Raw genomic sequence first — 114,381 nt, 5'->3', positions numbered from 1 at the left:
AGTGGTGCTGTCCTGGTTCTGGAACAAGATCTACGACGGTATCCGCGTCAACCATATCGAGCCACTGCAGGAAGCCGTGCGCGGTTACGAGGTGATCTACGTCCCCTGCCATCGCAGCCATATCGACTACCTGCTGCTGTCCTATCTGCTGTTCCGCAACGGCCTGACGCCGCCGCACATCGCCGCCGGCATCAACCTCAACATGCCGGTGATCGGCAGCCTGCTGCGCCGGGGTGGCGCCTTCTTCATGCGCCGCTCGTTCAAGGGCAACCCGCTGTACACCTCGGTGTTCAACGAATACCTGCACAACCTGTTCACCCGCGGCTTCCCTGTCGAGTACTTCGTCGAGGGCGGCCGTTCGCGTACCGGCCGCATGCTGCAACCCAAGACCGGCATGCTGGCCCTGACCCTGCGCAGCTACGTGCGCTCGTCGCGCCTGCCGATCCTTTTCGTGCCGGTCTACATCGGCTACGAGCGCGTGCTGGAAGGCCGCACCTACCTGGGTGAACTGCGCGGCGCGACGAAGAAGAAGGAGTCCATCTTCGACATCTTCAAGGTCATCGGTGCGCTCAGGCAGCGCTTCGGCCAGGTCTGGGTCAACTTCGGCGAACCGCTCAAGCTCAACGAATTCCTCGACCAGGAGCAGCCCGGTTGGCGCCAGCAAACCTACGCGCCGGATTACCGTCCCGAATGGCTGAACGACACCACCAATCGACTGGCCAAGCGCATTGCCCAGCGCCTCAACGAGGCGGCGGCGGTCAACCCGGTCAACCTGGTGGCGCTGGCGATGCTCTCCACCAGCCGTCAGGCGCTGGACCAGCAGTCCCTGGCGCGAATTCTCGATCTCTACCAGGCGCTGTTACGCGCGGTGCCCTACTCGCCGCACACCACCCTGCCGGAAGGCGACGGCAACGCGTTGATCGCCTACGTGAAGAGCCTCGATCTGCTCGCCGAGCAGAAGGACGCGCTGGGCAACATCCTCTATCTGGACGAGCAGAACGCCGTCCTGATGACCTACTACCGCAACAACGTGATGCACATCTTCGCGTTGCCGGCGCTGCTGGCGAGCTTCTTCCAGAGCAGCTCGCGCATCAGCCGAGAGCAGATCCAGCGCTTCACCGAGGCGTTGTACCCGTACCTGCGTGCCGAGCTGTTCATGCGCTGGGAAGTCGAGGAACTCGACGCCGTGGTCGACCAGTGGCTGGCGGCATTCGTCGAGCGCGGCCTGCTCAAGGTGGACGGCAACCACTACGTGCGCCCGGCCCCGAGCTCGCGGCAGTTCGTCCTGCTCACCCTTCTCGCTCGGGTCGTGGTGCAGACCCTGCAGCGCTTCTACATGGCCACTTCGCTGCTGCTCAACAGTGGCCAGCACAGCCTGAGCGCCGAGGAGCTGGAAAACCTCTGCACGGTCATGGCCCAGCGCCTGTCGATCCTGCATGGGCTGAACGCGCCGGAGTTCTTCGACAAGGCGCTGTTCCGCCATTTCATCCAGAGCATGCAGGAACAGGGCGTAGTCAGCCCGGACGAAAACGGCCGGCTCGGCTATCACGACAAGCTCGCGGAACTGGCCGAAGGTGCGGCTAAGCGCGTGCTACCGGCGGAGATTCGCCTGTCGATCCGTCAGGTGGCGCTGGAGCGTCATCACGACGATTCCGATTCACCGCCTCCCGACGCTGCCGCCTGACGCGGTCAGTCCCGCTGCCAGGCCATCGCCAGTTCGGGATGGCCGGTGCGCGGGTCCAGCTGTTCGCTGATCTCAGCAAAGCCATGTCGGCGATAGAAGGCGACGCTGGCGGCATTGGCACTGTAGACCGTCAGCTCGAGCCGCTCACGCACGGCCTTGACCTGCTCGATCAACGCGGAGCCGCTACCGCCGCCCTGGGCACTCGGCGCCACGAAGATCGCCGCCAGAACGTCCTCGACAAGCGCGACAAATCCCAGCACCTCGCCTTCACGCTCATCGACCCAGATCTGTGCCGCTGGCAGGTAGATATCGCGCATGTCATCCAGCTTCGACTCCCAGAATGCCGGGGCGATGAAGTCATGAGCGCGAATGGATGCAGCCAGCCAGATCGCCAGTACCGGCTCCAGGTCATCGGGGCGAAAGGGACGGATCATGTTAGTCGGCTCCATAACGACGGGGGCCGCAACCTTAGCGCATCAGCAACAGGGTGTCCCCCGCCTTCATGGCCCATACTGCTGGTAAACGCCTGCGCCTTTCCTGGCATTGCTTTAGCATCGGCACCTGACCATGCGGCCGGCGGCATTGCGCCGCTTCTGCACCATTCAACTCAATGAACATGAGGGTAATGCCATGTTGCGCATCACGACACTCGTTGCAGGCTTGGCACTTTCCGCCAGCGCTTTCGCCCTGTCACTGTCCGACCTGACCCAGAGCGACGCCAGCGGCGGGCTCAAGGATGCCTTGAGCCAGGGCGCCAAGGTCGCCGTGCAGCAGCTCGGTCGGCCTGGCGGTTTCAGCAGCGATCCTGACGTGCGCATCGAGCTGCCGGGCAACATCGGCAAGGCCTCGCGGATGTTGAAGATGCTCGGCATGGGCGCGCAGGTCGAGCAGCTGGAGAACAGCATGAACCTGGCCGCCGAGAAGGCCGTGCCGGAGGCACAGCAACTGCTGCTGGATGCCGTGCGCAAGATGACCGTGCAGGACGCCAAGGCCATCCTCGCCGGTGGCGATGACTCAGCCACCCAGTACCTGAACAAATCCAGCCGTGAACAGATCCGCGCGAAATTCCTGCCTATCGTCAAACAGGCCACTGACCAGGTTGGCCTAGCGCAGCAATACAACGCCGTCGCCGCCAAGGTGCCGTCGGGATTGAACGGCAGCTACGCCAATATCGAAAGCTATGTCACCGAACAAGCGCTAGACGGCCTGTTCACGGTGATCGCCGAGCAGGAAGCCGGCATCCGCAAAAACCCAGCTGCTGCAGCGACCAGCCTGGCCAAGAAAGTGTTCGGAGTGCTCTGAGCGGGAGCCGAAGGAAGGGAAGAATCGTCGATTTGGCGATCGCTTCGGTTGATGGTTATCGCAAGGATCAGTATCAGGGCGGTTTTCCGGCTAGACCGGAGAGATTGGTGGGCTAGAGCCCGCCCTACAGTTATGCCCACAGCGGAGCATCGGATATAGCGCCCACGCGCCAGGTGGCATGGGACCGTAGGGTGGGTTTCAGCCCCCCCCCCCAAACGCAGGGTAATGAAACTCCCCCACCCAACCGCCCACTTCGGAGATGGCACCTCTCAACGCGGTCCCATTATGTCCGCCAGGGCATCCGGCTGCGGTGCGCCCTGGTGCTGTTGCAGGCGGCCGTTATCGTCGAGATAGAAGATCGCCGGAGTCGCCTGGGCGCCCAGTTCGCTCATCAGCATCAGGTTATCGGTGAGCTGCTTTTCCAGCGCTGCCGGGATTTTCTCCAGCGCCTTCAGCTTGCTCGCCTTGCCGGCCGCCTCGTGCTCATTGAGCGCTGCCTGAGGATCCTTGGCACTGAGCAGCGCGGCGGATTTGCCAGCACTGTCGGCGCGCAGCATGCCGACCATGATGTGCCGCAACTGCACCTTGCCGGACTCGACCCAGGGCCGTGCCTGCTTCCAGAACATGTTGCAGTACGGACAGTTCGGGTCGCTGAACATGTAGATGATGCGCGGCGCATCGGCCTTGCCGTCGGCAATCCAGGTGCTGTTTTCCATGCGCGTCCACATTTCCTTGCCCAGCGGTTCGTACACCAGCTTCTCCAGGTGCGCGCGGGTCAGGTCCTCGCCTTTTGCATCGAGCAGGCTACCGATCAGCACGTGCTCGCCATCCGGGGTGAGATACAGCGCCATGCCCTGCCCGTTGTAACGCGCGGCATAGCCCTTGAGCCCACCCGGTGCATCGAAGCTGCCGACGACCTCGGCGCCACGGGACTCGACGGCCTTGATCGCCTGCGGCAATTCCTCGGCCTGGGCCATGGGCAGGGCCAGCAGGCTGACGCCAGCCAGCAGGTAGGGTAACGGCTTGAATCGAATCACGGCGCAGCTTCCTCTTTCAGTTTTTCCAGCGCGCGCGCCAGGCTGGCGTGCGAGAGTTCGCCAAGATGGCTGCTGACCTGGCGACCATCGGCGTTGTAGAACAGCGTGGTCGGCAGCGCTGTGGAGCCCACGTGCTGGCCCAGGCGCCCGCCACTGTCGAGCAGGACGTTTTCGAGACTCAACCCCGCGGTTTCCAGAAAGCGGTTGATCTCCCCCTCCCCCTCGCCCTGGTTGATAAACAGGAACAGGGTGTCGCTTTCCCGTGCCTGGGCGTCGGCAAGTACCGGCATCTCGCGCCGACAGGGCGGACACCAGGTCGCCCACAGATTGATCACCAATGGCTGACCGGAATAATCCTCCAGCGCAACCGGACGCCCCTGGTTGTCGCGCAGGGCCATTTCCGGCAACCGCGTGCCTTGCTCGAAGGAATGCCAGGCCAGGTTACTGAAGCCCCAGCTGAGGATACCCACGGTCAGCGCGATGCCCAGCGGCTTGCGCAGCTCGCGGTCACGCCAGCCCCACCAGATGCCCAACGCCAGCGCAGCGATCAGACCGGGCCAGGCGATAAAGCCACCGTCACGGATATCGATCACGCTCAGCCAGTCGTCTCGGTAATACGCCCAGTACAGCGCGACAAAGGCCAGGCGCGCCACGAACAGCGCCACCAGCAGCAGGCGAAACAGCTGCCGCTCCGGGTTACGCTCGCTGCGGCGGCCGACCCACCAGCCGGTCAGGGTCGCCAGCAGCAGGCTGCCCAGCAGCAATACATGGGGCACCGCCAGGGCCAGCGGCCCGATATTCACAGTCAGCATCAACCTCGCTCCCGGGTTTGGTTCCAGTTCTGAAGAAAGCTCTTGGCGCCGACCTCGCCAGTGATACGGCGTTCGCGGCGCTCCTCACCATCCGGGCCGATCCACACCAGCGTTGGCGGACCGAGTACCTGGTAACGGTCCAGCAATCGGCGACTTGCAGCGCCACTGCGAGTCACGTCGGGGCGCAGCACGCGCACACCGTCCAGGCTCGCCTGCACCTCGGAATTGCCGAAGACCTCCTTATCCATGACCTTACAGGAGACGCACCAGTCGGCGTAGTAATCGATCAGCACCCACTGACCCTGCGCCTTTGCCGCAGCCAGCTCACGATCGAGTACAGCCGGGTCGCTGAAAGCGAGCGCGTGAGATTCAACAGCCGCGGCCGCCGCCACGCCGCCGGCATAGATCGCCAGCGGCCGACGCGGATCATCCGCGCCGCCGGCCGCACCCAGCAGCATTGCTACGCCCCACAGCCCCAGCAGAACGCCGCTGGCCTGGCAGAGCACGCGCTGGCGTCGCACTGCCTGCGCCACATGCAGCAAGGCGGTGGCGAGCACCACCAGCAGCGCGCCCCACAGGCCCAGCCACAGCCAGTCGGCCAGCAACGGACGCGCCACGAACAGCGCGGCCGCCAGGAAGAGAAAGCCGAATACCACCTTGACCCGGTCCATCCAGGCGCCCGGCTTGGGTAGAAAACGCTGGCCGACCGTCACCAGCAACAGCAGCGGCGTGCCGATGCCCAGGCCCAGCGCGAACAGCACCAAGCCCCCCTGCAGCGCACTGCCGCTCTGTGCGATGAACAGCAGCGCGGCAGCCAGCGGTGCGGTCATGCAGGGGCCGACCAGCAGGCCGGAGAGCACACCCAGCGCGCCAGCCCCGGCGAGGCTGCCCCCGCGCTGGCGATCACCGACACGCTGCAGGCGATCACGCAGCGCCACTGGCAATTGCAGCTCGAACAAACCGAACATCGGCAGCGCCAGCAGCACGAACAGCACGGCGAAACTGGTCAGCAACCAGGGTTGCTGCAGCGCCGCCTGCAGGTTGGCGCCGAGTAGCGCCGCAAGTACCCCAAGCCCGGCGTAGACCAGCGCCATGCTGACCACGTAGGCCGACGCCAGGGCGAAACCACGGCGCGAGGTGGCACCGCTGCCGACCACGATGCCCGCCAGGATCGGCAGCATCGGCAGCGAACAGGGGGTGAAGGCCAGCAACAGCCCGAGGCCGAAGAACACCAGCAGGCTCCAGGCCAGTGCCTGATTTTCGAGGCCGCTGACCAGCGCCTGATCTTCGGCCTGCCCGGAGGCTGTCGAGGCGGTGCCGTCACCGCTCAGAGAAACTTCACGGGTCTGAGGTGGATAGCACAGCCCGGCATCGGCGCAGCCCTGCCATCCGAGGCGCACGTTGTTCTCCACGCCCGCCGGGATCAGCAATTCGAGGCTGTCGCGGTAGATCTGCGAGTCGCCGAAGAACTCGTCGCTGTAGGGCTCGCCCTCGGGCAGCGGCGGCTGGCGCTCCGGCGGCAGGCCGTCGAACTGCAGACGCTGCTGATAAAGGTAATAGCCCGGCGCGATCCGCCAGTGCAGCAGCGTCGCGCCGTTCTCCTGTGGACTGACCGTCAGCGCAAACGCCTCATCCACCGGCAGAAAATCACTCTGCGAGCCGCCGCCAAACAGGCCACCGGCAGGCAGAGCCAGTCCGGGCGTTAGCAGAAACAGCAGAAGAACCAATGTGCGCATGAGAATCCTGTCAGTGAAATGACTGCCGCGCAGCATGCCGGGGCGGGATTAACGCGCCATTAACACCGTGGTACGGGCTGCATAACGCTGCCTTAATCGCTAAGGTCCACCCTTGAGCTTTTGCTGCGGACCCTATCCATGCACGTGCTACTTGCCGAAGACGACGCACTGATCGCCAGCGGCATCGTCGCCGGGCTCAATGCCCAGGGCTTGATCGTCGACCATGCTGCGACCGCGGCGGATGCCGAAGCCCTGCTGCGCGCGGCGCACTTCGATGTGCTGATCCTCGACCTCGGCCTGCCCGACGAGGACGGCATCGCCCTGCTGCGACGCCTGCGCCAACAGGGGGTGGAGCTACCGGTGCTGGTGCTCACCGCGCGCGATGCGGTCAGCGACCGCGTGATCGGCCTGCAGGCGGGTGCCGACGACTACCTGCTCAAGCCCTTCGACCTGCGCGAGCTGGCCGCGCGTCTGCACACGCTGATGCGGCGCATGTCCGGGCGCAGCGTCAACCTCATCGCGCATGGCCGGTTGAGCTACGACCCGAGCCGCTGCGAGGCGCGCCTGGACGGCCAGCCGGTCGACCTGTCGCGCCGTGAACAGGCACTGCTGCAGGCACTGCTCAACAATCAGGGCCGGGTGCTCAGCAGCGAGCAGCTCAAGGACGCGGTTTACGGTTTTGCCGATGATGTCGAGAGCAACGCGCTGAACGTGCATATCCACCATCTGCGCCGCAAACTTGGCAACGGCATCGTCGAGACCGTGCGCGGCCTGGGCTACCGCCTCGGCCCGGCAGACGACGAGGACGCGTCATGAGCCTGCGTCTGCGCCTGACCCTGATGCTCGGCTCGGCCTTCGTGCTGCTCTGGGCATTGGCTGCGACCTGGATGCTGGTCGATCTGCGCAGCCAGATGATGCTTTCGCTCGACCAGCGCCTGGCCGCCTCGGCGCGCATGGTCGCCGGCCTGCTGGTGCAGTTGCCGCAGCCAGTGCCCGGCGACGGCCCGCCACAACGATTGAGCGCCGAGCAGCTGGGCATCCCCAACGGGCTGGCCTGCCAGGTCAGCTCGTTGCGTGGCGAGGTGCTGGCGCGCAGCCACAGTGCGCCCGACCAGCAGCTGGATGCCGAGCAGAACGGCTACCGCGACCAGCTGATCGACGGCGTGCCCTGGCGCAGTTTCACCCTGGTGCAAGGCGAGCTGCGCATCACCACGGCCGACCGTCTGGATGAGCGTGCCGCGCTGAAGCGCTCGGTTTTGCTGGCGGCGGCGCTGCCGGTGGCGGTCGCCCTGCTTGGCAGCCTGGGTCTGCTCTGGCTTGGCCTGGGCCGTGGGCTGGCGCCGTTGCGCAGGATTCGCGAGGCACTGACCCAACGCAGCGCCGACTCCCTCGAACCGTTGCCGGTCGAAGGCCTACCGCCGGAGCTGCTGCCGCTGGTGCAGACGCAGAACCAGCTGTTCCAGCGCATCGCCCAGGCCATCGAACGCGAACGCCGGCTGACCGGCGACGCCGCCCACGAACTGCGCAGCCCGCTGACGGCGATCAAAACCCACCTGCAGGTGGCGCGCATGACCGAAGGCGCCGCCGCCGAACAGGCACTGGCGAACGCCGAGGCCGGCGCCGATCGCCTGCAGCGCACACTGGAACAGCTGCTGTTGCTGGCGCGGGTGGAAGGCAGTCTGGATTTTGACGATGGCCTGCAGTGCTCGGCTGCTGAGGTCGCGCGGCTGGCGATTCAGGACGCCAGTGGCGGTGACGGCGCACCAATCCTGTTGCAGGTCCCGGCGGAATTACCCGACACGCCGCTGGCCATGCCGCCGGTGCTGGCCATCGCCGCACTGCGTAACCTGCTGGAAAATGCCCAGCGCCACACCGCGCCGGGCAGCGCCGTCACGCTGACCCTGCAGCCTGAAACCGAGCGAGTGCGCTTCGAAGTACGCGACCAGGGCCCGGGCATCGCCGCCGAGCATCTCGAGCACCTGACCCGGCGCTTCTGGCGACACGCCGCCAGCAGCGGCAGCGGCCTGGGCCTGGCCATCGTCCAGGCGATCGCGCAGCGCTGCGATTGCACCCTCGCCTTCGACAATCAGGCCGACGGTCTGCGCGTATCGCTGACGGTGCCGTTGCAGCGCTAAGCACGCGCTTAGCCAAGGAATTCCAGGCGGAACGTCGTCCAGCCCTGCTCGGAACTGCAGTGGATACGGCCTTGATGAGCCTGAACGATCGAACGGGTGATCGCCAGCCCTAGGCCGGCATTGCTTGGACTGCCTTCACGGCGCGCGGGGTCGACCCGGTAGAAGCGGTCGAACAATCGCTCCAGATGCTCGGGCGCGATGGTCGCGCCGGGATTGCTTACCTCAAGCTTCACCTGGCCAGCGCCGCGCTCGATGGCCACCCGGATCCGCTCGCCGTCGGGGGTGTAGCGCAGCGCATTGGACAGAAGGTTCGATAGCGCCCGGCGCAGCATCAGCAGATCGCCTTGAATCGTGCCGGCACCAGACAGCTCGAAGCGAACCCCGCGTTCGTCAGCCGAAAGCTGGTAGTAATCCAGCAACTGCGCGCACAACGCCTCCAGCGCGACGGGTTTGGCATCCGGCACGATCAGCCCGTTATCCGCCTTGGCCAGAAACAGCATGTCGTCGATCATCCGCGACATGCGCTGCAGCTCCTCCAGATTCGAATGCAGGTTGTCCTGGTACTGATCCAGCGTACGCGCGCGGGTCAGCGCTACCTCGGTGTGGGTCATCAGGTTGCTCAGCGGTGTGCGCAGCTCGTGGGCGATGTCGGCGGAGAAGTTCGACAACCGCACGAAGGCGTCCTCCAGTCGCGCCAGCATGGCGTTGAAGGCCTGCACCAGCTGTTGCAGTTCCGCCGGCGTCGACTCGTCGGGGATGCGCTCGCGCAGCGACTTGGCCGAGACGGAGGCGGCCACCTGGGTCACCTCGCGCAACGGTCGCAAGCCGCTGCGCACCAGCAGCCAGCCGAGCAACCCGCTGAGCAGCGCACAAAGCACCAGTGCCGCCCACAGCCAGCCGCTGAAGGTGTGAAAGAAGGCCTTGTGCACGGTGACATCGAGCAGGATCAGCAAGGTCAGCCGCTGTGCGCCGATCTCGACATGCCCGGCCTCGCCACGCCAGACGCGCCCGTCCAGCGTCAGTTCCCCCGCCTCCCGGCCGATCAGATCGAGCAGCGGCGGCTCCGCTTCATCAACGCCCGGCTGAGGAAACAGCTGTGCACCGCGTTCATCGAAAATGAAACCGCGCATCTCGCTGTGCCCGCCGAGCAGCGCCTGCAGCTGTGGGCGAACACGCTCGAAGTTCTGCAGGTCGTCCAGCTCCCCCAGCAGGCGTCGGCTTGCCTCGAGTTTTTCGTGCAGCGTATGGCGGTCCAGTTCGTCGAAGTGATGCTCGCTGAGCTGGCTGAAGAAATAACCGGCCGCCGCCAGCACGCCGGTCACCGCGAGCATGAACATCAGGCTCAGCCGCGCGGTCAGCGACAGCCGCTTCATGGCGCGTCCGGCTCGTCGAGCATGTAACCCATGCCCCGTGCGGTATGGATCAGTTTGGGCTCGAAGCCATCGTCGATCTTTGCCCGCAAGCGGCGGATCGCCACCTCGATAACGTTGGTATCGCTGTCGAAATTCATGTCCCACACCTGCGAGGCAATCAGCGACTTGGGCAGCACCTCGCCGCGCCGACGCAGGAGCAGTTCCAGCAGGGCGAATTCCTTGGCAGTCAGGTCGATACGCTGGCCAGCCCGCACCGCGCGGCGCTTGAGCAGATCGACCTCCAGATCGGCGATCTTCAACTGAGTCTGCAATGCTGCTGCGTTGCCACGCCGGAGCAAGGTGCGCACACGCGCCAGCAGCTCGGAAAAAGCGAACGGCTTGACCAGATAGTCGTCGGCGCCAAGCTCCAGCCCTTTCACGCGATCTTCGACACGATCACGCGCGGTGAGAAACAGCACCGGCACCTCGTTGCCGGACGCCCGCACCAGGCGCAGCACTTCCCAGCCATCCAGGCCGGGCATCATCACGTCGAGAATCAGCAGGTCATAAGGCGCACTCAGCACATGCTGCAGCGCGTCGGTGCCGCTGGTGACGCGGTCGACGGTGAAGCCAGCCTCGCTCAGGCCCTGCTGTAGATACATGCCGGTTTTCGGTTCGTCTTCGGCGACCAGCAATTTCATGGCGGCGAGTTCCTTCAGTGGCGACAGCGCAAGTGTGGCAGCGCCAGCTGCCGGGACGCCACGAAGCTGACAAAAAAGTAATCTTCCCATCAGCCTCTTGTCAGCCCGCCGACGTTAGCTTGGTACTCAGAAAAATGAGGCTTGACCTTTCCATCGCGTCAAGGTCGAGCATCAGGTCAGCTTCATTGAACTGGCTAACCGAGGATCACCCAATGACCAGCATCGAAATCAAGGTTTCCGGCATGACCTGCGGGGCATGCGTCAGGCATGTCACCGCTGCACTACAACCCTTGGCTGGCGTCGAGCGAGTCGAGGTCGACCTGGCCGCAGGGCTAGCCCGGATAGACGGTACGGCCGATAGCGCCATGCTCATCGCAACCCTCGACAAAGCCGGTTACCCTGCCCAAATCGCCACCGGCTCGCCTGCCCCGGCGGCGCGCAAAACAGGATGCGGCTGCGGCTGCAACTGAACATCGCTCTGGAGAAACCCATGAAACCTTACCTCACCGCACTCGCCGCCCTGCTGATGTCTGGCATGGCCCATGCCGCGGACGTCATCGATGTGCACCGCGATGCCAACTGCGGCTGCTGCAAGGACTGGATCACGTACCTTGAGGCGAACGGCTTCGAAGTGCGTGATCACGTCGAAACCAACATGTCGGCGGTCAAGCAGAAGCTGGGCGTCGCACCGCGCCTGGGCTCGTGCCACACCGGCGTGATCGGCGGCAAGTTCATCGAGGGCCACGTGCCGGTCGCAGCGATTCATGAGCTGCAGAAGCGTGATGATCTGGCCGGCGTTGCCGTACCGGGTATGCCTGCGGGCTCCCCAGGCATGGATTACGGTCAGCCGCACCAGCAGTATCAGGTGATCGGCCTGACCACCAAGGGCAAGGATCTGGTACTCGGCGATTACCTCGGCGCGCAGCCGGTTCGCTAAGGCACGCTGCACGTCCAGGCGGTGCCAAAACCGCCCGGCATCGGTATTGAGCACGGCCAGCCCGGTTGCGGCTGGCCACGCTGCTAGCTGACAAAATCGTAATTTTCGCTTCAGGTCGCTGACAGATGCGTCGCGCTATGGTGCTTGCCATAGCGTTGCAGCGTCGCGCCTGCGCGGCGGCCAAACCAACAATTCGATCGACCGAACAGGACCAGCATGCAATTGACCAGCTCGCGACGCACCTTCGTCAAAAGTCTGGCTGCCGGCGGCGCCGTCGCAGGCCTCGGGCTGTGGCAACAGCCCGTATGGGCGCTGACCAGCGCGGGGCAGCCGACGGTGCTTAGCGGCACCGATTTCGACCTCACCATCGATTCCTTGAGCGTGGATTTCACTGGCAAGCGCCGCACAGGCATGGCCATCAACGGCAGCATCCCCGGCCCGCTGCTGCGCTGGCGCGAGGGTGAAACCGTGACCCTGCGCGTGCGCAACCGCCTGCCCCACGACACCTCGATCCACTGGCACGGCATTCTGTTGCCGGCCAACATGGACGGCGTGCCCGGCTTCAGTTTCGCCGGCATCGCCCCGGACGGCATGTACGAGTACCGCTTCAAGGTTATCCAGAGCGGCACTTACTGGTACCACAGCCATTCCGGCTTCCAGGAACAACTGGGCGTCTATGGCGCGCTGATCATCGATCCCAAGGAACCCGACCCATTCGCCTACGACCGCGACTATGTGGTGTTCCTCTCCGACTGGACCGACGAAAGCCCGGCACGGGTACTGGCCAAGCTGAAGAAGCGCTCGGACTACTACAACCAGGGCCGACGCACGCTTGGCGATTTCATCAATGACGTCGCCGACAAAGGCTGGAGCGACACCGTCAGTGATCGCTGGGCCTGGGCAAAGATGAACATGTCGCCGACGGATCTTGCCGACATCAGCGGCGCCACCTACACCTATCTGCTCAACGGCCAGGCGCCCGATGGCAACTGGACCGGCCTGTTCCAACCGGGCGAGCGCATCCGCCTGCGCCTGATCAACGGCTCGGCGATGAGTTATTTCGACTTTCGCATCCCCGGCCTCAAGCTCACCGTCGTCGCCGCTGACGGGCAGAACGTCGAACCGGTGCAGGTGGACGAAGTGCGCCTGGCCGTGGCGGAAACTCTCGATGTCATCGTCGAACCGGACGGCAGCCAGAACGCCTACACCCTGTTCGCCCAGGCCATGGACCGCAGCGGCTACGCACGCGGCACCCTGGCCGTGCGCGATGGCTTGCAGGCGCCGGTGCCCGAGCCAGATCCGCGCCCCGAACTGACCATGGAGGACATGGGCCACGGCGATCATTCTGCCCATGGCCAGGCTGCTGCGACGGTGCAAAGCGACCCTCACGCCGGCCACGACGACATGAATCATGGCGCGATGAATCACAGTGAGATGAATCATGGCCAGATGGACCACGCCGCCATGGGCCACGGTTCGCACGGCGCTGGCATGCAGGCGCATCCGGCCAGCGAAACCAATAATCCGCTGGTGGACATGCAGACCATGATGCCGGTGCCCAAGCTGGACGACCCGGGCATCGGCCTGCGTAACAACGGCCGACGCGTGCTGACGTACGCCGACCTGCGCAGCACCTTCGCCGACCCGGACGGCCGCGAGCCGATGCGCACCATCGAACTGCACCTGACCGGGCATATGGAACGCTTCGCCTGGTCGTTCGACGGCATTCCCTTCGCCCACGCTGAGCCAATCCGCCTGAAATATGGCGAGCGGGTGCGCTTCGTGCTGGTCAACGACACCATGATGCACCACCCCATCCACCTGCACGGGCTGTGGAGCGACCTGGAGGACGAACACGGCAATTTCCAGGTGCGCAAGCACACCATCGACATGCCACCGGGTTCGAAACGCAGCTATCGCGTCACCGCCGACGCCCTCGGGCGCTGGGCCTATCACTGCCACATGCTGATGCACATGGACCTCGGGATGTTCCGCGAAGTCCGCGTAGAAGAATGACGGAGAAGCCTATGAACACGATCAAACAGCACGCCCTGCTCGCCTTCGGCCTGACTGCCGCTCTCAGCCTCAATGTCGCCCACGCGCAGAGCGAGCACGACGGTCATCATCCCGCCGATGCGCCAACCGAACAGGCCGCGCCGCAGGCCAGCCAACCCCAGTCCGGGCAACAACAGGGCGGCATGATGCAGGGCATGGATCACGACAAGATGCAGGACATGCACGACCAGCACATGGGTTCCGGCCATATGGACCACGGCAGCATGGGCAACGGAAAGATGCAGAAGGATATGCCAAAGGGCTCCGAGCAAGGCAAGCCGCATGATCACTAAGACACTGCCCGTCGCCATCGCCCTCGCACTGGCTGCGACGGCAAGCCACGCGCAGCAGGCCATGGATCATTCCGGACACGGCGGGCACGCTGAGCCAGCGGACTACAGCCAGATGAACCATGGCGACATGGATCACGGCGATCACGGCAGCATGGATCACAGTTCAATGGCTCACCCACCGGCTACCAGCGTTGCCCCCGGACAGGAGCCTCGCACGCCAATCCCTGCGATCAGCGATGCAGACCGCGTCGCGGCATTTCCAAATCTGCCGCCCCACCATATGCATCAGGGCGGCAGCAACTTCTTCTTCCTCGCCGATCAGCTGGAATGGCAGGACGCCGATGAAGGCAGCACCCTGGCCTGGGATATTTCCGGCTGGTATGGCGGCGATATCGACCGTCTGGCCTTCCGCTCCGAAGGCGAGCGCACCAACGGCCATACCGAGGAGGCCGAGCTGCAGCTGCTCTGGAGCCACGCAATTGGTCCGTGGTGGGAAACCGTCGCTGGCGTGCGCCAGGACTTCAAGCCTGGCTCACCGCAGACCTGGGCAGCCTTTGGCGTGCAAGGCATGCCGCTGTTCGGTCTGGAAACCGAAGCCACGGCATTCCTTGGCGAGGGCGGCCAGACTGCGCTGCGCCTGGAGGCCGAATACGACATCCTGCTGACCCAGCGCTGGGTGCTACAGCCAACCGCGGAGCTGAACCTGCACGGGCGCAACGACGAGGCGCGCGGCGTCGGCTCCGGTCTCAGCGACGCCAGCGTAGGGTTGCGCCTGCGTTACGAGATCAACCGCCAGTTTGCACCTTACGTCGGCGTCAGCTGGGGCCGTGCCTACGGCAACACCGCCGATCTGCTGCGTGCCGATGACGAAGACATCAGCGAGGCGAAGCTGGTAGCCGGTATTCGCTTCTGGTTCTGAGCCTATGAAAACAACACTCAAGACCCTCGTCCTGAGCGGCGCGGTAATCGCCGTGGCCGGTGCAGGGGTGCTGTACTCCGGCGTGATCAGTGTCGCCGCCGACGAGCCGCATTCGCGGGCGATCGAGGCTCTTCTCGAGTTCACCCGCGAGCGCTCGATTGCGGTGCGTGCCGGTGAAATCAAGGTACCGAGCCTCGACGATGAGGCACTGATCCGTTCGGGCGCAGGCAACTACCACGCCATGTGCATTGGCTGTCACCTGGCACCGGAGATGAACGCCACTGAACTGAGCGAAAGCCTCTACCCCGCTCCGCCGAACCTGGCAATGCAAGGTACCGGCGGTGATCCGGGGGCAACGTTCTGGGTCATCAAGCACGGCATCAAAGCGACCGGCATGCCGGCCTGGGGCAAGAGCATGGGCGACGAATACATCTGGGGCATGGTCGCCTTCATTGAGCAGATGCCGCAGCTTGATGGGCCGCAGTATCGGTCGCTGGTCGCCGCAAGTGACGGCCACCAGCACGGCGGCCAGCACTCCAGTCCTGCCGCTGCCCAGACGCCCGCGTCAGCCGAAGGCGATCACCACGGCACGCTCGACCACCACCGGCCAGCAACGCCAGAAGCTGACGTACACCACCACCCCGACGGCAGCCGCCACGTACATTGAGCCTTGGCGCCGTCTGAACGCTGGCGTGCGATCAAAGGGCTCGCCTCAGCGCTTCGCCTCGATCCGCCCGACGCGCTCCAGCCACTCGGACTCAAGCCGGTTCTGATCGATATCCATATGCAGCGCCTCCATGGCCTCCCGATGGCGGTCGATCTCGGCGACCGAATCGCTGACGCCGCTGGAGTTGCCATCGAGCTGGTGCATCTGGGTCAAACCCAGGTGATAGAAGCGCAGCAACTTCATCGCGTCTGCATCGCCCGCGCTTACGCCTGCCTTGACCTGGTGCATCATGTTGGTCACGCGCATCAGGCTGCGCTTGAGCTGCCAGCCGTATACCGCGGAGGCCATCCAGGCCTGTTGCCAATACAGCGACCTGACCAGACCAATGGTCAGCACCAGCCCGGCAATCACCCCGCCGATGTTCAGCCGCAGGTTGTCGCCGCCCGGCTCACCAAACAACATCACGGCGAGCGTCGCCAATCCCATGGCGAGCGCCGCAAAGGTGGCAACGACGATCAGCGTGCTGCGACGGGTCTCGCGACGATAGGTTTCGGGGCTGCGCGGAACGATCTCGAATAGCACCACGGGGCGATGTCCTCAGCTGAAGTGGATGGTAAGCGACGCGCATTATCACCCCATTGACCCACGCGCGGCTGACGCAGCGCAGTCCTTCGCTCTGTCTCGCGGATCGCCGTAGGGTGGGCTTCAGGCCACCACAGCACCCGACTCTAAGGCTGAATCCCGCCCTACGGGGTGGAATAAGCGTCGCATCTGTCATTGGCTCAGCGGCTATGCTGCCGCCATCACCACACTGGAGATGCCCATGCGCCGCCTCGCCATTCCCGCCGATCAGCAGCGGGTCTACGACATCTACATGCACCCGGACGTAGTGCCCTATCTGGGCTTCGACCCCATGCCGCGCGAGGCTTTCGGCAAGGTATTCGAGCCGCTGTTCGAAAGCGCCAGCTTCTATGTCTTCGAAGAACACGGCGTGGTCCAGGGCTTCTACAAGGTGCAGCGCCATCTGGGCCGCGCTGCTCATGTGGCCTACCTCGGCACCCTTGCCGTCGCGCCCGAGGTCAAGGGCAGCGGCCTGGCACGGCGGATGATGCAAGAAGCCATCGACAAGCTAGCGGCCAGCGGCATTCGGCGTGTGGAGTTGACTGTGGAAGCGGACAACCCGCGAGCGATCGCCTTTTACGAGCGCTTCGGTTTCGTCTACGAAGGCACGCAGCGCGCCGCGTACAAGCGCAGCAGCGACGAAGGCTTCGTCGACGAACTGATGTATGGCCTGCTGCTGGGACCCGAGCGGGCCCCAGCGTAGGTACTGCGTCGTTCGTCAGCCCTTGAGCTTGCTGGTGATCTTCGCCACGTGCTCGCCCTGGTAGCGCGCGATGGCCAGTTCCTTTTCCGAAGGCTGACGCGAGCCGTCGCCGCCGGCGATGGTCGTGGCGCCGTAGGGCGTGCCGCCGTTGGTTTCGGAGATGTCGAAGAACTCGCTGATGCCATAACCGGTCGGCACGATAACCATGCCGTGGTGTGCCAGGGTGGTCCAGGTCGAGGTGATGGTCATCTCCTGGCCGCCGCCGGTGCCTGTCGAGGCGAACACGCTGGCGACCTTGCCATGCAGCGCGCCCTTGGCCCACAGGCCGCCGGTGCGGTCGAGGAAGTTGCGCATCTGCCCGGACATGTTGCCAAAGCGGGTCGGGGTGCCAAAGATGATTCCGTCGTAGTCCGGCAGCTCGTTCGGATCGGCGATGTCGGCTGGCTGATCGACCTTGCCTCCGGCGTTGCGGAAGGCGTCTTCGGGCATGGTTTCCGGTACGCGCTTGATCGTCACCTCGACGCCCGGCACGCGCCGCGCGCCTTCGGCGACGGCGTTGGCCATGGTTTCGATGTGGCCGTACATGGAGTGATACAGCACGAGAATCTTCGCCATCTTGCTTTCCTCTTTCGGTGGGTGAGTCTGAAAAATGTTGTGGATGGGATAACACGCCAGGCGGGTCGTTCCGACGGTGGGCGTCAGCGCGACTCGACCAGGACGACTTCGCTGTTTTCCACTGCTCTGATGGTCAGCCGCGCCTCGTCACGCACAGCCACACCATCGCCTGCGGCAACTTCGAGCCCGTTGACCTCGATACGGCCACTGGCGGGCACCAGATAGACACGGCGCCCATCGGCGATCTCATAGTCGGCACTCTGCCCCGCAGCAAGCGTAGCCGCTGCCAGCCTGGCTTCAGCACGAATCGGCAGTGCCTCGTCGTCGCCGGGCAGACCACTGGCGAGCGTGACGAAGGCACCGGCGCGCTCCCCACTTGGGAAGGCCCGCGTACCCCAGCTCGGCGGCAGGCCGGTCTGCTGCGGGTGAATCCATATCTGGAAAATTCGCGCTTCCACATCCTCCAGGTTGTACTCGCTGTGCACGATGCCGGTGCCGGCGCTCATCACCTGCACATCGCCGGCGACGGTACGGCCGCGGTTACCCAGGCTGTCTTCGTGCGTGATGGCGCCCTGACGTACGTAGGTGATGATCTCCATGTCCCGGTGCGAGTGCGGCTCGAAGCCCGACTGCGGCGCGATGCTGTCGTCGTTCCATACGCGCAGACGGCCCCAGCGCATGCGCTCGACGTCGTGATAACCGGCGAAGGAAAAGTGGTGGCGCGCGTTCAGCCAGCCGTGCTGCGCATGACCAAGCTGGGCATATGGACGTAGTTCTATCATCTCGCTCTCCGCAAACAGGTCCAGGGCGGCCCCGGCCAATGAGGGAGATGATCCATTCAATCAGATCTAAAATGTTTGCAATTTTCAGTCAGTAAATATCGATCTATCCGATATAAAGCAGACGAGCTGCCTTCGATTTATCTGAAGCGGGGGCCAATCTCTTGCCCGCGACGACTTTCCCTGCCACAAAGCGCTTCCTCTTTCAGCTTCAGGAAGCGCATGAATGAACGATGAATTGCTGGTCGAAGACATTCAGCTCGGCGACGGCAAAGCGGTGGTCAAAGGCGCTCTGATCACCACCCAGTACCGCGGCACGCTGAGCGACGGCACGCCGTTCGACAGTTCCTACGAGCGCGGCAAACCCTTCCAATGCGTGATCGGCACGCGACGAGTAATAAAGGGCTGGGACATCGGGCTGATGGGCATGAAGGTCGGCGGCAAACGCAGGCTTTTCGTCCCGGCGCATCTCGGTTACGGCGAGCGCCAGGTCGGCGCGCTTATCCCGCCCAATTCGGATCTGCACTTCGAGATCGAACTGCTCGAAGTGCTTACGCGCGATGACTGAAAACAAGCCCAATGCGGCTCGGGCGAGCCGCATTGGGCAGGTGACTCAGACAGCGCCCGTCAAATCAGGACGCGCCACGCGATGCGGGTACTCTTCCTGATAACGCGCGAGCCAGGCTGCGCCTGCCGGGTCTTCCCAGGCGTGCCGATGCAACAGGGCCATGCCGTCCGGGTCGTTAAGCAACCGCCAGCGCGCCGCCTCGGTATTCTCACCAGCGGGCCCGGCAGCAATGACTTCCTCCAGGCGCTGCTCACGCAGGAGTTCCGCTGCAGGCACCACCTTGGCATGGCGAGCACGTGCCATAGCGCAGACCAGCGCGTTGTAAAGCGGATCGACCACCGCCACGATGAAGCCATGGCGCAAGGCTTCAGCCTGATTCTGCTGCTGGTAAAGATCGGTATTGGCCAGCTCGGTGGGCGGTGCGTATTCCTCCGGAATCAGAAATAGCTTGCAGCGCCGCGCGGCCAGACCGAGCCGTGTATGGCTGGTGATCACCGACACCGGCGCCGACAGGATCAGCGACACCACGATCGGCGCCAACCACCAGAGAAAGGCCGCATCCAGCCAGGCGACCAATGCCGTCCAAAGCACCCCGATGACGATCTGCGAGCCATGTCGGCGCAGGGCTTCACCCCAGGGAGTTGCGTTATCGCCGCGCTGCGGCGAGTTCCACTGCACCGACCAGCCGAGGAAGGCCGCAGTGACGAACACGCTGTGGAAGAGCATGCGCACTGGCGCCAGCAGCACCGAGAACAGCGTTTCGATCACCATCGACAGCAGCACCCGCAGCCGCCCGCCATAGGCTTCAGCTCCCTGGATGCAAACCAGCAGCACGCTGAGCAGCTTGGGCAGAAACAGCAGCGTCATGGTCGCCGAGAACAGCGCGATAGCCTCTTCCGGCTGCCAACGCGGCCACAACGGATAGAGCTGGTTAGGCTGCAGGAAGTACTCGGGCACCATCAGCGTATGGATCGCCAGCAAACCAGTGGACAGCAGCAGGAAGAGGAACCACAGCGGCGCCGACAGATAGGACATCACTCCGGTGAGGAACACCAGGCGATGCACGGTGTGCACCCCGCGCACCATGAACAGGCGGAAGTTCATCAGGTTGCCGTGGCACCAACGACGGTCCCGCTTGAGTTCGTCGAGCAGGTTGGGCGGCAGTTCCTCGTAACTGCCCGGCAGGTCATAGGCGATCCAGACGCCCCAGCCGGCACGGCGCATCAGTGCCGCCTCGACGAAGTCGTGGGAGAGAATCGCCCCGGCGAACGATCCCGTACCGGGAAGCGGAGCCAGCGCGCAATGCTCAATGAAGGGTTTCACGCGAATGATTGCGTTGTGGCCCCAGTAATGGGACTCGCCGAGCTGCCAGAAATTGAGCCCGGCAGTAAACAGTGGGCCGTAGACGCGCGTGGCGAACTGCTGCAGACGGGCGTAGAGCGTGTCCATGCCCGACGCCTTGGGGGCAGTCTGAATGATGCCGGCGTTCGGGTTGGCCTCCATCAGCCGCACCAGGCAGGTCATACATTCACCACTCATCACACTGTCGGCGTCCAGCACCACCATATAGCGGTAGCTGCTGCCCCAGCGACGGCAGAAGTCATCGATGTTGCCGCTCTTGCGCTTAACCCGGCGCCGACGACGGCGGTAAAAGATATGGCCGAAGCCATCCACCGCGCGACACAGCTCGACCCAGGCCTTCTGCTCGGCAACACAGGTGTCCGGGTCATTGCTGTCGCTGAGCACGAAGATGTCGAAATGCTCGAGCTCGCCAGTTGCCTTGAGCGATTCATAGGTGGCCCGCAAACCGGCAAAAACCCGGGATACGTCCTCGTTGGCGATCGGCATTACCAGCGCGGTGCGCGCCTCGTCCGGAATCGGCTCGTTGCCGGGGCTGCTGGCCGAGATGCTGTAGCGGTCCTTGCCGCGCAGAAGCTGGAAAAAGCCCATCAGCGCAGTCCAGAAACCCACAGAGACCCAGCAGAACAGCAGCGCAAAAAGTAGCAGGATGCTGGTTTGCACCACGTAGGGCAGAATCTGCCGCGCCGACTCGCCCAGCGGCTGTACGAAAACGTCCTGCAGAACCACCAGTGACCACCCCTGGTAGGGCAACACCGCACTCATCTCCCAGGTAGCGAATGCGGTCTGGCCAAGCATCAGCAACAGCAACGCCGCACGGCGCAACGCCGCAACCCGCCGCCAGCGGGCTTCATCGAGCGGCTGCGGACTGGGCTCGAATTGCCGGCGCGGCGGCGTACGGCCCAGCATTCGGCGCCAGCCGCGGCGCAGGATATTGGTGTGCCAGGGCTCGGGCACCATGCGCGTGCGCACAATGGGTGGGGTCGACTGCACATAGTCACGCCCCTGGTGATCCTCGGCGATCACGCCAGCACGATCGAACAGATCGCCCCAGCCCAGCCGTAACCGCGCCACGACCGAATCGAGCAGACGACGTGACGGGCCGCGGTCCGTTGCAGCTTCACCCGACAACTCGTCATGCAGCGCGAGCAGCCCGCCCTGCTCCGCTGCCTGCCGGTATCTGGCCGGCTCCTCGGCGTCGTTCAACGCCAGGCCATCGCAATAGGCTTGCGCCACTTCGTTCACTGCTTGTCGCTCATTCATGGGGAGGAATCTGGTAGGTCCAGGTTTCGGAAAGGGTCTTTTCACCGTCAACCAGCGCTGCGCGCATTTCTACCGGTCGCGCCGGGTCGCGCACCTTGAGGCGCAGCGTCAGGCGCCAGCCCTTGGTGATCGAGTTGTAACGCAGGTTGTTTTCCAACAGCTCGGCGTTGTCATCGATGCTCACGCGAGTGGTCACCGGTGCATCCTCGGGGAGTTGCTCCAGCACTGGTCCGACGAAGTCCACCAGCAGAGCGGTGCTGCCGTCCGGCTGACGAATCAGGTTGGACTGCTTGACGTCGCCAGCGGATATACGGGTCTGTTGCACCCAGGCCAGCTCAGGATCGTGCAGGCCTGGCTCATCCATGGAAAAGTGCAGGCGGTATTCCAGATCCAGCGACTCGCCGGGCTCCGGCTGCTTTTCCGGCGACCAGAAGGCCACGATGTTGTCATTGGTCTCGTCAGGCGTCGGGATCTCCACCAGCTCGACATGGCCCTTGCCCCAATCGCCACGGGTTTCCACCCAGCCGCTGGGGCGTACCTCGTAGCGGTCGTCCAGATCCTCGTAGCGGCCGAAGTCGCGGGTGCGCTGCATCAGGCCGAAGCCACGCGGATTTTCCACGCTGAATGCACTGACGGCCAGGCGCTGCGGATTGTTCAGCGGCCGCCAGAGCCATTCGCCATTGCCGGCATGAATCGCCAGCCCCTCGGAATCATGCAGTTGCGGGCGATAGTTCAGCGAAGTGCTGGGCTGGTTGGCACCGAACAGGAACATGCTGGTCAGCGGCGCGATGCCGAGCTTGCCGACCGGCTCGCGCAGAAACACCTTGGCCTGCACATCCAGCGTGCTGTCCTTGCCCGGTGTCAGCACCATGCGATAGGCGCCCGTGGCGCGCGGTGAATCGAGCAGCGCGTAGATCACCAGGTTGCGCCGATCAGGCTGCGGTCGTTCCACCCAGAACTCGCGAAAGCGTGGGAACTCCTCGCCCACCGGCAGCGCCGTGTCGATAGCCAGCCCGCGCGCGGAAAGGCCGTACCACTGGCCCTTGCCGACGATGCGAAAGTAGCTGGCGCCAAGCAGGGTCATCACCTCGTCCTGTTTGTCCTTTTTGTTCAGCGGATAGAGCACCTTGAAGCCGGCAAAGCCCAGCCCCTCCAGCGCGGCCGGATCGATCTCGAGGCCATCGAACTGGAACATGGCTGGGTCGTAGCGAATCTCGCGCACGTTCGTCGCGGTGATCTCATTGATGCGCACCGGGGTGTCGAAGTGCATGCCCTGGTGATAGAACTGCAGGTGGAATGGGGTTTCGGCGTCCTTCCAGTAGGCATGCTCCGGGTTGAAGCGCACGCGCTGGTAGTCGGCGAATGCCATCTTGCGGAATTCGTCGGGCAGGTTGCTGACCGGCTCCTCGTAACCACTGGCAGCCAGCTCCTGAGCCCGCTTGGCCACATCATCAAGGTTGAACGCCAGCGCACTGCCGGCCATCAGCATGCACAACCCACCTGCCAGGCCCGCTAGCATACGAGCCGGTTGGCTCCCGGTATTCCATTGAAAAATGCGTAACACACCGCCTCCGAATTACACGTTTTGTGCAGAGTTCGCTCTGCTTCGCTTTGATATAGCTACATCCAGCCAAGGCGCCAACGAGCGCAATCGCGCAGCACTGTCTCGCGCGCAGCTCGCTGTACAGAAATGCTCTTACAAGAGTTCGAAGCGCTCGCTGAGCACCTTCTGCGAATCAAGTCCCAACTGGACTTCGAACTCACCCGGCTCAGCTACGTAGTCGAGTTTCGCGTCATGGAACTTCAGGTCGCTCTCAACCAGCACGAAGCGCACCGTCTGCGCCTCGCCAGGCTCTAACATGAGCTTTTCAAAGCGCTTGAGTTCCTTGACCGGGCGAACGCTGGAGCCGACCAGATCCTGCAGATACAGCTGCACGACCGTTGCGCCGGCACGCTCGCCGATGTTCTTCACCGTTACGCTGACCTCCAGATTCTGACCGCGTTTCAGCGCACGTCTTGAAAGCTGCGGCTTCGACAGTTCGAACTCCGTATAGCTCAGGCCATAACCGAAGGGGTACAACGCACCGTTGGGCTCGTCGAAATACTGTGAGGTGTAGTTGCCGGGACGGCCCTCGGCATAGGGCCGGCCAAGACGCGGGTGGTTGTAGTAGGTCGGAATCTGGCCGACCGAGCGCGGAAAGGAGATTGGCAGTTTGCCGGACGGGTTGTGAGCACCGAGCAGCACCTCGGTGATCGCGTGCCCGCCTTCAGTGCCGGCGAACCAGGTTTCCAGCACTGCATCCGCGTTGTCCTTGACCCAGCCCAGCTGCAACGGCCGGCCATTCATCAGTACCACGACTAGCGGTTTGCCTGTGGCAGCCAGCGCTTCGAGCAGCGCCTGCTGGCTGGCCGGCAGCGTGAGGCTGGTACGACTGGAGGATTCGTGAGACATGCCACGTGACTCACCCACCGCAGCAACGATCACATCAGCCTCGCGCGCGGCACGCACGGCTTCGTCGATCATTGCCTGGGGCGGGCGCGGGTCCTGCGTCACTTCCGGGCGGTCCCAGTTGAGGAAGTTCAGGTACTCGATCAGACGCGGATCATCGGTGACGTTCGCACCGCGGGCATGGATGACCCGGCCGGAATCGCCGATCGCTGCCTCGAGGCCCTGACGCAGCGTCACAGTCTGTGTCGCCACACCGGCTGCCGACCAGCTGCCGAGCATGTCGACATGGGAATCGGCCAGCGGGCCGATCAGCGCGATGGTCGCGTCCTTGCGCAGCGGCAGAACGTTGTCACGGTTTTCCAGCAGCACCAGCGAATCGCGCGCCACCCGCCGCGCGGCCTCTCTATGCAGGCGGCCTTCGGCATTGACCTCGACGGGATCGTCCACCGCCTTGCCGATGCGCCGATAGGGATCATGGAACAGACCGAGGTCGTATTTGGCACCCAGCACACGCCCCACGGCCTGGTCGATCAGTTCGATCGGCACCTCACCGCGCTCGACCAGCCCCGGCAGCTCCTGCAGATAAAGCGAGTCGTGCATGCTCAGATCGATGCCCGCCTCGATTGCCAGGCGCGCAGCCTCGCGGCCATCGCGGGCCACGCCATGGCGCAGCAGTTCGTCGATGGCACCGTGGTCGCTGATGTTCAGCCCGCGGAAGCCCCAGTCGTCGCGCAGCAGGTCGCGCAGCAACCAGCGATTGGCGCTGGCCGGCATGCCGTTGACGGTGTTCAACGCCACCATCACGCCGCCGGCCCCAGCGTCCACCGCCGCACGGTACGGCGGCAGGTAGTCCTGATGCATGCGCTGCGGGCTCATGTCGACCACGTTGTAGTCGCGGCCCCCTTCCACCGCGCCATACAGGGCGAAGTGCTTGACGCTGGCCATCACGCTGTCAGCAGCGGAGAGGCGCTCACCCTGATAGGCACGCACCAGCGTGCCGGCGATCTGCGAGACCAGGTAGGGATCTTCGCCGAAGCCTTCGGAGGTGCGTCCCCAGCGCGGATCACGAGTGATGTCGACCATCGGCGCGAAGGTCAGGTCCAGGCCATCGGCGCTGGCTTCGATGGCCGATACCCGACCGCTCAGGGCAATCGCCTCGAGGTCCCAGCTTGAGGCAAGCGCCAGGCTGATGGGGAAGATCGTGCGGTGGCCGTGAATGACGTCATAGGCGAAAAAGATCGGGATGCCCAGACGGCTGCGCAGCGCAGCATCCTGCATCGGCCGGTTATCGGTTCGGGTCACCGAATTGAATGTTGCTCCAATGCGCCCGGCTGCGATTTCCTCGGCGATCCGCTCGCTGGGCATGTCGCCGCCGATGCTGATCAAACGCAGCTGGCCGATCTTTTCCGCCAGGGTCATGCGTCCCAGCAGGGTTTCGATCAGCGCCTGCCGGTCATCCAGCGGCAATGCGGGCTGTGCCGCACAGGCGAACGAGCCCATCGCGCTGGCAAGCAGGACTAACGGCAACAGCCTTTTCATCATCACGTTGCGCAATCTCATAGGTTGAACCGATCAGCCACACACAGGCACACCCATCGCGCCGCCTGTGAAAGCCGATCGCAATGGGTTGAAGACTATTTTTAAAGTTCGATGGTGCCGTCGAGATAAAGCACGGCCTGTCCGGCCACCATCACACGATCCGCTTCGACCCGGCAGTGCAGAATGCCGCTACGTTTCGAAGCCTGCAGCGCCACCAGCTCGTTACGCCCCAGCCGCTCGGCCCAGTAGGGAGCGAGCCCGGCATGGATGGAACCGGTGACCGGGTCCTCGTCGCCGCCGTTGGCTGGCCAGAAGTAGCGCGAGACGAAATCCTGCTCGCTGCCTGCGGCAGTCACCACCACGTCAAGCGGGGCCAGCGTACGCAGCGGCTCGAGATCGGGCGCCAGCATCCGCACCTGCTGCTCGTCACGGTAGACGGCGAACCAGGCCTGGCGATTGCGCAGCACCGCATCCGGCTCGCAGCCCAGCCCCTGCAACAATGCCGCCGGCGGTTCGGCAACCGGCTCTGGCGCGCGGTTGGGGAAGCTCATTTCCAGCAGACCGTCAGCCCGCCGCTGCACGGTCAGATCGCCCACTGCGGCGGCGCGAAACACCAAGGGCGCTTGCGCCAGCCCCGCTTCCAGCAGCACGAAGGCGCTGGCCAGCGTGGCATGGCCGCAGAAGTCGATTTCAGTCAGTGGCGAAAACCAGCGGATGTGAAACGCCCCGTCCGCTTCGCGCACGAAGAAGGCCGTTTCGGAAAGGTTGTTTTCGGCGGCGATGGCTTGCATCAACTCATCTGACAGCCAAGCTTGCAGAGGTATCACCGCTGCGGGATTACCCCGAAAGCGTTCAGCGGTGAAAGCATCGACCTGGAACATCCGCAATTTCATGGTTTGCACCCTGCACACGGTCAAGCGACCGCTGCCTACTCTAACCGGGCGGACGGGGCGCTAGCCAGTGCTGTGTGTGGGCTGAAGCGCCCGCAATTCGTGCGCTTCGTCAGCAATCTGGATTGCGGGGACTCAACCCAGGGCGAATGGCAGCAGCAGCGCGATCAGAATGCCCAGCAGGCTCATGCCCAGCGCAGCGAAGGCGCCGCACTCATCGCCCTCCTCCAGCGCCCTGGCGGTACCGATGGCATGGGCGTTGAGGCCATAACTCAGGCCCCGCGCCGCGGGATGCTCGACCCCGGCCCAGCGCAGCAGCAGCGGTCCCAACGCGGTGCCGATAACACCGGTCAGCATGACGAACACTGCCGCCAGTGAAGCCAGGCCGCCGAGCTGCTCGGCCACCAGCATGGCGATGGGCATGGTCGCGGACTTCGGCGCCAGGCTCATCAGCACCGGCAGCTCTGCGCCCAGCGCCCAGGCGATTGTCAGCGTCAGCACCACGCTGAGCACGCCGCCCACAGCCAGGGTAATGACGATCGGCCAGAACAGCTGTTGAATCCTCTTCAGATGCCGATGTAGGGGCACCGCCAGCGCCACGGTCGCCGGGCCGAGCAGCATGGCAATCAGCGCGGCGCCCTCGCGGTAGCGCGGGTAGTCCAGGTCTACCAGGCTCAGCGTACCGACCACCAGCAGCATGCCCACCATCACCGGCTGCAAGACCAGCCAGCCGCTGCGCCGGTAGAGCATCAGCGCCAGCTGGAAGGCGATCAGGGTCAGCGCCACGGCGAACAGCGGATGGACCACAACGGCCGCCCAGGCCGTGTGCCAGTCGAATACGCTCATGCCTGATCCTCCCGCTGGCGGTCGAGCCGACGAATCAGCCGCTGCATCAGCCAGCCGCAGAATGGCACGGTGATCAGCAACGACAGCACCAGCCCGGCGGCGATGGCCGGCAGGTCATCCAGCAACGCTGCGCCACTGGTCATGATTCCGGCTGCGGGCACGATGAGCAGCAACGGCAGGTACTGCAGCAAAAGCGCCGCGGTCTTTTCCAGCGATTCGGGAATGCTGCGGCGCAGTAACAGGAGGCCGAACAACAACAGCATGCCGATGATCGGCCCAGGCAATGCTGGCAGCAGCACCAGATTGATCAGATTACCGAGCAGTTGCAGCAGCACCAGCCAGGTCAGGCCCTTGAGAATCATCGGCAGTGCTCCGTTGGCGGCAGGTCATGAATCATGACGATAACTCCTCATCGCTTGGCAAAAGGCCTCGACTATGGCCGGCCGGGCCGAGACAAAACAGGGCCAGATGAGCATAAAAAAACCGGATCAGCCAACGCCGGAATGATCCACTGATACAGGTCAACCTATTGTGGCTTCTAGCTTTGCGGACCTCGACCCGCTTGCATCTGATCCGTATTTCATCGCTTCATCTGAGTCTGTTATGCGTGCACCGTTGCGCGGATCATCTGCCTCGCCTGAAAAGCCTATGGGGCGAAGCCTAATGACCGACCGCATACCCGCGCAGATCATCGAAACCGTTGATCCAAGCCAACCCATCCGCCTGACGCCCGCCCAGAGCGGTGGGCCCATTCATACACGCAGCTTCAGCGGCCATTTTCGCAACCTGCGCCTGTTGGGTGGTGGTCTTTTGATGCTGCTCTATTTCGGCACCGTGTGGCTGAACTGGGATGGACGCCAGGCGGTGCTTTGGGATCTGGACCGGCAGCAGTTCCACATCTTCGGCGCCACCTTCTGGCCGCAGGATTTCATCCTACTCTCGGCGATACTGATCATCGCCGCGTTCGGCCTGTTCTTCATCACCGTGCTGGCCGGGCGCATCTGGTGCGGCTACGCCTGCCCGCAGAGCACCTGGACCTGGATGTTCATGTGGGTGGAAAAGGTCACCGAGGGGGACCGCCTGCAGCGCATCAAGCTCGACGCCGCGCCCTGGTCCGTCGCCAAGCTGCTGCGCCGCAGTGCCAAGCATGCGCTGTGGCTGGCGATCAGCCTGGCCACGGCGCTGGCCTTCGTCGGCTATTTCACGCCAGTGCGTGAGCTGGTGGGCGACCTCTCTCGCTTCGAACTCGGCGCAACCACCAGTTTCTGGCTGCTGTTCTTCACTGCCGCGACCTACATCAACGCCGGCTGGCTGCGCGAGCAGGTGTGCCTGCACATGTGCCCCTACTCGCGCTTTCAGAGCGTGATGTTCGATGCCGATACCCTGCTGGTCTCCTACGACACAGCCCGCGGCGAGAACCGCGGCGCGCGGCGCAAGGGCAGCGACCCGCGGGCACAGGGCCTTGGCGATTGCGTCGACTGCACGCTGTGCGTACAGGTCTGCCCCACCGGCATCGACATCCGCGACGGCCTGCAGCTGGACTGCATTAGCTGCGGCGCCTGCATCGACGTCTGCGACAGTGTCATGGACAGGATGGGCTACGCCCGCGGCCTGCTGCGCTACACCTCTGAACGCGCGCTCAAGGGCGGCGCCACCCGCCTCTTGCGCCCGCGCCTGATCGGTTATGCCGTGGCGATGACAGCGATGATCGCCGCCTTCATCTGGGCACTGGACGCGCGGCCGCAGCTGCAGCTGGACGTCACCCGCGACCGCACCCTGTACCGCGAGAACATGCAGGGGCAGATCGAGAACATGTACCGCCTCAAGCTGATCAACAAGACCCAGCAGCCGCGGCGCTACGCGCTGGCATTGGAAGACGGGCCGTTCGCGCTGCAAGGCCCGCGCGAGATTGCCCTGGCCCCGGGCGAGATCGCCGATCTGCCGGTCAGCGTGGCGCTGCTCGACAACGCCCGCGACTTCAGCCGTGAGCTGCGATTCGAGGTCAGCGACATGGCCGAGCCGAGCAGTCGGGTGAGTACACCGAGCACCTTCGTCGCCCCCATCGCGGCGCTACGCCAGTAGACTGGCCATGCCCAACCGCCACGGCCCGGACACGATGAAGCGCTACGAGAAATTCGCCGACGAGATTGCCGAACTGATACGCAGCGGCGTGCTCGCGCCGGGAGAAAAGGTGCCCTCGGTGCGCCACGCCAGCCGCACCTACGGCGTCAGCCCGTCCACCGTGTTCCAGGCCTACTACCTGCTGGAGGACCGCGGGCTGATTCAGGCACGGGCGCGCTCGGGCTATTTCGTCCGCGAACATGCCAAGCGCCCGCTGCACGAGCCGGACATCAGCAGCCGTCCGGCGGAAACCACCGATGTCGGCGTCAGCGAGCTGGTGTTCTCGGTGCTCGCCTCGCTGCGCGACCCGGCCACGGTGCCCTTCGGTTCGGCCTTCCCCAGTCCCGAGCTATTTCCCCTGCAGCGCCTGGCGCGCTCGATGGCACAAAGCGTGCGCGACATGCCGGCACGCGAAGTGATCGCCGAGATGACCGCTGGCAACCCGGACCTGCGCCGACAGATCGCCCTGCGCTACATGGTCAGCGGCGTGATGCTGCCGATGGACGAACTGGTGATCACCACCGGTGCGATGGAGGCTCTGAACCTCTGCCTGCAGGTGGTAACCGAACCGGGCGATCTGGTAGCCATCGAGGCGCCAGCGTTTTACGCCACGCTGCAGGTACTGGAACGACTCAAGCTCAAGGCGGTGGAGATTCCGGTACACCCGCGCGAAGGCATCGACCTCGACACCCTCGCCGACCGCCTCGCGCATCTGCCGATCAAGGCCTGCTGGTTCATGAGCAGCCTGCAGAACCCGCTGGGCGCGAGCATGGGCGAGGCGAAGAAGCAGCAGCTGTACGAGCTGTTGCAGCGCCATCAGGTGCCGCTGATCGAGGACGACGTCTACGCCGAGCTGTACTTCACCCGCGAGCCCCCAAAGCCGGTGAAGAGCCATGATCGCGAAGGCCTGGTGATGCACTGCGGCTCGTTCTCCAAGAGCCTGGCACCCGGATACCGGGTCGGCTGGGTCGCCGGCGGCCGCTACGCCGAGCAGATCGCCCGGCTCAAGCTGATGACCACCATCTCCCCTTCCGTGCCGGCGCAGGCCGCTATCGCCGACTACCTGCAGCATGGCGGCTACGACCGTCACCTGCGCAAGCTGCGTCACGCGCTGGAGATGCAGCAGGGTGCGATGCTCGCGTCCGCCGCCCGCCATTTCCCTGCGAGCACGCGGGTCACGCGGCCCAGTGGCGGCTACTTTCTGTGGTTCGAATTTCCCGAGCAGGTGGACTCGCTGCAGCTCCTGCAACTGGCGCTGGCCCAGGGCATCAGCCTGGCACCGGGGCCGATCTTCTCGGCGACCCAGCGCTTTCGCAACTGCGCGCGGCTAAATCACGGCCACCCATGGGACGCCCGCAGCGAGCAGGCGATGGAGTTGCTGGGCAGGATGCTGAAGTCATTCTGAAGCACTGTGCCGAGATGTTCAGTCGCAGTCCTGTGGCTGTCCGCCTCGGGCCTTCATCAAGTACATGCGTTCATCGGCCTGCTTGAGCAGCTGCGCCTCCGCCTCACCATCCTCCGGATAGAGCGCGGTGCCTATACTCAAGCCGATTGCGAGGTCATGCCCGGCAACACGCATTGGCTGCTTGAAGGCGCTGCGGATCTTGTCGACCACATGGCGCGCGTCCTCCGCCTCTGCGATGTTTTCCAGCAGCACCACGAACTCGTCGCCTCCCAGCCGCGCGACGGTATCGGTGTCGCGCACGCAGTGCGTGAGGCGATCAGCCACCGCGCGCAGCAGCTGGTCGCCGCCGCTGTGGCCGTAGGTATCGTTGACCTGCTTGAAGCGATCCAGATCCACGTAGAGCAAGGCGACACGTCCACCATTGCGCCGTACCCGCGCCAGCGCCGTGTCCAGGCGATCGCGAAAACAGGCGCGGTTCGGCAGGCCGGTGAGTTCGTCGTACTGCGCCATCCGGTGCAGGCGCGCATACAGCTGCTTGCGCTCGATTGCCGTTACCACCTGAGTGGAGACGAACTGCAGCAGCTCTTGATCCTTCTCGGTGTAGGGAGCCGCCGTGCTCTTGAGCATCAGCACGCCGATGACCCCCTCGCTCGAGTTGAGCGGTACACCCAGCCACCAGGCGTGGGTATCCCCGTCGCTGCGCGGAAGCGCCAGCGCAGGCATCGAGTCCGCATTGAAGCGCAACGGTTGCGCGCCGTGTAGAACGGAAAAACACAGGGACGCCGCGGGCTCCATGGGGAGGCTGGTCGAGTCGAGCGCCAGCGCCTGGTAGGGATAAGTCAGCTCGCCGCTGGCAGCATTGCGGATGGCGACGATGAAATCGTCCACCGGCAGGAGCTGAGCGATGGTCAGATGAATCTGCTGATACAGCGCGGCGAGGTCCTTGGCGCCGTGCGCCGCCTCAGAGATCGAATAGAGTGCCGCCTGCATCGCTTCGGACTGCTTGCGCTGGGTGATATCGCGCGCCACACCAATACGCAACTTGCTGTCCGCTGACCAGCAGGCTGACCACATGATGTGCGCCACACTGCCGTCCTTACGCACATAGCGGTTCTCGAAGTGCAGCAGCGGCTGATCGGCCATGACCTCACCGGCGGCAGCCATGGTTCTGGCACGGTCTTCGGGATAGACCATCTCGATCATCTGCTTGCCCACCATCTCCTCCGGCTTGTAGCCGAAGATGCGCTCGCAGGCGGCGCTGACATAAACCAGATGGCCTTGCGCATCGACCACGCAGATGGCATCCAGCAGCAGATCGATGACACTCGCCAGGGGCGCGCAGCTATCCGTCTTCACAGCGGCAGACCTACTTCGGCCATTGGGCACGGGCCGAGCGATCGGGGCAGCGCCGTCACGCGGCTGATCGCTCATTCCCACATCCTAAGCATCGCCCAAAACCAGACTGACCGCGGTGTTTATTTCAGCGGCGCCTCACTCTACCCAGTGCGGATAGAAGCCGAGCGCGACCTGGGTGTTGGCGTCCTGCAGCGCGACAACTTCCTCTGGCGCATCGCCGGCGTCCCGACCCAGTCGGTCGCCGCGAAAGAAGAAACTGCGGCCATCGGCGAACGTGAGGAACAGACCAACCGCGCCATGACCGTCCAGCGGCACCAGCACGACCTGGCCGTCGCCGAACAGATCAAGGCTATGCCGGTGCTCCCGATAGGGGCTCGCCTGGAACCCCAGCGACTGCCAGCGGACCGGGTGGCGAAACTGGCTGGGCAACACCGCGGGGGGCGTGGCGACCTTCAGATAGCTCAGGCTATCCGCGCTGGCCAGTACCGGCACCTCGGGATAGTCGGCCAGCCCAGAAACGTGCTCCCAGCGCACGCAACCCAGCACGATACGGTCGATCTCCAGTCCATCCTCTTCCAGCTGATCGCGCACCGGGCGCACGTTGGCGTAGCGCTTGGTTCGCCAGGGCAGCTCGGCGTCCAGCTGCGCGTCGATCTGCCGACCGAGCCCGGTCCCGAACAGCAAACGGCTGCCGCGATGCTCGATCAGGATCGCGATGTGCTGAGTCGGTGGCGGCTCGTGCCAACCGTTCCGTCCCAGCAGAAAGTCGCCACTGTCACTCTGTGCGGTCCTCACTAGGCTGAAGCGCAACGCTTGCTCCGCCGAAGCAATTTCGACGAAGCCAAACAGCGAGACTGCCAGCCCGATCACTAGCATCAGCGGTGCTCCGATCCGTAGGCTCGAGTGTGGGACCCGCTCGCCGGACATCCAGCCATTCTGCGCGTTCATGGCGTCACAACCCCGGCATGCCGACATAACCCGGCAGCGCGCGGATGCGACCAAACCAGGCCTGCAGCGCCGGATATGCAGCCAGATCGAGCCCGCCGTCACCGCCCAGCGCGACGTTGGGGTAGACGGCGATGTCGGCAATGGTCGGCTCGCTGGTCTGCGCCAGCCAGGCATGCTGCGCGAGATGCCGCTCCAGCGTACGCAGGGCGCTTGCGGCTCGTGCCTGGGCCAGCGGCTCGTCGATGGGTCGGCCGAACAGCTTGCCCAGCCGCACCGTGGCCGGACCATGTTGCACCTCGTTGGCGGCGAAGCTCAGCCAATTGGCGATGTGGCCCTGGGTCTGGGCGTCGTGCGGGTACCACGCACTGGCATAGCGCTGGGCCAGATAAACCAGGATCGCCTGGGAATCGCCAAGTCGAAAGTCGCCGTCCTCGAGCACCGGAATCTGCCCCCGCGGGTTGATTTCCCGAAATGCAGGCTGCTTCTGCTCGCCCGCCAGTAGATTCACCGGCACCAGCTCGACTGGCTGGCCGATCAGGCTGAGAAACAGGCGAACCTTGTGGCAATTGCCGGATAGGGTCAGGTCGTAAAGCTTCATGGTGTTGCCCTCGTGATTGGCTGTGACTGGATAATAGACAGACCTGTCTGTACACTGCAAGCACCAGCGCAACTCCGCCCAACTGGAGCAAGCCGCGAGCGCTCCCGCATAATGTCGAACCACAGGAGGTATCCATGGCATCGAACAAGCGCGACCAGTTGCTCAACACCGCAGAGAATCTGTTCTATCGCGAGGGTTATCACGCCACCGGCATCGACCGCATTCTGGCCGAATCCGGTGTGGCCAAGATGACCCTGTACAAGCACTTCAAGTCCAAGGACGAGCTGATCCTCGCCGTACTGGAAGCGCGCCACGAACTGATGCTGACACGCCTGCGCGAACGCGCCACCAGGCTGCCGCCGCGCGAAGCGCTACTGGGAATTTTCGATGGATTGCACGGGATGATTCACGGCAAAGACGCGTTCTGCGGCTGCCTGTTCATCAATGCAGCGGCCGAATATCACGACCGCGACCACCCGATTCACCGCCGCTCGTCCGCCTACAAGGCAGAGCTGCTGGCCTACCTGCGCGAGCTGCTGGAGCGTCTGGATGCGCCGCAGCCGCTGCAGCTGGCGCGCCAACTGCAATATCTGCTCGAAGGCGCACTGAGCATGGCGCATATCGAAGGGCCGGGCGAGCAGGCGCGGGACGCCAAGGTCGCCGCCGAACGACTGCTCGAAGCCGCCGGTATCTAGGCGCGCCGCAGCGGACACGCCCTTTTGCCGTTCAGAGGGTGCTGGCTTCGTCTTCCCGGACCTTGAACCAGGCGGCATACAGGGCTGGCAGGAACAGCAGCGTCAGCGCCGTGGCGACGATCAGACCACCCATGATTGCCACCGCCATCGGCCCGAAGAAGATGCTGCGCGACAACGGAATCATCGCCAGCACCGACGCCAGCGCAGTCAGCACGATGGGCCGGAAGCGCCGTACCGTGGCTTCGACGATGGCGGTGAAACGTGCATGACCGACACCGATGTCCTGCTCGATCTGATCCACCAGAATCACCGAGTTGCGCATGATCATCCCGGACAGCGCGATGGTGCCGAGCATAGCGACGAAGCCGAACGGCTGGCCGAACAGCAGCAGGAACAGTGCGACACCGATGATGCCCAGCGGCGCGGTGAGGAACACCATGGCCGAGCGTGAGAAGCTCTTGAGCTGCGCCATCAACAATGTCAGCACCACGATGATGAACAACGGCATGCCGGCGTTCACCGAGCGCTGGCCACGTTCGGAATCCTCTACCGTGCCGCCGACCTCGAGCAGGTAGCCGCCGGGCAACTGATCGCGAATGTCCGCCAGGGTCGGCTCGATCTCGCGCACCAACGCGGCTGGCTGCTGTTCTCCGTACACGTCGGCGCGCACGGTGACCGTCGGGAGGCGATTGCGATGCCAGATCACACCCTCCTCGAAGCCGTACTCCAGCGTCGCCACCTGCGACAGCGGCACACTGCGACCGCTCTCGGTGGGAATCGCCAGGCTCGGCAGCATCGACAGTTCAAGACGTTCACGCTCTGTTCCGCGCAGGAGGATCTCGATCAGCTCATTGTCCTCGCGGAACTGGCTGACGCTGGCACCAATGAAAGTGCGCCGCAGGAAGCCGGACAATTCGGCGGTGGTCACACCCAGCGCACGGGCGCGGTCCTGGTCGACGTTGAGCCGGACCATCTTGCTCGGCTCCTGCCAATCCAGATGAACGTTGGCCACGTGCGGGTTCTCGTTGACCTTGGCTGCAACCTGGCGGGCCAACCCACGCACTACATCGATGTGTTCGCCGGTGACCCGGAACTGCACCGGATAGCCCACGGGCGGGCCGTTCTCCAACCGCGTGACACGACCGCGCAAGTTCGGGAAGTCCTCACGCATGCGCTCTATAAGCCAGTCGCGCAGAGATTCGCGGGACTCGATACTGTCGGCCAGCACGACGAACTGGGCAAAGCTGGATGCCGGCAACTGCTGATCCAGCGGCAGGTAGAAACGCGGCGAACCGGTGCCGACATAGGCCACATAGTTGTCGATGCCCGCGCGCTCTTTGAGCAGCAGCTCCAAGCGCCGCACCTCCGCCTCTGTGGCTTTGAGCGAGGCACCTTCGGCCAGCTTGATATCTACCATCAGCTCCAGGCGGCCCGACGCCGGAAAGAACTGCTGCGGGACCATACGGAACAGCACCACCGCGGCAACGAACAGTGCCAAGGTAAGCAGGATCACGGTCTTGCGGCGGCGCACGCAGAACGTCACGACGCGGCGCACGCGCTGGTAGAAAGGTGTCGAGTAGGGATCGTGGTCGTCGCCGGCAGCGCCGTGCTTGTTTGCCGCATGCTTGGCCAGATCGGGCAGCAGTTTCTCGCCGAGCAAGGGTACGAAGACGACCGCTGCAATCCAGGAAGCAATCAGGGAGATGGCGACCACCTGAAAGATCGAACGGGTGTATTCGCCCGTACTTGAGTCGGCTGTGGCAATCGGCAGAAAACCCGCCGCGGTGATCAGCGTACCGGTCAGCATCGGGAAAGCCGTGCTATTCCAGGCGAAGCTGGCGGCCTTGAGACGGTCGTAGCCCTGCTCCATCTTGATCGCCATCATCTCGACCGCAATGATCGCGTCGTCCACCATCAGCCCGAGAGCCAGTACCAGGGCGCCGAGGGAAATCTTGTGCAGGCCGATGTCCAAATAGTTCATCGCTGCGAAGGTCATCGCCAACACCAGCGGAATCGACAACGCCACTACCAGCCCGGTACGCACGCCGAGCGAGAAGAAGCTCACCAGCAATACGATGACCAGCGCTTCGATCAGCACTTTGACGAACTCGCCGACGCTGGTCTTCACCGCCGCGGGCTGATCCGACACCTTGCGCAGCTGCATCCCCGCCGGCAGCTCCTCCTGCAGGCGGGCGAACTCCTGTTCCAGTGCCTCGCCCAGCACCAGGATGTCTCCACCGCTTTTCATCGAAACCGCCAGCCCCAACGCCGGCTCGCCCATGAAGCGCATGCGCGGCGCGGGCGGGTCGTTGAAGCCGCGATGCACCTAGGCCACGTCGCCAATACGGAAGGTGCGACCGGCAACGCGGATGGGGAAATCACGAATCTCCTTGACCGTCTCGAAGCTACCGGTGACGCGCAGCTGCACCCGATCGCTGATCGTCTCGACGAAACCGGCGGCAGTCACCGCGTTCTGCGCCTCCAGCGCCTGGCGCACGGCCTCCAGCGGAACGCCGAGCGTGGCCAGCTTGACGTTGGAGAGCTCGATCCAGATCTTCTCGTCCTGCAGGCCGATCAGCTCCACCTTGCCGACATTCTTCACCCGCTGCAGTTGCAGCTGGATGCGGTCGGCGTAGTCCTTGAGAATCGCGTAGTCGAAACCGTCGCCGGTCAGCGCGTAGATGTTGCCGAAGGTGGTGCCGAACTCGTCATTGAAGAAAGGCCCCTGCACACCCGGCGGAAAGGTGTGCTGGATGTCACCGATCTTCTTGCGAATCTGGTACCAGAGGTCGGGAATGTCCTTTGAGCGCATAGAGTCGCGCGCCATGAAGGTGACGTTGGATTCACCCGGCCGGGAGAACGAGACGATGCGCTCGTACTCGCCGGTTTCCATCAGCTTCTTCTCGATGCGCTCGGTGACCTGGCGCGACATCTCTTCGGCGGTAGCGCCCGGCCATTGCGTCTGGATGACCATGGCCTTGAAGGTGAACGGCGGGTCCTCGCTCTGGCCGAGCTTGCTGTAGGACAGCGCGCCGACGATCGCCAGCAGCAGCATCAGGTAGACGACGATCTGCCGGTTCTGCAGCGCCCAGGCGGAGAGGTTGAAGCGCATCGCGATTACTCCTGGGCGGCCAGCTCGACGGGGCGATTGTGGCGATCCACCGGACGCACCGGCTGGTTATCGCTGAGCATCTGCACCCCGGCCAGGACGATCCAGTCGTCGGCCTCCAGCCCTTCGAGGACCGGCACGAGCTGCTCACCGAAGGGCCCTGTCCGAACCTCGACACGCTCTACGGTGGAGTCGGCCTTGAGCCGCCATACGTGCGCCCTGCCCTTTTCCGCACTGAGCGCCGAGAGCGGCACCGCCAGCGCCACCTCGCCATCACGACGAATGCTGACCAGCGCGCTCTGGCCAAGCTCTGCGGGCACTTCCTGCTCGCTGAAGGCGACGCGCGCGGAATAGGTTCGCGACTGCGCATCGGCGGCTGGCGAGAGTTCGCGAATCTTGCCGAGATAGTGGCGCCCCGGTTGCGACCACAGCTCGACCTCGACGTCCTGGCCAACCCGGTAGCGCTCCAGCGATTGCTCCGGCAGATCGATGGCCACTTCCCGCTCGCCATCCGCCGCCAGCACGAACGCGGTCTGCCCAGCGGCGACCACCTGCCCTACCTCGACTCGGCGCTGCGCGATCAAGCCGTCGCTGGTGGCACGCAATACTGCGTAGTCGACCTGGTTGCTGGCCACATCGAATTCGGCGCGGGCCTGCTGCAAACGGGCAGCCGCAGCGCGATAGGCGTTGTCGGCATTATCGAACTGCGACTGGCTGACCAGCTGGCGACCGAGCAGCGCCTGATAGCGGTCGTGTTCGGCCTTGGCTACGCGCAGATTGGCTTCCGCTGCCGCCACCTGGGCGCGCATACCGTCCAGCTGCAGTCGCACGTCCTGCGGATCGAGACGTGCCAGGGGCTGATCCTTGCGTACGCGATCGCCCGCCTCAACCAGGCGCTCGACAACCTTGCCGCCGATGCGGAAGGCCAGTTCCGGCTCGTATCGCGCGTGCACCTCACCGGGATAGCTTTCGCGCGATTCGCTGGCAGGCTGCGGCTGCACCACCATGACCGGACGAGGCAGCTGCTGCGGCGGCTCGCCATTGCCGCAGGCGACCAGAACAAGTGCACAACCGAACATAGAGGCAAGGGACAAGGCATGTCGGAACACGATGAAGTCTCTCTGTCGCGAAGCGGATTGGAATACTTATACTGCGCGGTATAGTAAAAATACCGTACCAGCCAGTCCACTATTAAAATGCCCATGACAGAAAACCATTCCGTATCGCCTGGCCCAGGACGCCCGAAAGACCCCGCTAAGCGCGAGGCTATCCTCGCTGCCGCGCAGGTGCTGTTTCTCGGCAATGGCTACGAAGGCAGCAGCATGGAGGCCATCGCCGCCGAAGCCGGCGTTTCCAAGCTCACGCTGTACAGCCACTTCAAGGACAAGGAGGCGCTATTCAGCGCAGCCGTGAAGACCACCTGCGAAACCCGCCTGCCAAGGCGGTTGTTTCAGGTGGAGGAAGATTGCGATATAGAAGAGCTGCTGCTGGCGATCGGCGGCGCCTTCAATGAGCTGGTCAACAGTCCCGAGTCCATCGGCCTGCATAGGGTGATGGTGGCGATGGCGACGCAGAATCCGGGGCTGGTGAAGATGTTCTTCGATGCCGGCCCCCAGCAGCTGCTGTGCGATCTGCAACAGCTGTTCACCAGGGCCAACGCACTGGGCCTGCTGGATATCGACGACCCACTGCGAGCGGCCGAGCACTTCTGCTCATTGATCAAGGGAGCCCAGCATTTCCGCCTGCTGGTCGGCTATGCCGAGGCGCCAACCAATGAGGAAGTCAACCTGCACGTACGGGATGCAGTGAGCGTATTTCTGCGCGCCTATCGCCGCTGACCTGAGCAAGCGAGAGGTTGCGGACTGGTGAATCAGCCCTGCAGCTTCTTTTTTGGATAGATGTCGTAGCGGCTGGATTTGCCTTCCAGGCTGTAGCCGGGCTTACTGCCCTCGATTGCCGGCGCCTTGCGCGGACGCTTGACCACGACGCGATGGCTGGCCAGCTCCAGCGCCGCTGCCAGCAGCGCCGGCGCGTCCATATCGTCGCCGACGAAGGGGCGGAACAGGCGCATCTCCTTCTTCACCAGCGCACTCTTGTCGCGATGGGGAAACATCGGGTCGAGATAGATGACCTGCGGCGCTTCACCCTGCCACTGAGTCATCAGCTCGATGGCATTGCCCTTTAGCAAGGTCATCCGCGCGGCGATCGCGCCAACCTCGGCATCCACTGCCGCGCGACTCAGGCCATCCTCCAGCAGCGCGGCAATCAGCGGCTGACGTTCGATCAGGCTCACTTCACAGCCCAGCGTCGCCAGCACGAAGGCATCGCGCCCGAGCCCGGCTGTAGCATCCAGCACCCGTGGCCGGATACCGGGCTGGATGCCAACGGCCTTGGCGATCATCTGCCCGCTGCCACCGCCGAACTGACGTCGATGCGCGGCGGCCCCCTCGACGAAGTCCACCCGCACCGGGCCCGGCGCCTGAGCCTCGAGCACCTGCAGCTGCAAGCCGTCCGCGCCAATCTGCAAAGCGAATTCGGCGGCATCCGCCGTTACCGGAAAGCCAAGACGCTGCGCCCAATCATGGGCTGCAGCCGTGAACTGCGGGGCGAGAGGCTCGACTCGAACCAGGGGGTTGCGTGCGGACATGGGGCACCCAGCGGTCATGGAAAACGGCGCATTGTGCCAGAGCATCCCGGGCTGCGCCTGGGTCGTCAGCGGCACATGCCGAAGCCACCCATGTCGACGTGGAAATGGTCGTGGTGGGCCGCGTTGTATTCCGGCCCGAGCGTCACATTGAACGCATCACAGGCTGCATCGCGAACCAGACGCAGGAAACGCGCCTTGTCGCCGTCGCCCTGCCAATCCCGGGCCACGGTGATGCGGGTGCCATCCTTCAGATGAAAACCGGCCATATCCAGGGCATTGGCGCTGGCATGCTGGCTGCGGCGATTGCTGCGCGCGATGTTGCGACAGGCGAAGCTGCCGAAGTGATCGATGCGCACCACCGGTTGGCCGAATACTGCCTGGGCTGCCGGCTGAAGCCCGTGCAACTCGAACATCGCGTAAGCCGCTGCCAGCGGACAGGTAGCCAGAAACGGCCCATTGAAACGTACGTCCGAACCCTGCACACGTACGCTGTTCTCCACCGGACATCCTGGCTCCGGCGTACTGTCCGGCACGGCTGCATAGCGCAGCGGCGCCGTGGCGAGCGCCTGCTCGCAGAGCGTTCGGTCCTGCTGCAGCCGGCGAAGTTTGAGCGGCGTCAGCAGGTTTGGCGGCTCACGAATGTCCAGCGGCGCCCAGGGGTTCCAGCGCGGCGGGACCTCGATCAGCTCCTGCCGCACCGCCAGGGCGAAGCCGGCAAGCAGCACCAATAAAAGAAGAAAAAATCTGCCAAAGGTCATTTCTTATGGGCAACACGGAGCGCCCGAAGTTGACCGCGATGTTTTACAAAACTGGTCGAACGGCAGCGCTTGCTCAATCGGCAAGCAGCGACAGCTGAGGCGCCGGTTGAAATGAAGGCAAAGGTGGCAGGCCTGGTAGACGCTCACTCAGCTGAGCGTGAAAACGCATCGCTAACTCGGGTGCACGGTGGTTGTCCGGCGTATGCAGATAGACGTGCGGTGACTTGCCTGCCTCGATCCAACCGGCCACCTTATCCAGCCAGGGCGTCATGAACGTGTCATTCGCCTCCAGCAGTGGGTGGCCGACGAAGCGCAGCTGCGGCGAATCGCTGAATGCCACCGGACGCACCGGCAGACGCGGCTTCTTGCTCTGCGCATGCAACACGGCAGGATCACGAGACAGGCAACTGAACAGCGCGCGGGTATCGAGGCAGATGCGTTCGATGCCGCGATCACGCAGCAATCGATTCAATGCGCGCTCACCGTCGCCCTTGTCGAAGAAAGCCGGATGCCGCACTTCGACTGCCAGCTTTGCGGCGAAGCCATCGATGAACGCCCCAATCTCGCCCAGGCGTGAAGGACCTACGCTGGCGGGCAGCTGCAGCCAGAATGGTGTAACCCTCTGGCCCAGAGGCACGAGCAACTGTTGAAAAGCGTGCGCCAAGTCCAGCGCCGCGTGCAGATCATCAGCTTGACTGACATCCCGCGGAAACTTGGCGCAAAAGCGAAAGCCGTCAGGCATCTGGCCAGCCCAACGCAAGACCTTCTCCTGCGAAGGCCACGCATAGAGCGTGGTATTGCCCTCAACCGTATTGAAGATCGAGCAGTAGCTGGCTAGAAAGTCCGATGCGCGCGTATCCGCCGGATACATCGAGCCTAGCCAGGCACTCTCATTCCAGGACGGACAACCGAGGTAATAGGGAAGCTCTGACAGATCGAACCGCCTCAGGCGTAGAGGTCGAGCCCGAGCACTTCGGTACCGTCAGGATCGACGGTGAAGCTAGCCGTACTGGCGTAGCTCGCCAGCGCCTGGGCGACGCGACCGGACAATGGACGCTCTGGCTGAGGTTCGTCGTAGCGGAACGCTGAGTAGCGCTCGACCAAGGCACTTGAGTTGACCCGCTGCTGGGGGCGCTCGGCCTGGGGTTGGTAATCCTGCCCGGCGGAGCGACTGTCGATACCACGCTGCGCCTGTGCGACACGCTGCGTTTCCCCATAGCTGTCCGCCGCCCTACCGGTACGGGCAGAACGATCTGTTGAATAGGGAACAGGAAAGGAACTTTCGACGCGCATGATTCGACTCGATCAAAGGCCCAGCGACTCTAACGGGCAGCCAAGGCTTTGGCAACGCCCCTCGTCATTTGATCCCTTTGGGCGTAGCAACATTGTCACGCAGGTAGACTGGCTGGGCCTGATCAGCCTCCAGCGCCTCGCCGCGCTGCCAGGCGAATGTCGCCAGTTGCAGCAGATCCTCGGCATGGGGAAGCATGCCGGCATCATGCCCACGTACGGCCGCGGTTATCCGCTCGGCGTAACCCCAGCCGGTGCCGGCGCCAAACCAGTCGTCCCCCGCATCACGTGGCAGCACAGCCTGCTCGGGAGGCAGCACTGCCTCGCAGCCGACCAGTTGCATTTCCCCAGCTTGCTCGCGGTAGCAGCCCCAATAGACCTCGTCCATGCGTGCGTCTATAGCGGTTGCGACCTGTGCCGCTCCGTGCTCGCGCCAGGTGCGCTGGGCGATAGTTGCCAGCGTGGAAACCGGCAGTACCGGGCGCTGCAGCGCAAATGCCAGCCCCTGCACGACACCGATGGCGATTCGCACACCGGTAAACGCACCTGGCCCCCGCCCAAAGGCGATCGCATCCACCGCCGACAGCGCAACCCCGGCCTCGCCGAGTAGCGTCTGCACCATAGGCAGCAGCCGCTGGGCATGCAGACGCGGAATCACTTCGTAATGACTCAGCACCCTGCCGTCGTGCAACAGGGCGACTGAGCAGGCTTCGGTGGCGGTATCCAGGGCCAGCAGAGTGGTCATCGGGTCGGTCCGGTCGGTAAAAAGGCGCCGATTCTAACGTATTCGCGAAGCGGGTTCTTTCGCACTCGTCCTGACCTCCGGGCAAAAAAATGCCCGTATCTTTCGATACGGGCATTTTCATCGGTTCCTGCAAGGCTGTGCTGATCAGCTAAGCGCAGCAAACACCTTGGCAGTGATTTCGTCCACCGAACCGACGCCTTCGATACAGCTGTACTTCGGCGTGCCTTCGGCAGCTGCCAGGCTCTGGTAGAAATCCACCAACGGCTTGGTCTGCGCATGGTAGACAGACAGGCGATGACGCACGGTTTCTTCCTTGTCGTCTTCACGCTGGATCAGCTCTTCGCCGCTCTCGTCGTCCTTGCCAGCAACCTTCGGCGGGTTGTGCTCTGTGTGGTAGACACGACCCGAAGCCGGGTGCACACGACGACCCGCGATACGGCCGACGATTTCCTCGTCGTCCACAGCGATCTCGATAACGTTGTCGATGCGTACGCCGGCTTCCTTCAGGGCTTCCGCCTGCGGAATGGTGCGCGGGAAACCATCGAACAGAAAGCCATTGGCGCAATCCGGCTGAGCGATACGTTCTTTGACCAGATTGATGATCAGGTCATCGGAGACCAGGCCGCCTGCATCCATCACGCTTTTGGCTTTCAGACCCAGCTCGGTGCCGGCCTTGACGGCTGCACGCAGCATGTCGCCCGTGGAGATCTGCGGAATACCGAATTTTTTGGTAATGAAGCCAGCCTGAGTACCTTTTCCGGCACCGGGTGCTCCCAGCAGAATCACACGCATGATGAGTCCTCGAGTTTCTTAGAAGGGGGTGACTCTGCCAGCGGGCCGGCTCGGCTCATCGCTGGCGAATCAAAAATTCTGGTTTGCCGCCATGCGACAAAAGGTTGAACACGATACACAGCGCACCGGGGCGGCACAAGCCGTCCCGAAAACGTCTATCGAGCCTCATAAATGTCACGATTCGACGCGAGCTCCGGCTAACAGGCCGATCATGCCCGACGGTTAGCCGGGCAACGGCTGAACGTTATCCGGTGTTGCGCAGGCCCGCGGCGATGCCCGCCACGCTAACCAACAGGGCCTGCTCGAGCGGGCTCTCGGCCGGGCTTTGGCACTGCCTGGAACGGGCGAGCAGCTCGATCTGTAGCAGGTGCAACGGATCAAGGTAAGTGTTGCGCAAGCTAAACGCTTCCTGGGTCTTCGGGCTGTGATCGAGTAGATCGACCTGGCCTGTCACACTGAGTACAGCGCCCACCACCTGCGACAATCGGTCACGCAAATCGCCACCCAGAGACAGCAGCTCCGGTTGCACCAGGCGTTCGTCGTAACGCCGCGCGATATCCGCATCGGCCTTGGCCAGCACCATTTCCAGCATATCGATTCGCGTGCTGAAAAACGGCCAGCGTGCGCGCATCTCCGCCAGTCGCTCACCTTCTCCGCGCTCCAACGCGCCATGCAGTGCCTGTTCCCAGCCAAGCCAGGCAGGCAACATCAGGCGAGTCTGGGTCCAGGCAAAGATCCACGGAATGGCTCGCAAGCTCTCCACCCCACCCTCTCGGCGCTTGGACGGACGACTGCCCAACGGCAGACGGCCCAGTTCGAGTTCGGGTGTCGCCTGGCGGAAATAGTCGACGAACAGCGGATGTTCGCGCACCACGCCGCGATAGGCCGCCACACCCTCGGCGGCGAGACACTCCATGGTTTCACGCCATCCCGGCTCCGGCATAGGGGGCGGCAACAATGTCGCCTCGAGCACGGCAGCAAGGTACAGGTTGAGATTATGTTCGGCGATATCCGGCAGCCCGAACTTGAAGCGAATCATCTCGCCCTGTTCGGTGGTGCGGAAACGTCCCGCAACCGAACCCGGCGGCTGCGAAAGGATTGCCGCATGCGCCGGACCGCCACCACGCCCGACAGTACCACCACGGCCATGGAACAGCAGCAGTTCGACATCATGCTCCCGGCACACCTCTACCAGCTGCTCCTGAGCACGATACTGAGCCCAGGCGGCGGCAGTAGTGCCCGCGTCCTTGGCGGAGTCGGAGTAGCCGATCATCACCTCCTGCGGGCCATGCAAACGCTGTCGATAGCCCGGCAACGCGAGCAGTCGGTCGATGATCGGTGCAGCATTGTTCAGGTCGTCCAGGGTCTCGAACAGCGGCACCACACGCATTGGCCGCTGCAGGCCCGCCTCTTTGAGCAGGAGTTGCACGGCGAGCACGTCGGAGGCCGCGTGTGCCATGGATATAACGTAAGAGCCCAGTGAAGACGCAGGAGCCTCAGCGATTACTGCACAAGTGGCCAGCACCTCGGCGGTGTCAGCCGACGGGTGATAATGCGCCGGCAACAGCGGCCGGCGATTGCCCAGCTCATGTTGGAGCCAGTCCAGCCGACGCTGCTCGTCCCATTGCTGATAGTCGCCCAAGCCTAGGTAGTCGGTGATTTCCGCGAGCGCTGCGGCATGGCGAGCGGCGTCCTGGCGGATGTCCAGGCGCACCAGGAACAGTCCGAATACAGCCAGGCGCCGCAGGCAATCGAGCAGCGCGCCATCGGCTATCACGCCCATACCGCAAGCATGCAAGGAGCGATAGCACAGTTCCAGCGGCCGACGCAGTTCCACGCAATCCTGCAGCACTTCCGCCGGTGCCGGCTGGCCATGCTCGATGGCGGCACGCGCCCACTCGCGCGTCGCGCGCAATCGCTGGCGCAGCGGCTTGAGCAGCACCCGATAAGGCTCGGCCGAATCGCCAGTCTGGCGTAACAGCTCTTCGCAAGCTTCGCTCATGGACAACGCGGTAATCAACCCCTCTATCTCGCGCAGATAAAGGTCCGCCGCCACCCAGCGAGCAGTCAGCAATACCTCGCGGGACACCATCGCTGTCACGTTCGGATTGCCGTCGCGGTCGCCGCCCATCCAGGACGCGAAACGGATCGGCGCGGCTTCCAGTGGCAGATGCAGGCCGGTCAGGCGGCGCAGCGTCGCATCCGTCTGACGAAGTACGTTGGGCACAGCCTTCCATAGAGAATTCTCAATGGCGGCAAAACCCCATTTCGCTTCCTCCACCGGTGTCGGCCGATTGCGCCGAATCTCCTCGGTGTGCCAGACCTCGGCGATCACGCGCTGCAGCTGCAGTTCGATTCCCGCCTGCTCGGCTGCCGATAGATCGGTGTGGTCTCGTGCCGCCAACTGCTCGGCAATGGCGTCGTATTTCTGGATCAGTGTGCGCCGAGACACCTCGGTGGGGTGAGCGGTGAGTACCAGCTCGATGTCCAGACGACTCACTTGTCGCGCCAGGAACTCGTCGTCGTGCCCGGCGGCTTTCAAACGTTCGAGCAAATCGGGGAATACGCCGATTTCGAAGGGTGCCGGATCGTCTGCGCTGCGACGCCGCACCTGGTGGTACTGCTCGGCGATATTGGCCAGATTGAGGAACTGGTTGAACGCCCGGGTCATCGGCAGCAGTTCGTTCTCGTCGAGACTATCCAGAGTCTCGGCCAACAGTTGCGCGCCCTCGGCCGATCCCCTGCGGGCCGCCTTGGCGCCCTTGCGAATGCGCTCGATCTTGTCGAAGAACTGATCTCCGTGCTGCGCACGGATGGTGTTCCCGAGCAGTTCGCCGAGCAGGTGTACGTTGTCGCGCAAGCGCGCATCAATGATTTTCGCCATGACCTATTTGCTCCTCCCGCCAATGCCGCCGCCCCACGCGTGCCGCATACGCGCGGCATGCGCGACTGACTCGCCGCTTTTGATCAGACGCACCGCGGAGAAAACGATCCTGAACGGCTACGCTGAAATTACCTCCAACCAGAGTGCCCACCACGCTCGGCCCTGACAAGGCATCAATGCGGCGGAGCATTTTGGCGCAGGCACGATTGCACAAGTCATTACCGCCCGTCAGCGTGGGCGAAGGAGTAATCATGAGAATTTCCGAGCTTGTCAGCCATTGGGAAAGGGATGCCAAAGGCCGCATGAGCCAGACCAGCTACAACATTCCGCTGGATGTCGAGAGCGCTGCAAGGCTCGCGGCTCTCGCCGAGATGTACCCCAAGCGCAGCACCGAAGCGCTGCTCGGCGAACTGGTCGGTGCGGCGCTCGAGGCGGTCGAAACCAGCTTGCCGTACGTGCGCGGTACCCAGGTGATCGCTACCGACGAGCAGGGCGACCCGGTTTACGAAGACGTCGGCCCTACCCCGCGCTTCCTCGAACTCTCGCGCAGACATCTGCAGCAGATGCTCGATGAGGAGTCGCAGTCTTGATGTTGATCTAACCGGTAATAACCACCGGCTAGCACTCCAACCCGGCGCCCGATACGGGCGCCTGTATCTCGAAGGCTAGGCCGTGAAAGTCCCTCCCGCCTAGACGCTCTGCGCTGCCGCAGCAGCACTCCGGTGTCCGTCTGCTCGTTTACAACCGCTCTAGCTCGCCAACTTTGACGGAACGATTGGCGCCGTTTGGCCTCACAACAATATGTCCCGACATCGGTAGTGCCCTAATCAGCCCACTGCATGACCAGGGACGGTAGCTATCCGTAATGCAATCGCACTGGAGACTGACCATGAACAAAGCTGTCGCAAACCACGCTTCGAGATTTCAGCTACCCAAGCTGGCAGCCATTGCGCTTGGCGGCCTGCTATTGACGGCATGTGCCGGCAACCCACCGACCGAGCAGTTCGCCGTGACTGAGTCGGCAGTGCGCAGCGCAGTCAGCGCCGGCGGCACCGAGTTCGCCGCAGTGGAAATGCGCGCCGCACAGGAAAAATGGAAAGAGGCCGAAATGGCCATGCAGAAAGAGGACTACGAGCGTGCCCGCAAGCTGGCCGAACAGGCTGAGTGGGATGCCCGAGTCGCTCAACGTAAAGCCGAAGCAGCCAAGGCTCAAAAGGCCGTCGACGACGCGCAGCAGGGTATCCGCGAGCTACGCGAAGAAGGCATGCGCAGCGTTCGCTAATGCGCGCCCAGGTTCGACATTCCATTTACAGCAGCAAAGGATGAACTCGTCATGCATAAGCTCGTAACCCTACCCACTATGCTGGCTCTGAGCATTGGCTTGGTGGCCTGCGCAACCCAGCCCAACGAAAACCTGGAAGAAGCGCGTAGCAGCTTCTCAGCCCTACAGAGTGATGCACGCGCCAGCAAGGTCGCGGCCCTGGAAACTCAAGACGCCAGCAACATGCTGGACAAGGCGAACAAGGCCTACCTGGACGATGCCGACAAAGAGACCGTAGATCAGCTGGCTTACCTGACCAAACGCCGCATCGAACTGGCTGAGCAGACCATCGCGCTGCGTGCAGCGGAGCAGGATCTGGGCAAGGCCTCGGCACAACGAGCCGAAGCCCGCCTCGAAGCCCGCGATGCGCAGATCCGCAAGCTGCAGGAAGACATGCAGGCCAAGCAGACCGAGCGCGGTACCCTGGTAACCTTCGGTGATGTGCTGTTCGATTATGATCGCGCCGAGTTGAAACCCGGCGGCATGCGTAGCGTGCAGAAACTTGCTGAGTTCCTGATCGACAACCCCGAGCGCAAGGTGATCGTCGAGGGCTACACCGACAGCACCGGCTCAGCGGAGTACAACCAGCGCCTGTCTGAGCGCCGTGCCGACTCGGTACGCATGGCACTGGTGAAGATGGGAGTCGATGCGCAGCGCATCGTGTCCCAGGGCTACGGCAAGGAATACCCTGTCGCCAGCAACAGCGACTCGTCCGGCCGTGCGATGAATCGTCGCGTGGAAGTGACCATCTCCGACGATAACAAGCCTGTGGCACCGCGCTCTTCGATGCGCTGATCCAGCGTAACAAGGCAAACGAACGCTCCCGACGCCATCAACGCGTCGGGAGCGTTTTCGTTTTCAGCACATAAGCAAACGGTCAAGCCAAGCGGCGGCTCAACGTAGCAAGCCAGCAGGCACCTGCTCTTCCATGCAGCGCACCGCGCGCTTCTTGTTGTCCACCAACACACCGGTCAAGCCTTTCTGTTCGGTATCGAACAGCACCAGCACGCCATCAATACACTGGGCCACCTGCGAAGCCGGCTTCAGCGACACACGATAGTCTTCGCCGGGCACGGTCTTGAGCATGGTGTAGTCAGCCAGCAGCAACGCATCTTCAGGCTTGGCGATATGCACATAGCCGTAATAAGTCAGTACGGCGACCGTAGCAAACACGCTGCCGATGGCGGTGAGGATCAAGGGAATGGGATTGCGTTCGGACATGGACGATCTCATCGAGGCAAAGAGGCGTATTGTGGCAAATTCGGACGTGACACAGGCCGCTCATTTACCGCCAGCGCGGGTTTCTCCGCGGGCCTGATAGGTCGCCTCGTAAACCCGCTCGGCCAGGCGCGAGAACGGCAGACTCTGGATCCATACGCTGCCGGTGCCCTTGAGGGTGGTAAGCAGCAGCCCTTCCCCGCCGAACAACATGCTTCTGAGGCCGCCAGCGAGCTGAATGTCATAGTCGATACCCGGGGTAAAGGCGACCAGGCAGCCGGTGTCCAGACGCAGGGTTTCGTTATTCAGCTCTTTGCGAATCACCGTACCGCCGGCATGTACGAAGGCCAGCCCGTCGCCATCCAGACGCTGCAGAATGAAGCCCTCGCCACCGAAGAACCCGGCGCCGATACGTTTGCTGAAGCTGATGCCGATACGCGTACCGTAGGCCGCACAGAGAAAAGCGTCCTTCTGGCAGATGAGTTGCCCTCCGAGCGCGGCGAGATCTACCGGCACTACCGTCCCGGGATACGGCGCGGCAAACGCCACGCGGGCCTTGCTCTTGCCCTGATTGGTAAAGTGCGTGAGGAACAACGACTCGCCGGTGATCATCCGCTTGCCCATGCCCAACAGCTTGCCGAGCACACCGCTCGCCGAGCCATCGCCCATGCGTGCTTCGAAGCGCACGCCATCGGTCATGTAGTTCATTGCGCCGGCCTCGGCGATCACCGTCTCACCGGGATCGAGGATGATTTCCACGCTCTGCGCGGATTGCCCGAGGATTTCGTATTCGAGTTCGTGACTGGCCACGGCGAGTTCCTGATCCTGTGATTGCAGCGCGACGAGAGCGGCCTTGGCCTGCCCTCGCCTACTTGCGCCCGAGAATGCGCAGGATACGCAGGAACAGGTTGATGATGTCCATATAGAGCGCCGCGGCACTGTCGATGGCGTTGTCCAGCGTCTTGGGAATCTGGTTTGCCCGCCCCCAGTCGACGCCCACGTAGCCGCAGAAGATCAGCACGACGATCCAATCGATCACGCCAAGGTGGATGCCGAGGATGAACACCTCGACCAGCTCGACGACGATCACCAGCAGCAACGCGATCGTCAGCGCGCCAGCGATGCTGGCGAAGAACTTTGGAAACAGCGTACCCAGCACCATCATGCCCAGAGTGACCAACGCAGTGATGCGGATGGCCTCATGCACCAGCGCCGCGTCGTAGCGGCTGACCACCAGGTTGACGATGAGTCCGAACGGCACCACCACCAGGTTGTAACCGAGGAAACTCACCCAGGGCTTGTTCGAGCTATGAAATAACCAAGCGCCGGTCAGGCAGCTAGCGAAATAGCCACCGAAGAACAGCCAGGGATGGATGCTACGAATGGCCTCGACCGGGATGTTACCAACCATCCACCAGTTGACCCAGAAGCCCCAGCAAAGCGTGAGGCCGATGACGAGGTTGTAGGCGGCGGGCGAGAGCGTGCGATCCATAGGGCTCGCACGTCGGGCAAAGACGGAATTTTCCATGTTGAACGCTTCCTTGCGTGATGAGTATTCGGTTAGCCGACGCAGAGCGTCAGAGAATGTTCGCGTAGTCGGCTTCGATGCGATCCAGGCTCAGGTGATTCAAGAAGTTGGAGAAGCACATCCAGGCCGACAGCGCGTTGAGATCCTGAAACTGCTGCGGCAGGTACTTGGGCGGCACCACCATGCCCTCGTCCACCAGTTGGCGCAGTGTGCGCATGTCCTCCAGCGTGGTTTTACCGCAGAACAGCAGCGGGATTTGCTCGAGCTGGCCTTTGCGCACGGCTAGCTGGATGTAGTTGTAGATCATGATGAAGCCCTTCAGGTAGGACAGGTCCTTGGTAAAGGGCAGACCATCAGGCGTCGAGCCACGGAACACGCGGCTGGCGTTGCTGTAGCAGTCGTCGTCGCCATAGCCCTGCTCGCGGAAGAAGGCGAATACGTCGAGGAAGTCAGCGCCCTCCTCGGCCATGTGGATGGCGCGGGTGCGGTTGGTCAGCTTGCGCAGACGCGTCGGGTAGGAGGCGAAGGCGATCACCTCCATCAGAATCGCCAGACCTTCCTGAGTCACCGTTGAGGATGGCGGCCCCTTGGCCAGGAAGGTGCAGATCGGCTGGTTCTGGCCGTTAAGCGTGGTGCCGACGTGCACCAGGCCTTCATGAACCTCCAGCGCGCGCACATCACGCTCGTTGAACAGCGCATCGCTGCGAATCTTGATGTAGTCGGCACCGGCGGCCGCATCGGCGAGGATGCCGTCGGATTCGAAGACGCGGATCACGCCCTCGCCTTCGCCGAACACCATGTCCAGCCGCTTCTGCAGCAGCTCGACGGCCTGCGGCGCGGTGAGATTCTTCGGCTCGTCGCGCAGGTCGCCACGGTCGGCGATGTTGTTCAGATAGTCGGACAGCATCAGGCCGAGATCGGCCAGGGTTGGGTCGCCGGCGTGGAAGGCATCGGACGCCGCGCCGTAGAGCTCCTGGGAGATCATGCCGAAGTCCGGCGTGCCACGCGCCTCGAGCATGCGGATGACCATGCGGTATTCCTTGCACATGCGCCGCATGATCTGCCCGACCGGGTTGAACTGGCCGAGCTGACGGGTGATGTCACGCTCGATGTCCTGGAATTCCTGCTTCTTCGCGCTGGAATCGAAGGCCAGCGGGCGGCCTTCGTAGTAGGCGCGATCAATCTTCGGCAGCTCGCGGCCCTTGGCGGCGAAAAAGCCCTGGCGGGTGTTCTCATCCCACTTGACCGCGTCCAGCACGCGCACCGGGGTTTGTGCCTCGACGATACGGTCGGACAGCGCACGCACAATGCTCTGGTATTCGTCCAGGTTGTTACGGGTATTCATCGCTACCTCTTCACGGATGATCCGTACCGTTGAGGTTATACCCGCAGATGCCTGCGTCAGCACACTGCGGGTTGGTGACCTTCACAGTCAGTGGATCAGACTTCCGGTCGCATGTGCGGGAAGAGGATCACGTCGCGGATCGACGGCGAGTTGGTCAGCAGCATCACCAGACGGTCGATACCGATACCCTCGCCGGCGGTCGGCGGCATGCCGTACTCCAGCGCACGCACGAAGTCGGCATCGAAGTGCATGGCCTCGTCGTCACCGGCGTCCTTGTCAGCTACCTGGGCGTGGAAGCGTTCGGCCTGATCTTCGGCATCGTTGAGCTCGGAATAGGCGTTGGCAATCTCGCGGCCACCAATGAACAGCTCGAAGCGGTCGGTGACGTTGGGGTTGCGATCGTTGCGGCGCGCCAGCGGCGAGACCTCGAACGGGTACTCGGTGATGAAGGTCGGCTGTTCCAGCTTGTGCTCGACCAGCTCCTCGAAAATCATCACCTGCAGCTTGCCCAGGCCTTCGTGACCGAGCAGCTTGGCGCCGGCCTTCTTGGCGAGGGCGCGGGCCTTTTCCAGGTCGTTGAGATCATCCGCGGTGATTTCCGGGTTGAACTTGAGGATCGAATCGAACACCGAAAGCCGTACGAACGGCTCACCGAAATGGAACACCTTGTCGCCGTAGGGCACGTCGGTGCTGCCCAGCACGGCCTGGGCCAACTCGCGGAACAGCTCCTCGGTCAGGTCCATGTTGTCTTCGTAGTCAGCATAGGCCTGGTAGAACTCGAGCATGGTGAACTCGGGGTTGTGCCGGGTCGAAACGCCTTCGTTACGGAAGTTGCGGTTGATCTCGAACACGCGCTCGAAGCCACCGACCACTAGCCGCTTGAGGTAAAGCTCAGGGGCGATACGCAGGAACATCGGCATGTCCAGCGCGTTGTGGTGCGTCTCGAAAGGCTTGGCCGCGGCGCCGCCGGGGATGGTCTGCAGCATCGGCGTTTCCACTTCGAGGAAGTCACGCTCGGCGAGGAACTTGCGGATATGCGCGATGATTTTCGAGCGCACGCGGAAGGTCTCGCGAACTTCCTCGTTGACCATCAGATCGACGTAGCGTTGGCGATAGCGCTGCTCGGTGTCGGTCAGGCCGTGAAACTTGTCCGGCAGCGGACGCAGCGACTTGGTCAGCAGACGCACGCTGCTCATGTAGACGTAGAGGTCACCCTTGCCGGAACGCGCCAGGGTGCCTTCGGCGGCAATGATGTCGCCCAGATCGAAGTGCTTGACCGCCTCGACCTGCTCGGCCGGCAGCGTCTTGCGATCGACATACACCTGAATGCGTCCGCTCATGTCCTGCAGGACCATGAATGGCCCGCGGTTGAGCATGATGCGGCCGGCAACCTTGACCGGAACGGCAGCCGCCTCCAGCTCTTCCTTGGTCTTCTCGGCGTACTGTTTCTGCAGGTCGCCTGCATAGCGGTCGCGGCGGAAGTCATTGGGGAAGGCATTGCCCTGCTCACGCACGGCAGCAAGCTTTTCCTTGCGCTGGGCAATCAGCTTGTTTTCTTCCTCTTGGACGGCGTGCTGGTTCAGCGGTTGTTCGCTCATGGTTTCAAAATGCCTGGAATCGAAATGAATGAATCCTGGGTAGGGTGCGCCGGAAGGCGTTTCGCTTCAGCCCACCAGGGACCTGCCCTATTTTGGTGGGCTGAAGCCCACCCTACATCTGACGCGCGGAACTCAAGCAGGGCGGGCTTCAGCCCACCGACTGCCCTGTCGCGGCGGGCTAAAGCCCAGTCTACGGTCGTGCCACTACTGTGCCCGGCAAGGCTTACAGGCCCTGCTTCAGACTGGCTTCCAAGTACTGGTCGAGGTCGCCGTCCAGCACCCTGTTGCAGTCGCTACGTTCCACGCCAGTGCGCAGATCCTTGATGCGCGAGTCATCAAGCACATACGAGCGGATCTGATGGCCCCAGCCGATATCGGACTTGGTGTCTTCCAGCGCCTGGGACGCCGCATTGCGCTTTTGCATTTCCTGCTCGTACAACCGGGCCCGCAGCATTTTCATGGCGGTGTCCTTGTTGGCGTGCTGGGAACGCTCGTTCTGACAGGCCACTACGGTGTTGGTCGGTACGTGGGTGATACGCACTGCCGAGTCGGTGGTGTTGACGTGCTGACCACCGGCACCGGAGGAGCGGTAGGTATCGATGCGCAGGTCGGCCGGGTTGATCTCGATCTCGACCCTATCGTCGATCTCGGGCGAGACGAACACTGCCGAGAACGAGGTGTGGCGACGCGCGCCAGAGTCGAACGGGCTCTTGCGCACCAGGCGGTGCACACCGATCTCGGTGCGCAACCAGCCGAAAGCGTATTCACCCTTGATATGAACGGTAGCGCCCTTAATACCAGCAACCTCCCCCTCGGACAGTTCGACGATCTCGGCACTAAAACCGCGTTTGTCGGCCCAGCGCAGGTACATGCGCAATAGGATGTTGGCCCAGTCCTGCGCCTCGGTGCCGCCGGAACCGGCCTGGATGTCCAGGTAGCAGTTATTCGGGTCCATCTCGTGGCTGAACATGCGGCGGAATTCCAGCTTTTCGAGGATGCCGCGCAGGCGATCCAGCTCGGCCGCGACGTCGTCCACGGCGCCCTGGTCGTCTTCTTCGACGGCCATGTCGAGCAGGTCACGGGAATCAGCCAGACCGCCGTCGAGGTCGTCAATGGTCTCGACGATCTGCGCCAGGGTGGCGCGCTCGCGGCCCAGGTTCTGGGCGTATTCGGGGTTGTTCCAGACGTTCGGGTCTTCGAGTTCGCGGTTTACTTCGACGAGGCGATCATGCTTCTGATCGTAGTCAAAGATACCCCCGAATTGACAGGGTGCGCTCGGACAGGTCCTTGATGCTGTTGAGGATCGGGTTGATTTCCATAAGTAGGCAGCTCTCAATCGGACGGTGCGAAAAGCCGGCGATTATAGCGCAGCTGACCGCGAGTGACAGCCCACGCAGGACCGCCAGCACGGTGAATGTCAAGCAGATTGACCAGCACGATACGAAAGCGCGAAATGCAGACCATCACCTCTGACTTTCAGCCGGAAACGCCGCGCACCTGGCTTTCCAGTTCCGCCTTTAGCTGAGGATCGAGCTTTAGTTGCCGGCCCAGTTCATCCAGGTAGGCGCGCTCCATGAACTGCTCCTCGTCGACCATCAGCACGCTGGCCAGATACATTTCCGATGCCATCTCAGGGGTGGTGGCAGCCGCCGCGACATCGACCGGATCCAGCGGCTTGTTCAACTCCGCCTCGAGCCAATGCTGCAACTCTGGATCATCGGTAAGCTGAGCCACTTCGGCTTCGATCATCTTGCGTTCCTGATCGTCGACATGACCGTCCGCCTTCGCCGCCGCCACCAGCGCCTTGAGAATGGCTCTGCTGTGTTCCTCAACCTGATCGGGCGGTAGCCGATCTACCGTCTTGGGTTCAGGCTGAGAAGCGCTTGGCTGACCCGCCACTTCTTGCTGTGCCTGCCAGTTGCCATAGGCTTTATAGGCAAGTACGCCAAGTGCTGCGAGACCACCATAGGTGACGGCCTTGGCACCCATCCGGCGACCACTCCGACTCGCCAGCAGCATGCCGAGCGCCCCGGTCGCCAACGCACCTTTTCCGCCACTGCCGCCACCAAGAATGCTGCCAAGCGGGCCGCCGACACCTGAGAGCATATCGCCGAGAGAGCCCCCGCCTTTCGAGGGTGTCGAGTGCGACCCCGAAGCTTGCTGCTTTTGCAAAAGGTCCTGGCCGGACTTGAGCAGTTGATCGAGAAGGCCACTGGTTTTCATTGAAGTCCCCATACGGATTTATTCAGGTTTGAACGAGCGAGCACTCAGTCAGACGGCTCGGACATCTGGCGAATAGGCGTATCGCGATGCGCGGCACGCACGTATTGCGCCGGCCAGGCCACGGAACTGTCGCGCAGGTCCTCGGCGGCATGCAGCGGCCAGTACGGATCACGCAGCAGTTCGCGGGCGAGCAGTATCAGGTCGGCCTGACCGGTGCGCAGTATGTGTTCGGCCTGCACCGCCTCGGTGATCATGCCGACCGTGCCGGTGGCAATGCCCGCCTCCTTGCGCACGCGTTCGGCGAACTGCGTCTGGTAGCCCGGCCCGACCGGGATGTCGGCGTTGGCCGCGGTGCCGCCAGACGACACATCGATCAGATCGACGCCAATGTCCCTGAGCCGCCGCGCGAGCTCGACGGTTTCGTCGGCGTTCCAACCGTCATCGACCCAGTCTGTTGCCGAGAGGCGGACGAACAGAGGCAACTGCTCGGGCCAGACCTCGCGAACAGCCGCCGTAACCTCCAGCAGCAAGCGGATACGGTTGTCGAACGAACAGCCGTAACGATCCTGGCGCTGATTGGACAGCGGCGAAAGAAACTGATGCAGCAAGTAGCCGTGGGCCGCATGTACCTCCGCGACCTTGAAGCCGGCCGCCAATGAGCGCTCGGCCGCCTCGACGAACGCCTGCACGATGCCCGCGATACCGGCGTCGTCCAGCGCCGTCGGCACTGCATGCTCCGGCGAGAAGGCAATGCTCGAAGGGCCAATCGGGGTCCAGCCGCCGGCAGCGATCGGCACACTGCCATGCTTGCCGAGCCAGGGGCGCCAGGTGCTCGCCTTGCGCCCAGCGTGGGCCAACTGCACGCCGGCGAACGCACCCTGCGCCTCGATAAAGCGGGTGATCCGCCGCAATGGCTCGACATGCTCGTCGGACCAGATACCCAGGTCGTCCGGCGAAATACGTCCCTCAGGGCTGACAGCCGTTGCCTCGATGATCACCAGCCCGGCGCCACCGACGGCTCGGCTGCCCAGATGCACCAGGTGCCAGTCGTTGGCCATCCCGGCCTTCGCCGAATACTGGCACATGGGCGATACGGCAATCCGGTTGGGCAGTTTGAGCTGGCGAAGGGTAAGCGGCTGGAAAAGCTGGGACATGACGGCCTCTACTGTCGTGGATGCAAATTGGACATCCATCAGTAGAGACCGTTTCCAGGGTCATGCCCAGTTCAGAACTGGCGAAGCGGCGTTCAGGCGGCGCTGACCTGCACCGACACACCGTTGAGCGCCGCGTTGCCGGAGACGTCCAGCTCACGCTCATCGGTCAGGTCATTGCTGCTGACGCCCGGCTGCTGCCGCGCGATATCCAGTTGCACGCCAGGACGGGCGTGCCCCCAACCATGGGGCAGGCTGACCACGCCGGGCATCATTTCCTCGCTGGCCAGCGCCTCCACCTCGACCACGCCGACCCGCGAATGCACGCGCACCCGCTGACCATCCTGCAAAGTCCGAGCAGCCATGTCCGCAGGATTCATCAGCAGCTGATGACGCGGTTTGCCCTTCACCAGCCGCTGGTAGTTGTGCATCCAGGAATTGTTGCTGCGTACATGGCGACGGCCAATCAGCAACAGCTCGTCGACACCCGCCTGAGGCTGCGTGGCGAAACGCTGCAGATCGTCCAGCATCAGCGCCGGCGCGGCCTGGATGCGCTGGTTCGGCGTTTTCAGGCGCCGCGCCAGATTCGGCTTGAGCGGCCCTAGATCCAGCCCGTGGGGATAATCCTCCAGGGCGGCCAGGCTTAGCTTGCGCTCGGACTTGTCGCCGTATGGCCCATGGCGCAGCGCCAGGTCCATCATCTGCTGCGGCGGCATGGTCGGCTTGAGCTCGACACCCGCCCACGTGGCGTAGGCCTTGGCCAGCCCGATGAAGATTTCCCAGTCGTGCAGTGCACCCTCGGGTTTGGGCAGTACCGGCTGGTTAAAGCGGGTAACGTTGCGCACGGCAAGCAGATTGAATGTCGCGTCGTAATGATCGTGCTCCAGCGGCGCGGTGGGCGGCAGGATGAGGTCGGCGTAGCGGGTCGTCTCGTTGATGTAGAAGTCGACGCTGAACATGAACTCCAGCCCATCCAGCGCCTGCTCCAGCTTGCGCCCGTTGGGCGTTGAGAGCACCGGATTGCCGGCCACGGTAATCAGCGCACGCACCTGCCCTTCCCCGGGCTCAAGCATTTCCTCGGCCAGTGCCGCTACCGGCAGTTCGCCGCCGTACTCAGGCAACTGCGAAACCCGGCTGTGCCAGGCGGCAAAATGTCCACCGGTGGTGGTTTCCACCAGATCCACGGCCGGCTCGGTGCACAATGCGCCGCCGACCCGATCGAGATTGCCGGTGACCAGGTTGATCAGCTGCACCAGCCACTGGCAGAGCGTGCCGAAGGCCTGGGTCGAAACGCCCATACGTCCGTAGCAGACCGCCTTGTCCGCCGCCGCGAAATCCCGCGCCAGCTGGCGGATCTGCTCGGCCGGAACCCCGCAACGAGCGCTCATCGCTTCGGCGCTGAAGGCGGCGATTGAGGCCCGCACCTCCTCGATGCCATCCAGCGGGAGTTCGGTGGTACGTGTCAGGCCTTCCTCGAACAGAGTATTGAGCAGCCCGAACAGCAGCGCGGCGTCCTGTCCGGGGCGGACGAACAGGTGCTGATCGGCGATAGCCGCAGTCTCGCTACGGCGCGGGTCGACCACCACCAGCTTGCCTCCGCGGGCACGGATCGCCTTCAACCGTTTTTCCACGTCAGGCACGGTCATGATGCTGCCGTTGGACGCCAGCGGATTGCCCCCCAGGATCAACATGAAATCGGTGTGATCGATGTCCGGCACCGGCAGCAACAGGCCGTGGCCGTACATCAGATGGCTGGTCAGGTGATGCGGCAGCTGATCGACCGAGGTCGCGGAAAAGCGGTTGCGCGTTTTCAACAGGCCAAGGAAATAGTTGCTGTGGGTCATCAGCCCGTAGTTGTGCACGCTCGGGTTGCCCTGGTAGATGGCCACGGCATTGGCGCCGTGGCGCTCGCGGATCTCAACAAGGCGCTCGGCGATCAGTTCGTAGGCCTCCTCCCAGCTGATCGCCTGCCACTCATCACCGCAGCGACGCATCGGGTGGCGCAGCCGGTCAGGATCGTTCTGGATGTCCTGCAAGGCGACAGCCTTGGGACAGATATGGCCGCGACTGAAGCTGTCGAGGGGGTCGCCCTTGATCGAGAGGATTCGCTCGCCTTCGGTCTGGATAGTCAGACCACAGATGGCTTCGCACAGGTGACAGGCACGGTGATGGACGGTCGTGTCGCTCATTTCGGATTCCCGCATGGCGCTGTTGTTGTCCAGCCACTCTAGGCGCCATGGCAGCGGGCAACAATCAGACGTCTTGACGGGGAATGGCGCTGGATTCAGCCGGCCTATCATCGGCCGGCGAAGAGCCGGTCAGCGCGGAGCGATATGCGCCACCATCAGCTGCACGCTTTCCTGGCCGCGGTACTCGTTGACGTCCAGCTTGTAGGCCAGCTCGGCCCAACGCACCGTCGGGTTCGGCCAAATCTCGCTATCGATGTTGAAGGCGATGCCATCGAGGGTCAGCGAGCCGCATTCGCTCTTCAGCACAAGCTTGAGATGGCGCTCGCCGACGATGCGCTGCTGCACCAACTGGAACACACCGTGGAACATCGGCTCGGGAAAATGCTGGCCCCAGGGCCCGGCGTTGCGCAGCGCGCGGGCCAGTTCCAGGTGGAACTCCTCAACGCTGAGCTGGCCATCGGTGAGCAGCCGGCCGGTGAGATCGTCCTCGCACAGCTGGCGACGCACTTCGGCGTCGAACGCAGCGGCAAAGGCGCCAAAATTGGCTTGCGGCAACGATAGCCCGGCCGCCATGGCGTGCCCGCCGAACTTGCTGATCAGGCCGGGATGCTTGGCGGCGACCGCATCCAGCGCATCGCGGATATGAAAGCCCGGCACCGAGCGCGCCGAGCCCTTGAGCAGGCCATCGCCTGCATCGGCGAAGGCAATGGTCGGGCGGTGGTAGCGCTCCTTCAGGCGCGAAGCCAGGATGCCGATCACGCCCTGGTGCCAGTCCGCCTCGAACAGACACAGGCCGAACGGCAAGTCCTCCAGCGGCAGATCCTTGAGCTGCGCCAGCGCCTCGCGCTGCATGCCCTGCTCGATGCTCTTGCGGTCCTGATTGAGCTGATCGAGCTGGGTCGCCATGTCCCGTGCCAGGGCCTCGTCCTCGCAGAGCAGGCATTCGATGCCCAGCGACATGTCATCCAGCCGCCCGGCCGCGTTCAATCGCGGCCCGAGAATGAAGCCAAGGTCGGTGGAGGTGATGCGCCGATGGTCGCGCCCGGCGACCTCAAGGATCGCCCGCAGGCCCGCCCTCGCCCGCCCGGCGCGAATCCGCGCCAAGCCCTGATGCACCAGAATGCGGTTGTTGGCATCCAGCGGCACCACATCAGCGACGCTGCCCAGCGCCACCAGATCGAGCAGCTCGGCCAGGTTCGGCTCAGCCCAGCCCTGACGGACGAACCAGTCCAGCTCACGCAGGCGAGTGCGCAACGCCAGCAGCACATAGAAGATAACGCCGACCCCGGCGATGCACTTGCTGGGAAAGGCGCACTCAGGCTGATTGGGGTTGACGATGGCATCCGCCGCCGGCAGTTCGTGGCCCGGCAGGTGATGGTCGGTCACCAGCACCTTCAGCCCCGCCGCCTTTGCCGCCGCCACACCGTCGACGCTGGAAATCCCGTTGTCCACGGTCACCAGCAGATCGGGCTCGCGCTGCAAGGCAACGGCAACGATTTCAGGGGTCAGACCGTACCCGTACTCGAAGCGATTGGGCACCAGGTAATCGACGTGGGCAGCGCCAAGCTGTCGCAGGCCGAGCACGCCGACGGTGCTGGCGGTGGCGCCGTCTGCATCGAAATCGCCGACGAACAGGATGCGTTGACGCTTTTCCAGCGCCTCGACCAGCAGCTCCACCGCCGCATCAATGCCCCTGAGCTGCTTATAAGGGATCAGCCGTGCCAACCCCTTGTCCAGCTCTGCCGCGCTGGTCACGCCACGCGCCGCGTAGAGGCGCTGCAGCAGTGGCGGCATATCGCCAAGGTCGGGCAGCTGCTCGGGCAAGGGGCGGGGTTCGATACGCATGGGATTCCAGACTCGGTGAAGGTCGTTTACAGGGAGGTGGCGGCGCGAGCGGCCTGGTCGTACAGCCCGGACATGGCACGCAGCATGCCGGCCAGGCGGTGGATCTCATCGGGATCGATATTCAGATTCTCGAACGACGCGATCAGGCATTCGCGGCGGATGTCGGCGTATTCCTGGCAGAGCGCGCGGCCCTTTTCGGTGGTGCGATAGAACATTTCCTTGCCCTGCTTGGCACCTTCCACTAGGCCGAGTTTGCTCAGCTTCTTCAGCGCGTAGGTCACGGTGTGCGTGTCTTCCACGTTGAGCAGCAGGCAGATGTCCGCCTGTCGCTTGGCGCGGCCGCGACTGGTGAGGTTGTGCAGCACCATGACGTCCAGCGCGTTCATCTCCACCGTGCCGCAGGCCTGCATGCAACGCTCCATCCAGCGCATCAACGCGGCGCTGGCGACGATGATGCCGTACTCGAGCTCGGACAGTTCCTGGGACTGCTCGGCGAGGTGCGCCGAAGCGACGATCGAAGATCGCAACGGACGGGGGCTTTTGGCGTCAACCATCTTGAGTTCCTGATTGATGAAGCGGCAGCGCCGTTCGTATCGATGTGGCGGGCAAGGATACAGCAATGTCCGCTCAGGCACTTCAGACGGCCGACGGAAGAAATACGTTGATAATTTATCGATACTTTATCAGTGTATCGACCCTCAACGCCGCCGCAAACGCACCAGTCCATTTCGAAAGGAGCAGCCATCGTGAGTCGTCTCTTACTCAATTGCGATATAGGGGAAAGCTTCGGCGCCTGGACCATGGGCCTGGATGCCGAGGTGATGCCGTTCATCGATTGCGCCAATGTCGCCTGCGGCTTCCATGCGTCCGATCCGCAGATCATGCGGCGCACAGTGGCGTTGGCACGCGAACATGATGTGCGCATTGGCGCCCATCCGGCCTATCCGGATCTGGTCGGCTTCGGTCGGCGCTCCATGGCCTGCAGCCCGGCAGAAGTGGAGAACATGCTGCTCTATCAGATCGGCGCACTCGACGGCATCTGCCGCGCCGAAGGCACGCAGGTTCGCTACGTCAAACCCCACGGTGCGCTGTACAACGACATGATGCGCCAGCCCGACCTGCTGCGCGCGGTCATGAGCGCCATCAAGGCCTACAGCACCAATCTGCCGCTGATGCTGATGTCCACCCGCGACAACAGCACGAGCCAGGCGCTGGCGGAAGAAATGGGCATCACCCTGTGGTTTGAAGTGTTCGCCGACCGCGCCTACGACGCCGCCGGCATGCTTGTTTCGCGCAGCCTGCCAGGCGCCGTCCACCACGATGCAGATACCGTTGCCGACCAGGCGCTGCGCCTGGCCAAGGGTGAACCCCTGACAGCGAGCGATGGCAGTGCGCTGATTCTGCAGGCCAATACCCTCTGCGTGCACGGTGACAACGCCGGCTCGGTCGCCGCCGTCCAGCGCATCCGTCAGGCGCTGCAGGCGCTTCCCGCATGAAGCCACGGATCGAAGTGGTCGGCGTCGACAGCCTGTTGCTGCGCCTGTTCGATCAGATCGACGAGGACAATATGCCGTGGATGCTTGCCGCCACTCAGCGTGTGCGGGATGCGTTCGGCGGTGCCCTCATCGATCTCGTGCCCTCCTACACCACGCTGCTGGTGCATTACGACCTGACCCGGCTGAACGATCAGCAGGCCCGCCAGCATCTCCATCAGGTACTTGAAGGTCTTCAGTCGGCCGCTGCCGAAAGTGCTCGCCAGCACGATATACCGGTGTGGTACGACCCGAGCGTCGGCCCGGAACTGCAAGCGCTGGGCAAACGCAGCGGGCTCGGTGTAGCCGGCGTGATCGAGCAACACAGCGCGCATATCTATCAGGTATTCGCCCTGGGCTTCGCACCGGGCTTCGCCTTTCTCGGACTGGTGGACGAACGTCTGGCCAGCCCGCGCCTGGCCACACCGCGCAAGCAGGTGCCGGCGGGAAGTCTGGGCATCGCCGATCGGCAGACGGCGATCTATCCACTGGTTTCACCGGGCGGCTGGAATCTGATCGGGCGCAGCCCGGTTCGTCTGTTCGACCGCGAGCTCGACGGCTACAGCCTCTGGCAACCAGGGGACCGGGTGCGTTTTGTGCCCATCGAGCGCGCCGAATTCGTCCGCCTGGGCGGTGACGACAGCCCTTTCCAGGAGACTGCCGCATGAGCCTGCTTATCGAACGCGCCGGCGCACTGGCCAGCCTGCAGGACGGCGGCCGTATGGGCGTCCGCCACCTCGGCGTTACCCAGGGCGGGCCGGTGGACTGGGTGTCCCACAACTGGGCCAACTGGCTGCTTGGCAATCCGGTGCAGGCCGCGACGGTGGAAATCACGCTGGGGAATTTCAGCCTTCGCGCGCAAACCGATACCTGCCTGGCGATCTGCGGTGCCGATCTCGGCGCCGCGCTCGATGACGAAGCCATCGCACCGGGACGCAGCTTCGAGGTCCGTAAGGGTCAACTGCTTACCTTCACGCACCCAAAGCGAGGCGTTCGCGCCTATCTCGCTGCGCCAGGCGGCTTTCAGGCGACACCGGTATTGGGGAGCTGCGCCACGGTGCGGCGCGAGCAGCTTGGCGGCTTGACCGGTGACGGCCATGCGTTGACCGAGGGCAACCGCTTGCACTGGCTCGGCGGTGCTTCTGCCACTCCCCGGGAGTTGCCCGCGCAAACCGTCACCCCGCTTTCGAGCCCGAGCCTGGCGGTCGTGCTCGGTGCGCAGTTTGGCGATTTCAGCGGCCAGAGCCTGTTCGATGCCTTCAACAGCGACTGGACCGTCGATCAACGAGCCGATCGCATGGGCGTGCGCTTGCGCGGCCCCGTACTGCAAAGCGCACGCTCATCAATGATTTCCGAGGGCGTCCCACTCGGCGCGATCCAGGTTCCGGCCGATGGACAGCCGATCATCCTGCTCAACGACCGCCAGACGATCGGCGGCTATCCACGTCTCGGCGCGCTGACACCTGCAGCTGTGGCCCAGCTGGCGCAGTGCCTGCCCGGCACCTCGCTAAGGCTCAAACCGATCGCACTGGAGGCCGCGCAACGGGCGCATCGCGAACTGCTCGCACAGTGGCGGTAGTCACTCATAAGAAACCGCTGGCCAGCAGCCAGTTATTCCTACAAGAACAACATCGCCGGGTATGACCCGGGCGCATTTCTACCTGCCCCAACACCAAGAAAAAGAAGGTATCCAATGCAAGCCACACAAGCCGAACGCGGCACCCCCGCTCAGCGCAACGTCCTGCGCGGCGCCATTTTCATCATGGCCACCTCGTCCATCGGACCCGCGTTTCTGACCCAGACCTCGCTGTTCACCGAAAAATATCTGGCGAGTTTCGCCTTCGCGATCCTGATCTCGTTGCTCATCGACGTTGGTGCGCAGCTCAACATCTGGAGGGTGATCACCGTCGCCAACCTGCGTGGGCAGGACGTAGCCAACCGGGTGATACCCGGCGTCGGCCATCTGATATCGGCCTTCATCGTCCTTGGCGGCATCGCATTCAACATCGGCAATATCGGTGGCGCCGGATTGGCGATGAATGTGATCTTCGGCGTCCCGCCGATAATCGGCTCGCTGATCGCCGCGGTGCTGATCATCGGCATCTTCCTGCTACGCAACGCCAAGGGCGTGATGGATTCGGTGATGCAGGTGCTCGGCCTGGTAATGCTGTGCATGATCGGCTACGCCATGCTGCAGTCGAATCCACCGCTGCTCGAGGCGATGAGTCGCAGCTTCAATCCGGACGACCCATTGATCCTGCTGCTGCCGATCGTGACATTGGTGGGCGGCACGGTCGGCGGCTACATATCGTTTTCCGGTGGCCATCGCCTGGTAGAGGCCGGCATCACCGGTGTAGAGAATGTCAGGCTGGTAACCCGCGCGGCCGTGATCGGTATCGCCACCACCGGCGTCGTGCGCATCTGCCTGTTCCTCGCAGCCCTCGGTGTCGTCAGCCAGGGCCTGAGTCTCGACCCGAGCAACCCCGCTGCATCGGTGTTCTCCCACTCGATGGGCACCATCGGCTACAAGATCTTTGGCGTAGTGCTGCTGGCCGCTTCGGTTTCATCGGTGATCGGCGCCGCTTATACCAGTGTGACCTTCATGTACTCGCTGCATGACAGCATCCGCCGGCATAACCAGCGAGTCGTGATCGCCTTTATTGCCTGTTCGACGCTCATCTACAGCCTGGTCGGCCAGCCCGTGAAGGTTCTGGTGGTAGCGGGCACGCTGAATGCCCTGGTGCTGCCGCTGGCACTGGGCTGCATACTGCTCGCATCGCGCAAAACGAACATCGTCGGCGACGCCTACCGTCACCCCACCTGGATGCTGGTGTTCGGCATATTGGCCATGCTGGCCACGGCGGTCGGGGTGGTGATGTCGTTCAATGCGTTCGTGCAGTTCTGGCAGTCTTGATCGAGAGATCGTCGCGCCCTACAGGGCTGATCGGCGAGCGCCTCAGCCGCGTTCGCCGATCAACCACTCCAGAGGTATCTCATGCTGGCCGCGCTCATCGGTAATGAACATCGACCCTTCGCTGACCATTACGCTCCAGCTGATCGACCGCGGCAAGTCGCGCGAGACTGACTCCAGCGCCTCCTGCCCCACCGCTACAACGTTGATTTTCTTTAAACTGCGGACACTATCGAGCACCTTGGTCTGCCAGACCCGCAGGTTGCCATAGGCCACGAGACTGAAGCGCTCGGCACGGCGCGAACACCAGGTAATCCGCTCAGCATCCGGCTGGCCCACTTCGATCCAGTGCAGCACACGATCGTCCAGACTCTTTTCCCACAACGCGGGTTCATCAACATCCGACAGCCCGCGGCCAAAGGCCAACTGCTCGCCGTACCAGAGCACATAAGCAATCAGCCGCGCGACCATCCGCTCTTCAGTCTCCGATGGATGACGAGCCACGGTGAAGCGAAGATCCTGATAAACATGGCGATCGAGATCGGTGAGATTGATTTCAACTTTGTAAGGGGTGGCTTGCAGCGCCATGGCGGGCATCCGGCGAACGAAAGGCGAAGAGTCTACAGAATTATGGCGCCGTGAGCCCGAGAGAGACCAGGTTGGCATTTGGCAGGCCCCATCATTGCGCCCTTCCCTGCCCGGCCCTTATAAAGCGCCGCCTGGCCTGCCACGGGTCTTTTAAGAAGCAGAGAGAATGGATTCTCATGGAAGCATTTGTCGTCGTACTGGTGGTACTCATCGGGGTTTTCTTGATTATCGCCATCACTGGCGCTGACCCGAAGCCACATCGGATTCCCGTTGCTGATAGCTCAGCCCGCCTCACCCTTGAGGAGGTGGTGTGGATCAATCGCATCTCGACCCTACGCATTTTGGCCCCCGAAATGGCCATTGATTTGGCTGCACGGCTACAGGGCGATGCCTGGCAGGTGGCCAATGCATCGCTGTGCGCGACCCTGCTCGAGCTGAACCGTGAGGAAGAAGCGCTGGGGCTATATTCGTACCTCGACGCGCACCATCGCCGCGAAGCGCTAGCCAAGATGCTTTACCAGCTGATCGACGCAGGTGAAGCCGGAAGGGCACTGGAGCTGCTAAAGCGCACTGGCGATAAGCGCCCTAGCGATCCGCTGCTACGCATCCCATTGTTGCTTGCCGAGGGCGATCAGGACACAGCCAATAGCGAGCTCGAAACGTTCGCCACCACACCCAACCTGAGCGCACAGCAGTGGCTGGGCCTTGCGCGCCTGCAACGCCAGAGCGGCAAAGAGGATGCCGCACGGCATAGCCTCGCGCAGTTCTGGGCACTGCAGAAGACCGTTCCGGCTGAAGACATTGTCGGGTTGGAAATTCTTGCGCGGGAGTTGGCTTCCCTTGGCGATCTCCAACAGCTTCTGGAAATCTCCGATTCGCTTTCGCTGCAACGCAACAATCCCTTCATCGCCCCCATGATAGAAGCCGGCTGGCTCGCTCAAGCCCAGCAGCAGATCCAGCGACTGGATGCGAACTGGCGCGACGAACATTACGATCAATTGCTCGACGCCATGCTGCGACATCGCCAGCTTCGCGAGGCCGAGGCATTGCTGGAGGAGGTCGAAGAAGGCGCGCATGACGCCTTACTACTGAGGCTGGCCCAATGGTGGATTGACCAGGGCGCCGTGTCTGAAGCCGAGCGAGATGTGCAGCGCTTGTCCAGGCACGAAACACAGCGCATCAGCCTGTACTTGTCGCTATGGTCTCTTTATGAACAAAGCCAGCCAGACCTAGCCACCTCGATGCTTGGCCAGGCCGAGCGCTGGATCGAGTACCTACCAGAGGACACCGATCGCGATCACCTACGACTGCAGGTTCTGAATGCGCGCCTGACATTACAAAGCCGCCTGCCGGAGCGCCAACGCACCAGTTACGAAATTCGCCGCGCTCTGGAACAGATTCAGCGCTTGGCAGAACGTCAGCCTCTCTTCGACCGTGCATTCACCGACATACGCCACGCCCTTCTGCTACAGCGCCTGGATCGGCCGGCAGATGCGCGAAGCCTGCTAGACAATGTACGGGGCACGCTGGTCACCGACAACGCCCCAGAGGAAATCGAAGCGTTCGACATGGCCTTGCTACTCGATGACCTAGCCATCGCATACTTGCGTCTAGGAGATGTCGATGAAGCGGAGGGTCTAATCCGGAAAATACCTGGAGATATCAGCTATCCGTCGGACTGGGTCGACGCATTACTGGAGCAGGGCCTACTCGCCCACGCGGTCGATGGCCTTGGCTATCGAGACCTTTTCGACCCGCGCAACGGGCCTCAGCGCCTGCTGAAGAAACTCGACGCCGCAGCTACCGATGAAAGCCGCACGCTCAAGCAGCGCTTACTCGACAAGGTGTTCAGCGACGATTTCTGGCGGCAGCCCAACGCGGCTTGAAGAAGCTGACCAACTTTGGCGATTAACAATTCTCCGCGTAACGCGACCAGAGCGCCTCGAATTCGCGCGCGTAATCGGCCAGCAATTGTGGATGATCGATCACCAGCAGATTTTCCTCATTGCTGGTGGTCGCGCTACGGGTCCAGTTGAAACTGCCGTTGAGGAGCAGGCGCCCGTCAAATAGCGCGAACTTGTGATGCATGTGGTAGGGGCCGGAGTCGATACGCAACGGCACGCCCTTATCGCGCAACCACTGGATGTCGCTGCCCGCGTCATACTGTTTCTCGTTGTCGCTGATTACCCGCACCGTTACGCCCCGTAGGTGGCAGGCCAGAATCTCCTCACTGAGTTGATCATCGGAGATAGTGTAAACACAGGGCGGCGGCAAAAACTGAGTGCAACACCTGACCTTTCCGGTACGGTGCTGCCCCTATGTCTTATACCGAACTCAGCGTTGAAGAGCGCGCCACCATTCAAATCGGTCGTACCCAAGGCTTCAGCCTGCGCAGGATTGCCTGCTTGATCAACCGATCCCCTTCGACCATCAGCCGTGAGCTGCGCCGTAACCGAGGTGCTTGCGGTGGCTACTCGGCCCGCCTGGCCCAGCAGCAAATGCAGGCCCGCCGCCAGGTTTGTCGACCGATGCGAAAACTGTTGCCGGGTAGCGAGCGCTTCGAACTGGTGACCCATATGCTGCGTGAGCGTTTGTCTCCCGAGCAGATTGCCGGCAAGCTGCGCAGCATGAACATACCCAACCTGCGAGATGCCTACGTCTGTCGCGAGACGATCTACAACGCGATCTATGCCCTGCCAGTGGGTGAGCTGCGTAAGGAGCTGATCATCTGTCTGCGCCAAGGCAAGACGACGCGCCGGCCGCGCTCTGGTGGCGTGGATCGGCGCGGCCAGATCCCCGAGATGGTCAGTATTCATGTGCGCCCGCCGGAGATTGAAGACAGGCTGATGCCGGGGCATTGGGAAGGCGACCTCATCAAGGGTAAGGCCAACGCCTCGTCCGTCGGTACGCTGGTGGAACGCACCAGTGGCTACCTGATGTTGGTGAAGATGAACGACGCGACGGCGACTTCGGCACTGGAAGGCTTCAGCGCCGCGCTCAATAGCATGCCGCTGGAGATGCGCAAGAGCATGACTTACGACCAGGGCCGGGAGATGGCGCGACACGCCGAGATCACCCAAAGAACCGGCGTGGCGATCTACTTCTGCGACCCGCACAGCCCCTGGCAGCGCGGCAGCAACGAAAACATCAACGGCCTGATTCGCCAGTACTTGCCCAAGGGCACAGACCTGTCGGTACATAGCCAGGAGAAGCTGGACGCCATTGCGCTGCAACTGAACATGCGACCGCGCAAGCGCTTCGACTTCAAATGCCCCATCGAGGTGATGGGAGAGGTCATGCAAAATTCCATGGCAATGCGGCATGATGCTCCGGCTTCAATTCAATAACCGTGTTGCACTCAGCTCCTGCAACCGCCCAGATATCCACGCTCTTGCGCGCCTGCCGGCAGAGGTCGCGAATCTTGCGACGGCAGCTCTCGCCCGGACTGAAGTGTGCGCTGGCCTGCTCTACCCTGACTGGAGTGGAGCAGGAGTCGAGCGTCTTGATCACCTGCTCCAGCCATTTAAGCGCAGGCTCAACGTTCGCCGGCTCACGGCTAAGCTCGCGCACCAAGGCGAAAGCCCGATTACGCAGGAAGCGTATCTGGTCAACTGTCAGCTCGCTGCCCAGCTGACGCAACTCGTCGCGCTCTTCGTTGCTCAGGCGCAGATCAGCCAAGCTGTCGCGCAACTGTTGGTCAAGTCGATTGAAATCCACACAAAGTCCTTTTTGTCAGAGACGCCGGTTCCGCGACAGCACAGCGTAAAGCACGCCGCACGACGCACCGGCGAGATGGTATTCGAAGGAAACTCCGTCACGCGGCAACAGCCCGAACAGCCAGCCGCCATAAAACAGGAAGACAAGCCCAGCGAGCGCCAGGTCAAGCAGACTTCGATCGAGCCAGGCGCGGGCCAGCAATAACCCCCAAAAACCGAACAACCAGCCGCTTGCACCGATGTGCACGCCGATACGCCCAAAACACCACACCAGCACGCCGCTGCCGACGATGATGAAGAGGCTTGCCAGTACGAAATCGCGCCGCGAGCGCAGCAACACCAGTGCCCCAAGAATCATGAGGCCGCTGAGGTTGCTCAGCAGGTGCGCCCAGCCGCCGTGCAGCCAGGGCGCGATCAAAATGCCAGGCAGCGCCTGCACCTGACGCGGCACCAACCCCCATACATTCAGCGCACCGCCGGTAAAGCTGTTGACGAGCTGCACAAGCACCATGCCGCCGGCCAACACGGCCAGAAAGCGCAGCTCACCGAGCGCTCGCTTCACGGCACTCCATCGTGGGGTTCGACGTTGCGTTGCTCCTGGCCGAGATGTTCGCCAAGCTCACGCAGCTGAGCGGATATCTCCAGCATCCGATGGTGGGTACGCAAGTCGATATCGATCTTCTTATCCATGGTTTTGATCAGCGGCAGAAAACTGTTCTGCAGGCTGTCGGCCAGATTCTCCAGCAGCTTCTGTACGGCTGGCTGAGGCGGTGCGACGACTTCTACCTGCGGTCTTAGCCGGCCAAGATTATCCAGCCCGCTAATCAGTTGCTCCCAGGGAATACGCGCCTCATCACGGTCGGACTTGCCGATGCTCAGCCCGCGCACGCTTTCGACCAGATCGTTGAGCTGCGCGACTACGCGGCTCCCAACATCGGTGTCACTGCCGCCCATGGCCTTGTTGCGCATGAAGTCACGCTTGATCTGCGCCCAGCGCTCGGCCTGAGCGTTCGTCATATTGCCGCGCAGCTCAGCAAGCTTGAGCAGGTTTTCCTCGGCACCAGTGGTGAGCAACTGCGATTCACCCTGGTAATGGTCGGCGATCAGCTGCAACAGCTCTGCCTGGTTCATCACCGAACTGATCTTCTCAGCCATCTTGTTCATGTTGCGGTAACTGCCCTGCAACTTGAACGGCGGCTCGCTACGGTACTGGTCGGCCTGCGCGGCACTGACGATGTACTGCTGGTTGACCCTGCCGACGACATCGCGCACCTGCATCAAGCGTTCGAGCGTAGCGGTGATCTCGTTGATCTCGGCGGCGCTGTAGCTGTAGGACAGCTCATTGGCGGAGAACGGCTTGCCCTGGGCCTTGTCGACCAGCCGGTAGACATCGGCCATGTCGCGGGTAGCCAGCGGCGCCAGGATCGGATTGGAGGTCAACGCATTCTCGATATAGCTGAGGCTGAATGCTTCCTGCATGCCTCCGAGCGTATCGCCGAGGTTGTAGATATCCGCACGGTTGGCAAGCATGTCAGGGATTTTGAAGACGTCACCGGATTCGGTATAGGGGTTGCCGGACATGATCACGCAGAATTTCTTGCCACGCATGTCATAGGTTTTGGTCTTGCCCTTCCAGACGCCTTCGATACGCCGCGTACCGTCGCAAAGCGAGATGAATTTCTGCAGGAATTCTGGATGGGTGTGCTGGATGTCATCGACATACAGCATCACGTTGTTTCCCATCTCCAGAGCCAGATTGAGCTTCTCCAGCTCCTGGCGCGAAGTGGCATCGGGCGCTTGCGCAGGGTCCACCGAACGAACCTCGTGGCCCAACGCCGGGCCATTGATCTTCATGAAGATCAGCCCCAATCGATGGGCTACATATTCCATCAGGGTTGTCTTGCCGTAGCCAGGCGGCGAGATGAGCATCAAAAGCCCCATCAAATCGGTGCGCTTGTTCTCTCCTGCAGTGCCCATCTGCTTGGCGAGGTTGTCGCCAATGAACCCCAGATAAACGTCGTTTATCAGCTTGTTGCGCACGAAAGAACTCAGCGGCCGTGGCTTGAACTCGCTAAGGCGCAGCGCCTCACGCTCACGACCGATCACGTCCTGACGCAAGGCCTGATAACGCCGAAGTTGTGGCAGGAAGCGTCGGCGATGGTTCTCGAGCCGCTCGAAATAGTCATCCAGCGACAGCATTAGCTGCTGGCCTTCAATCCGTGGGTGGTCACCCATCAGCTCTTCAACAGCAAAGCGCAGATCCACTTCAGTGACCCGTCTACTCTGCCCCTCCGGCAAAAGAGCCAGCGCCACTGCTTCGGGGATGTAACGAGCAAGGTCGGACAGCTCGCCCTGATCGCAGAGTCCTTGCAACCAGTTGTCCACCAGCGCCCACCGTGCCGCTGGGCGACCCTGCAGTCGCTCCAATGTCTGCACATAGCCATCCCAGACACGTGCTGCTTCCAGCTTTGCCTGCAGCGAGCCGAGCAGTTGGCGCGCGTATTTGCTGAAGACGAATTCGATGCGTTCGCCAGCCAGCTCCTGGACCAGATAGCGCGCTGCGTCTATTGGCAGTCCGGACCGCAGCGTCATCCCTTCGTCGGCCGCAAACCGCTCAATCGCCGAAGCGATTTCCACTTCAAGTTGGTCGATCCCATCCCGGCGACCAAAAAGCTGCTGAATATGCCGACTGGTGCGGGCGCGCTCCGGCCACTCCAATGCAATGGCCTGACCCTCAACGCTGTTCCAGAAAAAACAGCCAGTGCCTCGCGCCATCGGCGTATGGCTAAGCAGCCCGGCGCTGTCGCGAAGCGGTAGCAGGCGCGCCAGGATCAGCGCCGCGTCGTGATCGTGGATACCCTTTTCGTAACCTTCCCGGTAACGAGGGGCGGCAAAATCTCGAATGCGTCTGCTCAGCGCCTCACGGTCGACGAGTAGCTGCTTGAGGCTATTGATATCCAGGCCGTCGTGTCCGGCATCCGCCGCGGCGAGCACTTCGCCGGCCAGGTACTCGGCGCGGTACAACGCTTCCGATTCCGACTCCAGCGACACCTGCCAGAATTCGCGTAACGCTTCGAGCTCGGGATCACGCAACGGCTCGAGAAAATCGGTCCCGGTGAGGTGCAGATACAGCTGATCACCACGGGGCAGCAGGGTCAGATCCAACTCCTGCGTGTTGACGCTAAAGCGGTGGCGCGGGCCCAGTCGGATGACGTTGCCACCGGCCTCGAACAGCTCGCTCTTGTCGCGCATCGCCCGCACCGCCTGGTCGCGGGCGCTCTTCAGGCGCGCCTCCACATCGTCTGCCTTGACGCTGTCCTTGAGGTCGCGCAGGCGCCCCACCATCTCACGCAGTTTGAGGATTAGCGGGTCGGCGGCAAAGAAGGCGTTGAGCTCCTCGGTCTGGTTCAGCCGGGCAGTACGGCGACCGAGGCTGTCGAGAATACGCGACGCAGCATCGAGCACGCCCTGGGCGCGGCGCTGGCGGTCATCAAGCAGGCTCTGCTTGTGCGCCTCGAAGGTCTCCAGCAACTCCTCACGCTTGCTCAGGATGTCGCCGAGGAACTGTTCGTGATCACCGAACTGGCTTTCCAGCTCCTCGAGCTGCACCAGCAGGCGTGAGAGCTGCTCGTCGCAGCGCTCCGGGTCCGATGCCTGGGCCAAAGCGTTGGGGATGCCCTGGCTAAACAATTTGAACTGAGCACCGAACTGGGCCACGGTTTCCGCCGAACCGAGTCCCTTGCGGCGCTGCTCCGCTCGCGCCTTAGCCTGATTGAGACGGGCATACACTTCCGAGATCGACTCGACGATGCGGGTGCGCTCGGTGGCGTCTTCGATCGACAACGACGCCATAAGACCGGAAAGCATGTCCAGGCCTGCAGCCATCTGCTGCATGCCGGCAAGGGGCTCATTGAGCTGAGTGACGGTTTCCGCCTTCTGTGCGGTGGCATCGAGTTCAACGAGCTCAACCAGGTAAGGTTCGAGCGCCGCATCGCTGGCCAGGAACCTCGAAGTCGCCAAACTGGCCCGCTCCTGTGCCTCGAGCAGTTCGGCCTCCATGGCATCGATGCGCGAGACATCGATATAGCGGTAGTCGCGAATGGTCAGTAGCTGGCCGCGCTGTGAGTTGATCGCGTTAAGCGCTTCGACGAACTGCTGCACCCTGTCCCAACTATCGGTCAGCAACCCGGAGAGCAGCGCCTTCTGCCGCGTTTGAGCTTCGGCCATCGCGCGGCTCGATTGCTGACGAATGCTCTCGACCTTCTCGAACTCATCGAGCACCAGCTCGCCGGTTGCTGCAATCTCGCGCAGCAGCAGCGCAAGCCCCTGGCACTGGGCATCGTCCAGCCAGTGGTAGGCATCGAACAGACGGCGGGTGTTCTGACAGAGCTGGGTATAACGCTGAACCGATATCTGCGGCGCGTCGATCTCGCGACTCAGATTGAACAGGTCGGATACGCCGCGCACCAACTCGGCATTGCCGATGCGCCCGAAAAACCCGCTGCGCGCAGGCTGCCGTGCGGCGAAGTCATCGGTACAGAACGGCGTCTGCCATATCTGCATCGGGTGGATGCGTGTGGGCTCACTGCCTTCGGCGGAAAAGATCACCATGCGGCCGTCTTCGAGCCGGGCATAGCCGTGACCGAAGATCGGATTCTGCAACTGGCGATCGATCATGTTGTAGGTAAATAACGCCGATCGCCCTTCTTCCGGATGGTAGAAGATGTACTGCACATCCTCACCGTTAGGCGAGCGCACCGCACGCTTGAAGCGCATGCCGTCCATCGATTGCTCGAACGCCTTGGACTCTCCGTTCTGCAGGTAGTAACCGCCAGGAAAGATGATTCCATGGTCCTCCGGCAACTGAACGCAGGCCAGTCCGATTGCATCAAGGCGCTCAACGGTGCGCGTCAGGCTGTTGAAGACCAGATAGCGCCACTGCTCTTCCCGATACGGCAGCACCTTGAGCAGGATCAGGCTACCGAGCCTGGCGTACTCGATCTGCGCATCGTCGAGGGACTGGGTCTTGTCCAGCACCGCCTCACGGTAGATGCCAAGGCCATCGTCGGTGTTGTTTTCCACCTTGACAGTCAGGTCGCCGCCAATGGTCTCGACGAACAGGGTGTCGAGGATATTCAGATGCGGATGGCGGCCGTTGACCACCATCTCACGAGAAGTCTTCTGCCATTCGAAATCGAATGGTTCCGGCAACGCGATATCGCGTTCACCGCGGTTGTCGATATACCGGACATCTCTGCCGTCATTGGAGATTGACCAGCGGAATACCCGGATGTCCGTGACTCGCTCGCCAATCTGGAAGCTTGCCAGCAGCTTGCCGTCGCGCACTATCAGCTGTAGCAAGCGGGTGTTCTTGTAGTACGTGTAGAGCTCGTTGAAGTCGTTTACGAAGCTGCTCTGGGCAAGAAAGCTGCCCTCAAGCGCCACGGCTTGGGCTTCGTAGCCCTCGGCCTGCTCGCTCAAGCGATAGAGCGAAAATACGTCCTCGACACGGGTTTCCTTCTTGAGCCCGAGAAAGACGTTGTAGCCAAACAGCAAGCTGTCGCCGACCTGGGCGATGTCACGTGCAGTGCAGTTATTCTCGGTACGGATACGGACGCGCTCCACCACCTCCATTCGGCTGCTACCGAAGGCCTCCAAGCGCTCTTCGTTCAGGCTCTCGGTGATATGCCGAAGACGTAACCCCTGCTCCTGCAGTCGCTTGTGCAGCACCTCGTAAGCACCGCCTTGCGCGACGGCTTTATCGAGAATGTCCTGGGTATTTTCGGCTTGGACGTCCGACATCATGGTCTTCCTTGAATCTATGCGGTCTGCAAGCAACGAGCCCCCGATCGCACGGGGGCCTGCATTAAGTAGCGGGCGGGGCCCAATGGCTTGCGCTGTGGAGCTTGCTTCAAGCTCCGATTTTCTTGGCCACCTCGGCGAGCTTGTCGCGCATCGGCTGGTCGATTTCCTCGGGCCGGATGCGTTCGATGATCTTTGTCAGCACACGCACTTCGTTTTCATCGATATCACCGTCGCGCTCGGCGATGTCCAGCAGTGCGCCCAGCTCGCTCACGTCCAGGCGGCCATCATTGGCAAAGCATTGAATCGAGCGGAAGGACATTTCCAGATAATCCCTGGGTTCAGAGATAAACACTCCTTGCTGCAGCGGCTCAATAGGTGAGCCAGAACGGGCGCTCTGCTTTTTGATGCAGGCGCCCTGGGATCATTAAACTTCGCTGGTGTCAGCGCGCACCGGTTTGGCTTCGGCAGCGCGGCCGTTGAGGAGGCGCGCCAGCACGTCCTGAACGACTGGACTCTTGCCAACCACACCTTCGATCGCCTTGCCCACCGACAACGACTTGGCAAAGGAATTGAAGAAGTCGCCTTCGCCACCGACAATTTCGATCTTGGCTTTCGATAGTGCTGCCGACAGCACCTCTGCCTGGTCCTTGGCGATGTCCTTGTTCGCCGCGATCGAGGCCATCGCCTCTTCGAAGCTCTTCTCCAGCTGCATGCGGAACTCTTCGTGCTGGCGGGCGCCATCGCTGAGCGAGTCCAGTGCACCGAACTTCTTGCCCAAGCCTTCGGCCTCGGCGTTCAGGCGCTCCAGGAGCACGTGCGCCTCGGCCATACCCAGATCCTGGGCCGCCTTGGCCTTGGCACTGCCCAACTGCTCCTCGCCGCGCGCCTGAGCAGTGAGTTTTTCTTCCAGCACCTTGGCCTCGGCCAAGCCATCCTTTTCCTTGGCCCCTGCTTTGGCCTCAATCACCCGTGCCTCGGCCAGGCCCTTCTCCTGCTCGCCCCTGGCAGCAGCGATCAGTTGCTCCGCTTGCACACGCGCTTCGGCCAGCCCTTCCTTCTCCTTCGCTGCCGCGGTGACTTCACGAACACGCGCATCAGCCAGGCCCGGTGCTGCACGCTCGGCTTCGACGCCTTCGGCAAGCTTCTTCTTCGCCTCAGCCTGCTTGGCGGCGGCCTCCAGCTCGGCCTGGGCCAGCGTATTGATTTCCACAGCCTTGTGCTTGGAGCGCGTTTCGTCCGCCTCGGCCTGCTTGACCTGCCGTACCAGCTCCTGCTCCGCCTCGGCCTGGGCATTGAGCACCACGACCTGCTTCATTCGCTCGGCCTCGGAAACCTCGCGAACCTCTTTGATGCGTTCTTCTTCCTGGGCAACGGTTTTCTCGACCGCAACGCGCTCACGAATAACTGAAGCGATATTCTTGCGCTCTTCTTCCAGCGCCTTTTCCTTTTCGATTCGCTGCAGTTCAACTTCACGCTCGCGAGCCACGATCTCCAGATCCTTGGCGCGCGTCACTTTCTCGACTTCGATGACCACAGCACGCTGGCGATTCTGTTGCGCCACCTCGACTTCACGCTGGTGGTTCTCGGCGCGGATATCCAGCTCCTGCTGGGTTTGAATGCGGGCCTGCTCGGCCTTCAGCCGCTCCTCTTCCTGCACCTTGAGCGTTTCAGCATGCTCGCGCGCACGAATGGTCTCGATCTCCCGCTTCTGCCTAGCCACCGCGTCAGCCTCCTGACGCTCAAGCGCCAGCGTTGCCTCACGGGTTTCGACGTTCTTCTTCTTGATAGCCAACTCTTCGTTGCGCTCGAAGTCGTTGGTGATGATGTTCTGCGCAGCCGTCAGCTGAGTGATCTTGCGAATACCTTCGGCATCGAGAATGTTGTTCGGGTCCAAAGAGCTTTTGGGCGTTTGCTCCAGGTAATCGATTGCGACGTCTTCGAGTACATAGCCATTCAGATCGTTGCCGATCACCTCGACGATACGGTCACGAAAGCTCTGGCGTTCTTCGAACAGCTGAACGAAATCGAAGCGCTTGCCCACGGTCTTCAGTGCTTCGGAGAACTTGGCATTGAACAGCTCATTCACCGCTGCACGATCGGAGGCACGATCCACTCCGATCGCCTTGGCGACCTTCAGCACGTCCTGCTGGGTCTCGTTTACCCGTAGATAAAAGGCGACGGTGATATCGGCGCGCAGGTTGTCCTGGCAGATCAGACCATCCTTGCCGCGGCGATCGACTTCCAGCGTCAACAAGGAGATCTTCATGAACTCCTTTTTGTAGATCACCGGATAGACCAGAGCGCCTGTGAAGTGGACCTTGGGCATCGACGACATGTCGTTGACGATCAGCGCCGTGCCTTGCGGGACCTTGATATAGAAGGCTTTGAACAGGACAAAGAAGCCCATGATCAAGAGGAAGAACACGCCCAATCCGATCAGGAAAGGCATCACCAGTTCGAGGCTCATTACATCAACTCCTTTTAAAAGCGGGCTTAGACGCCCTTGAATTCACTTTCGGTAATGACCCGATAGGCATTCTCAGCCTCCAGGTACTCCAGCAGAACCACGCGATCACCGCGCTTGAACCCGACCTGCTCATCCGCTCTGACTCGCAGGATCAGCCCAGCACCGCCATCCTCCAGAGTGGCCTCGCCAAAACTCGACGTAACCGTACCGCTGCGCACGACAGCTACCTGGCCGAGCAACGAACGATGAGTGGGCGCATGAAGCTTCAGAAACAGCGGGCGAAGTGGACGGACAAGCGCGCCGCAGATCGGCACTGCCAGCAGCAGCGCAACTACGGTCAGCACCAGGCCTAGTGGGTAACGCAAAATGCCGAGCGGCAGGAAGCGCAGCACCAACAGCTGGGCGAAGTAACAGAACAACCAGGAAAAGAAGAACAGCAGGGTCAGCACCAGCGTGACTGGAACCCCGGACAGACCGAATTTGAGCAACAGCCCAGCCAGGCCTTCCGGCTGAAACGACGTATCTTCCAGAGAAGACTCCATCTCGACGTCGAGTACGTCCACGTCGACCATGCCGAGCGCTGCCACGCACCAGTACAGAATGGCTATACCCAGCACGAAGCTGAGTAGCACCACCGGAAAGCTCAAAGCAGTCTGTATGAACAAATCCATGGATCACTTCCTTGTGTAATGGCTCCGGCCCCGCCAATTCCGAGAGACCGGCTCCACCGGCGTCGGGGTCAGCCCTTGGCCTTATCCTTCAGGCGCGCGAGCACGCTGTCTGCACTGGCATCGTCGGCAACGATCCCCGCAGCGCGCAATTTGGCGTCAAGTGATTCGTCGGCGTGGGACGCTTGTGCCAGCTCGGCCGTTGCCTCCATCTTCGCTGCGCGCTCGGCCTGTTGCTGCTTGATCCGCTCGAGCGACTCAACCGCGGTGTGCAATTTGGCCTGGGAGCCGCCGTAGCGCTGGGCGACGGCCATCTGGGCCTTCTGCACACTCTCCGTAGCTTTGACCGTATCAACCTGCTGCTTGAGCCGCTTGATATGTGCTTCCGCCTGACTGACGGCCTTGCGCAGTTGCGCCACGCTCTCAGCGTAATTATCGGCCTGTTCGCGCTCGGCGATCTGCTCAGCCTCAAGATTGGCAATCTTTGCAGCAACTTCCTTGGCCAGCGGCTCATCACCGGCTTCAAGCGCCTTCAACGCATACTGTTCGTATTCGCTGATCGCTTTAGTAGCCTTGTTGACACGCTCAGCCGCCAACTTCTGCTTGGCCATTATTTCGGCCAGCGCTTCCTTGGCTTTGCGCAACTCGGAATCAGCATCGCGAATTTCCTGATCAAGAATACGCAGCGCTTGGCTATCCACTACCGCCTCGCCCGCCTCATTGACACCACCGCGCAGAGCGGTAAGCAGCTTGCTCCATACATTCATCTCAGATCTCCTTTAGAGCTCAAACGCCGGCCTTGAGAAAGCCTTCGTACGCCTCGGTAGCCTTGATCACGTTATCGCCAAGCAATTCGATCTCCAGCACCACATCCGAAAGCGTGGACGCCGAACTCAATGCACCGAACATGGTGTAGCAAGGCTGACCATCCGGAAGCGACTCGATGCCGATGGACGAAAGCGGAAACAGTTTGTGGGTGCGCAATATCTGCTCATTGAATGCGTTCGGATCCTGCACATCCGAAACCGGCCAGAGCAGTGCCTCGACAATGATTTGCTCGCCAATCACCGCGACGTAGATTGGCAAATCACCATACTCACGCATCGTGACGCGCAAACTGGCGTCAGCCCCCTCGATCAGCTCGATTGCGATCTGACCGCTTTTGCAGAGTTCATTGGTTTCAATAGCGTCATGCAACGCCTGGGCGGTCCATAGCTGCGGCATATTCATACCTTCTTCCATTTCACATGAAGCCAGCCCCTGAAGCGGCTGGCGCATTCGTTTCTCCATCGACGCAAGCCGCGCTGAATGTTCGGGCAAGATCCAAACTTCCTTTTTCACCAATCCCTGATCACGCAGGCGTTGCCGGAAGAGGCGCTGATAATGTGCGGACGATTTCGTTTCCATAGCCGCCAAGATAGCAGCACATGTAATAAGCACAACAAAATCACATGTAATTTTTGCGAAACGTGACGCAATGCGTAAGCCATACCTTGCTGAAGGGCGACACGACCCTTCGAGCATTGTCGCCCAGACCCACCATCCACTGCCGCCAACTACCACACGCACTGGAAATTGCACGGGGCGACGAACGAGCTTTGACAATTATTCTCATTATGATTAGCATCGCTACCAACAACGAACTTAACGGGTAGTGCTCATGTATGTCTGTCTTTGCCAGGGTGTCACCGACGGCCAGATTCGCGATGCCATCTACGAAGGCTGCTGTAGCTACCGTGAAGTACGTGAAACGACAGGCGTCGCAACCCAGTGCGGCAAGTGCGCCTGCGTCGCCAAGCAGGTCGTTCGCGAGACACTCGGTAACGTACAAGGCGCCCAGGTAGCGCTTGCCTACCCTGCGAGTTTCGTTCAGGCATAAACGATGAATCCAGAGAGCCGGGCCATGCCCCGGCTTTTTTTTGCCTGAAAATCAGCATGTTGCTAAGCAGGATGCGGAACGCAACCATTCTCGCTAGGTTTTAGCTTTTGCATTCAATGACTTAGGTTTGACAGGCCGCCTGAGCGTGGCCAGACTGCTTGCATTCCCACCGCGTCAGGCAGGCTAAAATCCATGAAAGGCGACAAGCTGGTCATTCAGCACCTCAACAAGATCCTCGGCAATGAGCTGGTAGCCATCAACCAGTACTTCCTGCACGCGCGCATGTATGAGGACTGGGGTCTCGGCAAGCTCGGCAAGCATGAGTACGAAGAATCCATCGATGAGATGAAGCATGCGGACAAGCTGATCAAGCGCATCCTGTTCCTGGAAGGCCTGCCGAATCTGCAGGATCTGGGCAAGTTGCTGATCGGTGAGAACACTCGTGAGATGCTTGAGTGCGACCTCAAGCTGGAACAAGGTGGCGTGCAGGATCTGAAGGTCGCCATTGCCTATTGCGAAAGCGTCGGCGACTACGGCAGTCGCGAACTGCTGGAAGACATCCTCGAATCCGAGGAGGAACACATCGACTGGCTGGAGACGCAACTGAGCCTGATCGACAAGGTGGGCATGGAAAACTATCTGCAGTCGCAGATGGACGACTGATTCAGCAGCAAGCCCATATAAAAACGCCCCGACTGGATCGGGGCGTTTTCGTTTGCAGCGAAGAGAACCGCTTATTCCTGCTCGGCTGCTTCAGCAGGTTGCTCGGCTGCGGGCTGCTCGGCCTCGTCACCCTTGATATCCAGCAGTTCGAGATCGAAGACCAGTACCGAATTGGCCGGGATCAGCGGACTTGGGCTCTGCTCGCCGTAGGCCAGCTCGCTCGGGATGTAGAGCTTGTACTTCTCCCCCACATGCATCAGCTGCAGACCTTCGACCCAACCAGGAATCACGCCACCAACCGGCAAGTCTATCGGGCTGCCACGCTTGATCGAGCTGTCGAAGACGGTGCCGTCGGTCAGACTGCCCTCGTAATGCACGGTAACCACGTCGTTCTCGGTCGGCTGGCGGCCTTCGGCCGATTTGACGACCTCGTACTGCAGCCCTGACTCGGTGGTCTTCACGCCGTCACGCTTGGCGTTGTCTTCCAGAAACTTCTTGCCCGACTCGACCGCTTTGGCGTTCATCTCGACCATGCGCTCCTCGGCGCGCGTCTGCAGGAAGGTGAACGCCTCCATCAGCTGCTCATCGGTGAGCTTTTGCTCCTTGTTACCGATGGCGTCCTCGATGCCCTGCGCCACAGCCTGGGAATCGAGATCATCCATACCCTCCTGCGCGAGGCTCTTGCCCATGTTCAGGCCGATGCCGTAAGACGCTTTTTGCGCCGGAGTGTCGAGCTTGACACTGGTCTGCGAGTCGCAGCCGGCCAGTACCAGGCCAACCAGGGCAACTGCAGGTGCCAAACGATGATGTCTCAGTCTCATGCTGTTTCCTTAATTACGCTGTTGGGCATATCGAAAAACGGATGACCGAGCTTAGCAGCGCATCCAGACACTGGCTACCGCGCACCCCAGGCTAGGACCGTAAAGAGAATGCAAAGAAGGACGCGCATAACATTTCGCTACCGATAGGCATCGACCAGCAATGCAGCAGCCCTTTACGAAGCCTGCAAAAACGCAGGCAAAAAAAAACGGCCTAGAAGGCCGTTTCTTTCGTTGCTCCAGGGCGTTCAGTGGACCCATGAAGCGAATATGGCGCAGCGGACGGGACTCGAACCCGCGACCCCCGGCGTGACAGGCCGGTATTCTAACCGACTGAACTACCGCTGCGCTAAACCTCGAGTGGTGGGTGATGACGGGATCGAACCGCCGACCCTCTGCTTGTAAGGCAGATGCTCTCCCAGCTGAGCTAATCACCCGTTTGCTCTCGAAGTGGGGCGCATTCTAGAGAGGGTTCCCGACCTTGGCAACCCCCTTTCGAAAAAAAAATTGCAGAAGTTCCAAAGACTTAGGAAAACCCTGGTTTACCAGCCATTTTTTCACCTCCGTAGTGCATTAACCTCCCGCAGGGTTGGCCTGGGCTAGCCAGGCAGGAATAATGCACCCCTTTGCTTTCCGGAGATCTACCTCGCCATGTGGTTTCGTAACCTGCTCGTTTACCGTCTCACCCAAAATGTTGCTCTAGATGCCGAGACACTCGAAGCTGCACTGGCCGCCAAACCCGCCCGCCCCTGCGCCAGCCAGGAGCTGAGCACCTACGGCTTCGTCGCGCCGTTCGGTAAAGGCGAAGACGCCCCGCTGGTGCATGTCAGCCAGGGCTTCCTGCTGATCGCTACGCGCAAGGAAGAACGCATTCTTCCCGGCAGCGTGGTCAAGGACGCGGTGAAGGAAAAGGTCGACGAGATCGAAGCGGAGCAAATGCGCAAGGTCTACAAAAAGGAGCGCGACCAGATCAAGGACGAGATCATCCAGGCCTTCCTGCCCCGCGCCTTCATACGCAAATCCGGCACGTTCGCGGCAATCGACGCCGAACGCGGGCTTATTCTGGTGAACTCGGCCAGCGCGAAGAAAGCCGAGGATCTGCTGTCCACCCTGCGCGAAGCCATCGGTTCGCTGCCAGTTCGACCGCTGACGGTAAAAATCGCACCAAGCGCCACGCTCACTGACTGGGTGAAGACGCAGAAAGCTGCGGACGACTTCTTCGTGCTCGACGAATGCGAGCTGCGTGACACCCACGAAGATGGTGGCGTGGTGCGCTGTAAGCGCCAGGACCTGACCAGCGACGAAATCCAGCAGCACATGGAGGCCGGCAAACAGGTCACCCAGCTGTCGCTGGCTTGGCAGGACAAGCTGTCGTTCGTGCTAGACGACAAGCTGATCATCAAGCGCCTGCGCTTCGAGGAGTTGCTACAGGACCAGGCCGAACAGGACGGCGGTGAAGACGCCCTCGCCCAACAAGACGCCAGTTTCCTGCTAATGATGATGACCTTCCGCGAGTTCCTGCCTGCGCTGTTCGAAGCGTTTGGTGGCGAAGAAGTCCCCCAGGGCCTTTGACACCCACTCGGGGCGCTGATCGGCGCCCCGCTCCCCTCAACGCACCTTCAGCTGCAACGCCAGCGCCCCGCCCAATCGCTCCCCCAGCGACCAGACCAGAAAACGTTCGATGAACTCCGGCGCGTCGATGAACAGCGCCCCGCAGACCAACACGCTGAGCAACGAAACAGTCAGAAAAAGCTGCGGTATCGAGAGCTTCAGCAGCACCAGCAGGACAATTGCAATGATCGCCGACGCGACCATGAACAGCGCATTGAGAATGTTGTTCGCTGCCACCACTCGCGAGCGCTCGTGAACCACACTGCGTGACTGGATCAGGGCATACAGCGGGACGATGTACAGCCCGCCGAAAATCCCCAGCCCGAGGATATCCATCAGCACCCACCAGGAAGAAGGCTCGCCGAGCAGCGTAAGCCAGTTGACCGTACCCACAGGCTCCACGTGGCCGCTCGCATGCCACCACAACAGTACTCCGCACAGGCTCAGGCCAATGGCTCCGAACGGGACCAGGCCGATCTCCACATGATGCCGCGACAATCGCTCGCATAGCAGCGATCCCAGCGCAATGCCGACCGAGAACAGTGTCAGAATCAACGTCACAACGCTTTCATCGCCGCCGAGATAGTCCTTGGCAAACGCCGGGATCTGCGTCAGATAGGTCGCACCGAGAAACCAGAACCAGGAATTACCCAGCATGGCCCGCGACACGGCCCGCTGCTGTCCGAGCCCCAGCCGCAGAATGCGCCATGACTGACGCAGCACGCGCCAATCCATATGCAGGGTCGGCAGCGCTGCCGTACCGGCTGGAATGGCCAGACTGGCGAGATAACCGATCAGCGCGATCAGCACCACGCTGATCGCCACCAGCTCGGCGTAGCCCTCGCTCGCCATCAACACACCCGCACCGATGGTGCCGCCAAGAATCGCCAGGAACGTTCCCATCTCCACCAGCGCATTGCCTCCCACCAGCTCATCCTCGGCGAGCTGCTGCGGCAGGATCGAGTACTTGACCGGACCAAACAGCGCCGACTGGGTGCCCATGCAGAACAGCACAACGAGCAATACCGGCAGGTTGCCGAGCAGCATCCCGACAGCCCCAGCGAGCATGATCAGGATCTCGGCGAACTTGATCCGACGAATCAACCAGGCCTTCTCGAAGCGCTCGCCGAACTGGCCACCCAGCGCGGAGAACAGAAAGAACGGCAGGATGAACAGCAGAGCACAAAGATTAATCAGCAAGCTCTTGTCGGCGGCAGTACCGAGCTTGAACAGAATCGCCAGGATCAGTGCCTGCTTGAACACGTTGTCGTTGAACGCGCCGAGTAGCTGGGTGCAGAAGAAAGGCAGGAAGCGACGCTTGCCGAGCAGGCGAAACTGCGAATGCGAAGCTGTCGGCCCGTCAACTGGCGCAGGCCTCGCCGAGCTAGCCCTGGTTGATTCCTGATTCATATCGGCAACTGCCCGAAAGCCCAGCGCAGCAGAAAAAAGCTCAGCAGACCGCCAGCGATAGTAGCCAGCAGGTTGCGGGTAAACGCGGCTATGAGGATCGCCAACAGCCCCGCGAGCAGATAGGCATTGTCCGGACGCAACGCCCACTGCCCTTCCGGCATCAGCATTCCCGGCACCACGATGGCAGTCAGCACCGCCACCGGCACGTAATGCAGCCCCTGCTCGATAGCGCGAGGAAAGCGCAGATTGGGCCAGGCGAAAAAGCTGTAGCGGATCACGAAGGTGATCGCCAGCATGCCGAAGATCAGCAGCCAGGTACTCATAGCACCCCCTGCAAGCGAGCCGCAGCTTCGGCTCGGCGCTCAAGCCATACGCCGACGACGATACCGGCCATGGCCGCGGCGATCAGACCGAGCTTGTAGGGAAACTCCCATGTCATCAGGGCCACTGCACCCGCGACCAGCGCAGAGGCCACCTGCGGGTAGGTGCGCATCATCGGCACGGCGATACCAATGAACGTGGCAATCATGGCGAAGTCCAGACCCCAGCTGGCGATATCTGGAACGGCCTGACCGAAGGCTACACCCGCCAAAGTCGATAGCTGCCAGTTGATGTACATGGTCAGTGCGGCTCCGAGAAAGAACCAATGCTTGTGCGGCGAATCATCATCACGCGCGTAGCGATTCTGCACGACGGCGAACGCTTCGTCTGTCAGCAAGAATGCCAACGGCGCACGCCAGCGGCCGGGCAAACGGCGAACGAATGGCTGCAGCGCGGCGCTGTACAACGCATGCCGCAGGTTGACCACAAAGGTAGTCAACAGCACCACTGCCGCCCCTACGCCACCAGTGATCAGGGTGACCGCAATGAACTGCGCGGAACCGGCGAAGACCAAGATGGACATGCCCATGGTTTGCCAACCGGACAACCCCGCACCGACCGCTAACGTACCGAAGATGACGCCGAATGGAATCGCGCCGAGGATCAACGGCAGAATGTCACGGCAACCGTGGATGAACTCTTGCGAGCGAGACATCGGGACTCCTGATAACCATAATCGCGACGAGCCATCTCCCGCACCACGCAAAGAGCGGCAGCGTAGCGACGAGCAGGCGTCAGATAAAACGAACGGGATGTGCGGCAAAGCACCACACGATAACCGAAGTTAGGCCTTCAGGCGATGTAGCGCGGACCGCGCCGGCATTCACTCGGCGGCGAGCAGCTGCCTGACCTGTGGCCAGTCTTGATCGGTGATGCTGTAGAGCACCGTGTCGTCCAGACGGCCGTCCGCCAAGCGGCGGTGATTGCGCAGCACACCTTCACGCAGCGCACCGAGCTTTTCAATTGCCCGTTGTGAGCGCAGATTGCTGGCCGCTGTCTTGAGCTGCAGCCGCACCAGTCGCCACTCTTCGAAAGCATGGCGCAACAGCAGAAATTTCATCGAAGCGTTCAGGCCCGTACCATGCTCCGCTTGATCCAGCCAGGTCCAGCCCAGCTCGGCGGCCGGAAGGCTGGTAACGAAATCAGAAAAACGCGTGGTACCGATCACTCGCTCAGCCATTCGCACGGTGAAGACTACCGCTCGGCCCTCGCGCTGGTCTGCCAGGGCATGGCGATACCAGTCGGGGCGCAATGGCCCGTTCATATATGTGAGCTCACCGCGGTTCCGCTCCGCCAACGCAGCCAGCTCCGGAATATCCGCCTCCATCAGCGGCTCCAGGCGCAGCGCTCCGCGTTGCAGGGTTACCGGATGCGGGGTCAGCATGACATTCTCCTGTTGTTGCCTACGAGCGTGCGGGCGGTTCCCCGACAGTAACCCATGGCGTAAAAAACGCGGCATTACACGGACGGCCGGCGATCTGCTGCCAGGCCCGAGCTAGACACATGCGACCTTGGTCGCAACCCCACACACGGGGCGCACCATTACTGCGAAACTTCGCGAATTCAGCATATTAACGAGTTGCCAGGGCTGATTAAATTCGACACCCCTTCCCGGCCAGTCGAAGCCGACCAGGCACTTCTTCTTCGCTTTATGGAGTTTGCATGACGCTGTCAGGCGGGCTGATCGCTGCGGTCGCCCTCGTCTATATGGCTATTCTGTTCGCCATCGCCTTCTATGGTGACCGCAACCGCGACTCCATGTCGCCGCGCTTGCGATCCTGGGTCTACAGCCTCTCGCTGGCGGTGTACTGCACCAGCTGGACCTTCTTCGGCGCCGTCGGACAGTCCGCCGAGCAGCTGTGGGCGTTCTTGCCGATCTATCTGGGCCCGATCCTGCTGATGCTGTTTGCGCCGCATGTGATCCAGAAGATGATCATGATCAGCAAGCAGGAGAACATCACCTCAATCGCCGACTTCATCGCGGCGCGGTACGGCAAGTCGCAGACGCTGGCGGTAGTGGTCACCCTGATCTGCCTGGTGGGGGTGCTGCCCTACATCGCCCTGCAGCTTAAGGGCATCGTGCTCGGCGTGAACATATTGAGCGGCATCAACATCGAGGCGGCCGGTACCGGCACGCGCGACACGGCACTCATCGTGTCGATTATGCTCGCGCTGTTCACCATCCTCTTCGGCACCCGCAACCTCGATGTCACCGAGCATCACCGCGGAATGGTCCTGGCCATCGCCTTCGAATCCCTGGTCAAGCTCCTGGCATTCATGGCGGTTGGCGCATTCGTCACCTTCGGTCTGTTCAACGGCTTCGGCGATCTGTTCAACCAGGCACACGATTCACCCGAGCTCGCCGAGTTCTGGAGCGTGAACGTCAACTGGTCCGCCATGCTGGTGCAGACCACCGTGGCCATGATGGCGATTGTCTGCCTGCCCCGGCAGTTTCACGTGTCGGTGGTGGAGAACATCGAGCCGCGCGACTTCCGCCTGGCACGCTGGGTGTTCCCTCTCTATCTGGTACTCGCCGCGGTGTTCGTCATACCGATCGCACTGGCCGGCCAGATGCTGCTGCCCGCAGGTGTAACGCCGGACTCGTTCGTCATCAGCCTGCCGCTGGCCGAGCTGCGCCCGTGGCTCGCCCTGCTTGCTTTCATCGGCGGCGCTTCGGCGGCGACCGGCATGGTAATCGTCGCCAGCGTCGCCCTGTCGACGATGGTCTCCAACGACATGCTGCTGCCCTGGCTGCTGCGCCGCCAGGAAACCGAGCGTCCGTTCGAAGCGTTCCGTCACTGGATGCTCTCGGTGCGCCGTATCAGCATCGTGGTCATATTGTTGCTGGCTTACGTGAGCTACCGCCTGCTTGGCTCGACCGCATCGCTGGCCACCATCGGCCAGATCGCCTTCGCCGCCATCACCCAGTTGGCACCAGCAATGGTCGGCGCGCTGTACTGGAAACAGGCCAATCGCCGCGGTGTATTCGCCGGCCTGACCGCCGGCGCGGCAATCTGGTTCTACACGCTGATCCTGCCACTGCTGGGCTGGCCGCTGGACATGTTCCCGGGGCTGAGCTGGATGTACAACGGCGGCCTCGGTTTCGGTCTCAGCGGGCTGACGCTGGGTGTAACACTGTCGCTGGTAGGCAACGCGACGCTGTTCTTCTGGGTGTCGATCCTGACCCAGACCCATGTCGCAGAGCACTGGCAGGCTAGCCGCTTCATTGGCCAGGAAATCACCTCACCGACCGGTGCACGTCGCCTGCTCGCCGTACGGGTCGAGGATCTGCTGACCCTGGCCTCCCGCTTTGTCGGCGCCGAGCGCGCCGAGCAGAGCTTCCAGCGTTTCGCCCGGCGCCATGGCCAGGACTTCTCGCCCAAGCTGCAGGCGGACGGCCAATGGATTGCCCACACCGAACGCTTGCTCGCCGGCGTACTCGGCGCGTCCTCCACGCGCGCAGTGGTCAAGGCAGCGCTCGAAGGGCGCGACATGCAGGTCGACGACGTGGTGCGCATCGTCGGCGAAGCGTCGGAGGTGCTGCAGTTCAACCGCGCGCTATTGCAGGGCGCGATCGAGAACATCACCCAGGGCATTAGCGTGGTCGATCAGTCGCTGCGCCTGGTGGCCTGGAACCACCGGTATCTGGAGCTGTTCGAGTATCCGGACGGGCTGGTCTACATCGGCCGACCGATTGCCGACATCATCCGCTACAACGCCGAGCGCGGGCTTTGCGGCCCAGGCGACCCGGACACCCACGTGGCCAAGCGCCTGTACTGGATGCGCCAGGGCCGCGCGCATACGTCCGAGCGGCTGTTCCCCAACGGCCGTGTGGTCGAACTGATCGGCAATCCGATGCCAGGGGGCGGTTTCGTCATGAGCTTCAGTGACATCACCGCTTACCGCGAGGCCGAGCGCGCCTTGAAAGATGCCAACGAAGGCCTCGAACAGCGCGTCAGCGAGCGGACCCAGGAGCTGTCGCAACTCAACCAGGCGCTGATCGAAGCCAAGAGCACGGCGGAAGCGGCCAACCAGTCCAAGACACGCTTCCTCGCCGCGGTCAGCCATGACCTGATGCAACCACTCAACGCGGCACGGTTGTTCTCCGCAGCGCTATCGCACCAGCAGAGCGCGCTGCCCAAGGAAGCCCAGGAACTGGTACAGCATCTGGACAGCTCGCTGCGTTCGGCCGAGGACCTAATCACCGATCTGCTGGATATCTCGCGACTGGAAAGCGGCCGGGTTACCCCGGATCGCAACCCCTTCCCCCTGGCCACGCTGTTCGACACCCTGAACACCGAGTTCACCGCACTGGCCCGCGAGCAGGGCGTGACCTTCCGCGTGCACGGCAGCAAGCTGCGCGTGGATAGCGACATTCGCCTGCTCCGCCGCGTGCTGCAGAACTTTCTCACCAATGCTTTCCGCTACGCCAAGGGTCACGTGGTACTTGGCGTGCGTCGGCAAGGTGCATCATTGCGCCTCGAGGTGTGGGACCGCGGGCCTGGCATACCCCACGACAAACTGAAGGTGATCTTCGAGGAGTTCAAGCGCCTGGACAGCCATCAGACCCGCGCCGAAAAGGGCTTGGGCTTGGGCCTGGCGATCGCCGACGGTCTCTGCCATGTCCTCGAACACCCGCTGGAAGTGCGCTCCTGGCCGGGCAAAGGCAGCGTGTTCAGCGTTACCGTACCGGTCGCCCGCGCGCTCAGCCAACCTCGTCCAGCGGTCAAGCGCGGTGAGCCACAGCACACCGCATTGACCGGCACCCAGGTGCTCTGTATCGATAACGAAGACAGCATTCTGGTCGGCATGCAGAGCCTGCTCACCCGCTGGGGCTGCCAGGTCTGGACGGCCAGCAACCGCGCCGACTGCGAAGCGCTTCTGGCCGAAGACATTCGCCCGCAACTGGTGCTGGTCGACTATCACCTGGACGAGGGCCAGACCGGCACCGAGCTGATGGCCTGGTTGCGCACCCGACTGGGCGAGCCGGTACCCGGCGTGGTAATCAGCGCCGATGGCCGGCCAGAGCTGGTGGCAGCCATTCATGCGAGCGGCTTGGATTTCCTCGCCAAGCCAGTCAAGCCTGCGGCGCTGCGAGCGCTGATGAGCCGCCACCTGGCACTGAGATAAGCGCTGATGAGTGGGCATCTGGACTGCAGATGCCCACTCTACCGATCTACCTCAGATTTCACGGCCGGTTACACTCACAGCCACCCGCATCGCCAGCGACAAGGTAGTCAATGACACTCGAGTTCTTTCTCAACCTCGCCACAGCACTCGCCGTCGGACTGCTGATCGGTACCGAGCGCACCTGGAGCGGCAGAGAAAATGCCGGCCAGGAACTGGTCGCCGGCATCCGCACCTTTGGCCTTGCGGGCCTGTTTGGCGGGCTTGCCGCGGTAAGCATCACCCATCTGGGTGCATTCGCCTGGGTCGCGATGTTCACCATGCTCGCGCTGCTGGTGATCGCAGGCTACGTAATCGACGCGCGCCGCAGTGGCGACCACGGCATGACGACCGAGGTTGCGTTGCTGCTTACCTTCGTTCTCGGCAGTCTGGCGGTGGCGGAAAGCCGACAGCTAGCCGCAGCCAGCGCGATTGTGGTCGCCCTGCTACTGAGCCTGAAGGCACGCCTGCATCAGGCCCTGCCCCGTCTGAGCGAAGCCGAACTCGGCGGCGCACTCAAGATGCTCTTTATCTCCGTGGTACTGCTGCCCGCTTTGCCAAACCAAGGGTACGGCCCCTGGCAGGCGCTCAACCCCTACACCACCTGGATGATGGTGGTACTGATTGCCGGAATCGGGTTCGCCGCATATGTGGCCATCCGCATTCTGGGTACCCGCCACGGCTTGCTGGTTACTGCATTGCTCGGCGGCATCGTCTCGTCCACCGCGATGACCATCACCCTGGCTCGGCTGAACGCGCCAAACCTGCGTGCGGCCCTAGCAGCCGGCCTGCTGGCGACATCGGCACTGATGTTCCCACGCGTGCTGCTGGAAGTTGGCCTGGTCAACCCTGCGCTGCTTCCTGGCCTGACTCTGCCGTTGGCATGCGCCGGAGCAATCTACGCCGCGGGCGCGATTTTTTATTTCACGATGACTCCAGCCCGACATTACGCCGGACTACGCCCAAGCCAGATGCAGCAGGTTTATCAATGACTTAGGCGAGTTCAACATATGCCGGTGCTTTCTGAAACCTGACCCGGCTTGTGCTCGCATGGCTCCCATGTGGCTCTTGGAAACCGGGTCGTTCCGAGGAGTCATCATGGCAAAACTCAAGCTCACCAAGTCCGCCGTCGATGCGGCACAACCCCAGGCGCAGGCTGTCGAACTCCGGGACACGATGGTGCCCGGCTTCCTCTGCAAGATCACCCCGGCGGGCCGCAAGGTGTTCATGCTGCAATACCGCACGAATGCCGGAGAGCGGCGCAAGCCCGCCTTGGGCCTGTATGGGGAACTGACCGTCGAGCAGGCCCGCGCCTTGGCCCAGGAGTGGCTGGCCGAGGTGCGCAAGGGCGGTGATCCTGGGGCGGCCAAGGCCGCCGCCCGTGCCGCGCCTACGGTCGCGGAACTGTGCGGCAAGTTCATGGAGGACTACTCCAAGCTGCGCAACAAGCCCAGCACGCAACGCGGCTATCAGGCTGTCATAGACCGCTGCATCGTTCCGATGCTGGGCCGGATGAAGGTGCAGGACGTGAAGCGGCCCGACGTGGCCACGGTGATGAAGAAGATGGCCCACAAGCCGGCCGAGGCCAACAACGCTTTCAGCGTGATGCGCAGGATGTTCAATCTGGCCGAGGTGTGGGGCTACCGGACGGATGGAACCAACCCGTGCCGCCACGTCCCGATGTACCCCAACGGGAAGGCCACGCACCTCATCAGCGACGAGGACATGGCGCGGATCTTCCGCCATCTGGGCAAGCTGGAGGCGGAAGGGCTGGAGCCTTACGTCATTCCCCTGGCGATCCGCTTGCAATTCGAGTTCGCTGCCCGCCGTGGCGAAATCGTCACGCTCCAATGGGATTGGGTGGACTTCGAGAACCGGCGCGTGGTTTGGCCTGACAGCAAGACCGGCGGCATGTCCAAGCCCATGAGTGAGGAAGCCTACCGACTGCTTTCGACCGCGCCGAGGCAGGACGGCATTCCCCATGTGCTGCCGTCCCCAAACCATGAGGGCCAGCACTTGACCACGGGCGAGTATTACAACGGCTGGTGCCGTGCGCTCAAGGCTGCTGGAGCGGCCCACGTCGGTACGCACGGCATCCGGCATCGTTCGGCTACCGACATTGCCAACTCGGGCATCCCGGTCAAGGTCGGCATGGCGCTGACGGCGCACAAGACCGTCGCGATGTTCATGCGCTACGTCCACACCGAGGATGACCCGGTGCGCAAGGCGGCCGAACTGGTGGCGAACCGGCGCAAGACAATCACCGGGGCGCAGCGCCCCGTGAAGGTGACGACATGAACCGGCGCAAAGTATCCGTGGCGTCATCCGCAGCGCCGTCGGCGCTGCTGGGCGATATTCGGGCGCTGATCGAGGCGGCGCACAAGCGCGCTGCCTCGGCCGTCAATGCCGAGCTGACCCTGCTGTTCTGGCGCATCGGCCAGCGTATCCATACGGAAGTGCTGGCCGGTCAGCGGGCCGGGTACGGCGAGGAAATCCTGCCAACCTTGGCCGAGCAGTTGGTACGCGACTACGGGCGCAGCTTCGCGGACAAGAATCTGCGCCGGATGGTGCAGTTCGCCGCCACCTACTCGGACGAGCCAATTGTCGTGACGCTGTCACGACAATTGAGCTGGTCACATTTTCTGGCCCTACTGCCGCTCAAAGACCCGCTCCAGCGGGACTACTACGCGCAGATGGCGAGTGCCGGCCGCTGGAGCGTGCGGACGCTGCGCGAGCGCATCGACTCGATGCTCTACGAGCGCACCGCGCTGTCCCAAAAGCCGGACGAAACCATTGCGCAGGAGCTGGCGACGATGCGCGACGCGCAGCGCATGTCGCCCGCCCTGGTCATGCGCGATCCCTACATCCTCGACTTCCTCGGGCTGCGGGACACCTGGCAGGAAGGCGATTTGGAGGCCGCGATCATCCGTGAAATGGAGTCGTTCCTGCTGGAGCTGGGCGCGGGTTTCTCTTTCGTTGCCCGGCAGAAGCGCATCCAGATCGACGACGAGGATTTCCACCTCGACCTGCTTTTCTACAACCGCAAGCTGCGGCGCCTGGTGGCGGTGGAGTTGAAGGTCGGCGAGTTCAAGGCCGCGTACAAAGGGCAGATGGAGCTTTATCTGCGCTGGCTGGACAAGCATGAGCGCGAGCCGGAGGAAGCCTCGCCGCTGGGGATCATCCTTTGCACCGGCAAGAAGCGCGAACAGATCGAGTTGCTGGAGTTGGACAAGTCGGGCATCCATGTGGCCGAGTACCTGACGAGCTTGCCGCCGCGTGCGGTGTTGGGTGAGCGGTTGCAGCAGGCGACCGAGAGGGCACGTTTGCAGATCGAGCAGCGCAAGACGGATGCCGAGTAGTTCTGCCCCAGGCATTCGGGCGTCCCGGCGTGCCGCCGTCGCGCTCTCGTGCTGCGCATCAAGCCTCGCTGCGCGAGTCTCGCCCCTGCCGGGCTTCCATCACTGACGCCTCCGGCCCTGCTCGTTGATCCGGGCCTACGCGCTCCGCTTGCCCCAAAAGCAAGGTGTGTGCAGTGGGCGGGTGTGGGCGGTCTTGCTGTTCCCATCACCGTATCACGGCGTTCTCGCCGTCAAGGGCAGCGCGCGCCATGCGCGCTTGCGTCCTGGCGGCCGTCTGCGACCCCTGACTGCTTGCGCTGCGCCGTGCTGGCGACGGTTCCGGGCAATTCCGCCCGTGCAACCGGAGCACGCTCATGTCGCAATTTTCCTTTTCCTCGTTCGATGCCTCGCTGATGGTGCGCGATGCGAAGGGTCACTACCAGCCGGCGACGGCCGACCAGATTCTGGACGCTGCGCGCCAGGCCATCGAGCACAAGATGCAGCGCGGTGCATCGTTCACTTCGCCGGCGGCGGTCAAGGAGTACCTGTGCACCAAGTTGGGTGGCTTCGAGCATGAAGTGTTCGCCGTGCTGTTCCTCGATACACGGCATCGCCTGATCGAGTATGCCGAGATGTTCCAGGGCACCATCGACTCGGCCGAAGTGCATCCGCGCGAGGTGGTCAAGGCAGCCCTGCGGCACAACGCGGCCGCGGTCATCGTTTCGCACAATCATCCGAGCGGTAATCCCGAGCCGAGTGCGGCAGACCAAGCGCTGACCCAGCGGCTCAGGGAAGCGCTGGGGCTTGTGGACGTGCGCGTACTCGATCACGTCATCGTCGCCGGCAACGCAACGGCATCGTTCGCCGAGCGTGGGCTGATCTAGCTCAAGGGGCTTCGGCCCCTTTTTGCTGCGCCTGCTGGCAGGGCCTGCGCGCGGCCCTTGCCTGTCCGTGCCTTCGTTCTGAAGTTAATGCTCAAGAAGTCACAACCTGAATCATTTCGTCGTAATGCTTCTTGTCCACTTCTTCAAACCACTGAAAGATGTGTCCGATGACGCTATGGCTTTCGCCAGCCAAGTTTTCTGCCGATTCCTCGGTTATTTCAATTACATCGCTATGCGAGTATTTGTTGATAAAGCGATATATTTTTTCCTTGAGTTCCGGCGTTGTGATGGCGCAGTCTTTCAGACCAACATCCATCAGTTGACTGATGTCGCTTCTCCGCCTGGGATATTTGAAGGTAAAGAACGATTCAATGAGCTTGCGAGCGAGGTTCGCAGTCAAAAAGGCTTCATCTCTATTAAGGATCGTATGCGCCCTGTATTCATAGAGCTTTTTGAAGATGTAGTGATACTCAGAACCGTAATTTTTCAGAGAATCATCGGCATCAACAAGCAGCGAATGGCGGGGTGAACCAGGAGGCGCATCCAGTCGATAGAAGAAACAATTCTCAGCTTTTCCTTTGGCAATCCTGTTCCTGTTCGTTCCAGTGAACCAGTCTCTCACTAGCTTGAAGTAGGTGAAATTATGAGTCAGCACAAAAAGTTGCTTGGCTTCAGTGCATTGAGTTCTCAGGAACGAATAGGCATGAAACAAGTGATTTGAGTCAAAGCTTGAGACGGGATCATCAACAACCACAATCGTGTCCTTGATGTTGTTTCCGTTTTCTTTGAGCTTCGTGATGAAGTAGACGAATGCAATCGCAGTCTTCTCACCTTCGCTCAAATTCCCATCATGCTCACCCACTCCGTTTCTGATGATCTCATAGCCTTTTTTCTTTTGATTAAAGCTCAGGCAAAGCTCAGAGCGACCGATGAAACGATGCAGGATGTCATTGAACTCCTTCGCCCCAACCGTCTCATTTGAGAGCAGCGCCTCTATTGCTCCGACCTCTTGACCAAGTTTTTCAATTTCCTTGTAGTCATTCTTTGCTTCAGCCTCAAGGTCATTGCATTTCTTCTCACTTCCAGCATAGTCAAATTCTTGCACCTCAGCCGCAGCAAAGTGAAGTTCCAGTGCCACCTTGCTTTTGGATGTCTCAGATTTGAAGTTTGAAGTCTTATTGTTGTGCTTTCCGACGAGCGCAACGATCGACTTTAGGATCTCATTGAAATTCGTGACATCCTCTTCAACCACATCCGAAATCTGAATGTCTGTCTTTGCGGGGTCTGTAATTTTGGCTTTCAGAGCTTGCCGCCATCCGTCTATTTGCTGGTTGATCTTCTCAGCAGCAGATGTGTATTCTTTCTGGAGCTTATCTGCGTCAGCCGATAGCTCTTTATAAAACTCCGTCGCTGCGGGCAACTGATTGGCTGGAGCACCTTGAGATTCAATCCAAGTCGCGGCGCTCTGAAGCCGGCTTTGAAAATCCGTGAACTCTTTGCTGAAGTGAGCGGCAAGTGCCTCGGCACGAAGCTGGGTGAATGGAGAGCCGCAGAACTCGCAGGATTGCGAATCATGGTTCTTATGAATTTCCAAGCCTGTTTGAACCCAGTCACGAATGTCCGGATTATCAGTCAGCCGCTGGATAGCTTGATTGACTGCTGTAGTTCCAATCAAGTCTCTGATGCGACCTGCCGCCTTCTTAAAGTAGTCCGGCTCAATGGCCGTTGAGGCGAAAGTGATGCTTGGAAGCTGATCTGGCTTGGCGGCATTCGTAAGGTCGATGACCTTTTCATCTGGAAGAACCGAGTCAGGCTTAATAATGGCATCGCCATTACTCTGAATGAAATTAGAGAGCTTTCGGCGATCATAATTCAAGTAGTAGCTATCGCTCGTATCAATCGCCTGAAGTCCTAGCTTCATTTTCTTGGCAGCATTGGTCAGAAATTTATCCAATGCTTCACGCTGCTTCTTGATGTCACTTTGCTTTTCGTCGTGAGCTTTCTTTTTCGATTGAAGCTCGCCTTTTAGCTTCTCCAGTTTCTGCAAGTCGTCAATCTTCTCTTTCGCAATGAGAAGGATGCTTTTTACGGATTTGTCCCAATCAATGTTCTCATGCACAAAGCGTTGATTGAAGACATGGATATTTAATTGGGATGAAGGGAGTGTGGTTTCCGTGATCGTGGAGCCGTCCTCCAAAACGACTGAAAACTGGCCCGCACTGAAGCGAGGAACCATCGAGCGAAGCTCAAAGCAAGAGAATAGATTCGATAGGGTTGACTTGCCTGTTCCGTTCCAGCCATAGACAAGGTTGTACCGGCCGAACTTCTGGATCTTCGTTCCATTGAAGTCGCTGAAGATGCCGAACTGCTTGAGACGGTTAATGCAGACGATCACTTTTAGCCCCCGTGTTCTTGCTTTAGCAACATTTGCTTGCAAAACAAATAATAAACGAAGAGTTCTTTTGCGTCTCCGCTTCGCGGATCGCGCTGCTCCAGGTTCGCTAGTCGCTCATCCCTGGCGGGACTGGCTTTGCCAGCCTTTCGCATCGCTGACGCCTCCGGCCCGGCTTCCAGCTTCGGGCCTGCGCGCTTCGCTTGCCGTGCGGTCGGCGTGTGGGAGGGCCGTTGCCATGTCCAGCCGTCTCCCCTGACTTCATCACCTTGTCCGCGACTGTAGCCCGCGCCCGTGTGCCGTCAAGGCGCGCAGGGCCGTGTCCTCGGCTGCGCCTGCGGGCCGCACCAACCCTGCGCTTGTCTCCTTGACGGCCCCCGTCCGCGCGCTCCTGACCGTCGCGGGCGATGAACTCAGGAAAGACGGTGGCAACAGGGCCAACCGGGTTCCTCGTGCCGACCGCACCGAACAGCCGAAAGGCTGGGCTCTGAATCTAGGAATCCGGTGTGCGCTTTCTTCAACAGCCAAGTCAGGAGAACGACATGCTTGCAAACCGTTTCGCTTCCCATTCCCCCGCACTGCGCAGCGACACCCCGCTGTCCGATGACCAGATTCACCGGGTAGCGCCGTCCATCTTCGCGGATGCCCCGCACGAGAGCCGTTCGCAGCGATACGCCTATATCCCCACGGCGGCGGTTCTGACCGAGCTTCGCAAGGAAGGGTTTCAGCCTTTCATGGTGACGCAAACCCGCGTGCGCGATGAAGGCAAGCGCGAGCACACGAAACACATGCTGCGCCTGCGCCATACCAGCCAGATCAACGGCACGGAGGCCAATGAAATCATCCTGCTGAACTCGCACGACGGCACGAGCAGCTACCAGATGCTGGCAGGCCAGTTCCGATTTGTTTGCAGCAATGGCCTTGTGTGCGGCGACACCGTGGCGGACGTGCGCGTCCCCCACAAAGGCGACGTGGCGGGCCAAGTCATCGAAGGCGCTTTCGAGGTGCTGCGCGGTTTCGACCGTGTGCGCGATTCCCGCGATGCCATGCGCGCCATCACGCTTGACGACGGCGAGGCCGAAGTGTTCGCCCGCGCCGCGTTGACGCTCAAGTACGACGACCCGAACAAGCCTGCGCCCATCACCGAAAGCCAGATTCTGATGCCGCGCCGGTTTGAAGATCGCCGCCCCGATCTGTGGAGCGTGTTCAACCGCACCCAAGAAAACCTGACCAAAGGCGGATTGCATGGCCGCAGCGCCAACGGACGCCGCCAGCAGACCCGCCCGATACAGGGCATTGATTCCGATGTGCGCCTCAATCGCGCTTTGTGGATGCTGGCCGATGGCCTGCGCCAGTTGAAAGCCTGACCCGTCCCCCGTAGGAGGGGCGGTTTCCCCTCCATTCCTTGTTTCATTCGATTGGAGATACACCATGAACGCCGTTACCACTACCGAAGCCCGCGCCATCCAAGCCCCCGCGCTGGAAGCCGCCGACCCGACCAAGAACCTGATTCTGGTTCCGCTGTCGCGGCTGGTGTCGCGCCCTACGGGCCGCAACGTGCGCAAGACCCCGCGCATGTCCATCCCCGAACTGGCCGCAAGCATCCAGCGCGTGGGTCTGCTGCAAAACCTGATCGTGATTGCATCCGCCCGACATGGAGAAGGTAGCGAGCATTACGAAGTCGTGGCCGGTGGCCGTCGCCTCGCAGCGTTGAAGCTGCTGGCGAAAAAGCACCGCATCAGCAAGGAATGGGAGGTGCCTTGCCTGCAAGTGGCCGATGGCACGGCCCGCACCGCCAGCCTCACCGAGAACGTGCAGCGCGAGGCGATGCACCCCGCAGACCAGTTCGAGGCTTTCGCGGCGCTGGTGGCAGAAGGCCGACCAATTGAGGACATTGCGGCGGATTTCTCCGTCACGCCGCTGGTGGTGCAGCGCCGCTTGAAGCTGGCGAACGTCTCGCCGCGCCTGATGGGCGACTATCGCGCCGATGCCGTCACGCTCGATCAGTTGATGGCCTTGTCCATCACTGACGACCACGCCGCGCAGGAAAACGCCTTCTACGATGCACCGACATGGCAGCGCCAGCCGTCCGCGCTGCGCGACCGTCTCACCGAGCGCGAAATCGACGCCTACCGGCATCCACTGGTGCGTTTCGTCGGGCTGGACACCTACGAGGCCGCAGGCGGCGGCGTGCGCCGTGACCTGTTCGCGGAGGGGGACGCGGGCGTGTATCTGACCGACGCCGCGCTGCTGGAACGGCTGGCGCAAGACCGGCTGGCGGGCATCGCCGCCACGGTTCGCGCCGAGGGCTGGGCTTGGGTGGATGCCACGCCGGGCGTCACCCATGCCGACCTGCACGCCTTCCAGCGTGCGCCGAGGGAACGGCGCGAGCCGAACAAGCGCGAAGCGCAGCGCATCGAAAAGCTGCAAGAGAAGATGCAAGCCATCGGCGAAGCCGTGGATGCGGCGATGGATGCCGACGACGAGGATAAGGCCGACGCCTTGCAGGAGGAAGGCGAAGCCCTGGGCGAGCAGTTGCAGGCGCTGGAAGATGGCTTGCAAGGCTACGGCCCGAACGTGAAGGCCGCAGCCGGTGCCATCATCACCATCGACCGCAACGGCGAGGCCGTGATTCATCGCGGCCTGATGCGCGAGGCCGAGGCGAAGGCGCTACGGACGTTGGAACGGCTGCGCCAAGGTTTCGACAGCGAAGGCGAAGCCGGGAGCGACGAAGACGAGGAAGCCGACGACGCACCCAAGACCGCCGCCATGTCCGACCGGTTGGCGCAACGCTTGAGCGCCCACCGCACCGCCGCGCTGCAAATCGAAGTCGCCCGGCATCCGCAAGCCGCACTGGCTGCTGTGGTGCATGGCATGGTGCAGACCGTCTTGCAGGAACGTTACTACGGCCACGACTTCCCCCTGGGCGTGAGCCTGAAAGTGCAAGACCGGCTGGAAGGCATGGCCCCGGACTGGCCGGAATCGCCCGCCGTCGTGGCGCTGCGCGAACTGCAACAGGTGGCGGACGAAGCCTTGCCGCAGGACAGCGCCGAACTGTTCGCCGCGCTGCTGGCGAAGCCGCAAGACGAACTGGTGCGACTGCTGGCCGTGTGCGTGGCTTCCACGGTGGATGTGGTGACGCCCCGCGCCACGCCGCAGCAACCGGGCGCAGAACTCGCGCAGGCCGTGGGGTTGGACATGGCCGCATGGTGGCAGCCCACCAATGACGGTTATTTCCGGCATGTGCCGAAGGCCGCGATTCTGCAAGCCGTGGGCGAGTACGCGCCCGAGCAGGTTTCCCGGCTGGCGAAATTGAAGAAGGCCGACATTGCCAGCGAAGCCGAACGGCTGGCGGATGGCACGGGGTGGATGCCTGCGATCTTCAAGATCGCAGGCCCACAAGATGCCGCGCAGGAGGAAGGCCCGCAGCGGGACGCACCGGCGGATGCCGAAGCAATGGCGGATGAACCCGCCGAGGCGCTGGCCGCTTGACCCGCGCCGAAGGCAAGCGCCCCGGCCTTGACTGGGGCGCTTCGCTGGAAGGAGAACCGCCTATGACCCGCACCACCACCCGCCGCCCGCGCATGGCTGCAATCTACGCCCCCGGCACGGTGCGCGCCCGCCGCTGGCACGGCGATGGCGACGTGCGCGGCTATCGCCCGCCCCTGGGCTGGGCGGCCCGCGCCGACCTCACCGACATTCACCCCATCACAGGCCGCGCCTTGCCGCGTGCCGTGTGGTGGATCATCGAGACGAAGGAATAACCGCGATCAGCACCGCGCCCAGGCCGTTCCGTCCTGGGCGCGGTGGACGCAAAATCCGGGCGCGGCAGTGGCCGCGCCCGGTGACGTCCACGCCTTCAATTTTCACGCTGCTGCTTTAAAATGCCTTGAATTGACCAACGTCGTATCTATCGGCATAAATCAACAAGGGAGCGCAATGGGGACATATCGGGTCGCACAAGTTTGCCCTAATGGGCATGTCGCAACAACAGCCGCTGATCAGAATCCCGAGCTTCGAGAGGCGTTCTGCTCTAAGTGCGGCGAAGCGACCATCCTGCAGTGTCCTTCGTGCAGCGCATCCATTCGCGGCGATTACTACGTTGAAGGCGTTTTTGGCTTTGGGGGTGATTACGAGCCCCCCTCGTTCTGCTACAACTGCGGTGGCCGATTCCCTTGGACTGAACGCAAGATTGCTGGCGCTGTTGAGCTAGTGGAAGCAGGCGCAGAGCTGTCGCCAGAAGAAGTCCAGCAGTTCCGTACTGATTTGACGGAATTGACCAAAGACAGTCCCAAAACTCAAGTTGCATCCCTTCGATTCAAGAAGGTGATGACGAAGGTTGGCACTTCGGTTGCATCTGGTGTGCGCGACATTGTTGTTGATGTACTCAGCGAAGCTGCGAAAAAAGCGATTTGGGGAGCTTAGAAGGAATGGCGATGACTCTCGACGAAATTAAAGCTTGCCTACAGGCCGGTAATCTTCAGATTGCGAATGAGACAGCACTTGCGAACGGCACTGGCACACAGCTTCGTTTGCAAAATGGTGCAATCGTCAATAGCTACCACACCGGTAATTTCAATGTTCAGGGCAAAAACCAAGAGGCAGTAAAGGCTTGCCTTGGCGTACAACCTGCGCAGGCTGCGGCAGCAGCTCCACAGAATGGTGCCGCTGCTAAGCCAATGCTCAGCAAGGTGTTCGTGGTTTATGGACACGATAATGCTGCTCGAACCGAGCTTGAAGCGATGCTGCGCCGCTGGAGGCTTGAGCCGTTGATCTTGGATCAACTTCCTTCGGAAGGGCAGACCATCATCGAGAAATTGGAAAAGTACACGGCAGAGGTAAATTTTGCTGTGGTGCTGGCCACGCCTGATGACGAGGGCTACCGTGCTGGTCACGAAGACGAAAAGGCGTTCCGTGCGCGCCAAAACGTTGTGATGGAATTGGGCATGATGCTCACGCTGCTCGGCCGCAAGAACGTTGCCATTCTCATGAAGCAACAAGACAATATGGAGCGCCCATCCGACATCCAAGGGTTGCTCTATATCCCGTTCAAGGACAATCTGCAAAAAGATGCAGGGCCGCTTCTGGCAAAGGAAATGGCGGCCCAGGGTTATCCCATTTCATTGGCGAATCTGTAGTTATCGGCAAATGAAATCCATTCAAAAATGGGGGTAAATATTACCTGCCATTTCCCCGAATGAACTCCTCGTTGTGCATTTAGACTTTTGAGCGTGACGGCGCAAAGCGCCGCCGTGCTTTCAGACTGCGCCCCGTGCCGCCTTTGCCGTCACGGCCATTCGGCTCCAATCCCTTACGCCTCCGCGCCTGTGGCGCTGCGCTTGCCTCCAGGGGAAGCCCTGCGGGCTATCCCCGCCGCGCGCAGCTTGGCGCCCCTCGATGCCGCCGAACCGGCTGCGCCGGATGGCCGGGCCGCTGGCGAACGCGCTGGAGCTTGCTGCGGCAGGTTGTGCGGATACGTGCCGTCCTCAACGCTGGCGGTTCCTGCCCATCACGTCACGAAGGACGGTTCACAGACAACCCGCCCGGCATCGCTATGGCGCTTCCACAGCACGCCTATAGACCGGCGCCGCACGGTGCGGCGGGTGCGTTCTCGCCTGTCGTCGGGTGGTTGACCTGGCCCGCGTCAGGGGCGAGCCGGTGCAGCCTTCGGGCGGGGATACCGAGTCGGCCCTGTCTCCTTTCGGATGGGGGGTGGTTCGGCCCAAGGCGTCCTTGTGTTGTTGTGAATCCTGGCGGTGGCACGGCTGCGCCTCGGGCTTCATGGCTGCAACCGTCCGGCGAAAACAATTTCCCCTGCTTTGTCACTGCGTTCGGCGCATTCCTCGCGGGACAAATTCTTTTCGCCTCCCGGCCCTCCACTACGTTGCGGCCGCCAGCGGTGCAGCCAGCCCGTCCCCCGCCGGCCGGATCACAACAAGGACGCGATGGGCGCGAACCTTGTTCCACCGATAGGAGAAATCATCATGGCCAACATCGGCACCTTCACCGCAGACAAAGACGGCTTCACCGGCACGCTTCGCACCCTGACGCTCAACGTCAAGGTCAAGCTGATGCCCAACGATAAGGGGGACAACGAGAAGGCCCCGGACTTCCGCCTGCAGGCGGCCGGCCACGACATCGGCGCGGCGTGGAAGAAGATCAGCGAGGCCGGGCGGGAATACATCTCCGTGACCCTCGACGATCCTTCGTTCCCGGCCACGGTCTATGCCCGCCTGATCGAAGGCGAAAACGGCACGCACGACCTGATCTGGTCGCGCAGCAAGCTCCAGGCGGCGTGACCGCCGCCGCGCCCCGCCCACGCGGCGGGGCGCAGTGCTGCTTTCGCGGCACTGTATGGAGGCAGCACCATCGCCTGGGCTGCGCCGTATCGAGTCGCTTCCGTATGCGTTGGGACTGAGGCTGCAAGAACGGCCGGGCGTGTCGGTGCGTCGCACCGCCGGGCTTTGCGGGCTGCGCCCCGTGCCGACTTCGCCGTCACGGCCATCCGGCTCCAATCCCTCACGCCTTCGCGCCTGCAGCACTGCGCGCTTCGCTTGCCCTCTGGGGGAAAGCCCGGAACGCTATCCCCGCCGGGCGTAGCTCGACGCCCCTGAATGCCCCGAACCGGTGGCGTTGACCAGAAGCGATTGGGCAGGCCAAAGAAATCGGCCCCCTCAGGCATCATGTGGAACTTATTTACCTCCTTTGGCTTCCCTCGGAGGTTTGGCTCTTTCTACGTCTCCATTAGACTTCTCGCAGCACGTAAGCTGCGCAAGTCTATTGGCATTCATTTGTAATTTTCCGTTGTGATGGGGGAGATATGGATTTCTACATAGACGAGAGTGGCAATACCGGGGATCTTGCGCGAACTAGCGCAGCGCTTGATTTCGGTGGGCAAGCTGTTTTCAGTTTGGCAGCAGTGGGAATTTCTAATGAGAGCAGCCTTGTAGCAGAGCTTGCCGCCTTAAGGCAGAAGCACAAAATTCAGGCCAACGAACTTAAACTCAGCAAAATTCTGAGGCGCAAGCCTGACTTCGCTCTTGATGCCATCAATCTCTTGGTGAAGAGCGACTTCCCATTCTTCATTGAGATTGTAGACAAAAAGTACCAACTGGCTGTAAGCATTACCAACGGCTTCATCTGGCCTCCGTATTTCAATACTCCAGAATCACAAGATACCGTTTGGATGAAAAACATCTTTGCCGATTACATTTATTACCGAGTTCCCAGCGATGTGGTTTATGAGTTCGTTCAATGCATGAACAATCCATCAAATGAAAAGATTGGCACCTACTTCGATCTTCTCAAAGATTGTGTAAGCCAACATTCCCATGAAGTTGCGCAGGGCATCGCCTCGCAGGTGGAAGAAAGCAAAGATGACTTCCGCATCATGATTGAGAAAGAGGGAGACAAAGCCCATAGACGGTTCTTGCCTCTCCCGGACATCGGCAAGCGCGACCAAGAGATTTGGCTGCTTCCGAATTTCTCATCTTTCACCAACATTTATGCCAGAATGAATCTTTACTTGTCTGGGAGTTTGGAGGGATGTCGAATTTTCCATGATGAGCAAGCCCACTTCGATGAAATCATCGCCGAAGCCAAATTCCAGGCTGAGAACGCTAAGGTAGACCCCGCACAATTCAAATTGCCTTATTCAGACTATAACTTTCAGCAAATGGCTGATTTGTTTTTTAAGGCATCACCAGAAAGCACAGGAATTCAACTCTCCGATATAGTGGCGGGTCTATCAATGCGCTGGTACCAAGCACATTTGCAAGAAGAAGGTGATACACAGGTTCTTGACGAGGCGGTCGATCTACTTTTGCATCACAGCGATAGAGATAGGGGGATAGGAATCAACGTAGTAGGCCCTCATAAAATGGCACACCAGCTATTTGGGGTGGCTGGGTACTGACCTCCCTCTGCGACTGCGACGCGGCGCGCTTCGCTTGCCTCCAGGGAAAGCCCTGCGGGCTATCCCCGCCGCGCGTGGCTTGGCGCCCCTGAACTCCCCGAACCGGCGGCGCCGGATCGGCTGGGCCGTCGCCTACGGCTGGGCCGCTGCTGCGAGCTGGCTTTCAGCCTCGCTCATCAGCACCGCCGTGCTGCATTCGAGCGCGCCGGCGATCTTGAAGATGATCGCCAGCGTGGGCATGTGCTCGCCGCGCTCGATCTTGCCCATGTGGGAACGCTCGATCCCGGCCTGGTGCGCCAGCGATTCCTGCGCGATGCCGCGCTCCATCCGCAGCGCACGCACCGCTGCGCCGAAGGCGTGAGCCAACTCGGCGTCATGGGTGGTGGAGCCGGCCGGTCGGCCGCGCTGGACGGTGCGCTTCTGCATAGACAGAAGCGTCAATTCGCAGCACAATTAAAACCACGTTATCTTTAACTCATTCATACGATTCGATCCTTTTTTGTGGTTCTACGTTTTTACGGAAATCCGCTTTTGCGGCTTCCCACAAAAGCGCAAAGCCGCATCCGTGCATATCTCCAAATCCGCCGAGATGGCTTTACGCTTTCACGTTTCGGCGGATTTGTTCCAAGAAGGGGCCGCCCATGAACCGACTCATCACCGAGGACGAGCGCAGGCAGTTGCTGGCCCACGGCCGGGCCCGTGCCGGTGGCGAGGCCATCGACCCGTTACCCGTCGTGCGGCTGTTCACCCCCGACGCGCACGCCATCTGGCTGCTGACCGCGCTCGATCCCGTTGATGCCGATACGGCCTTCGGCCTGATCGACCTGGGGATCGGTATGCTTGAGCTGGGCACCGTGAAGCTGTCCGATCTGGAGTCCATCGTCGGGCCGCGCAAGCAGCCCGTGATGCGTGATCGGTATTTCCAGGCGGCACGCCCGCTGTCGGAATATCTGCGGCTGGCCCAGGAGAACGGTTCCGTCCTCGATTGAGCGATTCGCCCTGCGGACAAGCGAGGCGTATTGAGACTATTTCCGTCTTACTCCAGACCTGTCCGGTCTGAATTCGCACTCTTGCACCAAAACCGTGCTGGCATGACCGAATCAGTCACGATCTCTGATGCGGGTTCGGGCACGGTGTTTTATGCCGCGCGACGTTTTGAGGTCAGGCGGCCGTCGCATTCGGACGGGATTCGCAATACACCGGAGCCAATCGGTCTTGACACCGCATGTTACAGCTTTGAATTGATGCAAATGATGGTTTTGATCTGGATGCGGTAGCTCCGTTTTGATCTGCCCGTGGCGGCGTTCCTGCGGTTCGACAGGAGCTTTCGCCATGATCCAGCCTCATCATGTTGCGCACTGGTATCCCACTGCCGCCTACCTCTACATCCTGTGGCTGGATGCGCTGGCGCTGGCCTGGGAGTACCTGCGCAGGCATCCCGACTACCGGCTTGACTGGCTGCGCCACCATCGCCGGCCACAGGCCGCACAGCAGGCGGCGCATCGCTGGGGCTTGCGCCTGCTGGAAGACCCGGCGCTGGATGCGCGCGACGCGCATCCGGCCTGGCTGCCCGGCCATACGGCCGTGGTGCAGCTCCATCCCGATGCCGATCCACCGCCGGATGCGGCCGTCTTCGCGTTCTGGCGCATACCCGGACACAAGCAACTGCTGCACGACGGCAAGGGACTGACGCTGATCGCGCGCAGCCCCGGCCATTGCGCGCGCTTCGCGCTCGCTCCAAGCCTTGAAGACGGCATGGCGGTCGCACATGCCCATCGCGGCGGCGCTGCCGCGCCTGCCTGTGGTCATGTGCCCGTGCTGGATGCCGCCCTGGCCCATGCCATGCCCAGGCCACCACCCGCTGCACTGCTGGAGCTGCATACCTTGCAGGCGCTCGACGCGACCCTGGCGGGCGCATCCTTGCGCGAGGTCGGCGAAGGGCTGTTCGGTGCCGACGCCGTGGCCGATTGGTACAGCGACGGCGGCCTGCGCTCCAAGGTGCGCCGCCTGGTGCGGCGCGGCGATGCGTTGATGCGCGGCGGCTATCGCCGCTTAGCACAGCTTTCACCGCTTGAGAAGGGTCGTTTTGAAGGCGACGCAAAACGACCCTGAGCACGCGGGCCGCGTTTTCTGAGACTGCCTCCATCCGGTTGCGCTGTGTGGCCGGAGCTTTGAAAGCTATGGAGGTGTTCACCATGCGTCCTGCTCCCTTGCGGCCTGCCGCTACTGTCTCGACTCCCGCTGCGCAGCCGCAGCGCTATCTCACCAACGACGAAGCCGCCGACTACCTGCGCCTGTCGCCGCGCACGCTGGAGAAGCAGCGCGTGATCGGCGGCGGCCCCAAGTTTCGCAAGTTCGGCCGGCGCGTCATGTACGCCGTGGCCGACCTCGATGCCTGGGCGGCCGACCGCAGCTTCGAGACGACCTCCGATCCCGAATACGCCGAGCACCACTCGGCCGACAGTCGTGCGCGCTGATCGGCGGCGCGCGGCAGGCCATCGCCATGTCCAGCACTGCGCTGCCCATGCGGCAGCGGCCGTTGCAAGAACGCGAACAGCTCGACCTGTTCCGCGCCTTGCCGGGCGACATGGCGCCGCGCGACAGCCAGGACTTGATGGCCTATCCGTTCTTCTCGCTCGGCAAGTCCAAGCGGGTCAAGCCCATCGACTTCCGTGCAGGCAACGTGACGATCCGCGTGGAGGGCACGCAGGAACACGGCATCGCCACGATCTGGGATTCGGACGTGCTGATATGGGCGGCCTCGCAGATCGTGGAGGCGAAGGACGCGGGCCTGCGGCCCTCACGGCTGATGCGCGCCACGCCCTACGAGATCCTGCGCTTCATCGGGCGCGGCAAGTCGCTGCGCGACTACCAGCGCCTCAAAGCCGCGCTGGATCGCTTGCAATCAACCACGGTGGCCACGTCCATCCGCGAGACGAGCGGACGACGCTTGCATCGGTTTTCGTGGATCAACGAATGGAAGGAACTGGCCGATGCCAGCGGCACGCCGCTGGGCATCGAGCTGATCCTGCCGGACTGGTTCTATGCCGGCGTGCTCGACGCCGCCCTGGTGCTGACCATCGACCCGGCGTATTTCCGGCTCACGGGCGGCATCGAGCGCTGGCTGTACCGGCTGGTGCGCAAGCACGGCGGCAAGCAGGAATACGGCTGGCAGTTCGACTTTCGCTACCTGCACCAGAAATCGGGCAGTACCGCCAAGCCCTACGACTTCGCCTGCGACCTGCGCGCGCTGGTCGCGCGGCAGTCGCTGCCCGGCTACGTCCTGGGCATCGAGCGAATGCCGGACAACGGCATGGAGCTGCTGACCTTCCGGCCCGTGCCGCATACGGCACGGGGATAACTTCGGAAAAGCCTGTGGATGGTGTCGTGCTATCAGGCGTGCGGGGTATCGTGCTATCAGGCGTGGGACTATCGTGCTATCAGGCGTGCAGATCGGCCGCAAACCCGCGCCAGCGCTGGGTTTCCTCGCCCTCTAACTTCCCTAACTTAATTTCTCTAACTTTTAGTAGGGAAACGCCGCTGCGGTGGACAACCACCACGCGGCCGCAAACGCAGCGGCAACAGCCGGGCTTTCCAACGCGGAGGGCCAGGCCATGATCGTCGCTCTGCTCAACCAGAAAGGCGGCGTGGGCAAGACCACGCTCGCCACGCACATCGCCGGCGAACTGGCGATGCGCGGCCAGCACGTCGTGCTACTGGACGCCGACCCGCAGGGTTCATCGCTGGACTGGACGCAGCGCAGAAGCCAGCAAGGCTTGCCACGGCTGTTCGGCGCCGTGGGCCTCGCACGCGAAACGCTGCACCAAGAGGCGCCAGAACTCGCCAGGCGGGCCGATCACGTCGTCATCGACGGGCCGCCGCGCATCGCCGCCTTGGCGCGCTCCGCGCTGCTGGCGGCCGAGCGCGTGCTGATCCCGGTGCAGCCCAGCCCTTACGACCTGTGGGCCAGCGCCGAGATGGTGGCGCTGATCCGCGAGGCGCAGGTGTTCCGGCCTGCGCTGCGCGCGGCCTTCGTCATCAACCGGCGCGTCAGCACCACCGTGATCGGACGCGAAGCACGCCAGGCGCTCGCAGACCAGCCGCTTCCTGCGCTGCGCTCGGAAGTGCATCAACGCATCGTGTTCGCCGACAGCGTGGCCGCTGGCCGGCTTACACGCGAGACGGCGCCGGACAGCGCGGCCGCGCGTGAAATCACTGCGCTGGTAGACGAACTGCTGCGGTGGCCGTCATGACAGAGAAGCCATCACCGAACAGCAAGCGCACGGCCAAGCGCGTCGGCATCGGCGCGCGTCCGCCCGCGAATCCGCATGCCGAGGCGTGGATTCGCCAGGGCGACGCGGATGCGCTGGGCAAGGGCGACCTCTACACCGCCCGCCTGACTCTCGACATCACGTCCGCGATGCGGGCGCGCATCAAGGTGTCGGCCTTCACGCAAGGCGTGACCGTGGCCGACCTGCTGCGCGGCCTGCTGGAACGGGAGTTTCCAGAGCAACGTAGGGAGAACGCACCATGACTGCATCCGCTTCGCCTGCCGCTAGCGCGGCCACGGCTGCGCTCGCAGCACCTTCCGGCCAGCCTGCCAGCGCGCCGCTGACGCGCGTGGCACTGGCCTACATCGAACCGCGCTTCAAGCTCTACCTGCGCTTCGGCGAGCCTGCGCGCACACACCAGCTCGACCGCTGGCGGCGCTGCGCGGTGTTCCAGCCGGGCGCCATGTTGTGCCGCATCCACTGGCAGGCCAACGACTACGGCACTGTGCGTTGGCAGCTCATGGTGATGCAGGCTTGCACGCCGCTGGATGCGGCGCAGCGCATCCCCGGCGTGCAGCCAGGCGCGCGCCTGCTGCTGCACGCCGAGGGCGACAACCAGGTGCGCGCCGTGCTGGAACGCATCGACGCCATCGAGGCGCTGGGCATCGCGCCCGTTGCCGTCTCGCCCGCGTACTGGCGCACGCTGGGCAATCGGCTCGCTGCGCGCCTGCCGCTGCCCGAATACACCGCCGAGCGGCACGCCGCCTGGCTGGCCGGGAGGGCATTGCCATGACCACGATGATGGCAACGCGGCCTCGCTCACGCCTGCGCGCTCGCCTCGTGCTGGCGGGCCTGTCCGCCTGCGGCCTCGCTGCGCTGGCCTGGGCGTCCTTTGTGCATCCGTTGCCGCGTCTGACCTACAACCCGTCCGACAGCGTGGCGGTCGGCTGGTATCGCGTCGATCCGCTTGACCTGCGCACCGGCGCGCTGCCACGTCCATTGGCCGTGGGCAGCATCGTCCTGACCACGCTGCCGCCTGACGCTGCCGCGCTGGCCGCGCAGCGCGGCTACCTGCCGACGCGCGTTCCACTGCTCAAGCGCGTGGGCGCGATAGCACCGCAGGAGGTGTGCATTACTGGCGGCAGCGTTCGCATCGACGGTGTGCCTTCGGCCGCTGTGTTGTCCGCCGACCGCTGGGGCCGGCCGCTGCCATCCTGGCAGCAGTGCCGCCGCCTGCGGCCCGGCGAGCTGTTCCTGCTCAGCGTCACCAACCCGGCGTCATTCGACAGCCGGTATTTCGGGCCCGTGCGCGCGTCCGCCGTGATCGGCGTTGCGCGTCCGGTCTGGCTGGAGGCCCGCCCATGATGGCGGCCAATTCGCTGCACGTTGCCGTGCATCTCATCGTGCCATCGGGCGTGCCGATCCAGTGGCTTTCTGCATGTCGTCGCGCGTGCAATGCCAGCGCATCCGCGCTGCACTTCGCGCTGCCTTCCCATGTGCAGGCGTCTTGCCTCGAACGCGCCCGGCCTATGGCCGTCGCCGCGTTCGCCGGCGCGCTGGCTGCTCACGCAGCAGCGCCGCCGGGCCGCCGCTGCCCGGAGCGCCAGCGAGGGGCAAAGGCGGAAGGCAAGACAAAAGGACGCGGCACCTGGCCGCGTCGAAAGCCAGTCAGCACATGGGGGGAACGCGGCACGGAGCGGCTTCGCCACCGTGCCGCGTTTGGCGCGAGGGTCGCGCCAATGCTGGCATGTCCGCGTGCTTCGCACGACAGGACACGCCCAAGCTTGCGGGGAGCGCAGCCATGACCGACAGCCGCGACGACGACTTTCGCGTGCGCCCCAGCGCCCCGAAGAACCGGGGCAAGGGCCAGGGGCAGAGCTTCGTTTCCAAGGTGCTCAAGCAGGCCGGCAAAGCCAGCAGCGGCAAGTCGGCAGTACGCCGTCCTGGCGCGGCTGGCACCGGCCAGCGGCCCGGCTCTCGGCTCGGACGTGGCCACACGGCGGCGCGCTTCGCCGGGGCGAAGCTAATGCCCATGTCGCGGCGCGTGACCATCAAGACCTTGCTGGTCAATCACCAGCGGGCCAGCCCGCAATCGCTCGCCAAGCACCTGCGCTACATCGAGCGCGACGGCGCGGGTCGCGATGGCGAACCGGGCCGGGGCTACGGGCCACAGGCCGACGAAGCCGATCTGGACGCCTTCAAGGAACGCTGCGCCGACGACCGGCACCATTTCCGCTTCATCGTCTCGCCCGAGGACGGGGCCGAGCTGGACGACCTGCGCACCTACACCCGGCATCTGGTGAGCCGCATGGAAGCCGACCTGGGCACGCGGCTGGATTGGGTGGCGGTGGATCACTGGAACACCGACAACCCGCACACCCACCTGATCGTGCGCGGGCGCGACGACACCGGCAAAGACCTCATCATCGCGGGTGACTACATCGCCCACGGCTTCCGCCATCGCGCCGCCGAGCTGGCGACCGAGTGGCTGGGGCCGCGCACCGAACTGGAGATTCAGCAGACCTTGAGGCGCGAGGTGGAACAGGAGCGGTGGACGAGCCTGGATCGCACCTTGCAGCGCGAGACCGGCGAGGATGGCCGGGTGCATGTCGAACGGCTCAACGAGCCGAGGTTGCAACGCCAGCGCCTGCTGCTGATCGGCCGCCTGCAACGCTTGCAGCGCCTGGGCCTAGCCGACGAGGTGCAGCCCGGCACCTGGGCCATTCATGCCGATGCCGAGAAGACCTTGCGTGCCCTGGGTGAGCGTGGCGACATCATCCGAACGATGCAGCGGGCCATGAGCGGCCAGCCGCGTGAGCTGGCGGTGTTCGAGCCGGGCGACGATGGTCGCAGCCTCATCGGCCGCGTGGCCGCGAAGGGGCTTGCCGATGAGTTGCACGACCGAGGCTATCTGATCATCGACGGCACGGACGGTAAGGCCCACTACGTTGCACTGAACGCCCGCGACGAACTGGCGAACTATCCCACGGGCGCTGTGGTAGAGGTGAAGGGTTCGACTGAGGTGCGCACGGCCGACAAGAACATCGCCTCGCTGGCGAGCGATGGCCTGTACCGCACCGATCATCACCTGGTAATCGAGCAGGGCCGGGCTACGCCCGGACGCGACCCGCAGGAAGTCGTCGCCGCTCATGTCCGGCGGCTGGAAGCCCTGCGCCGGGCTTGCATCGTGGAGCGCGTGGCCGAAGGGCTATGGAAGGTACCGGACGACCTGGCCGAGCGTGGCCGCCAATACGACGCGCAACGGCTGGGCGATGTAGCCGTAGAGCTGAAATCACACCTTCCTATTGAACGGCAGGCCCGCGTCATCGGCGCGACTTGGCTTGACCAGCAACTGATCGGCGGTGGCCGTGGGCTGGGCAACTTGGGCTTTGGCGGTGATACCAAGCAGGCCATACAGCAGCGAGCCGATTTCCTCGAAGAACAGGGGCTGGCACAGCGCCGCGGGCAGCGCGTCATCCTCGCGCGCAACCTGCTGGGCACGCTACGCAATCGGGAACTAGTGCAGGCCGCGAAAGACATTGCGGCGGAAACCGGCCTAGAGCATCGCCCGGTGGCCGACGGGCAGCGCGTAGCCGGTATCTACCGGCGTTCCATTATGCTCGCCAGCGGGCGCTACGCGATGCTCGATGACGGCATGGGGTTCAGCCTTGTGCCGTGGCGGCCGGTAATTGAGCCGCGACTGGGACAACAGCTTGCCGCAAAGGTTATCGGCGGAAGTGCCTCTTGGGAACTTGGACGAAAGCCCAGTATCGGTATCAGTTAGATATCAAGGGAAGCTGAGTACCAGGCGCAGTCTGCTTGGCTGCTGTGATTCTTCTTAGAGATTCAATCAATGCCATAAACTCCTTGGATTGCCTCAGTGCTTCGCCTCCCGCAGTTTGCAGGTCCAAGACATCCGTAGCCTCGATCGTGAAGGCTGTGGGCACGCGCAGCAGCGAATGCCGGATCTTGTCGTCCGGCACGTCGTTCAGACTTACGCTTACTACGTAGATTTCTGCGTCGGCCGCAAAGGGGCTGTCCGCTTGGCCACGGGTGCGGACAATCTCGGAACGCCAGTGTTGCAGGTCGTCGTTAAGCATGGCCAGCGTCACCTGGGTCTCGCGAGCGCCGGCACCGAAGATCAGCGACTCAAGTACTTGCGTCGTGCTGGGAACTCGGTCGCTACTGTCCACTCTCTCGCTCAGTCCTCGTTCGGAGTTCACCGTCACCAACACGAGTCGGCGCAAGCTTCCGGGCTTGACCTCCGAGAAATTGGCGCTCATTGAGCCCGAAGCTACTAGCCGGTCTAGCATCAGACGTACGCCGAGGTTGTCGGAGACACCACCGTCCACGAGGTGGATATAGGGCCGATCGTGCGCATTGAGGTAGCTGTCTATGCCGCTTTGCAGGATGCGTGATCTGTAATTTTGCCCTCTGACAGGCAAAGATCGGAGAGGCGGCGGACAGGTATTGGCGTTGTTTCGCACCGTTACGGGCGACAGCACCAGCGGTACTGCCGACGAGGCCGCCACCGCGAAAGACAGCGGCGTTGCATCGAGGTCGGAACAGATTAGCCGGAATTGCTCGGTGGTGAAATCGAAAGGGGCACCGGTCGTGAGGTCGGTTGCCGTGATCATCAGTTCGGGCGCGCCCGGTCGTCGGCGCACGTCACCAAAGGTGCGGCCTTCAAAAAGTTCGTCCAAGCGTTGAGCCAGGATCTGGCTGCGCCCAAACCAAGGTGAAGTTAGTCTATAAAGACGCTCAGGCCACAGAGCTTCACGTATGAGTCGCCCCTCAAAAGGCACAAGCAGAAAATCCGGCTCGAAACGAGTCAGCGTGGCATCGCCGAAGGCCGCGAAGTGCGCGGCAAGGATGCTGCCCCCCGACACTCCGCTGACCAGGAACACCTGATCCAACAGAGTGGTCTCCTGGCCCTCT

The 114,381-nt window shown here is 62.4% G+C and carries 101 protein-coding genes, 2 tRNA genes and 4 pseudogenes (2 of these 107 only partly in view); 49 read left to right on the top strand and 58 right to left on the bottom strand.

Going from position 1 to position 114,381, the window contains the following annotated elements; translation table 11 throughout:
- Nucleotides 1-1,684, top strand: partial view of a glycerol-3-phosphate 1-O-acyltransferase PlsB gene (gene plsB, locus AAEZ08_RS07120; RefSeq protein WP_500123965.1) — the 3' portion only. It extends 818 nt beyond the left edge of the window; 1,684 of the gene's 2,502 nt are visible here — the last part of the coding sequence; the start codon falls outside the window, past its left edge; its stop codon occupies nt 1,682-1,684.
- A 5-nt stretch (nt 1,685-1,689) separates the two neighbouring features.
- Here the strand turns inward: plsB and AAEZ08_RS07115 are convergent, their stop codons facing one another.
- Nucleotides 1,690-2,118, bottom strand: a complete 429-nt coding sequence (locus AAEZ08_RS07115; RefSeq protein WP_102819486.1) for an N-acetyltransferase — start codon at nt 2,116-2,118, stop codon at nt 1,690-1,692.
- Between the two features lie 196 nt (nt 2,119-2,314).
- Here AAEZ08_RS07115 and AAEZ08_RS07110 point away from each other — a divergent pair, with 196 nt between their 5' ends.
- Complete coding sequence (locus tag AAEZ08_RS07110; RefSeq protein ID WP_003283779.1) at nt 2,315-2,986, top strand: DUF4197 domain-containing protein; 672 nt, start codon at nt 2,315-2,317, stop codon at nt 2,984-2,986.
- A gap of 269 nt (nt 2,987-3,255) precedes the next feature.
- Here the strand turns inward: AAEZ08_RS07110 and dsbG are convergent, their stop codons facing one another.
- Genes dsbG through dsbD form a run of 3 tightly spaced genes read right to left on the bottom strand, consistent with a single transcriptional unit; the run spans nt 3,256 to nt 6,571 of the window.
- Nucleotides 3,256-4,023 carry a thiol:disulfide interchange protein DsbG gene (gene dsbG / locus AAEZ08_RS07105; protein WP_102819485.1) on the bottom strand — a complete coding sequence of 256 codons (768 nt, stop codon included), beginning with the start codon at nt 4,021-4,023 and terminating at the stop codon, nt 3,256-3,258.
- Nucleotides 4,020-4,835, bottom strand: coding sequence for a TlpA family protein disulfide reductase (locus AAEZ08_RS07100; RefSeq protein WP_003283781.1), 816 nt, complete (start codon nt 4,833-4,835; stop codon nt 4,020-4,022). Before AAEZ08_RS07100 ends, dsbG begins: the two co-directional genes overlap by 4 nt.
- A complete protein-coding gene (gene dsbD / locus AAEZ08_RS07095; RefSeq protein WP_102819484.1) occupies nt 4,835-6,571 on the bottom strand; it encodes a protein-disulfide reductase DsbD in 1,737 nt (578 codons plus the stop codon). The genes AAEZ08_RS07100 and dsbD overlap by 1 nt, the downstream gene beginning before the upstream one ends.
- A gap of 138 nt (nt 6,572-6,709) precedes the next feature.
- On the opposite strand from dsbD, the gene AAEZ08_RS07090 reads away from it, so the two are divergent.
- The gene (locus AAEZ08_RS07090) at nt 6,710-7,387 is read left to right on the top strand and encodes a response regulator (protein WP_500123964.1); all 678 of its coding nucleotides are present in this window, start codon (nt 6,710-6,712) and stop codon (nt 7,385-7,387) included.
- Nucleotides 7,384-8,706 (top strand): sensor histidine kinase, encoded by a 1,323-nt coding sequence (locus tag AAEZ08_RS07085; protein WP_102819482.1) that lies wholly within the window; start codon nt 7,384-7,386, stop codon nt 8,704-8,706. The genes AAEZ08_RS07090 and AAEZ08_RS07085 overlap by 4 nt, the downstream gene beginning before the upstream one ends.
- Nucleotides 8,707-8,714: 8 nt before the next feature.
- Here the strand turns inward: AAEZ08_RS07085 and AAEZ08_RS07080 are convergent, their stop codons facing one another.
- Both AAEZ08_RS07080 and AAEZ08_RS07075 read right to left on the bottom strand, forming a co-directional pair.
- Complete coding sequence (locus AAEZ08_RS07080) at nt 8,715-10,079, bottom strand: heavy metal sensor histidine kinase (protein ID WP_500123963.1); 1,365 nt, start codon at nt 10,077-10,079, stop codon at nt 8,715-8,717.
- Nucleotides 10,076-10,759, bottom strand: coding sequence for a heavy metal response regulator transcription factor (locus AAEZ08_RS07075; protein WP_058064309.1), 684 nt, complete (start codon nt 10,757-10,759; stop codon nt 10,076-10,078). Before AAEZ08_RS07075 ends, AAEZ08_RS07080 begins: the two co-directional genes overlap by 4 nt.
- A 212-nt stretch (nt 10,760-10,971) precedes the next feature.
- Between AAEZ08_RS07075 and AAEZ08_RS07070 the strand changes: the two genes are divergently transcribed.
- The 6 genes from AAEZ08_RS07070 to AAEZ08_RS07045 all read left to right on the top strand — a co-directional run bounded on the left by AAEZ08_RS07070 (nt 10,972) and on the right by AAEZ08_RS07045 (nt 15,630).
- Complete coding sequence (locus AAEZ08_RS07070) at nt 10,972-11,229, top strand: heavy-metal-associated domain-containing protein (protein ID WP_126189753.1); 258 nt, start codon at nt 10,972-10,974, stop codon at nt 11,227-11,229.
- Between the two features lie 20 nt (nt 11,230-11,249).
- Nucleotides 11,250-11,696, top strand: coding sequence for a DUF411 domain-containing protein (locus AAEZ08_RS07065; RefSeq protein WP_036991719.1), 447 nt, complete (start codon nt 11,250-11,252; stop codon nt 11,694-11,696).
- Between the two features lie 216 nt (nt 11,697-11,912).
- Nucleotides 11,913-13,712 carry a copper resistance system multicopper oxidase gene (locus AAEZ08_RS07060; RefSeq protein WP_500123962.1) on the top strand — a complete coding sequence of 600 codons (1,800 nt, stop codon included), beginning with the start codon at nt 11,913-11,915 and terminating at the stop codon, nt 13,710-13,712.
- Between the two features lie 11 nt (nt 13,713-13,723).
- Nucleotides 13,724-14,044 carry a hypothetical protein gene (locus AAEZ08_RS07055; RefSeq protein WP_500123961.1) on the top strand — a complete coding sequence of 107 codons (321 nt, stop codon included), beginning with the start codon at nt 13,724-13,726 and terminating at the stop codon, nt 14,042-14,044.
- Nucleotides 14,034-14,963 (top strand): copper resistance protein B, encoded by a 930-nt coding sequence (locus AAEZ08_RS07050; RefSeq protein ID WP_102819477.1) that lies wholly within the window; start codon nt 14,034-14,036, stop codon nt 14,961-14,963. The genes AAEZ08_RS07055 and AAEZ08_RS07050 overlap by 11 nt, the downstream gene beginning before the upstream one ends.
- A 4-nt stretch (nt 14,964-14,967) precedes the next feature.
- Nucleotides 14,968-15,630, top strand: a complete 663-nt coding sequence (locus AAEZ08_RS07045) for a c-type cytochrome (protein WP_500123960.1) — start codon at nt 14,968-14,970, stop codon at nt 15,628-15,630.
- Between the two features lie 45 nt (nt 15,631-15,675).
- Here AAEZ08_RS07045 and AAEZ08_RS07040 read toward each other — a convergent pair whose 3' ends face one another.
- Nucleotides 15,676-16,215, bottom strand: coding sequence for a DUF3087 domain-containing protein (locus AAEZ08_RS07040; RefSeq protein ID WP_482695913.1), 540 nt, complete (start codon nt 16,213-16,215; stop codon nt 15,676-15,678).
- A 238-nt stretch (nt 16,216-16,453) separates the two neighbouring features.
- Between AAEZ08_RS07040 and AAEZ08_RS07035 the strand changes: the two genes are divergently transcribed.
- Nucleotides 16,454-16,954 carry a GNAT family N-acetyltransferase gene (locus AAEZ08_RS07035; RefSeq protein WP_003283799.1) on the top strand — a complete coding sequence of 167 codons (501 nt, stop codon included), beginning with the start codon at nt 16,454-16,456 and terminating at the stop codon, nt 16,952-16,954.
- Nucleotides 16,955-16,969: 15 nt separating this feature from the next.
- Here the strand turns inward: AAEZ08_RS07035 and wrbA are convergent, their stop codons facing one another.
- Nucleotides 16,970-17,569, bottom strand: coding sequence for an NAD(P)H:quinone oxidoreductase (gene wrbA, locus AAEZ08_RS07030; RefSeq protein WP_014820960.1), 600 nt, complete (start codon nt 17,567-17,569; stop codon nt 16,970-16,972).
- An 83-nt stretch (nt 17,570-17,652) separates the two neighbouring features.
- A complete protein-coding gene (locus AAEZ08_RS07025) occupies nt 17,653-18,351 on the bottom strand; it encodes a pirin family protein (protein WP_058064315.1) in 699 nt (232 codons plus the stop codon).
- Between the two features lie 223 nt (nt 18,352-18,574).
- On the opposite strand from AAEZ08_RS07025, the gene AAEZ08_RS07020 reads away from it, so the two are divergent.
- Nucleotides 18,575-18,916 carry an FKBP-type peptidyl-prolyl cis-trans isomerase gene (locus AAEZ08_RS07020; protein ID WP_500123959.1) on the top strand — a complete coding sequence of 114 codons (342 nt, stop codon included), beginning with the start codon at nt 18,575-18,577 and terminating at the stop codon, nt 18,914-18,916.
- A 45-nt stretch (nt 18,917-18,961) separates the two neighbouring features.
- On the opposite strand, the gene mdoH is transcribed toward AAEZ08_RS07020, so the two are convergent.
- The 6 genes from mdoH to AAEZ08_RS06990 form a co-directional block, all read right to left on the bottom strand.
- Nucleotides 18,962-21,538: a glucans biosynthesis glucosyltransferase MdoH gene (gene mdoH / locus AAEZ08_RS07015; protein ID WP_500123958.1), complete on the bottom strand. Its 2,577-nt coding sequence runs from the start codon at nt 21,536-21,538 to the stop codon at nt 18,962-18,964.
- On the bottom strand, nt 21,531-23,027 hold the full coding sequence (locus AAEZ08_RS07010) for a glucan biosynthesis protein G (protein ID WP_500123957.1): 1,497 nt from the start codon (nt 23,025-23,027) through the stop codon (nt 21,531-21,533). The genes mdoH and AAEZ08_RS07010 overlap by 8 nt, the downstream gene beginning before the upstream one ends.
- A gap of 207 nt (nt 23,028-23,234) precedes the next feature.
- Entirely contained in the window at nt 23,235-25,526 is a 2,292-nt protein-coding gene (bglX, locus tag AAEZ08_RS07005; protein WP_500123979.1) for a beta-glucosidase BglX, read from the bottom strand.
- A 101-nt stretch (nt 25,527-25,627) separates the two neighbouring features.
- Nucleotides 25,628-26,407 (bottom strand): PhzF family phenazine biosynthesis protein, encoded by a 780-nt coding sequence (locus AAEZ08_RS07000; protein ID WP_003283811.1) that lies wholly within the window; start codon nt 26,405-26,407, stop codon nt 25,628-25,630.
- A 144-nt stretch (nt 26,408-26,551) separates the two neighbouring features.
- A complete protein-coding gene (locus tag AAEZ08_RS06995; protein ID WP_500123956.1) occupies nt 26,552-27,262 on the bottom strand; it encodes an LrgB family protein in 711 nt (236 codons plus the stop codon).
- A complete protein-coding gene (locus tag AAEZ08_RS06990) occupies nt 27,259-27,624 on the bottom strand; it encodes a CidA/LrgA family protein (protein WP_003283813.1) in 366 nt (121 codons plus the stop codon). The genes AAEZ08_RS06995 and AAEZ08_RS06990 overlap by 4 nt, the downstream gene beginning before the upstream one ends.
- 301 nt (nt 27,625-27,925) lie before the next feature.
- Here AAEZ08_RS06990 and ccoG point away from each other — a divergent pair, with 301 nt between their 5' ends.
- Nucleotides 27,926-29,344: a cytochrome c oxidase accessory protein CcoG gene (gene ccoG, locus AAEZ08_RS06985; RefSeq protein ID WP_058064321.1), complete on the top strand. Its 1,419-nt coding sequence runs from the start codon at nt 27,926-27,928 to the stop codon at nt 29,342-29,344.
- 34 nt (nt 29,345-29,378) lie between these two features.
- Nucleotides 29,379-30,788 (top strand): GntR family transcriptional regulator MpaR, encoded by a 1,410-nt coding sequence (mapR, locus tag AAEZ08_RS06980; protein ID WP_058064364.1) that lies wholly within the window; start codon nt 29,379-29,381, stop codon nt 30,786-30,788.
- Nucleotides 30,789-30,806: 18 nt separating this feature from the next.
- On the opposite strand, the gene AAEZ08_RS06975 is transcribed toward mapR, so the two are convergent.
- From AAEZ08_RS06975 to AAEZ08_RS06965, 3 genes are all read right to left on the bottom strand, one after another.
- Nucleotides 30,807-32,144 carry a sensor domain-containing protein gene (locus AAEZ08_RS06975; protein WP_427702748.1) on the bottom strand — a complete coding sequence of 446 codons (1,338 nt, stop codon included), beginning with the start codon at nt 32,142-32,144 and terminating at the stop codon, nt 30,807-30,809.
- Between the two features lie 135 nt (nt 32,145-32,279).
- Nucleotides 32,280-33,092 carry an MBL fold metallo-hydrolase gene (locus AAEZ08_RS06970; protein ID WP_500123955.1) on the bottom strand — a complete coding sequence of 271 codons (813 nt, stop codon included), beginning with the start codon at nt 33,090-33,092 and terminating at the stop codon, nt 32,280-32,282.
- Between the two features lie 4 nt (nt 33,093-33,096).
- A complete protein-coding gene (locus AAEZ08_RS06965) occupies nt 33,097-33,690 on the bottom strand; it encodes a glutathione S-transferase family protein (protein ID WP_500123954.1) in 594 nt (197 codons plus the stop codon).
- 134 nt (nt 33,691-33,824) lie between these two features.
- Between AAEZ08_RS06965 and AAEZ08_RS06960 the strand changes: the two genes are divergently transcribed.
- Entirely contained in the window at nt 33,825-34,385 is a 561-nt protein-coding gene (locus AAEZ08_RS06960; RefSeq protein WP_003283820.1) for a TetR/AcrR family transcriptional regulator, read from the top strand.
- 31 nt (nt 34,386-34,416) lie between these two features.
- Here AAEZ08_RS06960 and AAEZ08_RS06955 read toward each other — a convergent pair.
- Nucleotides 34,417-37,497 (bottom strand): annotated as a pseudogene (locus AAEZ08_RS06955) (efflux RND transporter permease subunit).
- 5 nt (nt 37,498-37,502) lie between these two features.
- On the bottom strand, nt 37,503-38,603 hold the full coding sequence (locus AAEZ08_RS06950) for an efflux RND transporter periplasmic adaptor subunit (protein WP_427702716.1): 1,101 nt from the start codon (nt 38,601-38,603) through the stop codon (nt 37,503-37,505).
- Nucleotides 38,604-38,696: 93 nt separating this feature from the next.
- Here AAEZ08_RS06950 and AAEZ08_RS06945 point away from each other — a divergent pair, with 93 nt between their 5' ends.
- The gene (locus tag AAEZ08_RS06945) at nt 38,697-39,332 is read left to right on the top strand and encodes a TetR/AcrR family transcriptional regulator (RefSeq protein ID WP_500123953.1); all 636 of its coding nucleotides are present in this window, start codon (nt 38,697-38,699) and stop codon (nt 39,330-39,332) included.
- A 32-nt stretch (nt 39,333-39,364) separates the two neighbouring features.
- On the opposite strand, the gene AAEZ08_RS06940 is transcribed toward AAEZ08_RS06945, so the two are convergent.
- From AAEZ08_RS06940 to ppc, 7 genes are all read right to left on the bottom strand, one after another.
- Nucleotides 39,365-40,141 (bottom strand): class I SAM-dependent methyltransferase, encoded by a 777-nt coding sequence (locus AAEZ08_RS06940; protein WP_181066872.1) that lies wholly within the window; start codon nt 40,139-40,141, stop codon nt 39,365-39,367.
- Between the two features lie 65 nt (nt 40,142-40,206).
- Entirely contained in the window at nt 40,207-40,899 is a 693-nt protein-coding gene (locus AAEZ08_RS06935) for an extensin-like domain-containing protein (RefSeq protein ID WP_036991701.1), read from the bottom strand.
- 73 nt (nt 40,900-40,972) lie between these two features.
- Nucleotides 40,973-41,833 (bottom strand): DUF72 domain-containing protein, encoded by an 861-nt coding sequence (locus tag AAEZ08_RS06930; RefSeq protein WP_500123978.1) that lies wholly within the window; start codon nt 41,831-41,833, stop codon nt 40,973-40,975.
- A gap of 11 nt (nt 41,834-41,844) precedes the next feature.
- Nucleotides 41,845-42,192 carry a hypothetical protein gene (locus AAEZ08_RS06925; protein ID WP_058064326.1) on the bottom strand — a complete coding sequence of 116 codons (348 nt, stop codon included), beginning with the start codon at nt 42,190-42,192 and terminating at the stop codon, nt 41,845-41,847.
- Nucleotides 42,193-42,256: 64 nt separating this feature from the next.
- Complete coding sequence (gene tsaB / locus AAEZ08_RS06920) at nt 42,257-42,934, bottom strand: tRNA (adenosine(37)-N6)-threonylcarbamoyltransferase complex dimerization subunit type 1 TsaB (protein WP_003283829.1); 678 nt, start codon at nt 42,932-42,934, stop codon at nt 42,257-42,259.
- Between the two features lie 144 nt (nt 42,935-43,078).
- Nucleotides 43,079-43,726, bottom strand: a complete 648-nt coding sequence (gene adk, locus AAEZ08_RS06915) for an adenylate kinase (protein ID WP_003283830.1) — start codon at nt 43,724-43,726, stop codon at nt 43,079-43,081.
- Between the two features lie 244 nt (nt 43,727-43,970).
- A complete protein-coding gene (gene ppc, locus AAEZ08_RS06910) occupies nt 43,971-46,610 on the bottom strand; it encodes a phosphoenolpyruvate carboxylase (RefSeq protein ID WP_058064327.1) in 2,640 nt (879 codons plus the stop codon).
- 251 nt (nt 46,611-46,861) lie between these two features.
- Here ppc and AAEZ08_RS06905 point away from each other — a divergent pair, with 251 nt between their 5' ends.
- From AAEZ08_RS06905 to lptF, 3 genes are all read left to right on the top strand, one after another.
- A complete protein-coding gene (locus AAEZ08_RS06905; protein ID WP_058064328.1) occupies nt 46,862-47,200 on the top strand; it encodes a hypothetical protein in 339 nt (112 codons plus the stop codon).
- A 299-nt stretch (nt 47,201-47,499) separates the two neighbouring features.
- Nucleotides 47,500-47,892 carry a DUF4398 domain-containing protein gene (locus AAEZ08_RS06900; RefSeq protein ID WP_003283833.1) on the top strand — a complete coding sequence of 131 codons (393 nt, stop codon included), beginning with the start codon at nt 47,500-47,502 and terminating at the stop codon, nt 47,890-47,892.
- A gap of 51 nt (nt 47,893-47,943) precedes the next feature.
- A complete protein-coding gene (gene lptF, locus AAEZ08_RS06895) occupies nt 47,944-48,726 on the top strand; it encodes a lipotoxin F family OmpA-related lipoprotein LptF (protein WP_003283834.1) in 783 nt (260 codons plus the stop codon).
- 99 nt (nt 48,727-48,825) lie between these two features.
- Here the strand turns inward: lptF and AAEZ08_RS06890 are convergent, their stop codons facing one another.
- The 11 genes from AAEZ08_RS06890 to AAEZ08_RS06840 all read right to left on the bottom strand — a co-directional run bounded on the left by AAEZ08_RS06890 (nt 48,826) and on the right by AAEZ08_RS06840 (nt 61,582).
- Nucleotides 48,826-49,152 (bottom strand): PA3694 family proteiin, encoded by a 327-nt coding sequence (locus AAEZ08_RS06890; RefSeq protein ID WP_003283835.1) that lies wholly within the window; start codon nt 49,150-49,152, stop codon nt 48,826-48,828.
- Between the two features lie 60 nt (nt 49,153-49,212).
- Complete coding sequence (locus tag AAEZ08_RS06885; protein WP_003283836.1) at nt 49,213-49,959, bottom strand: TIGR00266 family protein; 747 nt, start codon at nt 49,957-49,959, stop codon at nt 49,213-49,215.
- A 58-nt stretch (nt 49,960-50,017) separates the two neighbouring features.
- A complete protein-coding gene (locus AAEZ08_RS06880) occupies nt 50,018-50,677 on the bottom strand; it encodes a Bax inhibitor-1 family protein (RefSeq protein WP_500123952.1) in 660 nt (219 codons plus the stop codon).
- A gap of 49 nt (nt 50,678-50,726) precedes the next feature.
- Nucleotides 50,727-52,022 carry a flavohemoglobin expression-modulating QEGLA motif protein gene (locus AAEZ08_RS06875; RefSeq protein WP_058064331.1) on the bottom strand — a complete coding sequence of 432 codons (1,296 nt, stop codon included), beginning with the start codon at nt 52,020-52,022 and terminating at the stop codon, nt 50,727-50,729.
- 95 nt (nt 52,023-52,117) lie between these two features.
- On the bottom strand, nt 52,118-53,620 hold the full coding sequence (gene lysS, locus AAEZ08_RS06870; RefSeq protein ID WP_058064332.1) for a lysine--tRNA ligase: 1,503 nt from the start codon (nt 53,618-53,620) through the stop codon (nt 52,118-52,120).
- Between the two features lie 223 nt (nt 53,621-53,843).
- A protein-coding gene (gene prfB / locus AAEZ08_RS06865) for a peptide chain release factor 2 (RefSeq protein ID WP_102819460.1) occupies nt 53,844-54,939 on the bottom strand; the annotation gives its coding sequence in 2 pieces (ribosomal slippage) (nt 53,844-54,866 and nt 54,868-54,939; 1,095 coding nt in all).
- A 157-nt stretch (nt 54,940-55,096) separates the two neighbouring features.
- Nucleotides 55,097-55,843, bottom strand: a complete 747-nt coding sequence (locus AAEZ08_RS06860; RefSeq protein WP_500123951.1) for a tellurite resistance TerB family protein — start codon at nt 55,841-55,843, stop codon at nt 55,097-55,099.
- Nucleotides 55,844-55,887: 44 nt separating this feature from the next.
- On the bottom strand, nt 55,888-56,997 hold the full coding sequence (locus AAEZ08_RS06855; protein WP_500123950.1) for an NADH:flavin oxidoreductase/NADH oxidase: 1,110 nt from the start codon (nt 56,995-56,997) through the stop codon (nt 55,888-55,890).
- Between the two features lie 92 nt (nt 56,998-57,089).
- Nucleotides 57,090-59,183, bottom strand: a complete 2,094-nt coding sequence (locus AAEZ08_RS06850) for a molybdopterin-dependent oxidoreductase (protein WP_500123949.1) — start codon at nt 59,181-59,183, stop codon at nt 57,090-57,092.
- A gap of 129 nt (nt 59,184-59,312) precedes the next feature.
- Nucleotides 59,313-61,028, bottom strand: a complete 1,716-nt coding sequence (gene recJ / locus AAEZ08_RS06845) for a single-stranded-DNA-specific exonuclease RecJ (protein ID WP_500123948.1) — start codon at nt 61,026-61,028, stop codon at nt 59,313-59,315.
- 26 nt (nt 61,029-61,054) lie between these two features.
- Entirely contained in the window at nt 61,055-61,582 is a 528-nt protein-coding gene (locus AAEZ08_RS06840) for a winged helix DNA-binding protein (RefSeq protein ID WP_500123947.1), read from the bottom strand.
- Nucleotides 61,583-61,774: 192 nt separating this feature from the next.
- On the opposite strand from AAEZ08_RS06840, the gene AAEZ08_RS06835 reads away from it, so the two are divergent.
- From AAEZ08_RS06835 to AAEZ08_RS06820, 4 genes are all read left to right on the top strand, one after another.
- Nucleotides 61,775-62,524, top strand: coding sequence for a 5-oxoprolinase subunit PxpA (locus AAEZ08_RS06835; RefSeq protein ID WP_102819455.1), 750 nt, complete (start codon nt 61,775-61,777; stop codon nt 62,522-62,524).
- Nucleotides 62,521-63,228, top strand: a complete 708-nt coding sequence (gene pxpB, locus AAEZ08_RS06830; protein ID WP_500123946.1) for a 5-oxoprolinase subunit PxpB — start codon at nt 62,521-62,523, stop codon at nt 63,226-63,228. Before AAEZ08_RS06835 ends, pxpB begins: the two co-directional genes overlap by 4 nt.
- Nucleotides 63,225-64,139 carry a 5-oxoprolinase subunit C family protein gene (locus tag AAEZ08_RS06825; RefSeq protein ID WP_500123945.1) on the top strand — a complete coding sequence of 305 codons (915 nt, stop codon included), beginning with the start codon at nt 63,225-63,227 and terminating at the stop codon, nt 64,137-64,139. Before pxpB ends, AAEZ08_RS06825 begins: the two co-directional genes overlap by 4 nt.
- A 114-nt stretch (nt 64,140-64,253) precedes the next feature.
- Nucleotides 64,254-65,474 (top strand): NRAMP family divalent metal transporter, encoded by a 1,221-nt coding sequence (locus tag AAEZ08_RS06820; RefSeq protein WP_003283852.1) that lies wholly within the window; start codon nt 64,254-64,256, stop codon nt 65,472-65,474.
- A 42-nt stretch (nt 65,475-65,516) separates the two neighbouring features.
- Here AAEZ08_RS06820 and AAEZ08_RS06815 read toward each other — a convergent pair whose 3' ends face one another.
- Nucleotides 65,517-66,059, bottom strand: a complete 543-nt coding sequence (locus tag AAEZ08_RS06815) for a YaeQ family protein (RefSeq protein ID WP_003283854.1) — start codon at nt 66,057-66,059, stop codon at nt 65,517-65,519.
- Between the two features lie 176 nt (nt 66,060-66,235).
- Between AAEZ08_RS06815 and AAEZ08_RS06810 the strand changes: the two genes are divergently transcribed.
- A complete protein-coding gene (locus tag AAEZ08_RS06810; protein ID WP_483030751.1) occupies nt 66,236-67,945 on the top strand; it encodes a tetratricopeptide repeat protein in 1,710 nt (569 codons plus the stop codon).
- Between the two features lie 22 nt (nt 67,946-67,967).
- Here the strand turns inward: AAEZ08_RS06810 and AAEZ08_RS06805 are convergent.
- Nucleotides 67,968-68,321, bottom strand: a pseudogene (locus AAEZ08_RS06805) (phospholipase D-like domain-containing protein); the annotation flags it as partial.
- A 56-nt stretch (nt 68,322-68,377) separates the two neighbouring features.
- On the opposite strand from AAEZ08_RS06805, the gene AAEZ08_RS06800 reads away from it, so the two are divergent.
- Nucleotides 68,378-69,406: an IS30-like element ISPsp7 family transposase gene (locus AAEZ08_RS06800; RefSeq protein ID WP_003283602.1), complete on the top strand. Its 1,029-nt coding sequence runs from the start codon at nt 68,378-68,380 to the stop codon at nt 69,404-69,406.
- A gap of 31 nt (nt 69,407-69,437) precedes the next feature.
- Here the strand turns inward: AAEZ08_RS06800 and AAEZ08_RS06795 are convergent.
- The 8 genes and pseudogenes from AAEZ08_RS06795 to bacA form a co-directional block, all read right to left on the bottom strand.
- Nucleotides 69,438-69,776, bottom strand: a pseudogene (locus AAEZ08_RS06795) (phospholipase D-like domain-containing protein); the annotation flags it as partial.
- A 15-nt stretch (nt 69,777-69,791) separates the two neighbouring features.
- Nucleotides 69,792-70,286 (bottom strand): rhomboid family intramembrane serine protease, encoded by a 495-nt coding sequence (locus AAEZ08_RS06790; RefSeq protein ID WP_500123977.1) that lies wholly within the window; start codon nt 70,284-70,286, stop codon nt 69,792-69,794.
- Between the two features lie 47 nt (nt 70,287-70,333).
- Nucleotides 70,334-75,577 carry a DNA repair ATPase gene (locus tag AAEZ08_RS06785; RefSeq protein WP_500123944.1) on the bottom strand — a complete coding sequence of 1,748 codons (5,244 nt, stop codon included), beginning with the start codon at nt 75,575-75,577 and terminating at the stop codon, nt 70,334-70,336.
- Nucleotides 75,578-75,686: 109 nt separating this feature from the next.
- On the bottom strand, nt 75,687-75,932 hold the full coding sequence (locus tag AAEZ08_RS06780) for a hypothetical protein (protein WP_500123943.1): 246 nt from the start codon (nt 75,930-75,932) through the stop codon (nt 75,687-75,689).
- Nucleotides 75,933-76,004: 72 nt separating this feature from the next.
- On the bottom strand, nt 76,005-78,047 hold the full coding sequence (locus AAEZ08_RS06775) for a hypothetical protein (RefSeq protein ID WP_500123942.1): 2,043 nt from the start codon (nt 78,045-78,047) through the stop codon (nt 76,005-76,007).
- 26 nt (nt 78,048-78,073) lie between these two features.
- Nucleotides 78,074-78,718, bottom strand: a complete 645-nt coding sequence (locus AAEZ08_RS06770; protein ID WP_103457413.1) for an OB-fold-containig protein — start codon at nt 78,716-78,718, stop codon at nt 78,074-78,076.
- A 68-nt stretch (nt 78,719-78,786) separates the two neighbouring features.
- A complete protein-coding gene (locus AAEZ08_RS06765; RefSeq protein ID WP_500123941.1) occupies nt 78,787-79,482 on the bottom strand; it encodes a PspA/IM30 family protein in 696 nt (231 codons plus the stop codon).
- A 19-nt stretch (nt 79,483-79,501) separates the two neighbouring features.
- Nucleotides 79,502-80,122, bottom strand: coding sequence for a biofilm formation regulator BacA (bacA, locus tag AAEZ08_RS06760; protein ID WP_500123976.1), 621 nt, complete (start codon nt 80,120-80,122; stop codon nt 79,502-79,504).
- 253 nt (nt 80,123-80,375) lie between these two features.
- On the opposite strand from bacA, the gene AAEZ08_RS06755 reads away from it, so the two are divergent.
- Nucleotides 80,376-80,594 carry a bacterioferritin-associated ferredoxin gene (locus AAEZ08_RS06755; protein WP_500123940.1) on the top strand — a complete coding sequence of 73 codons (219 nt, stop codon included), beginning with the start codon at nt 80,376-80,378 and terminating at the stop codon, nt 80,592-80,594.
- Nucleotides 80,595-80,786: 192 nt separating this feature from the next.
- The gene (gene bfr, locus AAEZ08_RS06750) at nt 80,787-81,257 is read left to right on the top strand and encodes a bacterioferritin (RefSeq protein WP_500123939.1); all 471 of its coding nucleotides are present in this window, start codon (nt 80,787-80,789) and stop codon (nt 81,255-81,257) included.
- A gap of 71 nt (nt 81,258-81,328) precedes the next feature.
- Here bfr and bamJ read toward each other — a convergent pair whose 3' ends face one another.
- The 3 genes from bamJ to AAEZ08_RS06735 form a co-directional block, all read right to left on the bottom strand.
- The gene (gene bamJ / locus AAEZ08_RS06745; protein ID WP_500123975.1) at nt 81,329-82,072 is read right to left on the bottom strand and encodes a BamJ family beta-barrel-assembly machinery protein; all 744 of its coding nucleotides are present in this window, start codon (nt 82,070-82,072) and stop codon (nt 81,329-81,331) included.
- A 274-nt stretch (nt 82,073-82,346) separates the two neighbouring features.
- Nucleotides 82,347-82,423, bottom strand: a tRNA-Asp gene (locus AAEZ08_RS06740).
- 13 nt (nt 82,424-82,436) lie between these two features.
- A tRNA-Val gene (locus AAEZ08_RS06735) sits at nt 82,437-82,512 on the bottom strand.
- A 214-nt stretch (nt 82,513-82,726) separates the two neighbouring features.
- Between AAEZ08_RS06735 and rdgC the strand changes: the two genes are divergently transcribed.
- Nucleotides 82,727-83,647, top strand: a complete 921-nt coding sequence (gene rdgC / locus AAEZ08_RS06730; protein ID WP_058064351.1) for a recombination-associated protein RdgC — start codon at nt 82,727-82,729, stop codon at nt 83,645-83,647.
- Nucleotides 83,648-83,683: 36 nt separating this feature from the next.
- Here the strand turns inward: rdgC and AAEZ08_RS06725 are convergent, their stop codons facing one another.
- The 4 genes from AAEZ08_RS06725 to AAEZ08_RS06710 form a co-directional block, all read right to left on the bottom strand.
- Entirely contained in the window at nt 83,684-85,096 is a 1,413-nt protein-coding gene (locus AAEZ08_RS06725; protein ID WP_500123938.1) for an MFS transporter, read from the bottom strand.
- On the bottom strand, nt 85,093-85,419 hold the full coding sequence (locus tag AAEZ08_RS06720) for an AzlD domain-containing protein (RefSeq protein WP_181066883.1): 327 nt from the start codon (nt 85,417-85,419) through the stop codon (nt 85,093-85,095). The genes AAEZ08_RS06725 and AAEZ08_RS06720 overlap by 4 nt, the downstream gene beginning before the upstream one ends.
- Nucleotides 85,416-86,132: an AzlC family ABC transporter permease gene (locus AAEZ08_RS06715; RefSeq protein WP_102821661.1), complete on the bottom strand. Its 717-nt coding sequence runs from the start codon at nt 86,130-86,132 to the stop codon at nt 85,416-85,418. The genes AAEZ08_RS06720 and AAEZ08_RS06715 overlap by 4 nt, the downstream gene beginning before the upstream one ends.
- A gap of 168 nt (nt 86,133-86,300) precedes the next feature.
- Nucleotides 86,301-86,861, bottom strand: coding sequence for a GNAT family N-acetyltransferase (locus AAEZ08_RS06710; protein ID WP_003282478.1), 561 nt, complete (start codon nt 86,859-86,861; stop codon nt 86,301-86,303).
- A 278-nt stretch (nt 86,862-87,139) separates the two neighbouring features.
- On the opposite strand from AAEZ08_RS06710, the gene AAEZ08_RS06705 reads away from it, so the two are divergent.
- The 5 genes and pseudogenes from AAEZ08_RS06705 (at nt 87,140) to radC (ending at nt 94,865) form a co-directional block, all read left to right on the top strand.
- Nucleotides 87,140-90,607, top strand: coding sequence for a hybrid sensor histidine kinase/response regulator (locus AAEZ08_RS06705; RefSeq protein WP_500123937.1), 3,468 nt, complete (start codon nt 87,140-87,142; stop codon nt 90,605-90,607).
- Nucleotides 90,608-90,717: 110 nt separating this feature from the next.
- Nucleotides 90,718-91,575 (top strand): annotated as a pseudogene (locus AAEZ08_RS06700) (MgtC/SapB family protein); the annotation flags it as partial.
- Between the two features lie 166 nt (nt 91,576-91,741).
- The gene (locus tag AAEZ08_RS06695) at nt 91,742-92,941 is read left to right on the top strand and encodes a tyrosine-type recombinase/integrase (RefSeq protein ID WP_039388945.1); all 1,200 of its coding nucleotides are present in this window, start codon (nt 91,742-91,744) and stop codon (nt 92,939-92,941) included.
- Complete coding sequence (locus AAEZ08_RS06690; RefSeq protein ID WP_039388943.1) at nt 92,938-94,002, top strand: PDDEXK nuclease domain-containing protein; 1,065 nt, start codon at nt 92,938-92,940, stop codon at nt 94,000-94,002. Before AAEZ08_RS06695 ends, AAEZ08_RS06690 begins: the two co-directional genes overlap by 4 nt.
- Nucleotides 94,003-94,355: 353 nt before the next feature.
- The gene (gene radC, locus AAEZ08_RS06685) at nt 94,356-94,865 is read left to right on the top strand and encodes a RadC family protein (protein WP_039388941.1); all 510 of its coding nucleotides are present in this window, start codon (nt 94,356-94,358) and stop codon (nt 94,863-94,865) included.
- A 91-nt stretch (nt 94,866-94,956) separates the two neighbouring features.
- Here the strand turns inward: radC and AAEZ08_RS06680 are convergent, their stop codons facing one another.
- A complete protein-coding gene (locus AAEZ08_RS06680; protein ID WP_039388940.1) occupies nt 94,957-97,260 on the bottom strand; it encodes an ATP-binding protein in 2,304 nt (767 codons plus the stop codon).
- Between the two features lie 539 nt (nt 97,261-97,799).
- Between AAEZ08_RS06680 and AAEZ08_RS06675 the strand changes: the two genes are divergently transcribed.
- The 7 genes from AAEZ08_RS06675 (at nt 97,800) to AAEZ08_RS06645 (ending at nt 105,172) form a co-directional block, all read left to right on the top strand.
- Complete coding sequence (locus AAEZ08_RS06675; RefSeq protein ID WP_039388939.1) at nt 97,800-98,624, top strand: DUF932 domain-containing protein; 825 nt, start codon at nt 97,800-97,802, stop codon at nt 98,622-98,624.
- Between the two features lie 64 nt (nt 98,625-98,688).
- Complete coding sequence (locus AAEZ08_RS06670; protein ID WP_039388938.1) at nt 98,689-100,749, top strand: ParB/RepB/Spo0J family partition protein; 2,061 nt, start codon at nt 98,689-98,691, stop codon at nt 100,747-100,749.
- A 62-nt stretch (nt 100,750-100,811) separates the two neighbouring features.
- Entirely contained in the window at nt 100,812-101,021 is a 210-nt protein-coding gene (locus AAEZ08_RS06665; protein WP_039388937.1) for a hypothetical protein, read from the top strand.
- A gap of 67 nt (nt 101,022-101,088) precedes the next feature.
- A complete protein-coding gene (locus tag AAEZ08_RS06660; RefSeq protein WP_225247913.1) occupies nt 101,089-101,682 on the top strand; it encodes a DUF2321 domain-containing protein in 594 nt (197 codons plus the stop codon).
- An 11-nt stretch (nt 101,683-101,693) separates the two neighbouring features.
- Nucleotides 101,694-102,395 (top strand): TIR domain-containing protein, encoded by a 702-nt coding sequence (locus tag AAEZ08_RS06655; protein ID WP_223148854.1) that lies wholly within the window; start codon nt 101,694-101,696, stop codon nt 102,393-102,395.
- Nucleotides 102,396-103,241: 846 nt separating this feature from the next.
- A complete protein-coding gene (locus tag AAEZ08_RS06650; RefSeq protein ID WP_039391711.1) occupies nt 103,242-103,556 on the top strand; it encodes a DUF736 domain-containing protein in 315 nt (104 codons plus the stop codon).
- Between the two features lie 521 nt (nt 103,557-104,077).
- On the top strand, nt 104,078-105,172 hold the full coding sequence (locus AAEZ08_RS06645) for a DUF3800 domain-containing protein (protein WP_039388936.1): 1,095 nt from the start codon (nt 104,078-104,080) through the stop codon (nt 105,170-105,172).
- Nucleotides 105,173-105,304: 132 nt separating this feature from the next.
- Here the strand turns inward: AAEZ08_RS06645 and AAEZ08_RS06640 are convergent, their stop codons facing one another.
- Complete coding sequence (locus tag AAEZ08_RS06640) at nt 105,305-105,598, bottom strand: helix-turn-helix domain-containing protein (RefSeq protein ID WP_011516230.1); 294 nt, start codon at nt 105,596-105,598, stop codon at nt 105,305-105,307.
- A gap of 215 nt (nt 105,599-105,813) precedes the next feature.
- Here AAEZ08_RS06640 and AAEZ08_RS06635 point away from each other — a divergent pair, with 215 nt between their 5' ends.
- From AAEZ08_RS06635 to AAEZ08_RS06595, 9 genes are all read left to right on the top strand, one after another.
- The gene (locus AAEZ08_RS06635) at nt 105,814-106,161 is read left to right on the top strand and encodes a DUF2958 domain-containing protein (protein WP_500123936.1); all 348 of its coding nucleotides are present in this window, start codon (nt 105,814-105,816) and stop codon (nt 106,159-106,161) included.
- 343 nt (nt 106,162-106,504) lie between these two features.
- Nucleotides 106,505-107,284, top strand: a complete 780-nt coding sequence (locus AAEZ08_RS06630; RefSeq protein WP_039388930.1) for a DUF2285 domain-containing protein — start codon at nt 106,505-106,507, stop codon at nt 107,282-107,284.
- A gap of 83 nt (nt 107,285-107,367) precedes the next feature.
- Nucleotides 107,368-107,649, top strand: coding sequence for a helix-turn-helix transcriptional regulator (locus AAEZ08_RS06625; RefSeq protein WP_039391709.1), 282 nt, complete (start codon nt 107,368-107,370; stop codon nt 107,647-107,649).
- A gap of 26 nt (nt 107,650-107,675) precedes the next feature.
- Entirely contained in the window at nt 107,676-108,533 is an 858-nt protein-coding gene (locus tag AAEZ08_RS06620) for a replication initiator protein A (RefSeq protein WP_039388929.1), read from the top strand.
- 253 nt (nt 108,534-108,786) lie between these two features.
- Entirely contained in the window at nt 108,787-109,425 is a 639-nt protein-coding gene (gene parA, locus AAEZ08_RS06615) for a ParA family partition ATPase (RefSeq protein WP_039589798.1), read from the top strand.
- Nucleotides 109,422-109,706, top strand: a complete 285-nt coding sequence (locus tag AAEZ08_RS06610) for a hypothetical protein (RefSeq protein ID WP_039391707.1) — start codon at nt 109,422-109,424, stop codon at nt 109,704-109,706. Before parA ends, AAEZ08_RS06610 begins: the two co-directional genes overlap by 4 nt.
- A complete protein-coding gene (locus tag AAEZ08_RS06605) occupies nt 109,703-110,236 on the top strand; it encodes a DUF2840 domain-containing protein (RefSeq protein ID WP_039388927.1) in 534 nt (177 codons plus the stop codon). Before AAEZ08_RS06610 ends, AAEZ08_RS06605 begins: the two co-directional genes overlap by 4 nt.
- Nucleotides 110,237-110,241: 5 nt before the next feature.
- Entirely contained in the window at nt 110,242-110,808 is a 567-nt protein-coding gene (locus AAEZ08_RS06600) for a S26 family signal peptidase (protein ID WP_439332011.1), read from the top strand.
- 436 nt (nt 110,809-111,244) lie between these two features.
- A complete protein-coding gene (locus AAEZ08_RS06595) occupies nt 111,245-113,227 on the top strand; it encodes a relaxase/mobilization nuclease domain-containing protein (RefSeq protein WP_004883068.1) in 1,983 nt (660 codons plus the stop codon).
- Here AAEZ08_RS06595 and AAEZ08_RS06590 read toward each other — a convergent pair.
- On the bottom strand, nt 113,220-114,381 hold the 3' portion of the coding sequence (locus AAEZ08_RS06590; RefSeq protein WP_196636953.1) for a patatin-like phospholipase family protein. It continues 293 nt past the right edge of the window; the window shows 1,162 of its 1,455 coding nt (coding positions 294-1,455); its start codon lies off the right edge, out of view; it ends in the stop codon at nt 113,220-113,222. The two genes, AAEZ08_RS06595 and AAEZ08_RS06590, sit on opposite strands and share 8 nt — an antisense overlap.

The sequence above is a fragment of the Pseudomonas sp. E45-MNA-CIBAN-0222 genome (assembly GCF_040310405.1).
GTDB lineage: Bacteria > Pseudomonadota > Gammaproteobacteria > Pseudomonadales > Pseudomonadaceae > Stutzerimonas > Stutzerimonas stutzeri_AC.
The sequence above is the reverse complement of the archived record's forward strand: the minus strand, read 5'-3'. Positions and strand labels throughout refer to the sequence as shown.

Excerpts from the sequence above, each read along its gene's own strand:
- AAEZ08_RS07115 (WP_102819486.1), bottom strand. The coding sequence starts at position 2,118 with ATGATCCGTCCCTTTCGCCCCGATGACCTGGAGCCGGTACTGGCGATC.
- AAEZ08_RS07110 (WP_003283779.1), top strand. The coding sequence starts at position 2,315 with ATGTTGCGCATCACGACACTCGTTGCAGGCTTGGCACTTTCCGCCAGC.
- AAEZ08_RS07100 (WP_003283781.1), bottom strand. The coding sequence starts at position 4,835 with ATGCTGACTGTGAATATCGGGCCGCTGGCCCTGGCGGTGCCCCATGTA.
- dsbD (WP_102819484.1), bottom strand. The coding sequence starts at position 6,571 with ATGCGCACATTGGTTCTTCTGCTGTTTCTGCTAACGCCCGGACTGGCT.
- AAEZ08_RS07090 (WP_500123964.1), top strand. The coding sequence starts at position 6,710 with ATGCACGTGCTACTTGCCGAAGACGACGCACTGATCGCCAGCGGCATC.
- AAEZ08_RS07085 (WP_102819482.1), top strand. The coding sequence starts at position 7,384 with ATGAGCCTGCGTCTGCGCCTGACCCTGATGCTCGGCTCGGCCTTCGTG.
- AAEZ08_RS07080 (WP_500123963.1), bottom strand. The coding sequence starts at position 10,079 with ATGAAGCGGCTGTCGCTGACCGCGCGGCTGAGCCTGATGTTCATGCTC.
- AAEZ08_RS07075 (WP_058064309.1), bottom strand. The coding sequence starts at position 10,759 with ATGAAATTGCTGGTCGCCGAAGACGAACCGAAAACCGGCATGTATCTA.
- AAEZ08_RS07070 (WP_126189753.1), top strand. The coding sequence starts at position 10,972 with ATGACCAGCATCGAAATCAAGGTTTCCGGCATGACCTGCGGGGCATGC.
- AAEZ08_RS07065 (WP_036991719.1), top strand. The coding sequence starts at position 11,250 with ATGAAACCTTACCTCACCGCACTCGCCGCCCTGCTGATGTCTGGCATG.
- AAEZ08_RS07060 (WP_500123962.1), top strand. The coding sequence starts at position 11,913 with ATGCAATTGACCAGCTCGCGACGCACCTTCGTCAAAAGTCTGGCTGCC.
- AAEZ08_RS07055 (WP_500123961.1), top strand. The coding sequence starts at position 13,724 with ATGAACACGATCAAACAGCACGCCCTGCTCGCCTTCGGCCTGACTGCC.
- AAEZ08_RS07050 (WP_102819477.1), top strand. The coding sequence starts at position 14,034 with ATGATCACTAAGACACTGCCCGTCGCCATCGCCCTCGCACTGGCTGCG.
- AAEZ08_RS07045 (WP_500123960.1), top strand. The coding sequence starts at position 14,968 with ATGAAAACAACACTCAAGACCCTCGTCCTGAGCGGCGCGGTAATCGCC.
- AAEZ08_RS07035 (WP_003283799.1), top strand. The coding sequence starts at position 16,454 with ATGCGCCGCCTCGCCATTCCCGCCGATCAGCAGCGGGTCTACGACATC.
- wrbA (WP_014820960.1), bottom strand. The coding sequence starts at position 17,569 with ATGGCGAAGATTCTCGTGCTGTATCACTCCATGTACGGCCACATCGAA.
- AAEZ08_RS07025 (WP_058064315.1), bottom strand. The coding sequence starts at position 18,351 with ATGATAGAACTACGTCCATATGCCCAGCTTGGTCATGCGCAGCACGGC.
- AAEZ08_RS07020 (WP_500123959.1), top strand. The coding sequence starts at position 18,575 with ATGAACGATGAATTGCTGGTCGAAGACATTCAGCTCGGCGACGGCAAA.
- mdoH (WP_500123958.1), bottom strand. The coding sequence starts at position 21,538 with ATGAATGAGCGACAAGCAGTGAACGAAGTGGCGCAAGCCTATTGCGAT.
- AAEZ08_RS07010 (WP_500123957.1), bottom strand. The coding sequence starts at position 23,027 with ATGCTGATGGCCGGCAGTGCGCTGGCGTTCAACCTTGATGATGTGGCC.
- bglX (WP_500123979.1), bottom strand. The coding sequence starts at position 25,526 with ATGAAAAGGCTGTTGCCGTTAGTCCTGCTTGCCAGCGCGATGGGCTCG.
- AAEZ08_RS07000 (WP_003283811.1), bottom strand. The coding sequence starts at position 26,407 with ATGTTCCAGGTCGATGCTTTCACCGCTGAACGCTTTCGGGGTAATCCC.
- AAEZ08_RS06995 (WP_500123956.1), bottom strand. The coding sequence starts at position 27,262 with ATGAGCGTATTCGACTGGCACACGGCCTGGGCGGCCGTTGTGGTCCAT.
- AAEZ08_RS06990 (WP_003283813.1), bottom strand. The coding sequence starts at position 27,624 with ATGATTCTCAAGGGCCTGACCTGGCTGGTGCTGCTGCAACTGCTCGGT.
- ccoG (WP_058064321.1), top strand. The coding sequence starts at position 27,926 with ATGACCGACCGCATACCCGCGCAGATCATCGAAACCGTTGATCCAAGC.
- mapR (WP_058064364.1), top strand. The coding sequence starts at position 29,379 with ATGAAGCGCTACGAGAAATTCGCCGACGAGATTGCCGAACTGATACGC.
- AAEZ08_RS06970 (WP_500123955.1), bottom strand. The coding sequence starts at position 33,092 with ATGAACGCGCAGAATGGCTGGATGTCCGGCGAGCGGGTCCCACACTCG.
- AAEZ08_RS06965 (WP_500123954.1), bottom strand. The coding sequence starts at position 33,690 with ATGAAGCTTTACGACCTGACCCTATCCGGCAATTGCCACAAGGTTCGC.
- AAEZ08_RS06960 (WP_003283820.1), top strand. The coding sequence starts at position 33,825 with ATGGCATCGAACAAGCGCGACCAGTTGCTCAACACCGCAGAGAATCTG.
- AAEZ08_RS06945 (WP_500123953.1), top strand. The coding sequence starts at position 38,697 with ATGACAGAAAACCATTCCGTATCGCCTGGCCCAGGACGCCCGAAAGAC.
- AAEZ08_RS06940 (WP_181066872.1), bottom strand. The coding sequence starts at position 40,141 with ATGTCCGCACGCAACCCCCTGGTTCGAGTCGAGCCTCTCGCCCCGCAG.
- AAEZ08_RS06935 (WP_036991701.1), bottom strand. The coding sequence starts at position 40,899 with ATGACCTTTGGCAGATTTTTTCTTCTTTTATTGGTGCTGCTTGCCGGC.
- AAEZ08_RS06925 (WP_058064326.1), bottom strand. The coding sequence starts at position 42,192 with ATGCGCGTCGAAAGTTCCTTTCCTGTTCCCTATTCAACAGATCGTTCT.
- tsaB (WP_003283829.1), bottom strand. The coding sequence starts at position 42,934 with ATGACCACTCTGCTGGCCCTGGATACCGCCACCGAAGCCTGCTCAGTC.
- adk (WP_003283830.1), bottom strand. The coding sequence starts at position 43,726 with ATGCGTGTGATTCTGCTGGGAGCACCCGGTGCCGGAAAAGGTACTCAG.
- ppc (WP_058064327.1), bottom strand. The coding sequence starts at position 46,610 with ATGGCGAAAATCATTGATGCGCGCTTGCGCGACAACGTACACCTGCTC.
- AAEZ08_RS06905 (WP_058064328.1), top strand. The coding sequence starts at position 46,862 with ATGAGAATTTCCGAGCTTGTCAGCCATTGGGAAAGGGATGCCAAAGGC.
- AAEZ08_RS06900 (WP_003283833.1), top strand. The coding sequence starts at position 47,500 with ATGAACAAAGCTGTCGCAAACCACGCTTCGAGATTTCAGCTACCCAAG.
- lptF (WP_003283834.1), top strand. The coding sequence starts at position 47,944 with ATGCATAAGCTCGTAACCCTACCCACTATGCTGGCTCTGAGCATTGGC.
- AAEZ08_RS06890 (WP_003283835.1), bottom strand. The coding sequence starts at position 49,152 with ATGTCCGAACGCAATCCCATTCCCTTGATCCTCACCGCCATCGGCAGC.
- AAEZ08_RS06880 (WP_500123952.1), bottom strand. The coding sequence starts at position 50,677 with ATGGAAAATTCCGTCTTTGCCCGACGTGCGAGCCCTATGGATCGCACG.
- AAEZ08_RS06875 (WP_058064331.1), bottom strand. The coding sequence starts at position 52,022 with ATGAATACCCGTAACAACCTGGACGAATACCAGAGCATTGTGCGTGCG.
- lysS (WP_058064332.1), bottom strand. The coding sequence starts at position 53,620 with ATGAGCGAACAACCGCTGAACCAGCACGCCGTCCAAGAGGAAGAAAAC.
- AAEZ08_RS06860 (WP_500123951.1), bottom strand. The coding sequence starts at position 55,843 with ATGAAAACCAGTGGCCTTCTCGATCAACTGCTCAAGTCCGGCCAGGAC.
- AAEZ08_RS06855 (WP_500123950.1), bottom strand. The coding sequence starts at position 56,997 with ATGTCCCAGCTTTTCCAGCCGCTTACCCTTCGCCAGCTCAAACTGCCC.
- AAEZ08_RS06850 (WP_500123949.1), bottom strand. The coding sequence starts at position 59,183 with ATGAGCGACACGACCGTCCATCACCGTGCCTGTCACCTGTGCGAAGCC.
- recJ (WP_500123948.1), bottom strand. The coding sequence starts at position 61,028 with ATGCGTATCGAACCCCGCCCCTTGCCCGAGCAGCTGCCCGACCTTGGC.
- AAEZ08_RS06840 (WP_500123947.1), bottom strand. The coding sequence starts at position 61,582 with ATGGTTGACGCCAAAAGCCCCCGTCCGTTGCGATCTTCGATCGTCGCT.
- pxpB (WP_500123946.1), top strand. The coding sequence starts at position 62,521 with ATGAAGCCACGGATCGAAGTGGTCGGCGTCGACAGCCTGTTGCTGCGC.
- AAEZ08_RS06825 (WP_500123945.1), top strand. The coding sequence starts at position 63,225 with ATGAGCCTGCTTATCGAACGCGCCGGCGCACTGGCCAGCCTGCAGGAC.
- AAEZ08_RS06820 (WP_003283852.1), top strand. The coding sequence starts at position 64,254 with ATGCAAGCCACACAAGCCGAACGCGGCACCCCCGCTCAGCGCAACGTC.
- AAEZ08_RS06815 (WP_003283854.1), bottom strand. The coding sequence starts at position 66,059 with ATGGCGCTGCAAGCCACCCCTTACAAAGTTGAAATCAATCTCACCGAT.
- AAEZ08_RS06810 (WP_483030751.1), top strand. The coding sequence starts at position 66,236 with ATGGAAGCATTTGTCGTCGTACTGGTGGTACTCATCGGGGTTTTCTTG.
- AAEZ08_RS06800 (WP_003283602.1), top strand. The coding sequence starts at position 68,378 with ATGTCTTATACCGAACTCAGCGTTGAAGAGCGCGCCACCATTCAAATC.
- AAEZ08_RS06790 (WP_500123977.1), bottom strand. The coding sequence starts at position 70,286 with ATGGTGCTTGTGCAGCTCGTCAACAGCTTTACCGGCGGTGCGCTGAAT.
- AAEZ08_RS06785 (WP_500123944.1), bottom strand. The coding sequence starts at position 75,577 with ATGTCGGACGTCCAAGCCGAAAATACCCAGGACATTCTCGATAAAGCC.
- AAEZ08_RS06775 (WP_500123942.1), bottom strand. The coding sequence starts at position 78,047 with ATGAGCCTCGAACTGGTGATGCCTTTCCTGATCGGATTGGGCGTGTTC.
- AAEZ08_RS06770 (WP_103457413.1), bottom strand. The coding sequence starts at position 78,718 with ATGGATTTGTTCATACAGACTGCTTTGAGCTTTCCGGTGGTGCTACTC.
- AAEZ08_RS06765 (WP_500123941.1), bottom strand. The coding sequence starts at position 79,482 with ATGAATGTATGGAGCAAGCTGCTTACCGCTCTGCGCGGTGGTGTCAAT.
- bacA (WP_500123976.1), bottom strand. The coding sequence starts at position 80,122 with ATGGAAACGAAATCGTCCGCACATTATCAGCGCCTCTTCCGGCAACGC.
- AAEZ08_RS06755 (WP_500123940.1), top strand. The coding sequence starts at position 80,376 with ATGTATGTCTGTCTTTGCCAGGGTGTCACCGACGGCCAGATTCGCGAT.
- bfr (WP_500123939.1), top strand. The coding sequence starts at position 80,787 with ATGAAAGGCGACAAGCTGGTCATTCAGCACCTCAACAAGATCCTCGGC.
- rdgC (WP_058064351.1), top strand. The coding sequence starts at position 82,727 with ATGTGGTTTCGTAACCTGCTCGTTTACCGTCTCACCCAAAATGTTGCT.
- AAEZ08_RS06725 (WP_500123938.1), bottom strand. The coding sequence starts at position 85,096 with ATGAATCAGGAATCAACCAGGGCTAGCTCGGCGAGGCCTGCGCCAGTT.
- AAEZ08_RS06720 (WP_181066883.1), bottom strand. The coding sequence starts at position 85,419 with ATGAGTACCTGGCTGCTGATCTTCGGCATGCTGGCGATCACCTTCGTG.
- AAEZ08_RS06715 (WP_102821661.1), bottom strand. The coding sequence starts at position 86,132 with ATGTCTCGCTCGCAAGAGTTCATCCACGGTTGCCGTGACATTCTGCCG.
- AAEZ08_RS06710 (WP_003282478.1), bottom strand. The coding sequence starts at position 86,861 with ATGCTGACCCCGCATCCGGTAACCCTGCAACGCGGAGCGCTGCGCCTG.
- AAEZ08_RS06705 (WP_500123937.1), top strand. The coding sequence starts at position 87,140 with ATGACGCTGTCAGGCGGGCTGATCGCTGCGGTCGCCCTCGTCTATATG.
- AAEZ08_RS06695 (WP_039388945.1), top strand. The coding sequence starts at position 91,742 with ATGGCAAAACTCAAGCTCACCAAGTCCGCCGTCGATGCGGCACAACCC.
- AAEZ08_RS06690 (WP_039388943.1), top strand. The coding sequence starts at position 92,938 with ATGAACCGGCGCAAAGTATCCGTGGCGTCATCCGCAGCGCCGTCGGCG.
- radC (WP_039388941.1), top strand. The coding sequence starts at position 94,356 with ATGTCGCAATTTTCCTTTTCCTCGTTCGATGCCTCGCTGATGGTGCGC.
- AAEZ08_RS06675 (WP_039388939.1), top strand. The coding sequence starts at position 97,800 with ATGCTTGCAAACCGTTTCGCTTCCCATTCCCCCGCACTGCGCAGCGAC.
- AAEZ08_RS06670 (WP_039388938.1), top strand. The coding sequence starts at position 98,689 with ATGAACGCCGTTACCACTACCGAAGCCCGCGCCATCCAAGCCCCCGCG.
- AAEZ08_RS06665 (WP_039388937.1), top strand. The coding sequence starts at position 100,812 with ATGACCCGCACCACCACCCGCCGCCCGCGCATGGCTGCAATCTACGCC.
- AAEZ08_RS06655 (WP_223148854.1), top strand. The coding sequence starts at position 101,694 with ATGACTCTCGACGAAATTAAAGCTTGCCTACAGGCCGGTAATCTTCAG.
- AAEZ08_RS06650 (WP_039391711.1), top strand. The coding sequence starts at position 103,242 with ATGGCCAACATCGGCACCTTCACCGCAGACAAAGACGGCTTCACCGGC.
- AAEZ08_RS06645 (WP_039388936.1), top strand. The coding sequence starts at position 104,078 with ATGGATTTCTACATAGACGAGAGTGGCAATACCGGGGATCTTGCGCGA.
- AAEZ08_RS06640 (WP_011516230.1), bottom strand. The coding sequence starts at position 105,598 with ATGCAGAAGCGCACCGTCCAGCGCGGCCGACCGGCCGGCTCCACCACC.
- AAEZ08_RS06635 (WP_500123936.1), top strand. The coding sequence starts at position 105,814 with ATGAACCGACTCATCACCGAGGACGAGCGCAGGCAGTTGCTGGCCCAC.
- AAEZ08_RS06630 (WP_039388930.1), top strand. The coding sequence starts at position 106,505 with ATGATCCAGCCTCATCATGTTGCGCACTGGTATCCCACTGCCGCCTAC.
- AAEZ08_RS06625 (WP_039391709.1), top strand. The coding sequence starts at position 107,368 with ATGCGTCCTGCTCCCTTGCGGCCTGCCGCTACTGTCTCGACTCCCGCT.
- AAEZ08_RS06620 (WP_039388929.1), top strand. The coding sequence starts at position 107,676 with ATGTCCAGCACTGCGCTGCCCATGCGGCAGCGGCCGTTGCAAGAACGC.
- parA (WP_039589798.1), top strand. The coding sequence starts at position 108,787 with ATGATCGTCGCTCTGCTCAACCAGAAAGGCGGCGTGGGCAAGACCACG.
- AAEZ08_RS06610 (WP_039391707.1), top strand. The coding sequence starts at position 109,422 with ATGACAGAGAAGCCATCACCGAACAGCAAGCGCACGGCCAAGCGCGTC.
- AAEZ08_RS06605 (WP_039388927.1), top strand. The coding sequence starts at position 109,703 with ATGACTGCATCCGCTTCGCCTGCCGCTAGCGCGGCCACGGCTGCGCTC.
- AAEZ08_RS06600 (WP_439332011.1), top strand. The coding sequence starts at position 110,242 with ATGATGGCAACGCGGCCTCGCTCACGCCTGCGCGCTCGCCTCGTGCTG.
- AAEZ08_RS06595 (WP_004883068.1), top strand. The coding sequence starts at position 111,245 with ATGACCGACAGCCGCGACGACGACTTTCGCGTGCGCCCCAGCGCCCCG.